We start from the raw sequence: 108,049 nt of genomic DNA on the forward strand, positions 1-108,049 counted from the left end.
ACCACCCGCCGTGCTCTATTGGCTGAGAAAAGACAAAACCCAACCCGATCAGCAGGTGCAAAGAGTAGCTTAATTTACGCCAGATCCTGTCCAACCGATGGGGAGTAGCTCATTTAGACCCTCTCCCCCAGTGCACCGGATTGATGACAAAGCAGCCACGCTTGAAGATGAACTTCAGGATTTGAAGCTCAAATTTAACCGTGAGCGGTTTATGTATGTCTTTATTCTGACGGTATTTTTTGTTTGCCTCATAGGCCCACACCTGACCAATGGGCTGTTGGCCTTCCTTATAACGGCTGCACTCGTGTTCACCATTTCGGTAGGGAAGTATCTGGATTTTCCTTGGGCAGTTGTGCCTTTGGAGAGATGGCACGACCTTTGGTACCGCTATTGCGAAAAAAGGCTTTTAGGGTCAGGTGATGAAAGAAAAACAGAGCCTGTAGAAGGCGATGACGATCCGAAATAAAAGCACTTTTCCACTTTAAAAATGCTTTTCGATTTGTGATCCGGTTTTGTATTACTCGCTCCGAAAGGGCAGGCAGTGTGGATTTTCATGTTCCATGAAACCCTATGTCAGAGACCTCTACCCCTCAACTCCCCCCACCCCCATCAATCAACGCCCCGATAATCGCCATCGCGCTGTCGCTGTCCCAATGGGCGTCGCCTTGCAGGCGGGCGATCTCGTTTCCTTGCGGGTCGAGGATCACCGTGATGGGCAGGCCGAAGACGCCCATTTGACGCGCGAGCGCGCTTTTGGGGTCGCGGTGGAGGGGCAGGTTGTCGACGCCGATCTCGTCAAAGAACGCCTTCATCGCCGGGGGCGGGTTGCGGCCGGTGGCGATGGTGACGACGGCGAAATCCTCGCCGCCCATCTGCGCTTGCAGGTTCGACAGCATCGGCATTTCTTTCCTGCAGGGCGCGCACCATGTGGCCCAGAAATTGAGCACGACATGCTTGCCGCGGTACTCGGCGAGCGTGGCGGTGGAGCCGTCCTCACGCTCGAATTCCACCTGCGGCGCGGGCTTGGGCGCGGAATGGAACATCAGTTTCTTCATGTCCCCCTCGCGCAGCGCCTCAAGTGCTGCGGTATCGGCCATGGCGGCGTTTGCACCGAGCGCGAAGGCCATATAAAGGACGATCTGACGAATGGTTTTCATAATTCCCTCCGAAGGGCAAAAGACATGACTGACACGACCTCGAACCAGATGTGGGGCGGCCGCTTTGCCGCCGGGCCGGATGCGATCATGGAGGCAATTAATGCCTCGATCTCATTCGACAAGCGGATGGCGGCGCAGGATATCGCCGGGTCGCGTGCCCATGCCGCCATGCTGGCCGCCACGGGTATTGTCAGTGATAAGGATGCCGAGGCGATGAGGGAAGGGCTTCTCACGGTCTTGTCAGAGATCGAGGGGGGTGATTTTGAATTTTCCACGGCGCTTGAGGATATTCACATGAATGTCGAGGCGCGGTTGAAGGCGCTGGTGGGCGCGCCTGCCGGGCGGCTGCATACGGGCCGGAGCCGCAACGATCAGGTGGCGACGGATTTCCGGCTCTGGGTGCGCGATCAACTGGATGCGGCGGATGGCGCGCTGGAGGCGCTGATGCGTGCTCTGGTGGCACAGGCCGAGGCGGGGGCGGATTGGGTGATGCCGGGGTTCACCCATCTGCAGACCGCGCAGCCGGTGACCTGGGGCCATCACATGATGGCCTATGTCGAGATGTTCGGGCGTGACCTGAGCCGGGTGCGCGATGCGCGGGCGCGGATGAACGAATGCCCGCTCGGCGCGGCGGCACTGGCAGGGACGTCGTTCCCGATTGATCGGGAGATGACGGCGCAGGCGCTGGGCTTTGACGCGCCCTGCGCCAATTCCCTCGATGCCGTCAGCGACCGGGATTTCGCGCTGGAGTTTCTCGGCGCGGCGAGCATCTGCGCGATGCATCTGAGCCGGTTCGCCGAGGAATTGGTGATCTGGTCCTCGGCGCAGTTCCGCTTTGTCGCCCTGTCGGACCGGTTCTCGACCGGGTCGAGCATCATGCCGCAGAAGAAGAACCCCGATGCGGCGGAGCTCATTCGCGCCAAGGTGGGGCGGATCTTCGGGGCCAATGTGGCGTTGATGATGGTGATGAAGGGGCTGCCCTTGGCCTATTCCAAGGACATGCAGGAGGACAAGGAACAGGTCTTTGATGCCGCCGACAACCTGATGCTGGCGCTGGCGGCGATGGAGGGGATGGTGCGCGATATGCAGGCACAGAAGGCCAATCTGGAGGCTGCCGCCGGGTCGGGCTTTTCCACCGCGACGGATCTGGCGGATTGGTTGGTGCGGGTGCTCGATATGCCGTTTCGCGACGCGCATCATGTGACCGGCAGTCTGGTGGCGCGCGCGGAGGCGAAGGCCTGCGACCTGCCCGACCTCAGCCTTGACGAGATGCAGCAAGTGCATGGCGAAATCGACGCGTCGGTCTATGATGTGCTCGGTGTGCATAATTCGGTGGCCTCAAGGACGAGCTATGGCGGCACCGCCCCCGAACAGGTGCGCGCGCAGGTGGCACGGTGGAAGGAGCGTCTGGCATGATGAGAGCAATTCTTGTGGGGCTCGGGATGATGGCCCTTCTGGGCTGCGGCGTGGATGGCGAGCCGGTGCGCCCCTCGGTCAACACCACGGTGAGCGCCGGGAGCGGCGGCATACATACCAGCGTCGGCACCGGCGTGCGCGTGGGCGGCGTCAACCTTGGTGTGGGGCTGGGCCTGTGAGATGGGTGTTCGCGGCACTGGCCGTTTGGGGGGCGGTGCATCCGATGTATTACTTTCTCGCGTGGTTCGGCGAGAACGGCTTTGACCTTGGCGGCATGGTCGAGGCGTGGCATGCCAACGCGGCGAGTTCGGGCCTTGTCTGGGACCTGACCATCGCTGCCGTGGCGCTCACCGTCTGGGTGCTGGTCGAGGCGGTGCGGCACCGACACTGGGCCGGGCTGATCGCGATTCCGGCGACCTTCTGCATCGGGGTAAGCTGCGGCTTGCCGCTTTACCTTTTCTTGCGGATGTCGCGTGAGGTGTAAGGGCCTGATTTGAGTATTTTTGGAACGATGAAACGGGGCGGGAGCGCGCGTGGATCATTTTCTCTATCGTGATGGCGTGTTGCATGCCGAGGATGTGCCGCTGGCGGAGATTTCTCGCGCGGTGGGCACGCCGTTCTACTGCTATTCCACCGCGACGCTGACGCGGCATTTCCGGCTGTTCGACGAGGCGCTGGAGGGCATGGATCACCTCGTCTGCTATGCCATGAAGGCGGCGAGCAATCAGGCGATCCTGCGCACGCTGGCGGGGCTTGGCGCGGGGATGGACGTGGTCTCGGGCGGCGAATACATGCGCGCCCGGGCGGCGGGCGTACCCGGTGAGCGGATCGTGTTTTCCGGCGTCGGCAAGACCCGGGACGAGATGCGTCTGGCGCTTGAGGGCGGCATCCGTCAGTTCAACGTCGAGAGCGAGCCCGAGATGCGCGCGCTGAGCGAGGTGGCGTTGAGCCTCGGGGTGACCGCGCCCATCACCGTGCGGGTCAATCCGGACGTGGACGCGAAAACCCACGCCAAGATCGCCACCGGCAAGAGCGAGAACAAGTTCGGCATTCCGATTTCGCGTGCGAGTGCGGTTTATGCGGAGGCCGCCGCCCTGCCGGGGCTCGACGTGATCGGCATCGACGTGCATATCGGCAGCCAACTGACCGAGTTGGAGCCGTTTCGCCAAGCCTATCAGAAGGTGGCGAATCTGACAGAGCAGTTGCGCGCCGAAGGACACGATATTCGCCGTCTCGACCTTGGGGGCGGTTTGGGCATTCCCTACACCCGCTCGAACGAGGCGCCGCCGCTGCCCACCGAATACGGCGCGCTGATTCGCGAAACATTGGGCCATCTGGGCTGCGAGATCGAGATCGAGCCGGGGCGGCTGGTGGCCGGGAATGCCGGAATTCTGGTCAGTGAGGTGATCTATGTGAAAGAGGGCGAGGGGCGCGATTTCCTGATCCTCGATGCGGCGATGAACGACCTCATTCGCCCGGCCATGTATGACGCCTGGCACGACATTATTCCGGTGGTGGAACCGGCGCCCGGTGTCGAGCAGAGCGCCTATGACGTGGTCGGCCCGGTCTGCGAATCCGGCGACACCTTTGCGCGCGGGCGGATGCTGCCGCCGCTCGCCGAGGGCGATCTGGTGGCGTTCCGCAGTGCTGGCGCCTATGGCGCGGTGATGTCGAGCGAGTACAATACCCGCCCCCTGATCCCCGAGGTTCTGGTCAATGGGCGTGAATTTGCCGTGATCCGGCCACGCCCGACCTTTGACGAAATGATAAATCGCGATACCATCCCTGAATGGCTCTGACGCGGTGCGCGCGTCGGGCCGAGTAGAGGCGCGGCCCATGGCAGACACGCGAAACCCCCTGAACAACGTGACGGCGCGGCTGCGGCGGCCCTTGGTGCTGACCTGGGCCGGGCTGATCGCCGAGCGGCTGGTGCGGGCCTTCTGGCCGGTCTGGAGCCTGTTGGCGGGTGCCGCGGCGCTGGTCATGCTGGGCGTGCAGGACATGGTGAGCGTCGAGGCGGTGTGGACCGGCCTGATGCTGGGCGGTCTGGCGGTGGTGGTCTTCGCCGCGCGCGGGGCGGTGCGGTTCCGCTTCCCGACCCGGGCCGAGGCGCTCGCCCGGCTTGATGCGACATTGCCGGGGCGACCCTTGGCGGCATTGGCCGATACGCAGGCTGTAGGCGCGCAGGACGTCGGATCACAGGCGCTCTGGCGTGCGCATCAGGATCGGATGGCAGCCCGCGCGGCGCAGGCGAAGGCGGTCGAGCCTGATCTGCGCCTGTCGCGGCAGGACCCGTTCGGGCTGCGCTACGTGGCGCTTCTGGGCCTTGTGGTGGCGCTGCTTTTCGGCTCTGTCTGGCGTGCGGGGTCGGTGGCCGAGATGGTGCCGGGTGCCGGGCGCGGCACGGCGCTGGCCTCTGGCCCGACATGGGAGGGCTGGATCGAACCGCCCGCCTATACCGGCTTGCCGAGCCTATATTTGGCCGATCAGTCAGGCGAGATCGTGGTGCCTGAGGGCAGCGAAATTACCCTGCGGTTTTACGGCGAGGTCGGCGCGCTCAGCCTGAGTGAGACGGTATCTGGGCGGGCTGATGACGCACCGCCCGCGACCGGGACGGAACAGGAATTCACCGTCACGCACGGCGGCGAGTTGCGCATCGACGGCCCCGGTGGCCGCGCCTGGCAGGTCGAGGCGATTGCCGATGCTGCCCCGGCTGTGCGGGTGCTGGAGGGACAAGCCAAGACCGCCTTTGACGGGCAGATGAGCCAGCCCTTCGAGGCGCGCGACGATTACGGCGTGGTGGCCGGGGGGGCTGTCTTTGAGCTCGACATGGAGCGGGTTGACCGGCGTTACGGTCTGCGCGTCGCGCCGGAGCCGCGTGAGCCCATCCGCCTCGACCTGCCGATGCCGTTGGCGGGCGACCGCAGCGCCTTCACCGAGACGTTGATCGAGAACCTGTCGGAGCACCCCTGGGCGCATCTGCCGGTGACGCTGCGGCTGCGGGTCGAGGATGCGGCCGCGCAGCAGGGGCTGTCGGAGCCTGTCGAGATGGACCTGCCCGCGCGCCGGTTTTTCAACCCGATGGCGGCGGCGGTGATTGAACAGCGGCGCGATCTTTTGTGGTCGCGCGACAATGCGGCACGGGTGGCGCAGGTGCTGCGCGCGGTGTCTTACAAGCCGCGAGAGGGGCTTTTCCGGTCCGAGAAGGCCTATCTGCGGCTGCGGGTGATCCTGCGGCAGCTTGAGGCCAAGACCGAGAGCGACGGCGGCCTGAGCGGGGAGGAGCGCGACGAGATCGCGCAGGCGCTGTGGGATCTGGGCGTTTTGCTGGAAGACGGTGATGTGGGCGACGCGCTGGAGCGGATGCGCGCGGCGCAGGAGCGGCTCAGCGAGGCGATGAAGAACGGGGCCAGCGAGGAGGACATCGCCCGGCTGATGCAGGAACTGCGCGACGCCACGCAGGATTACCTGCGCCAGAAGATGCAGCAGGCGCAGCGCGAGGACCCCGAGAACAGCGGCGATCAGCAGAGCACCGAGAACATGATGCAGATGAACAGCCAGGATCTGCAGGACATGATGGACCGCATTCAGGAACTGATGGAACAGGGCCGCTTTGCCGAGGCGCAGCAGGCGCTGGACGAGTTCCAGCAGATGATGGAGAACATGCAGGTCACGCAAGGCCAGGGCCAGCAGGGCCAGTCGCCGGGGCAAGAGGCGATGGAGGGTCTGGCAGAGACGCTGCGCGAGCAGCAGGGCCTGTCGGATCAAGCGTTCCGCGATCTGCAGGAACAATTCAATCCCGGCGCGCAATCCGGGCAGTCGCAGGGCAATGAGGGCCGGAGCGGCGGAGAGGGGCGCGGCCAGAGCCATGAGAACATGCCCGGGCAGGACGGTCAGGGTGGCCAGCAGCAGGGTCAGGGTGGTGAAGGTCAGGAGCGCGCCGACGAGGGCCAGGGCGGGCAGCAAGGGGCCGAAGGCGAACTGGCGGACCGGCAAGAGGCGCTGCGCCGTGAGCTGGAGCGGCAGCGGCAGGGCCTGCCGGGGTTGGGCGGCGAGGCCGGAGAGGCCGCACGCGAGGCGCTGGAACGGGCCGAACGCTCTATGCAAGGCGCCGAGGAGGCGCTGCGCAACGACGATCTGGCCGGGGCGATTGACGAGCAGGCCGACGCCATGGAGGCGCTGCGCGAGGGCATGCGCAACATGGGCGAGGCGATGGCGGAACAGCAGAACCCGGGCGGGCAGGGCGATCAGGACGGCGCGCCGGGACGGGCGCAGGCCGATCCCTTGGGCCGCGAGGCGGGTCAGGGACGACGCGCGGGCACCCAGGACGATCTCTTGCAGGGCGAGGATGTCTACCGCCGCGCCCGCGATCTGCTCGACGAGATTCGGCGGCGCTCGGGCGAGGGTGAGCGGCCCGACGTGGAGCTCGATTACCTGGAACGGTTGCTGGACCGGTTCTGAGCGGGGGGGCTTTTACGGACCTCTTGCTGATCTTGCTGATCTTGGCCGACAGGGCGGTGCGCGGTGGCCTGTTCCGAAGGTTGATCCCGAGCTTCGGTATTGACCTGCACTCGCAGCATCGGGCGACGTCCCGCCAGAGGCGGCACACATCACGCCAGCAGGCTGAACAGTATCGCGATTTCCGCCAGCTGTTGTGTGGCCCCAAGGATGTCGCCGGTCTGTCCGCCGATCCTGGCGCGTGCCAGGGCTGCGACTGCGGCGGCGACGATCCCGGCCCAGAGCGCCGCCCAGACCCCGGCGCCGCCGGCCAGCAGCAGCGCGACACCGAAGGCCAGGCCGAGGCCGAGCGCGACCGAGCTCATGGGGGCCTGCCCCTGGCTGTGCGACAGCCCGTCGCTGCGGGCATGGGGCAGGGCATGCATCACCCCGACCATGGCGGCCCGCGACAGGGTGGCGGCGACCAGAACGCCCGTGACGCCTGCCGACGCCGACTGCGCGAAGAGCAGCCAGAGCGCCCCGCCCCGCGCCGCCAGCGACAGGCAGAGCGCGATCACGCCGTAGCTGCCGATATGGCTGTCGCGCATGATCTCCAGCCGCCGCGCCCGCGTCCAGCCGCCCCAGAGGCCATCGGCGCTGTCGGCCAGTCCGTCCTCGTGCATTGCGCCGGTGGTGACGGTCCCGAGGGTCAGCGCGATGAGCGCCGCCAGCGGGGCAGGCAAGCCGAACCAGAGTGCGACCAGTCCGCCCAATGCCGCCAGCCCGCCCACCACCAGCCCGGCCAGCGGATAGGCCCAGGCCGCGCGTGCGCCGCGCGCGAAAGAGGTGCAGCGCACGGGCAGGCGGCTGAGCAGCGAGAGCGCGAGGGCCAGATCGCCTGTGCGCATCAGGGCGGTGTCGCTTTCTGCCATGCGGGGGCCTTTTGGGGCTGTGGTCAAGGACCCTGTCGCGATACATCAAGGGCAGGTCCCTATGCAACGAGGCACGCCATGACCGCCGGTTTTTCCACCCTTGCCGATCTGGCCGCGCTGTTGCGCGATCTGCCCGCGCCCGATGCGGGTGCCGCAGAGGCGGCGCGCGCGCGCGATGCGCAACTGACCAAGCCGCCGGGTGCGCTTGGCCGGTTGGAGGAAATCGCGCGCTGGTATTGCGGCTGGCGCGGCGCGGCGCGGGCGCGGGTGAGCGCCCCGCAGGTGGTTGTCTTTGCGGGCAATCACGGGGTGGTGGCGCAGGGGGTGTCGGCCTTTCCGGCCGAGGTCACGGCGCAGATGGTCGCGAATTTTGAGGCGGGCGGTGCGGCGGTCAACCAACTGGCCTTCGTGGCGGGGGCGCGGATGGATGTCTGCGCGCTCGATCTTGACCGGCCCACGGCGGATATCAGCACCGGCCCGGCAATGACCGAGGCCGAGGTGATTGCCGCGCTGCGCGCCGGATGGGACGCCGTGGCCCCCGAGACCGACCTGCTGGTCGTGGGCGAGATGGGCATCGGCAACACCACGAGTGCGGCGGCGATTGCGCTGGCGCTGTTCGGCGGCGCTGCAGGCGCCTGGACCGGGCGCGGCACCGGGGTGGATGCGGCGGGGCTGGACCGCAAGACGCAAGTGGTGGCGCGGGCGGTCGAGGTGAATAAAGGCGCGACGGACGGTCTGGCGGTGCTGCGCTGCCTTGGCGGGCGCGAACTGGCGGCGATGGCGGGGGCGATCCTGCGCGCGCGTATGCTGCGCGTGCCGGTGCTGCTCGACGGGTTCATCTGCACCGCTGCCGCTGCCTGCCTGGAGGTGGCGCGGCCCGGCGCGCTCGACCATACGCTTGCGGGCCATGTGAGCGCCGAGCCGGGCCATGCACGGCTGCTGGAGCGGTTGGGCAAGGTGCCGCTGCTGTCGCTTGGCCTGCGCCTTGGCGAGGGCTCGGGCGGCGTGTTGGCCATGGGCGTCGTGCAATCGGCGCTGGCCTGTCATTCGGGCATGGCGACGTTTGCCGAGGCGGGGGTTTCGGACGGGTGATGGTGTAATCCCGCTGTCATCGTCCGGCTTGACCGGACGACCTCCTGACCGGGAGATCCTCGGGTTACGCCCGAGGATGACAAAGGCAGTTCCTTGACCCTTTCGCCGCGCCGGAATACTGATCAAAATCGTCGGATTAGACCGGAGCGCCCCGCCCATGAGTGAAACCCTGTTGCACCGCCTCGCCTGGATCGTGGTCGTGCTGTGTGTGGCGCCGATCCTCGCTGCTGGCTTGGCCGCGTTTACCGGCGACTTGCAGACATGGCGCGAGGTACTGTCGTCGGTCTTGCCGCGTTACACGGCGACGACGCTGGCGCTGGTGGCGATTGTCGGGGTCAGCACGGCGGTAGTCGGATCGGTCACGGCGTGGCTGGTGACGGTCTACCGCTTTCCCGGGGTGAGGCTGCTGGAGGTGGCGCTGGCGCTACCGCTGGCCTTTCCGGCCTATGTGATGGCCTACGCCTATACCCATATGCTGGATCATCCGGGGCCGGTGCAGACCGCGCTCAGGGCGCTGACCGGCTGGGGGCCGCGCGACTACTGGTTTCCGGAGGTGCGCAGCCTTGGCGGCGCGGCGCTGATGCTGACCATCGTGCTTTATCCTTATGTCTACTTGCTGGCCCGGGCCTCGTTCCGGCAGCAATCGGCCAATGCGTTCCTAGTGGCGCGTACGCTGGGGCGCTCTCCGATGCAGGCGTTCTGGCGGGTGGCGCTGCCGATGGCGCGCCCGGCCATCGCGGGCGGTGCATTGCTGGCGATCATGGAGACCATCGCGGATTTCGGCACGGTGGCATTCTTCAATGTGCAGACCTTTGCCACCGGCATCTATCAGGCGTGGTTCAGTCTTGGGGATCGCGCGGCGGCGGCGCAGCTGGCGCTCTGCCTACTGACATTCGCGCTGTTGCTGGCGGGGCTGGAGCGCGCGAGCCGGGGCCGGGCGCGCACCGCCGGGCGCGGCGCGCGGTTCGAGACGATGGAACGGCCCGAACTGCGCGGCGTGGCGGGTTGGGGGGCGTTCACGCTCTGCTTCCTGCCGGTGCTTGTGGGCTTTCTCATCCCGGTGGTGATGCTGGGGATGATGGCGCTCGGCTCGGGGCAGGATCTGTTCTCGCCGCGCTATTTGGGGTTCATGACCAATTCCGTCACATTGGCAAGCGTCGCCGCCGTGCTGACGGTGCTGGGGGCGATCCTCGTGGGGTTTCGGGCGCGCACCCGGCCCGGGCGCGCCTCGCGCTGGCTGGTGGTGGGCGCGGGGCTGGGCTATGCGGTGCCGGGCGGGGTGATCGCGGTCGGGTTGATGGTGCCGATGGCGGCGTTCGACAACGCGCTCGATGCAGTGATGCAGCGATATTTCGGGATCAGAACCGGGCTGCTCATCACCGGGTCGATCTGGCTGATGGTGATGGCCTATGTGGTGCGCTTCATGGCCGCCGCGCTCAACGCCTATGACAGCGGGATGGCGACCGTGCCGGGGCATCTTGATGCGATCGGACGCTCGCTCGGGCAGCCGGGGCCGAAGCTTCTGACGCGGGTGCATCTGCCGGTGGCGCGGACCTCGGTGGTGACGGCACTCCTGATCGTGTTTGTCGATGTGATGAAGGAACTGCCCGCGACGCTGATCCTGCACCCGTTCAACTTTCAGACGCTGGCGGTGCAGGCGCATCGCCTGGCCGCCGATGAGCGGCTTTCCGAGGCGGCGGTGCCCTCATTGGTGCTGGTTGCGTTCGGGCTTGTGCCGGTTCTGATCCTGTGCCGCACGCTGGGTCGTGAGGGGATGGGTCGCCGCGCGGCCAAGCTGGGCACGGCGATTGCGCCGGGGTAGGGCGTTGCGCGGCGGCGCGTGCCGCGCCTTGATTCCGCGCATTGGCACCAAGGTTAAACGGCAGCTCCAGGCCCAATCCCGACGCTGATGCCATTTCGACGCCAGGCAGGCCCGGACAGCTTGGGTTCCCAGACGAAGATCCCACTGCGCCGGGCACAAGGAGTGAGGCTTCACCGCTCATAATGTGGGGATTTCCCCCGTATTTCCCCCAAGGTTTTCCCATATCTTGTCGTCACCATAGCGCTGCTACCCTGTCAATGCCGGACGGACCCGGCGACAGACATAACAACAGGGATGGCATCATGGACAGAAAAGACCTCAAACCCGTTCTCGTGGATGGCCGCGCCGAGGGGCTTGCCCCCGGGGTGTCGCGGCGCTCGTTCTTCATGGCCGCCGGGGCGGCGGGCCTGGGTGCGGCTGCACAGGTGATCGGTGCGCGTCCCGCAAAGGCGCAATCGACGGCCTGGCTGCAACCGGGCAACAACAACCACGTGATCGGCCTGCAAGGCGAGACCGGGCAGCCGGGCGAAGGCGCCGTGGGTCTCGATTTCTTCGGTCATTGCGCGATCAGGATCACCTCGCCCAAGGGGGCAACGGTGCTGTTTGATCCGTGGCGCGACGATCCCTCCGGTGCCTGGGGGATGTGGTTCAAGACCGAGTTTCCCGAAACGATCGTCGATATCTGCATGTCCACCCATGCCCATTTCGACCATGACGCGGTGGACCGGCCGCAGTCCACCATGGTGCTCGACCGGATGGTGGGACGCTTCGACTTCGCCGATCTGAGCATCACCGGTTTCGCCGACAAGCATACCTGCGTCGCCCCCGGCTGGTATCACTGGACCGACGCGCTGGCCGAATTCGGGGTCGATGCCTGCCCGCCCAACAATGTGGGCCACATGGACAACGTGGCCTTCCTGGTCGAGACCGGCGGCATCCGCACGCTGATCTGGGGCGACAACCGGCACAACCCGTCCGATGCCTTCTGGCAGGCGGTGGGGCGGGTCGATGTGCTGACCCTGCCGGTGGACGGGTCCGAGCATATCCTGTCGTTCGAGCAGGGCAACGAGATCGTCGCGCGGCTCAACCCGCGTATCGTGATCCCCACCCATTACCTCAACGAGACCACAAGCTACACGCTGACCACACTTCAGGTGGCCGACGACTGGGTGAAGGGGCAAAAGAACCACCGCTTCCTCGACGGGCCAAGCCTGAGCCTTGAGGCCGCCGAGATTGCGGGCATGGAGCAGGAGTTTCACTATTTCGGCCATCACGCGATGACCGCCTGACCGAGGCGCGGCGTGGCGCAACGGGCACGGGGGGCGCATCGCGTCTCCCGTGCGGCACGCTGGCGATTGCCCAGGCGCGCCGCCTGCGCTAGGCACGAGGCGGATATAGCTGCACGAGTGATGCCATGAGCCGGATTTGCCATATCGAACTGGATGACGCCAACCTGCCGCCGCCCACGCCCGAGATCGAGCAGGAGCGCAAGGTTGCGATGTACGATCTCATCGAGGAGAACAGCTTTTCCCTGCCCGCGCGCGATGATCGCGTGGCCCCCGACGGGCCCTACCGCGTCGGCCTGTCGATCCGCGAAAAGCGGCTGGTCTTCGACATCCGCACCGAAACCGGCGATCCGGCGGCGGAATTTCACCTTTCGCTCAGCCCGTTCCGGCAGGTGGTCAAGGATTACTGGGCGATCTGCGAGAGCTATTTCGATGCCGTCAAGAACATGCCGCCGAGCCAGATCGAGACCATCGACATGGCCCGGCGCGGCATCCACAACGAGGGCGCGCGCGTGCTGTCCGAGCGGCTGGAGGGCAAGGCGGAGATTGACAACGACACCGCCCGGCGGCTCTTCACGCTGATCTGCGTGCTGCATTTCGGGGGCTGATCCATGCCCGAGGCGTTGCCGCAATCGGTGCTGTTTTGCTGCGATCACAACGCTGTGCGCTCGCCCATGGCCGAAGGCATCATGAAGAAGTTCTACGGTGCCGGCACCTATGTGCAATCGGCGGGGGTCAAGAGCGACATGGAGATTGACGGGTTTTCCATCGCCGTCTGCCGCGAGATCGGGGTCGAACTGGACCGCCACCGCACGCGCAGTTTCGACGAGATGGAGCAGTGGGGCGATGATCTGACATCCTTCGACCTGATCGTGGCCCTCAGCCCGGCAAGCCAGCGCCGAGCGCTGGAACTGACCCGCTATTTTCACCTCGATGTCGTTTACTGGCCGATCATGGACCCTACCGGTTTGGCACAGACCCGCGAGGCGCGGCTTGATGCCTATCGCAAGACCCGTGACCAGATCATCGGCCATTTGCAGAACAGATGGGGCCCACCCCGGGAGGAAACATGAACGACACCGTCCGCGCCTATTTCGACGCCTTCAATCGCGGCGACACGCCCGCGATGCTGGCCTGCCTGAGCGACGATGTGCGCCATTTCGTCAACGAAGGGCAGGTCCGTGAAGGCAAGGACCTGTTCCGCGATTTTTGCGATCACATGAGCCGCTGCTACCGCGAAGAGCTGACCGACATGGTGATCTTCGACGCTGTAGGCGGCACCCGGGCGGCGGCGGAATATATCGTGAACGGCACCTATCTCGAGACCGACGAGGGGCTGCCCGAGGCGAGGGGCCAGACCTACCGGCTGCCTGCGGGCTCGTTCTTTTCGCTTGAGAACGGCCTGATCACCCGCGTGGTGACCTATTACAACCTTGCCGACTGGACGCGTCAGGTCTCGGCATGATTGCGGTCGAGCGGCTGACCGGGGTTGCGCTATCCGCGGCGTTGCCCGATGTGGCGCGGCTGCGGATCGAGGTGTTTCGCGCTTTTCCCTACCTCTATGACGGTGATCTGGCCTATGAGGAGCGCTATCTTCAGGTCTATCGCGACAGCGAGGATGCGATCCTTGTCGGGGCGTATGACGGGGATCGCCTGATCGGGGCCGCGACCGGTACCCCGATGGAGGATCACGCCGAGGATTTCGGCGCGGCGCTCGCGGGCACGGGCCTGCCGCTGGAGCGGATTTTCTACTGTGCCGAAAGCGTGCTCTTGCCCGAATATCGCGGGCAGGGCATCGGCCACCGCTTTTTCGACGCGCGCGAGGCGCATGCGCGGGCGCTGGGCCGGACGCATTGTGCCTTCTGCGGCGTGGTGCGCCCGCCGGACCATCCCCTGCGCGCCGACGCCTACCGCCCGCTTGACGCCTTCTGGCGGAGGCGTGGTTACGCGCCCGTGGCGGGGACTGTGGCGCAGTTCCGCTGGAAGGATGTCGACCGCGAGGCCGAGACCGACCACGACCTGCAATTCTGGATGCGGGCGCTCTGAGCGTGGGCTCACCCCTCACCCGCACCACGCCGGGCAAGAGATCCTCGGGTCAGGCCCGAGGATGACGGGGAGGGGACGCCAATAGCTTTGCTCTGTTTATAGTTGTAAGACGTCTGTTCCGTCGTCTAACGTCCTTGCATGAAGTAAAGGATTTTGACGATGGATCGTCCTGATTATCTCGTTCAGGGAGAAGCCGCGCGGCTTTTTCCTGTCCTTGCGACAACGTCCAAGGAAGGCCGGACAACCTCGATTGTACGCGCGTGCATATCCAAAGTGGAGGAATTCGGTTCAGAACTCATGGCAACCCTTGGTCAGCGTCTCGGTAAAAGAGCCAAGGTCGAAACATTCACCGAGATCGTATTCAAGAATGAAAAGATCAAGGTCAAGGATCGTCCCGACGGTCTTATCGTCATGCGCAATGGCGCCAAGGAATGGCGGGCTTTGGTTGAAGCCAAGGTTGGCAATGCGGAACTCGGTACGGAACAGGTCGAGAAGTATCGTGAAATCGCCAAGGAGCAGGGGGTGGACTGTGTCATCACGATTTCGAACCAGTTCGCGACGACAACGTCCAACCACCCTTTGGACGAAGTGCGAAAGAGCCGTTCCAGAATACCTGTCTATCATTGGTCATGGATGTCGATCCTGACGATCATTGATCTTCTTCTCAATCGCGATGCGGTTGCCGATGAGGATCAGAAACTGTTGCTCAATGAACTGCGGCGGTTTCTGACCCATGAGAGCGCGGGCGTGAAAGGCTTTGACCGCATGCCGCCGGAATGGCCTGAAATCAACCGCCTGATTTCCGCAGGAGGAAAGATTCCCGCGAAATCCAACGAAGCGTCGGTCGTTCTTGAGGCATGGCATCAGGAAACCCGGGATCTGTCCTTGATCCTGAGCCGACAGACGGAAGCCACCGTAGAAGAAAAGCTGCCAAGAAAGCATCGCAATTCTCCGGCAGAGCGCCGTAAGGACGAGTTATTGACGCTCAGGGAGGCAGGTAGGCTGATGTCGGTGCTTGATATACCGGATGCTGCGGCACCTCTTGAGATTGTCGCTGACATCGCACGCCGGACGATTGACATTGGCATGACGATGCGCGCGCCAGAGGACAAGGTTTCGTCAAAGGCGAGGGTCAATTGGCTGTTGCGACAGATGAAGACCGAAAAGCAGGAAGAGTTGTTCGTCAGGTTGAACTGGCCGGGAAGGAGTGAAGCGACGCAATTTTCGATCTCGGAATTGCTTGCCGACCCGGCTGCCTGCGAGAAGGACAAGGCGGGCCTACAAGTGCTCAGCTTCCATGTGTTTATGTCCCGACGACTTGGCGGGAAATTCACTCAGCAAACCAACTTCATCAAGGAATTGGAGGATGCGGTGCCGTTCTTCTACAAGGAAGTGGGTCAGAACCTCGCGGAATGGCGCAAGCCTGCGCCGCGTATCAAACCCGATCGCGCATTGTCGTCGGATGTGAGCGTTTCGGCTCTTCAGGATGAGGCAGAGGAGGACGCGGAAGAGTAATCTAACCCGGTGCCACATGCACATCATGTCCTGGCAAGAGATGCTCAGGTCAGGCCCGAGGACGACGGGGGGTTGCGAGGATGACGGGGTGGGGACGGCGCGTTCTGGGATTTCCGCCACTATCGCGAACTTTTGTCAAAGTTTCGCTGGCAAAGCGTCGTCCATATTTGCTACCTCCATAAATGCCGGGGGGCAACAACTGGGGAGCGCGCGGGATGACGCGTCTTTTTGTGATTGCCCTTGGCCTTTGCGTAGGCCTCACCTCGATGGTTCAGGCAGAGGGTCGCTACCGGATCGGCTATGGCGTATTGTTCACCAATGACGTGGCTGGCGATACCGAGGATCGCTGGCGTTCGGGCTCGGTGGCGTCAAGCCGGGTCTGGGCGGATGGCTGGTCTGGACAGGCCCCGGACCGTTTCGGTGATCTGATCGAGTTCCGCTTCAACGGCGAGATCATCACGCCCGAGAATCTTGCGCGTGGTGGGCCGAACGACCGGCCCTTCGCCGGGGCGCTCGGCTTCGGGCTGCACACGCATTTCGAACAGGCGACCGTGGAAGTCGCCGCCGGGGCGGATCTGGTCTTTACCGGCCCGCAGACCGGGCTCGACGATTTTCAGGAATTCATCCACGACATATTCGGTGGCAACGGCATCGGCCCCGTGGTGCGCCGCAATCAGATCGACAACAGCATCTACCCCTCGGCCGTGCTCGAGGCCGGGCGCAGCTTTGACCTTGGCCCGGCGCAGATCCGCCCCTTCGCCGAGGCGCGGCTGGGGCTCGAGGATCTGGTGCGCGCTGGGGTCGATGTCAGCATCGGCGATCTGACACGCGGTGAATTGCTGGTGCGCGACCCGGTGACCGGGCAACGCTACCGCGTGGTGCGCAAGGACGAGCCGGGCACCGCCTTCATCCTTGGCGGCGATATCGCCTATGTCGACAGCAGCGAGTTTCTGCCCGCAAGCAGTGGCGTCACCCTGTCCGAGGACCGCGCCCGCCTGCGTGGTGGCTTCCATTGGGAAGGCAGTGGGGGCAGCTCGCTTTTCTATGGCGTGACCTGGCTGAGCGAGGAATTCGACGAGCAGCGCGAAGGGCAGGTGGTGGGATCTGTGCAGTTCAGGTTGCGGTTCTGATAAAAATTACTTCGGGGGCTTTTCAGGGTGATTCGCCTTTGCTACGCTCCCCTTAATAAAAAAAAAGACAAGAGGCAGGCAGTCAGAGATATGGGGACGGGCTATAAAGGCACGTTCGTCATCTCCTGGGCGCAAACAGAACTGGATGGTACGTCGGACGCACTCGTGCGGTCGCTTGCGGTGGGGCATACTTGGCTCTGGCGCGGCGATGTGGTGCGCGTGGACGGACCAAACGAGCTGTTGCGCCTGGACATGGCGGAGGGAGAGACCGTGAACCGCAAACGTGCGGCACGGATGGTGCGGCGTCTGGTGGGCGCCGCGATGAGCAACACAAAGGATCTGGGCGCGGTCGATGTGCCCGAGCCGATCATGGATACCGGCTTTGTCGTGACCGACGGCTTGCGCAGCTACACGGTCACGATCATCGAGGTGGCGGGCGATGCGCCGCCGCTTCTGATGTTTCTCGACGAGATCCCGCCGCGCGATACCGAGATGTGGATCGTTCATCATTCGCTCGAGGGGATGCGCGGGGCCTCGACCGGGCCGGCGAGCGGCGGCGTGATCTGTTTCACACCCGGGACAAGGATCGAGACCCCCGAAGGCCCGCGCCTGGTGGAAGAGCTGCGGGAGGGCGACCATGTACAGACCCGCGACAGCGGTGCGCAGGAAATCCAGTGGGTCGGAAGCCGTCACATGACCGGTGCGCGGCTGTTTGCCATGCCCCGGCTGCGGCCCATTCGTGTGGGGGCGAGTGCGCTCGGCACCGGGCGTCCTGATGAGGCCCTGCTGGTCAGCCCCGAGCATCGCGTGCTGGTCAAGGGCGATGTGGCGCGCGCGCTGTTCAATACGCCCGAGGTGCTGGTGATGGCGCGCGACCTTGTGAACAACGATACGGTCGCGATCGATCTGGCCTCGCGCGAGGTGACCTATGTCCACCTGCTCCTGCCCAGCCATCAGATCATCTGGGCCAATGGCGTGGAGACCGAGAGCTTTCACCCCGCAAGCGCTGCGCTCTCGACCCTGACCGAGGCCGATCGCGCGCGGCTGCTGGCGCTCAACCCGACGCTGGAATACGAGCCGCATATCTATGGCGGCTATGCGCGGCGTTGTCTCAACGGGTCTGAGGCGGCAATCCTGGCGCATGAGGCGGCGTGAGGGGGCATGACGATGCCCTGAGCATCCCCGGCTGACGGGGCCGACGGCTGGTGCCTTGGATACGGGCCTGGGGAACGGGTTGGTCTGGCCTGAAGCGGAGCTTGGCAATGATCCCCATGCGCGGAACCGGGTGTCGGTCCGGGTCACGCGGAGGCCGGGGGCCTGTCGCCGCGCGCATCCATCGTCGGACGCACGCACCACCGTCATGTCGCACTGGCTTGACCGGTTCGACCGATCAAGACCACACTCCGCCCTGAAAGGCCGCTCGCCGCTCACGGCGCTGAACAACCTCATGAGAAACCACGGCTAACGGTCGCTCCGGCCCATGCCCCCAACCCTGCTCAGCCGTTCTCGCGCAGGATGCCACCGGCGAGATAGAGTGAGCCGCAAATCAGGATGCGCGCTTGCGGTTCCTGGGCCGCGATGCGCTGCACGGCCTCCAGCGCGCTGCCTGCGGTCGTGGCGCGCAGCCCCACGGTTTGCGCCGCCTCTGCGGTGGCCTCGGCGGGCAGGGTGTTGGCCTCGCCGGGAATGGACAGCGCGATCAGCTGTTCGGCCTGCGCCGCCAAGGGCCCCAGATAGCCGGCGATGTCCTTGGTGTTGAGCATGCCGCATATCAGATGTGTGGGACGTTTTGGCAAGCCCGCCAGATGCCGACCGAGCGCCTGACCGGCGGCGGCATTATGCCCGCCATCGAGCCAGATTTCCGCCTCCGGCGCGGCCTCGACCAAGGGGCCGTGCACAAGCCGCTGCATCCGCGCGGGCCAGTAGGCGCGGGTCACCGCCGCCTCGCAGGCGGCCTCGCCCGCCTCCAGATGGCGCAGCGCGGCCAGCGCCGCGCCTGCATTCTCAATCTGATGCGCGCCGGACAGGTTTGGCAGCGGCAGATCGCACAGCCCGGTCTCGTCCTGATAGATCAGCCGTCTGCGGTCCTCATAGGCGTGCCAGTGCTGGCCGTGGGCCAGAAGCGGCGCGCCGAGCGCGGTGGCGCGGGCCTCGATCACGGCCATCGCGTCATCATGCTGCGGACCGACCACGCAGGGCACACCGCGCTTGAGGATCCCGGCCTTCTCGCCTGCAATCTTTGCCAGCGTGTTGCCGAGATATTGTTCGTGGTCGATGGAGACGGGGGTGATCACCGTCAGCGCGGGGCGGTCCACCACGTTGGTCGCGTCGAGCCGCCCGCCAAGCCCGACCTCGAGCAGGGTATAATCTGCTGGCGTGCGCGCCATGGCAAGGAGCGCGGCACAGGTCGTGATCTCGAAATAGGTGATCGCCTCATTGCCATTGGCGGCATAGCATTCATCGAGAATGGCGGTCAGGTGATCTTCGGAAATCAGCGCGCCTGCCAGCCGGATACGCTCGTGAAACCGCGCCAGATGCGGCGAGGTATAGGCGTGGCAGGTCTTGCCCGCCGCTTCGAGCCCGGCGCGGATCATAGCGAGGGTCGAGCCCTTGCCGTTGGTGCCCGCGATATGGATCACCGGGGGCAGGTCGGTCTGCGGATTGCCCAAGGCATCAAGCAGGCGCCAGACCCGGTCGAGCGTAAGGTCGATGATCTTCGGATGCAGCGCCATCATCCTCTCGAGGATGAGGTCGGATGTGGGGGCGCTCATGTTTCGGGGGCGTCCTTGGCCGGGGCCTCTGTCACGACCGGATCGGGGATCGCGGGGGCGGGCAGATCGCCTTTCACGGCGGGCGGCAGGCCCATCAGCATGCGGGTAATGGTAATGAGTTCGTCGCGCATCTTCGGGCGCGGCGTCACCCGGTCGAGCATGCCGTGTTCGAGCAGGTATTCGGCGCGCTGAAAGCCCTCTGGCAGTTTCTCGCGGATGGTCTGCTCGATCACGCGCGGCCCGGCAAAGCAGATCAGCGCGCCTGGTTCCGCAATCTGCACATCGCCCAGCATCGCATAGGAGGCGGTGACGCCGCCGGTGGTGGGATGGGTCAGCACCACGATATAGGGCAGCCCGGCCTCGCGCAGCATCTGCACGGCGACGGTGGTGCGGGGCATCTGCATGAGCGACAGAATCCCCTCCTGCATGCGCGCGCCGCCTGCGGCGGAAAACAGGATCAGCGGGCGCTTGAGCCGCACCGCGGCCTCGGCGGCGGCGATGATGGCGTTGCCCACATACATGCCCATCGAGCCCGCCATGAAGCTGAAATCCTGCGCGGCGGCGACGATGGGGGTGCGTCCCATCTCGCCGGTGGCGACCAGCATCGCCTCTTTCTCGCCGGTTTCCTTTTGCGCGGCGCGCAGACGGTCAGGATATTTCTTCTGATCGCGGAAATGCAGGGGGTCCGGCGTCGGCAGCGGCACCTCGACCTCAGTGAAGAGCCCGCCATCGAAGAGCGCGGCGAAACGCGCGCGCGGCGTGATCCCCATGTGATGGCCGCAATTGGTACAGACGTTGAGATTGCCCGAGAGTTCGCGGTGAAACAGCATGGTCCCGCACTCGTCGCATTTGGACCAGAGGTTTTCCGGGATTTCGCGGCGCGAGAAGATCGAATTGATCCGCGGACGCACGTAGTTGGTGATCCAGTTCATCGGGCGGGCCCCTGCCTTGACGTTGCGCCACCACATAAGCGGGGCGCGCGGGAAATGCAATCAGCCGCGCAGGGCAACACGGATGGCAAGCCAGCCACAGATGAGGATGAGCACGTCGACCGGCATCATCGCCGTGATCATCGCCGTGTCATCCATCCCGAACGGATAGGCATAGAGCGCCATCCCGTCGAATTGCCCCTCGGGGGCGGCGATCAGGATGGCGCTGAAATTGTTGATGAGATGGACCGCGGTGGCGGGGCCGAGCGTGCCGAAGCGGGCCGTCAAATCCGCCGCCACGAGGCCGAAGGCCCCGGCCCAGAGCACGATCAGCCAGGCTGTGCCGCCATAGCTCATCGCGTTGAAATGCAGGACGGCAAAGCCGACCGAGGGCAACACCAGCCAGACCAGCGGCGAGGCGAAGCGCGCGGCAAGCTGGCTCTGGAGGTAGCCACGAAAGATAAGTTCCTCGGCGAAGACCTGGCAGAAGAGGGCAAAGAGAGCGGGAAGAAGGAACACCAGCCAGATGGCGGGATCGAGATTGGGCTCCGGTGCGACACTCTCGGGCATCGGGAACAGCATCACCGCCCCGTAAAGCAGCAGCATCGCCGCCAGCGCCCGCCCGAATTGCCGCAGCGCCAGCGGCAGCGGCCCGATCAGTGAAGCAAGTCCCCGCCGGTGCACGATCGGCAGGATCACCGCCAGCGCCACGATCAGCAGGGCGAAGGTCAGCAGGTTGATCAGCACCCCCGCCGGGGTGGTGGCCGCAGCGATCCCCGGCTGGATCCGTGCCCATGTCTCGGGGCCGAAGACCATCGGCAGCAGGGCCGCGTAGCCGAAACTCAGGCCCAGAAAGAGCGGCACCAGCAGCACGAGACCGCCCGCAAGGCGCGGCAGGGCGGCAGAGGCGCGGGCGGGGGCAACAAGCCGTTCATGGGCGTCGTATCGCATGGACGAGACGCTATCCCGCCGGGCTAGCTGTTGCAATCGGCTTGCCCCGCCCGCGGCTCTGGCCTAGACCGATTGCCAGCTAATTCCGGGAGGCCCCTCATGACCAAGTTCGACAAAGCCAGACTGCCCAGCCGTTATGTGACCGAAGGCCCGGCGCGCGCGCCGCACCGCTCCTATTACTACGCGATGGGAATGACCGAGGCGGAGATCCATCAGCCCCTCGTCGGTGTGGCGACCTGCTGGAACGAGGCGGCCCCCTGCAATATCGCGCTGAGCCGTCAGGCGCAGGCGGTCAAGGGCGGCGTCAAGGAGGCGCATGGCACCCCGCGCGAGTTCACCACAATCACCGTGACCGATGGAATCGCCATGGGCCATGAGGGGATGCGCAGCTCGTTGGCGAGCCGCGAGGCGATTGCCGACACGGTGGAGTTGACGATGCGCGGTCATTGTTATGACGCTCTGGTGGGGCTTGCGGGCTGTGACAAGTCGCTGCCAGGGATGATGATGGCGATGGTGCGGCTCAACGTTCCGTCGGTGTTTATCTATGGCGGTTCGATCCTTCCGGGCAAGGCCCCGCAGATCGACGAGATCCCCGAGGAGTTCCGCACCCGCGACCTGACGGTGCAGGACATGTTCGAGGCCGTCGGCTGGCACCAGAACAAGCAGATGTCGGACAAGGCGCTCGACGCGCTGGAGCGCGTGGCCTGCCCGTCGGCGGGGGCCTGTGGTGGGCAGTTCACCGCCAATACCATGGCCTGTGTCTCCGAGGCGATTGGCCTCGCGCTGATGAATTCGTCGGGCATGCCCGCGCCCTACGAGAGCCGTGACCAATATGCCGAGGCGTCTGGTCGCGCGGTGATGGACCTGCTGGAGAAAAACATCCGCGCCCGCGATGTGGTGACGCTCAAGAGCCTTCAGAACGCCGCGCGCGTCGTGGCCTGCACCGGGGGCAGCACCAATGCCGGGCTGCACCTGCCGGCGATTGCCCATGAGGCGGGGATTGATTTCTTCCTAGAGGATGTCTGCGACATCTTCCGCGATACGCCCTATTTCGTCGATCTCAAACCGGGCGGGGCCTATGTGGCCAAGGATCTCTATGATGCGGGTGGCATTCCGGTGGTTATGAAGGAGTTGCGCAAGGCTGGGCTGATCCACGAGGACTGCATGACCGCCACGGGCCGCAGCATCGGCGAGGAACTCGACCTGATCGAGCGCGAGGCCGATGGCCGGGTGATCTATCCGATCGAGACGCCGATCACGAAGACCGGCGGCGTTGTCGGCCTCAAGGGCAATCTCGCGCCGCAGGGGGCGATCGTGAAGGTGGCAGGCATCGCGCCCGAACATCAGGTCTTTACCGGCCCGGCGCGGGTTTTCGAATGCGAGGAAGACGCGTTCGAGGCGGTCAAGTCGCGGCAATACGAGGAGGGTGAGGTGATCGTCATCCGCAACGAGGGCCCCGCAGGCGGCCCCGGCATGCGCGAGATGTTGTCGACCACGGCGGCGCTGAGCGGTCAGGGCATGGGCAAGAAGGTGGCGCTGATCACCGATGGGCGCTTTTCGGGTGCGACGCGCGGCTTTTGCGTGGGCCATGTCGGCCCCGAGGCGGCACATGGCGGGCCGATTGCGCTGATCGCGACCGGCGATGTGATCACCATCGACGCGATCAAGGGCGAATTGTCAGTGGATCTCTCGGATGAGGAACTGGCCAAGCGCAAGGAGACCTGGACCGGCCCGCGCGCGACGCTCTATGCCTCGGGCGCGATCTGGAAGTTCGCGCAGCTTGTCGGCGAGACCTACAAGGGAGCGGTCACCCATCCGGGCGGCAAGGCCGAACGGCATGTCTACATGGACCTCTGAGATGGTCGCGGCCCGGCGCGGGACTTTGCGCGCCTGGCTGCTGCTTGTCTGCCTGCCGCTTGCCGCCTGTCTCGACGCGGCGGGCGAGGCCGGGCCGGATGACGCATTGCGCGCCGTGGCCTTTTACGATGGCGACGTGACGGTGACCGGGCCGCGCGGCTATTGCGTTGACCGTAGCAGCATCAAGAGCAACCCCGGCGGGCGGTTCGCGCTGCTGGCCAGTTGTGAAAGCCTGACAGAGCAGGCTGGCATCGCGGTCGCGCCGGCGGTGATGACCGTCTCCGTTCTGCCGCGTGCGGGCGGGGCCGAACAGCCCTCCGCCGCCGCCATGGCCGAAGCACTTGGACCCGAGGCGGTGCGCAGTGCCGAGGACCATGATGGTCTGGCCCTCGTCCATGTGGCGGGGGGTGGTGACACGGTGCTGCCCGGCGGCGACCCGGCCCATTGGCGCGCCAGTCTTGTGATCAACGGGCATCTCGTGGGGCTTGCCGCCTACGGGCCTGCGGGCGGGGTGGTGGCAGGGCCCGAGGGCCGCAGACTGCTGCGTGGTCTCGCCGAGGCGATGCGTGGCGCAAGCCTGGTGCCGGAGACGGTGAGCCGGACAGCCAGCGAAGCCCCTGGCGGCTCTATCGGGCGCGGCACCCTATTCGGCGGATTGTTTCCTGTTTCGAATTAATGCTATGCAAAGACAGTCATTATATAAAACGGGGCCTTCCCGCCCGAGAGGCCTGGCAAAGGTGCGGTCTGCATGAAGATTCTCGATGTCGCGATGCATCGGCGCAGCTTGCGCAAATGGCGGCAGGCCGCGCGCAACGCCCCGGCGATGGATATCGGCACGCTGCGTCGAGCGCGGGCGCGGGCGCGCAAGTTGCTCTATTCGCTCAACGAGGTGATCTCGATCGCCGACAATCGTCTGGCGCTGCCGACGATCGGCTCCAACGCCTTTCCGCGGCCGCATGGCACCGATTGGGCCTGGCGCCCCGAGGTCTGGCGTGAACCGCTGCCCACGCCCGGCATGGCCTCGGTGCCGTCCAAATCCATGCTGGGGCGCGAGGTGACGCTGTTTCACGACTGCGCCCATTCCGAACTGTCGCTGCGCCAGCTGCGCAACAGCCGCGAGGCCGATCTGGCGCCTTATGGGCTGCGTATGGACGTCTTTGCCTTCGACGGCTCGTTCCTGTCGCTGGTGCTCGATTTCCCGCTTGAGGCCATCGACGGGCTGACCCGGCGGCATCTCATTCGCATGGACACCATCGTGGAACTGGAAAAGCCACTCGAGATCTTTGCCCGGCTCAACATCAAGCACGGGCCCAACACCCAGCAGATCGTGCGCGAATTGCCACTGAACGAAGAAGAGATCATGGTCGAGTTCGACCTCGCCTATTCGACCCTGAACGAAAAGCGCGTGGAGCGGGCCTGGATCGACCTGATCTTCGAGAATCCCCAGATGAGCCAGGTCGTGCTGCGCGACGTCACCTTCAGCCGCCGCCCGCGCGCGGATCTCTAGGAAAGGACCGATCATGAGCGATCTGACACTGACCAAGACCCGGCTGTTCGAGGGCGTGTGGGAGGGGGTGCTGAGCGGCACGAGCGATGCCGTTGCCGCCCCCGAGATCGAAGTGACCCACCTTCAGGAGCCGGTCGAAGGGGTCGAGGTGATCGCCCGCTCCGAGAGCGGCGACTGGGTGGTGCGCATACCGGTGCCGCCCGAGAAGATCGCCGACGGGGTGCAGACATTTCTCATCCGCGATCGGGCGAGTGGCGCGGTCCTGGACAGTTTCGCGCTTTTGGCGGGGGACGTTCTGAGCTATGATATCCGCGCCGAAATGGCGCTTTTGCGCGAGGAACTGGACCTCTTGAAACGTGCGTTCCGGCGGCATTGTCTGGAGACGATGTAACCCGGGCGCTGTGCGGCTGTACCTTGAGGCCGCCGCCTTGGCGCGCGGCGTCAAGGCATATCGGGGTCAGGCGCGGTGCACGCCCTCAGATCGACTGATCGTAATCGCCCACCGCAGGCTCGGTGCGGATTACAGCGTCGAGATCGGCAAAGATCGCGCGCATCTCGGCCTCGCTCGCGCTGCTTTCGCAGACCACCACCAGGTTGGGTGTGTTGCTTGAGGCACGCACCAGCCCCCACGAGCCGTTGTCGAGGATGACGCGCGCGCCGTTCACCGTCACCACCTCCTTGATGGGACGGCCCGCGACCGTTTCACCGGCGTCCTTCTTGGCGACCAGCCGCGCGACGATCCGGTCCAGCACGGCGTATTTCTCGGTATCCGAACACCAGGGCGACATGGTGGGCGTGGACCAGGTCACCGGCAGGGCGCGGCGCAGGTCCGACATGGACATGTCGGGGTTGCGGTCCATCAGCTTGCAGATTTCAACGGCGACGCGCATGCCGCAGTCATAGCCGCGGCCCACCGGTTCGGAGAGGAAGTAGTGCCCGGATTTCTCGAACCCGGCCAGCGCGCCCAGTTCCTTGACCCGGCGTTTCATGTGGCTGTGGCCGGTCTTCCAGTAATCGGCGCGGGCGCCGTTCTTCTGCAACTCGGGGTCGGAGGCGAAGAGGCCGGTGGATTTCACATCCGCGACGAAGGTGGAGTTGGGGTACAGCTTGGAGAGATCCCGCGCCATGATGACGCCCACCTTGTCGGCGAAAATCTCTTCGCCCTCGTCATCGACCACGCCGCAGCGGTCGCCGTCGCCGTCGAAACCGAGCGCGAAATCGGCCCCGGTGGCGCGCACCGTATCGGCCATGTCGTGCAGCATTTCCATCGCTTCGGGATTCGGGTTGTAATGCGGGAAGGTGTAGTCGAGCCTGTTATGCGACGGGATCACCTCTACGCCGATGCGCTCGAACAACTCGGGCGCGAAGGCCGAGGCGGTGCCATTGCCGGTGGCGCAGACGACGCGCAGCTTGCGGGTCATCCTGAAGTCGCCGGCGAGGTCGTCGAGATAGGCCTCGCGCACGCCCGGCACGAAGTCATAGGCGCCGCCCGGATGCGGCTCTCCGCGCCCCTCGAGCACGATGTCCCTGAGTTCGGCCATCTCGTCAGGGCCATGGGTTAGGGGCCGCTCGAACCCCATCTTGACCCCGGTCCAGCCATTGGGGTTATGCGAAGCGGTAACCATCGCCACGGCGGGCACGTCGAGATGGAATTGCGCGAAATAGGCCATCGGCGACAGGCAGGGGCCGATATCCTTGACCGTGATGCCCGCCTGCATCAGCCCGAGGATGAGCGCATTTTTGATGCTCAGCGAATAGTCGCGATAATCGTTGCCGACCGCGATCACCGGTTCGATGCCGCGCGCGCGGATCTGCGTGCCAAGCCCGAGGCCAAGCGCGGTGATGCCGGGCAGGTTGATCTCGTCGGGATATTTCCAGCGCGCGTCATATTCGCGAAAGCCGGTGGGTGCGATCATCGCGTCGCGCAGGAATTCCCAAGTGTTGGGGGTGACGGTCGGCAGTGGTTTGGTCATGAAATACTCGTTTTTGTTGGTCTTTGGGGTCAGAGGGTGATCGGATTTGCCTTGGCCAGACGGTCGAACTGCATCAGTGTGTCGATCAGTGCGGGCATTTGCGCCAGTGGGATCATGTTGGGCCCGTCCGAGGGTGCGCTGTCGGGATCTTCATGCGTCTCGATGAACACGCAGGCCACGCCGAGGCTGACGGCGGCGCGCGCCATGACGGGGGCGAATTCGCGCTGCCCGCCCGACGAGCCGCCCCGGCCGCCCGGCTGCTGCACCGAATGGGTGGCGTCCATCACCACCGGATAGCCGGTGGCGGCCATCTGCGGCAGCGAGCGCATGTCGGCGACCAGCGTGTTGTAACCGAATGAGGTACCTCGCTCGGTCAGCAGGATGCGGGTGTTGCCTGTGCTCTCGATCTTGGAGATGACGTTGGGCATGTCCCAAGGGGCGAGAAACTGGCCCTTCTTTACATTGATCACCGCGCCTGTTTCACCGGCGGCAATCAGCAGATCGGTCTGTCGGCACAGGAAGGCGGGGATTTGAAGCACCTCGGCAACCTCGGCCACGGGCGCGCATTGCTCGGGCAGGTGGATGTCGGTGAGCACCGGCAGTCCGAGTGCCTGCTGCACCGATTGCAGCACCTTGAGCCCCTCGTCGAGACCAAGCCCGCGCTGTCCGCCGAGCGAGGTACGGTTGGCCTTGTCGAAACTGCCCTTGAAGATGAGCCCGGCCCCGGCGGCGCGGCAGGCCTGCTGAAGCTGGCCCGCGATCATCTGCGCGTGATCCGCGGATTCGAGCTGACAGGGCCCGGCAATCAGAGTCAGGGGCTGATCGTTGCCAATGCAAAGCCCGTTCAGGTCGATGTGTGTCATATCAGGACGATACCTGTTCGCGCAGAATGGACGCCGTGAGCGAGATCATCAGGTAGATACCAGAAAAGATCAGGAAGGCCAGTATGGTGTTCTCGAATACCTTCGGATAGGCGGCATCCTGCGAGGGCAGGGGGCGGACGCTGACGGTCAGGAAGCGGACCTGCTTGTTGGCCTCGATCTCGGACTGGCGTTTGGATTCGAGCGCCGATTGCAGCACCAGATCGGCGGTTGCGAGATCGGCCTGCGCCATCTGGATCGCAGCGGTCTTGGAGGCCAGCGAGCTGTCGCCCTCGGTCGCCTCGGTAAGCCGCGCCTTCTGTCGATCCAACTCGCTGCGTAGAATCCGAATTTCGGTCTCGAGAGCCTCGACCCGCGCGCGGTTGGGCCGGGCATTGTTCATCTGGATGCTGAGATCGAGCTCTTTTTCCTGTAGTTGCAATTCCACCGTTGTGATCAGGCTGCGGATGCCCGCAATCTCGCCCTCGGGATCAAGGATGCTGCCCTCCTGCAACGTGACGAGCCGCTCCTGCGCCTCGCGGCGTTCGGCCTTTGCCTGCTCAAGGCTGTCGATCGCGGTCTTGACGGCATCCTGCCGCTTTTCCTGGCTGAGTTCGTCGACGCGTTCCTCGGCATAGGCGATGAGGCGTTCGGAGAATTGCGCGCTGATGGCCGGATCGGCGGTCGAGACCTCCATCCGGATGACGCCTTCGGTCGGGTCGTAGCCGAGTTTCACGTATTTGCGATAGAGGCTGTAGGCCTCTTCGTTCGAGGCATCGGGATCGAGCCGTTGCAGCGGGTCGATATGCGGCTGGCTGAAATGCGCGCGAAAGCCGACATCGGCATCGAGCCGCAGCATCGCATCCTTGGATTCGAGATATTCCTGCGTCGCGATGGCATCCTGCCCGGTGGCGAACTGGCTGGGCAACAGCCCGCCAAGCCCGCCGCCGCCACCGCCGCTGCCGCCATCTGCCGACAGGATCAGGAAGGCGGACTTGGTGGCGTACATCGGGGTGGCGATGGCCATATAGTAATAGCCCACGACAATCGTCGGCAGGATCACGAAGGCCATCAGCCGGGAAAACAGCAGGGCCAGCTTGCGCCGACGGCGACGGCCGATATCGCGCTGGATGGTCTGGATCTCCATGGCGCGGCGATCCGCCGGGCTCATGTCGGTGGCGGGCAGGTTGCGATGGTGGCCGGCTGGCACGGTTTGGGGCAGTTGCATCCGATCATTGGGCAGCGCATCCTCGGTGCGCGGCGCGCCGTCCTCGGTCTTGTTGGCGACAAGTTCGAGGATGTTGGCACGCTGGAACGGGTCGATGCCGCGCGCCCGCAACAGCCGGACCGCATCGAAATCCGAGGTCGGGGCCAGCCCGTGCTTTTGCGCCATACGCCGGGCCATGCGCAGTTCGCGCCCGGTAAGCCCCTCGCGGCGGATATCGTCGATGCTTTGGGCCGTGCCGGTCTCGCGGGCCGAGGCCACCTCGCCGCTATAGGCGGTCTGCGGGTCCGGCTCGGGACCGGGCTGCGGCCCGGGCTCATAGCTGCGCGCGGCATTGCCGTCCTGCGCCGCCATGGCGGGGCCGGGCGCGCTGCGCCGGATGCGGAATTTCCTAACCTTGGGTTTCGTAGTCATAAAGCTCTCTTGCCTCTTCCAAGGTGTCGAACATGTAGAGTTTGCCGCCCATGAGGACAGCGGCGGAGCGCGCGAATTTCTCGAGCACCTTGGGGTCGTGCGATACGATGACGATGGTGGTGCTGCTCAGACGCTCGCGCAGGATGTCGCCCGCCTTGCGGTTGAATTCCACATCGGTGGAGCCGGGCATGCCCTCGTCGATCAGATACATGTCGAAATCCAGTGCCAGCATCAAGGCAAAGCTGAACCGTGCCCGCATGCCCGAAGAATAGGTGCCGATGGGCTGGTCGAAATATTCGCCAAGCCCGCAGAGCCAGCGGCAGAAGGATTCGATGTAATCGGGGTCGAGCCCGTAGAGCCGGGCGATGTAGCGCGCGTTCTCAAGCGCCGACAGTCGGCCGACGACCCCGCCCATGAAGCCCAGCGGAAAGGAGATCCGACAGCCCCGACGGATCACGCCCTCGTCGGGTTTCTCGAGACCGGCCATCATGTTGATCAGGGTGGTCTTGCCGGTGCCGTTGGGGGCGAGGATTCCGAGACTGTTGCCAAGCTCCACACGGAACGAAACGCGGCCGAGAATGACCTTGTGCTGTGTGCCGGTCCAGAAGGACTTGCTGACATTCTCGAATTCGAGCATCAAATGCCCCCGGTTGAACTGCCCTCCCGTTGATACCGGGAAACTCTTAAGGTCGGCTTAGCCTCATCGCGCCATTATTGCCGATCTGCGCACAATGTGCCATTGGAACAAGGCAACATTATGCGATCAGCGACCGAAAACATGGCAATTTCCTGATCCTTACCCGGCCAATGCTTGTCGAAAACAACCTGCGGGGGGTAATCTGCGCGCAGGGCGCAGCAGAGGGGGCCGGAGGGTGATGCGGGCAATGCCGGAGATTCCCGCGCAGACGCTGGCCAACTGGCAGCGTATCGTCGACCTGATCGCGCGTCTTGCGGATGTGCCGGCAAGCCTGGTGATGCGCAGCCACCCGCCCTATCATTCGGTCCATGTCAGCAGCGCGGGCGGTGACAATCCCTATGTTCCGGGTCAGCGTTTTACCCTCAGCGCGCGGCTCTATTGTGACGGGGTGATGCGCCGCGATGGTGAGCTGGTGGTCGAGGACGCGCATTGCGATCCGGACTGGGACGACAATGACGATCTCGAACACGGGATGAGCTTTTACATCGGCTATCCGCTGAAATGGCCCGGTGGTGAGGTGTTCGGCACGATCTGCGTGCTCGACCGCCGCCGCAACCGCCGCGCGCTGATGTTCCGCGAGGGCTTGCGCGAGTTTGCCCGCGTGATCGAGGCGGATCTGGCGCTCTTGTCGGAGATGGATCGCCGCCAGCGGCTGGAGCAGGACTTGCAGGCGGCGCTCGATGAGATGGAACGACGTGTGGCCGACCGCACCCGTGAGATGGACGAGGCCAACACCGCCCTGCGCGTGCTGTTGGCCAATCTCGAAACGGCCCGGGCCGAGCATGATGCGGGAATCGCGCAGCAGATCAAGGGGCTGGTCATGCCGCATCTGGGCAAGCTGCGCTCGCGGATGGGCCGGGATGAGACGGCCACGCTCTATCTGCGGCTGATCGAGGAGAACCTCACGCGGCTCACCGGCGCGCAGGGCACCGGGCTGACCGCGCTGATGGAAGGGCTGACCCCGACCGAACGCGAGGTGGCGCAGATGGTGCTGCGCGGGCTGACCACAAAGGAAATCGCCCGTGCCCTGTCGCGCGGCACCAGCACGGTGGATTTCCACCGCATGAACATCCGCCAGAAGCTGGGTCTGGCAGGCAGCGGGCAGGGATTGCGGGCGCTGCTGCTGGATCGTCAGAAATAGCGGAACGTTGCTTGCCTATCGCAATGCGAGGAACCAAGGTGCCACTCACGCAACGTCACGTCGTCGCTATTCGCATCCCCCCCGGCCGCGACCGCACGCGAAACGGCGATCGCCCGCAGCGTCCGAATCCTATTTCGGGCGTTTCAGGCTGAAGGTCTCGCGGATCACCGAGTAATCCTGATAGCCCAGCCGGGTCAGCGGGTTGAAGCGGGTGACGTCAAACAGGCCATCCACCATGCAGTCGTCGCGCATATGCACGCCAGTGACCTCGCCAAAGACCACGAAATTCGCCTCGCCCGGCAATTGCACGATCTGCGTGAGCCTGCATTCGAGGTTCGCGGGGCTGGCCGCCACGCGGGCGCAGTCCACCGTCTCGCAAGGAGCCTTTTCCAGCCCGGCATCGGTGAACTCGTCCACCTCGCGGCCCCATGGCCCGGAGGTTTGGTTCATCGCGTCGCGCAGCGCCTCGCTGACGATATTGACGCAGAACACGCCGGTGTCGCGGATATTGGCGACGCTGTCCTTGGTGCCGTCGCGGTCGGGCTTGGCCGAGGTCGAGGCAAACATCACCTGCGGCGGGACATAGGCCACCGCGTTGAAGAACGAGTAGGGCGCGAGGTTGTCATGGCCTTGCGCATCGCGGGTCGAGATCCAGCCGATGGGCCGGGGGGTGACGATCGCGTTGAAGGGATTATGCGGCAGGCCGTGGCCATCCTCGGGTCTGTAGAACATCGCGTCTTTCCTCTCGGGGTGATCCGGTTTGTGCCAGCCGTAACGCCGTGCTACGCGCTTTGCCAGTCGATATTCGCGAAGGTATGGCGCGCCATGTTGGATGTGCGGCCCGAGGGGCCAGAGGATCATTGGGAGGTCGAGGCGCTCTATGACCTGTGTTTCGCGCCGGGGCGCGAGGCGCTCTCGTCCTACCGGCTGCGTGACGGGGTGCCGCCGGTCGCTGATCTGTGCCTTGTGGCGCGCGAGGACGGGATCGTGGCGGGGGCGATCCGCTATTGGCCGGTGTGCGTGGCGGACGAGCGTGCGTTGCTGCTGGGCCCCGTGGCGGTGCATCCCACCCATCAGGGCGAGGGGCTGGGCGCGTGGCTTATTCGCGACAGCGTGGAGCGGGCGCGTGCTGGCGGCTGGCTGCGCGTGATGCTGGTGGGGGACGCGCCCTATTATGGGCGGTTCGGCTTTGCCCGGCTGGAGGGTGTCATGATGCCGCCGCCCACCAACCCCGAGCGCGTGCTGGGGCTGGCCTTGCAGCCCGGCGCGTGGGACGGTGTGTGCGGTGAGGTGACGCGCGCCGCTTGATTTTTCCGCAGGCCATGCGCAGCTTGATCCGGTGAGAGTGCTGACAGGGCGGAGCGATGGAACTTCTGGGCCGACCGATCGACGAGACCACGACAGAGGCGCGGCTCGATGCACTTGTGCGTCGCAACGCGCAGGCGGGCAATGCCGCTATGGATGTGCTGAACCTCATCGGCTGGCAGGCCGAGGTCCTCTTGGACCGGCTGCCACCGGCCGCGCGCATGCGGCTCAATTCCGCGACTGAAGACGCGCTGCGCCATGCCGCCGAGGCCGCGCATCGCTCGCGCGAGGTGGTGGGCGACGGGCCCGCCTGGCGCATCCGGGCGTTGACCACGGTGATGGGGGCAGCCGGCGGGTTCGGCGGGCTGCCGACGGCGCTGGCGGAATTGCCGGCGACCACGACGATCCTGTTGCGCGCGATTCAGGACGTGGCGAGCGAGCACGGGTTCGACCCGTCCGAGCCGGGCGTGCGGTTCGATTCCATCGAGGTGTTCGGGGCCGCTGGCCCGCTATCTGAGGATGACGGGGCAAATTTGGGATTCATCGGCACGCGGGTGACACTGACCGGGGCCGCGATGCGCGCGCTGATCGCGCGAGTCGCCCCGCGACTGGCGGCCGTTCTGGGGCAGAAGCTGGCGGCGCAGACCGTGCCGGTGCTGGGCGCAGCCGCCGGGGCGGCTACGAATTACGCCTATACGCGGTATTATCAGGATATGGCGCATGTCCATTTCGGGCTGCGCCGACTGGCTATCGACGCCGACCGCGACCCGCAGGAGTTGGTTCTGGCGTTTCGCGAAAGGGCAGGGCGGGGATAACGGGGAAACCCCTACTGCAAATCGGCGAAGGCCGCCTGCAACCGCTCCACCGCCTCGGCCACCCGCGCGCGCGGGGTGGCGATGTTGAACCGCAGGAACCCGTCGCCGCCGGTGCCGAAGGTGGGGCCATGATTGACGCAGATGCGCGCCTCCTGTTCCACCCGGCGGGTGAATTCGGCGGCCTCCATGCCCGTGCCGGAGAAATCCACCCAGGCCAGATAGGTGGCCTCCAGCGGCATGGATTTGACGCCTGGAATGGCGTTCACACCGGCGTCGAATATCGACCGTGTCTCGTCAAGATAGGCGCAGAGCACGTCGACCCAGGCCGCGCCTTCAGGGGAATAGGCGGCCTCGGCCATGAACAGGCCAAAGGAATTGGGCGACAGCCCCATCGCCGCCATCCGCTTGGCAAACTGCACCCGCAGCGCGTCATCGGGGATGATCACATTGCCCAGATGCGCGCCCGCGATATTGAACGTCTTGGTGGTGGCGGTCATCATCACCAACAGGTCGGCAACGCCCTCGATATGCGCCATCGGGATATGCCGGTGGCCGGGCATGACCAGATCGTGATGGATCTCGTCCGAGACGAGGATCAGGTCGTGCCGCCGGGCGAAATCGGCCACGCCCTCCAGTTCCTCACGCGTCCAGACCCGCCCGCCGGGATTATGCGGCGAGCACAGGATCAGCATCCGTTCCTTGCCGGTCATCAGCGCGTCATAGGCGGCGAAATCCATCTCGTAACGCCCGTCATTGTTCACGAGGGGACATTCGCGCACCTCGCGCCCGGCGGCGTTAATCACCCGCGCAAAGGCGTGGTAGACGGGCGTGAAGAGCACCACCGCATCGCCCGGATCGGTATAGGTGTCGACGCACATCGCGGTGCCGTTCACCAGACCGTGCGTGGTAAATATCCATTCCGGTTCGATCTGCCAGCCATGCCGCTCGGCCATCCACCACCGGATCGCGGCGCGATAGCCCCTGTCATCGCCGTAATAGCCATAGATCCCGTGCCGGGTCATGCCGTTGAGCGCCTTGGTCACGCAGGCGGGCGGACGGAAATCCATGTCGGCCACCCACATCGCGATCCCGTCCTGCGGCGAGATGCCGTATTTGGTCTGCATCATGTCCCACTTGTCGGAATGGGTGCCGCGGCGCTCGATGATCTCGTCGAAATTCATGGGGTTCTCCTTGGGGTGACGCGGCGCAGGCTAGACGATTGCGCGCGGGGTGCAAGACCGTTGCGGATCACGCGCCGATCGCCTAAATCAAGCGCCATGAAACGCCCGATCCTCATCCACCCCGACCCGCGCCTAAAAAAGGTCTGCGAGCCTGTGCCCGATCTCAGCGACGATCTGCGCCAGCTGGCTGACGACATGCTGGAAACCATGTATGACGCGCCGGGCATTGGCCTTGCCGCGCCGCAGGTGGGGGTGACCCGCCGCCTGATCGTGCTCGATTGCGTCAAGGACGAGGGCGAGGCCCCGCGCCCGCTGGTGATGTTCAACCCCGAGGTGGTAGCCCGTTCCGACGAGACCAACACCTATGAGGAAGGCTGCCTGTCGATCCCCGATCAATACGCCGATGTGACCCGGCCCAAACTCGTCGATGTGCGCTGGATCGACCGGGATGGCAATCCGCAGGCCGAGACCTTCGATGGGCTCTGGGCGACCTGCGTGCAGCACGAGATCGACCATCTCAACGGCAAGCTCTTCATCGACTATCTGGGCACGATGCGGCGGCAGATGATCACCCGGCGCATGCAAAAGCTCAAGCGCGAGCAGGCGCGCGCGTGAGGGCGGTTCTGCGCTGGCCCGACAAGCGGCTGCGAACGCCTGCTGCCCCGGTCGCCGAAATCACCGATGCGACCCACGCGATCTGGGACGAGATGATCGCGGTGATGGAGGCGATGCCGGGCGTCGGGCTGGCGGCCACGCAGCTTGGCGAGATGCAGGCACTGGCGGTGGTCGATGCGAGCGACGCGCGCGGGCAGGTAGTGCGGATGGCGAATCCCGAAATCCTGCATGCCAGCGTGCAACTGCGCGAGCATCAGGAGGCCAGCCCCTGCCTGCCCGGCGTCTCGGCGGTGATCGCGCGGCCCCGCGCGGTGACGGTGCGGTTTCTCAATGCGTCAGGCGAGGTCGAGGAGCGTGATTTCGTCGGGCTCTGGGCCACATCCGTGCAGCATCAGATCGACCATTTGCAGGGGCGGATGTATTTCGACCGGTTGGGCCGCGTGAAGCGGGACATGCTGCTCAGGCGGGCAAGAAAGCTGGGGTGAAACCCCACCCTACGGAAACCCAACCCTTAGGGAGGTGTCATGCGTGTGATCTTCATGGGAACGCCGGATTTCTCGGTGCCGGTACTCGATGCGCTGGTCGAGGCGGGGCACGAGGTGGCCGCCGTCTATTGCCAGCCGCCGCGCCCGGCGGGACGGGGCAAAAGGGACCGCCCCAGCCCGGTGCAGGCGCGCGCCGAGGCATTGGGTCTGCTGGTGCGTCACCCGGTGAGCCTGAAGGGGGTGGAGGAACAGTCGGCGTTCGCCGCGCACAAGGCCGATGTGGCGGTGGTCGTGGCTTACGGCCTGATCCTGCCGCGGGCGGTGCTCGACGCGCCCGCGAAGGGCTGTCTCAACATCCACGCAAGCCTCCTGCCGCGCTGGCGCGGGGCCGCCCCCATTCACCGCGCGATCATGGCGGGCGATGCCGAGACGGGCATCTGCATCATGCAGATGGAGGCGGGGCTCGATACCGGGCCGGTGCTCCTGCGCGAGGCAACGCAGATCGGCGAATCAGAGACCACGGGGCGGTTGCATGACCGGCTGTCGGACATGGGCGCGCGGCTGATCGTCGAGGCTCTGAGGCGGCTGGACAGCTTGCAGCCCGAACCGCAACCCGAGACAGGCGTCACCTATGCGGCCAAGATCGACAAGGCCGAGGCGCGGCTGGACTGGAGCCTTGACGCGCAAGAGGTCGACTGGCGCATCCGGGGCCTCTCGCCCTTTCCCGGCGCGTGGTGCATGGCCGGGGCCGAGCGGGTGAAACTGCTCGCCTCGCGCGTCGCCGAGGGGCAAGGTGCCCCCGGCGAGGTTCTGGACGCCGAGGCAACCGTCGCCTGCGGGCGCGGCGCCGTGCGGCTTTTGCGCTTGCAACGCGCAGGTCGTGCGGCGCAGGATGGCCCCGAGTTCCTGCGCGGCATGGCCTGGCCGCGCGGCAGCCGATTGGAGTGACGCGATGTTCCTGCAACTTTTCGGCACGGTGGTGATCGCCGGGATCGTCGGCTATGCCAGCGAGAAAAGCGGCTTTACCCGCAACGGCTATCTCCCGTCGATCATCATCTGCGTCGGCGGCGCTTTCCTCTTTTACTTCATCCGCATCATGTTCGGCATCCGCTTCGGCGCGCCCGGGATTGACGCCATTCTGTCCTCGGTGGGGGCATTGATCATCGTGCCGACTCATTGGCGCAGGCGGAGGTGATCCATGGGCGTGGTCTATCTCATCATCATAGGCGCCGCCGCCGGGTTTCTCGCGACCCGGCTGATGCGGATCGAGGCGGGGGTGGTACAGACCGTGATGATCGGCATTGCGGGGGCGCTGATTGGAGGGGTGGTGATCCGGGTGTTGCTGATGGTGACCGGGCTGTTGGGCGGGCTCATTGGCGCGGTGCTGGGATCGCTGCTGCTGATCTGGCTTTACCGGATGTATCTGGGGCGCAAGTGACGCTTTACATGCGGGGCGGGCGCGCGCGGTAGACCGGCAGTCGCCAGCCGAAGGCGAGCGAGCCTGCGCGCAGAGCCCATGTGACGACGGCGCAGATGCCGAGGATCAGCAGCAGGTCGTCGGTGACGCGCGCGGCACCCACAGCCCCGAGCGCGCCCGCGAAGGCCGCCGAGACGTAAAGCTCGCCCTGTTTCAGGACCAGCGGTACCTCGCCCACCACCACGTCGCGCATCAGCCCGCCCATGCAGCCGGTGACCATGCCCATCAGCACCACGATCACCTCGGTCTGGCGCATCGCCATGGCGGCGCTGACCCCTGCGGGCACGGCGACGGCGAGCGCGAAACTGTCGAGCCACAAGAGCCAGCGATAGCGGCTCTCAACCAGATGCGCTGTGACAAAGACCAGAAGGGCGGCGGCGCAGGCGATGAGGATGTAGTCGGGGTTGCCCATCCAGAACACCGGGTTTCGATCCAGCAGCACGTCGCGCAGCGTGCCGCCACCCACCGCCGTCAGACAGGCGAGAAAGGCAAAGCCCACGATATCGAGTTGCTGGCGCGAGGCGACGAGCGCGCCGGTCAGGGCGAAGATCAGCACCGAGGCGTAATCAAGCAGGATAAGCGCGCTCATGCCCCGGATTTGCCCGGCTTGAACGGGGCCATGCCCGCGCGGGCCAGTTCATCCGCGCGCTCGTTTTCGGGGTGGCCCGCATGGCCCTTGACCCATTCCCAGGTCACGCTGTGGCGCTTTTGCGCCTCATCCAGACGCTGCCACAGCTCGACATTCTTGACCGGCTTTTTCGCGGCGGTTTTCCAGCCGTTGCGCTTCCAGCCATGCATCCAGCCGGTGATGCCGTTCTTCACATAGGCGCTGTCGGTGACGATGGTGATGGCAGAGGGTTTCGACAGCGCCTCGAGCGCGTGGATCGCCGCCAAAAGCTCCATCCGGTTGTTGGTGGTGTCGGCCTCGCCGCCGGAAAGCTCGCGTTCCTTGACAATCTCTTGGCCTGCCATCGCGCGCATCAGCACGCCCCAGCCCCCGGGGCCGGGATTGCCGGAACAGGCGCCGTCGGTATAGGCAAAGAGATCAGCCATCCGCCAGCCCAACGTAACCCGGCAGCGCCGCCATGCGCGCGCACCATGCGGTGAGGCGCGGGAAGCGGCCCATGTCGAACCCGCCGCGCGTGCCCGCCGTGTGGGTATAGGCGTAGAGCGCGACATCGGCGAGTGTGGGCGAGGGACCGCAGAACCAGTCCTGCCCCTCGAGCGAGTTCTCCATCAGCCCAAGCAACGCATGGCCCTGATCGAGCAGATCGGCCATGCGCTCGGGCGTGGCCTCATGTGCGAGATGCGGATAGGTGGCGAGCGAGGCGCGCACCGCGACGACCGGCTCGTGGCGGTTCTGCTCGAGGAACATCCAGGCGAGCATCTGCGCCTGTTCCACCGCGCCCTCGGGCACCCATCCTGTGCCGCGCCCGAGATACCACAGGATCGCGTTCGATTCCGTCAGGATCGTGCCACCCTTCAGATGCAGCGCGGGCAGCTTGCCCAAGGGCAGATGCCCCGCCGCCTTGGCCTCGGCCAACTCCTGCGTGTTGGTCTCGATCGGCACATGGGTATAGGCCCGCCCTTCGAGCGCCAGCAAGAGCCGCACCTTGTAGCTGTTGCCCGAGGAGGGCATCGAATAGAGCGTCAGATCGGTCATGTTTGGCCCTCAGAGAAAAACGCCGACCGCGAGGCACGCGATCACCACGGCGCTGAGCAAGAGCCGTAGCGGCATCCACCATGCGGGCGCAAGACCCCAGCGGGCGAATTGCATGTCCAGCAGTAACAGCCCGGCAAAGCCGAAGATCAGGTTCGTCCCCGCCGAGATCGGTCCGCCGCCGGTCATGAAGAACGCCCAGAGCGCGGGGATCACCGAGAGCGCGTAGCCGGTGGTGGCGAGGGGGCCTTGCGCCTTGGCGGCAAAACCCCAGAGCACGCCGGACATGAAGGACAGGATCACCGCGCCATAAAAGAGCATCACATAGGGCCCGGCAAAGCGCGGGCCGATGGTTTGCGCAGTCCAGAGGCCGAGATCGGGCAAGAGCACGGTCAGCGCCCCCCAAAGGAAGGGGAGAAGACCGGCAAGGCCGAGGATCAGCGGAGCGCGTGGGATGGTCTGGAACATGGGCCGCAAATTGGCGCGGTGGGGCGGGGTTGGCAAGGCCGGATGGGACATTAGTTGGATTGCTGTTAAGCTGGACGGTTCCGTCGGTCGCCATTGTCGGAACATGGCCTGTAACGATCATTGTCGCGCGATGCCCCCTGCGCGGAATCGTGTGTCCGTCCGGGTCAAGCTGGGCCTGCGAGGCGTGTCCTGGCCTCGCGCCTTGGGGCGTTGGCGGATTGCTGAAGCGTTCGCACAGGGGCGGTGAAGGCGACCTTCCGGGGTTATCCGACGTTGTGCTGCCGGTCGTATCCGACGCCGGGATCGGGGGCTTCCATCGCAACGGGGGCGGTCATGACGAGGGCGTCTCGCAGGCGTGCGCGCCCTCCCGCGCTCCTTGCCGTGGCGCGCGTGGCCTGAGATTGCACCGGCGGGCACTGCCAGCGGATTGACGTTCACCAGTGGCAGCCGCCCGGCGAACGCCGCCTCGCAATCGCGGTGATCGGGACCGGTCGGATCAAAGACGTTCAGGTGGGGAACGCCCGCGCCGGGCCATGCTTCGAAAGTTCTGAACCCGGTGGCATCCGGCTCACTGCCTGGGTCCGCTCCGGGGCAAACCAAACCTGCTCACCGCAAGAGCACCACCGCGACCACCGAAAGTGAAATCAGCGCGATCCCCCAACCTTCGCGCCGGCTGATCCGCTCGCCGAACACCAGCACCGAGGCGAAGAGCGAGAAGATCACCTCGACCTGCCCCACGGCAAACACCATCGCGGCATTTTCCAGCGTGAAGGCGGTGAACCAGCACAGGCTGCCCGCCATGCCGGTGAGGCCCATCCACACCGCCGTGCGGTGCGCGGCGATCACCCGCCCCACCTGTCCGGGCTCGCGCCAGATCAGCCACAGCGTGAGCGCCACCGCCTGCATCACCGTCACCACCGCCAGCGTGAGCCCGGCGCGCGACAGCGGATCGGTGCTTGCGATCTCCAGCGTGGCGCCGCGATAGCCAACTGCAGAGACCGCAAAGAATGCCCCCGATGCCAGCCCCAGAAACGCCGCGCGATTGGTGAAGCGGCGCCACCACCGCCCCTCCAGCCCCGGGGTCTCCGACAGGATCAGCACGCCCACAAGGCCCAGCACGATCGCCCCAAGCCCCCAGAGCGTGATCCGGTCGCCGAGGATCACCAGGCCCACGATGGCGGTCTGCACCACCTCGGTTTTCTTGAAGGTGATGCCTACGGCGAAATTGCGCTCGGAGAACAGTGCAACAACACACCATGTGGCGAGGATCTGCGACAGGCCACCGGCCACGGCATAGAGCCAGAAGAGCAGGCTATATCCGGGCCAGACCGCGCCCGTGCCCCAGAGATAGCCAAGGGCCAGCGTCACCACGAAGGGCGCGGAATAGAAGAACCGCGCCAATGTCGCGCCGCCCGCGCTGAGCGCGCCCATGCTGAGGTGTTTCTGCAGCATGAAGCGCAGGGTCTGAAATGCCGCCGCCGCGACCGAGAGTATGATCCAAAGGTCCATACCCTCTCATGCACCGGATCGTCGCGCCAGACCAGCGCGTGTTCGGGCGCGGGAGGAAGGGCGGGGCTGGCAAGGGTGGATGGGTCGCGGGGACTACTTTGTCATTCGCCCGCCGGGCAGGAGGGCCGCATCCGCCACGCTCAGGACGCTCGTGTCGGCGGGAGCAAGGCCCATGCGGCGGCAGACCGCCTCGGAGGCGGCATTGCCCGGCTCGACCCCGGTGAAGACCTGCGTGAAGCCATAGCGGTCCTGCATCCGGATCAGGGCCATCGCCCCGAGGATGAGGGCCAGCCGCTCGCCGCGCCGGCCGGGATGCGTGGCCAGCATCCCCCACCAGCACTGCGCCCGGCCCAGCGTCTGATCAGGATGGACATAGGCTGCCGCGCCGGCGCAGGCGACCGCGCGCCCCTCGCGATCGCGCGCGATGAGGCCCAGACCGGGCCGCGCCTGCCCGCGCAGCACCGCGCCCGCAGGCGGCAGAACGCCGCAGGCGAGCGCCACCTCGGCCAGCACGGCGAGCCTCTCGGACGGGGCGTCGGCGTCGATCCATTCGGTCGTCAGGTCGTTGGGCAGGGGGTGGTCGCGCAGGATGGCGCGGGCGGTGTCGCGGGCCGCCACCCCGCCTTCCCAGCGGGTGTAGACGGTGATCGCAAGGCCCTGCTCGCGCGCTGTCTCGACGTGGCGGGGCAGGTCGACATTGGGCACGCGGCCGTAGGCGCTGCTGCCTTGCAGCCGGGTGAGCGCGGAGAGCAGGGAGATATCGCCGCTTTCAGGCGTGGCGATGCCAACGGTGCGCCCGTAATAGCTAAAGCGCGGATTGTCGCGCAGCAGGGCATAGGCGTATGCACCGCGCGTCAGGAGGGCGCGTTGCGCCTCGGTTCCGAATACCTCTCCTGCCGCTGTCATGCGCGTGTCCCCCTCCGGAGAGGATGACACGCGGCGCGCAGTCGCGCCAGCCTTTCGGCTCACGCCGTCGCGCGCAGTACCCTTGGCACCTTGAACTCGACGTTTTCCTGCGCGGTCTCGACCTGCTTGATGGTCACGTCATAGCGGGCGCGGACGGCGTCTATGACCTCGTTTACCAGAACTTCGGGGGCTGACGCCCCGGCGGTGATGCCGATGGAAGTGATGCCCTGCAATGCGCGCCAGTCGATATCAGTCGCGCGCTGGACAAGCTGCGAATAGGAGCACCCGGCGCGTGCGCCAACCTCGACCAGACGGCGCGAGTTGGACGAGTTGGGCGCGCCGACCACCAGCATCGCCTCGGTCTTCTCGGCCATCGCCTTGACGGCCTCCTGCCGGTTGGTGGTGGCGTAGCAGATGTCTTCCTTGTGCGGGCCGACAATGGCGGGAAAGCGCGCGGTGAGTGCGGCGACGATCTCGGCGGTGTCATCGATCGAGAGGGTGGTCTGGGTGACGAACGCAAGTTTCGCCGCGTCGCGTACCTCGAGCGTGGCTACATCGCCGGGGGTCTCGATGAGCAGCACCTCGCCCGGCGGCAATTGACCCATCGTGCCCACCGTCTCGGGGTGCCCGGCATGGCCGATCATCACGATCTGCAACCCGTTCTCATGGTGACGCTCGGCCTCGATATGCACTTTGCTCACCAGCGGGCAGGTGGCATCGACAAAGAGCATCTGCCGCGCCGCCGCCTCGACGGGCACCGATTTGGGCACACCGTGGGCGGAGAAGATCACCGGGCGGTCGTCGGGACAGTCGTCAAGTTCCTCGACAAAGATCGCCCCCTTGGCGCGCAGATCATCGACCACGAATTTGTTATGCACGATCTCGTGGCGCACATAAACCGGAGCGCCGTATTTCGCGAGCGCCATCTCGACAATCTTGATAGCGCGGTCCACACCGGCGCAGAACCCGCGCGGCGCGGCAAGGTAGAGGGTGAGGGGGGGCTTGGTCATGGCGCGTCTCCTGCTTGGACCAGAGGTAAGGCAGGCGGCGGGCGGCGTAAAGGGACAGGCGGCAGAATCAGGCGATGTGGCGGGCTTGACCTTCCAGCGGGGGAAGGCGAGATGCAGGCGCGAGAGGATCGAAACGGAGTTTTCCATGCGCGTGATGAAGATCGCCCTGATCGCCCTGACTGGCCTTGTATCCTCCGCCGCGGCGGGCGCGTCCGACGGGCTCTTGCCGTATCGCGACGCGGAGGCCGTGGCGCGCGGCGCGCAGATCTATGCCGAGACCTGTACCACCTGTCACGGGGCCGATCTGCAAGGTGCGCCGGACTGGAAGAGCCGCAACGCCGAGGGCTATCTGCCCGCCCCGCCGCATGACGAGACCGGTCATACCTGGCATCATCCGGACGGTGTGCTGCTCGATATCGTGCGGCGCGGCACGGCGGCGGTGGTGGGGCAGGGCTACAAGAGCCGCATGCCTGGCTATGCGGGCGTGCAGAGCGAGGCGGAGATGCGCGAGGTTCTGGCCTATATCAAATCGACATGGCCGGAGCGGGTGATCGGCATTCATGACCGGATCAATGACGAGGCGGGCGGTTAGGGCGGCTGTCACGCCACCGTCAAGCGTTGCTCCCTGACCGGCAGATGCACGATGGCCGAGAACGCGCCCACGCCGATGCCGACCCACCACACCAGCGTGTAATCGCCGTGCAGATCATAGAGCTTGCCACCCAGCCAGACGCCCATGAAGCTGCCAAGCTGATGCGAGAAGAACACGATCCCGTAGAGCGTGCCCATGTAGCGCAGCCCGTAGATCTGCGCGATCAGGCCCGAGGTGAGCGGCACCGTCGCCAGCCACAGCGCCCCCATCGAGACCGAGAACAAGAGCACTGTGGCGGGCGTGATCGGGGTCAGGATGAAGGCCGCCGCGATCAGCGTTCGGCCCAGATAGATGCCCGCCAACAGGTTCTTCTTGGAATAGCGATGGCCCAGCCAGCCCGCCGTCAGCGTGCCCGCGATATTGGCGAGGCCAATGAGCGAGATCGCCACCGCACCAAGCGCCGAGGTGGTGGTGATCCCGATATTGTGCAGCGCGCCGCCGGGCAGGATCGGGCCGCACATCTCTGTGACAAAGGCCGGGAAATGCGCGGTGATAAAGCCCAGTTGATAGCCGCAGCTGAAAAAACCGAGAAAAATCAGAGTAAAGGACGGGTCGCGGACCGAGCGGCGCAGGATCGTGCCCATCGACTCTTCGATGACGTTGCGATCCACCGGTTCGGGCGCGCGCATCATCGGCAGCATTGCCAGTACGGCCAGGATCACGGCGGCGAAAATCAGGAACACGCTCTGCCATGTCATCACCGACAGCAGGAATTCCGCCACCGGCGCGCCGAACACCTGCCCCGCCGACCCGGCAGCGGTGGCGATGGCGAGGCTCATCGAGCGGTTCTCGTCCGAACTTGCGCGCCCCACCACGGCAAGGATCACGCCAAAGCCGGTGCCTGCGATGCCAAAGCCCACGAGGATCTCATAAAGCTGATGCGCCTCGGGGGTGACCGCGAAGGACGACAGCACCAGCCCCGCCGCATAGGTCAGCGCCCCGAGGATGATCGCCTTTCGGTCACCGAGTTTCTCGGCCAGGGCACCGAAAATCGGCTGGCCGAAGCCCCAGGCGAGGTTTTGGATCGCGATGGCGAGCGAGAATTCGGCGCGGGGCCAGTTGAAATCCTCGGCAATCGGGATCTGGAATACCCCGAAGGAGGCGCGGATCGCAAAGGAGATCAGGATGATCGTGCAGCCCGCGATCAGGACGGGCGTGACAAGGGGGGCGGATTTCTGCATCAGGGCCTCGCGCGGTTCGGGCGCAGGTTACGGCAATTGAACGGCTGGTCAATTCAACCTTTGTGATGCCCTGCATCACGCGCCGCTCGCCTGCGCCGTCAGCCACGCGAGCACGATATAGCGCCCGGTCTTCGCGATGGTCACAAGTATGAGAAACAGCCAGGCCGGTGTGCGCATGACGCCTGCGATCACGGTGAAGGCGTCGCCCAGAGGGGCCCAGCTCATCAGCAGGGTCCAGACGCCCCAGCGGGCATACCAGCGCTGCGCGCGGGCCAGTTGTGCTGCATTGACAGGAAACCAGCGGCGATATCGAAACCGCTCGATCCCGCGCCCCATCACGTAGTTGACCACGGCCCCGAGCGTGTTGCCCACGCTCGCCACCACGATCAACCAGACAATCGAGGCCGTGCCCGACAGTTGCAGGCCGACAAAGACTACTTCGGATTGAAACGGCAGGATCGTGGCCGCGCCGAATGCAGCAAGAAAGAGCCCGCCCAATTGCAGCAAAACGCCCGGGTCCGCCATGCTCATGCGTGGCGGATCCGGGCGTCATTGCAAAGCCGTGTCAGGACAGCGTCATTCCTGATCGGCATAGGCCTCCTGCCGCTCGTTCTGGTATTCGCGCGGCGGGCGTCCGATCACGTCCTTGAGATCGGCCAGTTCGATGAAGTTGTCGGCCTGACGGCGCAGATCGTCCGAGATCATCGGCGGCTGGCTGCGAATCGTTGAAACGACCGAGACACGCACGCCCTGGCGTTGCAGGCTTTCGACCAGCGGCCGGAAATCGCCATCGCCAGAGAACAGCACGATATGATCGACGCGCGGCGCGAGTTCCATCGCATCGACGCACAGCTCGATATCCATGTTGCCCTTGACCTTGCGACGGCCCTGGCTGTCGGTATATTCCTTGGCCGGTTTCGTAACCATGGAATAGCCATTGTAATGCAGCCAATCGACCAAGGGGCGGATTGGCGAATACTCGTCATTTTCCAGCAACGCGGTGTAGTAAAACGCGCGCAGCAACTTGCCACGACGCATGAACTCGGAACGAAGGAGTTTGTAGTCGATGTCGAACCCGAGCGCCTTGCCGGCGGCATAAAGGTTCGAACCATCAATGAACAACGCCAAACGATCGTCCTTGTAAAACATGATTAATGTCCTTCCAAATCGGTATGCCTTGCCCGTGAGTGTGAGTGGTGGGAGTGATGTGGACTGGGCAAGGCAGGGAATTGAGTTAGGGGTTTATCGAAAGCTGCGCAAGCGCATGCTATGTCACAAAAGGATAGGTTGGGCATGACTTCGGATCAACAATGCTTGATCGCCATCGGTGGAAACATGCCGTCGCGCGCCGGGTCTCCGCAGCAAACCGTCGATGCCGCGCTGCAGCATCTGACGGCGGGCGGCGCGCGGATCGAGGCGGTGAGCCGCTTTTACCGCACGCCGGCCTTCCCCGCAGGCAGCGGTCCGGATTTCGTCAATGCTGCCGCTGTCCTGCGCATGCCTGGTGGTCCCGACGCGGTCCTGGCCGCGCTGCACGCCGTCGAGGCGGCGTTCGGGCGCGAGCGCCGGGCACGGTGGGGACAGCGCACGCTCGATCTCGATCTGATCGGCATCGGGGATCTGGTGCGGCCTGATCGCGCGGGATACGAAGCGTGGCGCGCGCTCGCCCCGCAGGCGCAGCAGGCGCGCGCGCCCGATCATCTGATCCTGCCGCATCCGCGCGTGCATGAGCGCGCCTTCGTGCTGGTGCCGCTGGCCGATGTGGCCCCGCACTGGATGCATCCGGTGCTTGGCCGCTCGGTGCGCGAGATGCTGGAGGCCTTGCCGCAAGAGGCACGCGACGCGGTGGTGGCGCTCTGATTCTACGCTTGTAAATCCGGTTTCGACGCCCTAGATAAGGGGCTTCTGATCCCTGCCCAAACCCTGCCCGGAGGTCTTATGGCCCGCGTTACGACTGAAGATTGCGTTGACAAGGTTCCGAACCGTTTCGATCTGGTGATGCTCGCCGCGCATCGCGCCCGCGAGATTGCTGCAGGATCGCCGCTGACGGTGGACCGCGACAACGACAAGAACCCGGTCGTCGCCCTGCGCGAGATCGCCGAGGAAACCCAATCGGCCGATGACCTGCGCGAGCGGCTGATCGAATCGAATCAGACACAGATCGAGGTGGATGAGCCGGAAGAGGATTCCATGGCCCTGCTGATGGGCGGTGAGGCGGACAAGCCCGAGCCCGACGACATGTCGGAAGAAAAGCTCTTGCGCGCCCTGATGGAAGCACAAGGTCAAGGCTAAGCCGCCCTGACGACCGCAAGGCGCGACCCTGATGATCGCCGTTGATGACCTCATCACGCTGGTGCGCCATTACAACCCTCGCACGGATGAGGCGCTGATTCGCGCGGCCTATGATTTCGGTCGGGCGATGCATGAGGGGCAGTTTCGCCATTCGGGCGAACCCTATTTCACCCATCCCGTTGCCGTGGCCGCCATCCTGACCGAACAGCGGCTGGATGATGCGACGATCATAACGGCCCTCCTGCATGACACGATCGAGGATACCAAGGCGTCCTATCGCATCGTCGAGGAGAGGTTCGGCCGCGAAGTGGCGGATCTGGTCGATGGCGTCACCAAGCTGACGAATCTGCAGCTCTCGAGTTCCGAGACCAAGCAGGCCGAGAATTTCCGCAAGCTCTTCATGGCGATGTCCAAGGATCTGCGGGTGATCCTCGTGAAACTCGCCGACCGTCTGCACAACATGCGTACCATCAAGGCGATGCGCCCCGAAAAGCAGGCGCAAAAGGCGCGCGAGACCATGGATATCTATGGGCCGCTGGCCGGTCGCATGGGCATGCAGTGGATGCGTGAAGAGCTGGAGGATCTGGCATTTCGCGTGCTCAACCCCGAGGCGCGGGCCAGCATCATCCGGCGGTTCATCACCCTGCAGCGCGAAACCGGCGATGTGGTCGAGCGGATCACCAGCGACATGCGGCACGAGTTGGACAAGGCCGGGATCATGGCCGATGTCTTTGGCCGGGCCAAGAAACCCTATTCGATCTGGCGCAAGATGCAGGAAAAGGAGATGGGGTTTTCACGCCTGTCCGACATCTACGGCTTTCGTGTGATCACCCGATCCGAGAATGACTGTTATCGCGCTCTGGGGGCCATTCATCAGCGCTGGCGCGCGGTTCCGGGGCGGTTCAAGGATTACATCAGCCAACCCAAATCGAACGGCTACCGCTCGATTCACACCACCGTGTCGGGTCGGGACGGCAAGCGGGTCGAGGTGCAGATCCGCACGCAGGCGATGCATGACGTGGCCGAAACCGGCGTGGCGGCGCATTGGTCCTACCGTGACGGTGTGCGTGCCGAAAACCCCTTTGCGGTTGATCCCGCCAAGTGGATTTCCAGCATGAGCGAGCAGTTCGACGCCGAGGAGGATCACGAGGATTTCCTCGAGGCGGTCAAGCTCGAGATGTATGCCGACCAGGTGTTCTGCTTTACCCCCAAGGGCGATGTGATCAAGCTGCCGCGCGGGGCGACGCCGATTGATTTCGCCTATGCGATTCATACAAGGATCGGGCATGCCTGCGTCGGTGCCAAGGTGGACGGGATGCGCGTGCCGCTCTGGACGCGGGTCAAGAACGGCCAATCGGTCGAGGTGATCACCGCCGACGGGCAGACGCCGCAGGCCACATGGCTCGATATCGCGACCACCGGCAAGGCGCGCGCTGCGATCCGGCGGGCGCTGCGCGAACTGGACCGGGGGCGCTATATCAAGCTGGGCCGCGAACTGGCGCGCTCGGCCTTCGAGCATGTCGGGAAGAAGGCCACCGACAAGGCGCTCGAGGCCGCCGCCCGCACGCTGCGGCTGAAGAATGCCGATGAGGTACGCGCGCGGCTGGGCAGCGCCGAGCTGACCGCGCAGCAGGTGCTCCATGCCGTCTATCCCGATCTTACCCCCGACCCGTCGGACGAGGTGACGCGCGACCGCGCGGTGATCGGCCTCGAGGCGGACCAGAGTTTCGAGCGGGCGCGCTGCTGTCAGCCACTGCCCGGCGAGCGCATTGTCGGGATCACCTATCGCGGGCGCGGTGTGGTGATCCACGCCATAGACTGCGAGACTCTGTCGCAATATGATCATCAACCCGGCCGCTGGATGGATCTGCACTGGCACACCGGCACCCATCCGGCGGCCTATGATGTGACACTAGACCTCACCATCGGCAATGACGCGGGCGTGCTGGGGCGGATTTGCACCTTGATCGGCGAGCAGAAGGCCAATATCTCGGACTTGACTTTCGTTGACCGGAAACCCGATTTCTATCGCCTGCTTGTCGATGTCGAATTGCGCGATGCCGAACATCTGCACGGGGTGCTGTCGGCGCTCGACGCAGAAAGCGATGTGGCCGCCGTCGAACGCTATCGCGATCCGTCCCGCACCGGGGGCGGCATGAGCCATGAACCCTAGGAGCCGCACTGGTGGTTTTCAAACGCCGAGACAGACGACCCTTCTGGAAGGTGATCGCTGACTTTTTCTGGCCCAAGGGCGGCTGGGCGCGGGCGTTCACCTATGTCAAGCACCGACTGCACCGGCTACCCGACCCGCCGGACCGGATCGCGCGGGGCATCTTCGCGGGTGTCTTCACCACCTTCACGCCGTTTTACGGGTTGCATTTCATCGTGGCGGGCACGCTAGCCATGATCTTGCGCGGCAATATCCCCGCCGCGCTGCTGGGCACTTTCTTCGGCAATCCGCTGACCTATGTGCCGATCGGGGTGATCTCGCTTCAGACCGGGCACGCGGTTCTCGGCCGTCACACTTTGGCGGAGGACGAGATCAGCCGATCGCTCGGTGGCAAGTTTCTGGATGCGGGAGAGGATCTCAAGAACAACGTCCTGGCGATCTTTTCGGATCATCAGGCCGACTGGCACAACCTGCATGTGTTCTACGACGAGGTGTTCCTGCCCTACATGGTGGGCGGCATCGTGCCCGGCATCGTCACCGGGCTTGCCGCCTATTACATCAGTCTGCCGGTGATCACCGCCTATCAGAACCGCCGCAAGGGCGTGCTGCGGGCGAAATGGACGGCGATCAAGGAAAAAAAGGCGCAGAAGGAAAATGCGTCAATTGAGGCTGACGGGCGCGGCAAAGGGGACTAGGTTGCACCCCAAGCCGTTCATGATCTGAGGAAGAGCCCGATGCCGTCCGATGGAAAACTGCGCCTTGGCGTCAATATCGACCATGTTGCCACCGTCCGCAATGCGCGCGGCGGGGCCTACCCTGACCCGCTGCGCGCCGCCAAGCTGGCCGAGGAGGCAGGCGCCGACGGCATCACCGCGCATCTGCGCGAGGACCGGCGGCATATCTCTGATGCCGATATTGACGGGCTGATCGAGGTGCTGAGCGTGCCGCTCAACTTCGAGATGGCGGCGACCGCCGAGATGCAGAAGATTGCCCTGCGCCACAAGCCGCACGCCGTTTGTCTGGTCCCCGAAAAGCGCGAGGAGCGCACCACCGAGGGCGGGCTCGAGGTGGCGCGTGAGGAAAACCGGCTGGCGCATTACATCGCGCCGCTGCGCGAGGCGGGTTGCCGCGTGTCGATCTTCATCGCCGCCGACAAGCGTCAGATCGAGGCCGCCCACAGGATCGGTGCCGAGGTGATCGAACTGCATACCGGGGCCTATTGCGACGCCCATGCCGAGGGCGATTTCGACACCCGCGACCGCGAGTTGGAAGGGCTGCGCGAAATGTCGGCCTATGCCCATTCATTGGGGCTCGAGGTGCATGCGGGCCACGGGTTGACCTATGACACGGTGCAGCCGGTCGCAGCCTTCCCCGAGGTGATGGAACTCAATATCGGCCATTTCCTCATCGGCGAGTCGATTTTTCGCGGGTTGGGACCGGCCATTGGCGAGATGCGCCGCCTGATGGACGAGGCGCGCGGGTAACAGGCAGACAGCATAAAATTACAGGTGTTTACGAGGAATTAAGGACATGAAGAAGTTTATCAGGGTTTTGTTCCTGCCAATGAGATTCTTAATGTCCTTATCTCAAGGTGTGCTCATCCTGCTCATGGTCGCTTCGCTCGCGCTTAACATTGCCGTTGTCACGTTTACTGGCGTCTTTTCGACCCTATCCAGCGCTGTAGAGTCAATTGCTGGACTGCGAACAGTCAGAGCGGAGCACCGCGCTCGGTTGGGTGATTTAAACTCTCGAAACATCAACCTATTGAGCGGCATTGAAGAATTGACGGATGAGAACAAACGTCTGGCAAGTGAGCTTGATGAGACACAGGCTTCTTATCGCAAGAGCGTTGACGCATTGAGAGATGAGAACCAGCGTCTCACAAAGAAACTTGCTGAAAATAAAGTTACTTATCGAGGAAAGAAAAAATTCGCAAAAGAGGCTGTCAAGGATACCAGCGGAAGACTCGCAAAGCGCGTGACGACCGCCGCGAGCAGGAATGTCGCGACCGTTTTCGCCGAAGCTTTACCTGTTGTGGGAATTGGTGTGATCGTCGGGGCGACCGCATGGGAGATCAACGATTCCTGTGAGATGATGAAGGATCTCCACGAGCTTGACGTTGCTTTCAACCCGGAGAGCGCAATAGACGGAACCGAGGTTTGTGGTATGCGTGTTCCCGACCGTGGGGAGGTTTGGCGGAAGATGCGAGATAGTCCGGTTGCGGCATGGAACGGAGAGAAAGAGTATTTGCCAGACTTGCCCGACTTTTCGGAAACTTATGCGTCTGCTGTGGCTCAGGCCACCAGTTTGATGTGCTGGGCCTTTCCCTGCGACCCAGATGTGGTGATCCCTGAATGAGCCACTCAGGGTCTCTATTCTCGATCAGAGCGCTTAAAGTGACCATCGTTGCGTTGACCCTCGCCGCGCTTGCGTTCTGGCAGCTTGAGGCTCAGCGCGCGGGGCTGGAGATCACCACGCGCCATGTGGATGAAACACCCGTGACGCGGATCGTGCAGCCCGGCTCTGATGGCCCGGTCGTCGTGGTCGCGCATGGCTTTGCCGGGTCGCGGCAGATGATGCAGGCCTATGGCCATGATCTGGCGCGGGCGGGCTACCGGGTCTGGGCGTTCGACTTTCTCGGGCATGGGCGGCACCCTAGGCCGATGTCGGGCGATGTGGAGAGCATTGACGGCACGACCCGCCTGTTGATCGAGCAGACCCGCGCCGTGGTGGATGCGGCGCTGGCGACGGAGGGCTGGCAGGGTGATGCCGCACTGCTCGGGCATTCGATGGCCACCGATATCATCATCCGCACCGCAATTGACGATCCGCGCATCGGCCCCGTGGTGGCGATCTCGGCCTTTTCCAAGGCGGTGACGGCGACTGCACCTGACACCCTTTTGCTCATCACCGGCGCGTGGGAGCCGGGGCTGCGCGGCTTTGCCCGAGATGCCATGGCGATGGTCGATCCGCAGGCAAGCGAAGGCGAGACTGCGCGCGCGGGCGAGGTGATCCGCCGGGCGGTGGTGGCACCGCTGGCCGAGCATGTTGCGGTGCTGCATAGCCGCGCCGGGCGGGCCGAGGCGGTGGCGTGGCTCGATGCGGCCTATGGGCGCGCGAGCGATATCGCGGTGCGCGCAACGGGGCCGTGGTTTCTGGCGCTGATGGCCGCCATCGTGGCGCTGGCGGCACCGCTCTCGCGCCTTCTGCCGACTCGTGCGCCGCCGGTGCCGGGGGCGCTTTCAGGGCGTCGTTTCGCACTCGTCCTGGTCCTGCCCGCAGCTCTTGCGCCGCTTCTGGCGGTGCAGGTCGAGACGCGGCTCCTGCCGGTGCTGGTGGCGGATTACCTTGCGCTGCATCTGGCGATTTATGGCCTTTGCCAACTGGCGCTTCTGTGGTGGCTCGGTCGGCGGCCCGAGGCGCTGCGCCCCGTTGCGGTACTGGCGCTGCTGGCCTGGGGCCTAGGCGTCTTCGGCTTCGCGCTCGACCGCTATGGCGCGAATTTCTGGCCGACGTCCGAGCGTCTGGCGATCATCGCGGCGCTCAGCCTTGGCGCGCTGCCCTTCATGCTGGGGGATGCGGTTCTGGCGCGCGGGGCCGTGCTCTGGCAACGCATCACCGCACGGCTGGGCTTTCTCCTGTCGCTCGCGCTTGCCGTGCTGCTCGATACCGAGCGGCTGTTCTTTCTCGCCATGATCGCGCCGGTGATCCTGCTCTTCTTCCTGATCTTCGGGTTGATGGGCCGGTGGGTTGCGGCGCGGGCAGGGGCGGCATCGGCGGGCGTGGCACTTGGCCTGATCCTTGCCTGGGCGCTTGGCGTGAGTTTTCCACTTTTTGCACCCGGAGGATTGGGATGATCCTTGGCATCGGCACAGATCTGGCGAATATCGAGCGGATCGCTGGCACGCTGGAGCGGTTCGGCGACCGGTTCCGCAACCGCGTCTTTACCGATATCGAACAGGCCAAGGCCGAGCGTCGCGCCGATGTGGTCGGCACCTATGCCAAAAGATGGGCGGCGAAGGAGGCGTGCTCCAAGGCGCTCGGCACCGGGCTGCGCATGGGGATCGCGTGGAAGGACATGGCTGTGTCTAACCTGCGCACCGGTCAGCCGGTGATGCATGTCACCGGCTGGGCGGCCGAGCGGTTGGCCGAGATGACGCCGGAGGGGTATGAGGCGATCATTCATGTGACATTGACCGACGATCACCCTTGGGCGCAGGCCTTTGTGGTGATCGAGGCGCGGCCGAAGGGTGGGGTTGGGTAGGGGGCGCGAATGGCCTGGAGCGGACATAGCACCTTCGGTGCGTTCCGCGCAGGATCTGGCAACGGCAGTTTCAGGCCACAAACTCCTGCTGTTACAACAATCGGATGATACGCCTGTCCCCCAAACCAACTATTCCACAACCCGGCCTGCCGCGCACCGGCAATCACACCCCCTCGCGCCTTGACACTTTGAGCGCCGCCCCGCATGTAGCGCGAGACCCAAATCTGCCCTATCCGGAGAGGCCCGATGGCATCTGACGCCAAAAAAGGAAATTCCATCGTCGAGACGATCAAGACGGTGTTCTGGGCTCTCGTGATTGCGGGGCTGTTTCGCACGCTCTTCTTTCAGCCGTTCTGGATTCCGTCCGGCTCGATGAAGGACACGCTGCTGATTGGCGATTTCCTCTTCGTCAACAAGATGGCCTATGGCTATTCCTACGCCTCCTGCCCGTCGATCCGGCTTGGCTTTATCAATGTCGATGCCAAGGATATCTGCGGCTTTCTCGACGGTGACAACACCCGCATTCTGGGCTCAGAGCCCGAGCGCGGCGACATCATCGTCTTTCGTCATCCCGCCGACGGCACCGATTTCATCAAGCGCCTGATCGGCCTGCCCGGCGACCGAATCCAGATGCGCGACGGGGTCCTGCACATCAACGGTGAGCCGGTCGAGTTGGAGCCGGCGGGCGAGTTTGTCGAGGAATTCGCGCGGCAAGGGCCGATGGGGATCCGCCCGCGCTGTGAAAACGGGGTTGTCGGTGCCGGGGCGGATTGCACCAAATCGCGACAGATCGAGACGCTGCCCAACGGCCATTCCCATGCAATCGTCAATATCGGTGACCAACGCTCGGATCACACCGGGATCTTCACCGTGCCCGAGGGGCATTACTTCTTCATGGGCGACAACCGCGACAATTCCACCGACTCGCGCTTTCCGCAGGCTGTGGGCGGCGTCGGCTTCGTGCCCTACGAGAACCTGATCGGACGTGCCAACCGGGTGATCTTCTCCTCGGCGGGATCGTCGATGCTGGCCTTCTGGACGTGGCGCGGGGATCGGTTCTTCGAGAGGCTGGAGTGAAACTGTCCCGCGACATGGCGGAATTTCAGGAGCGGCTCGGGCACGACTTTTCCGATCCGGCGCTGCTCGTCCGGGCGCTGACGCATTCCTCGATGTCCTCGCCCAATCGCGACGACAATCAGCGGCTGGAATTCCTCGGCGACCGGGTGCTGGGCCTCGTGATGGCCGAGGCGCTCCTGGCGCATGACAGTGCCGCCACCGAAGGCCAGCTTGCCCCCCGCTTCAACGCGCTGGTGCGCAAGGAAGCCTGCGCCGATGTTGCGCGTGAGATCGACGTTGGCACGGTGCTCAAGCTGGGGCGCTCCGAGATGCTATCGGGCGGACGGCGCAAACTGGCGCTTCTAGGCGATGCGATGGAGGCGGTGATCGCCGCTGTTTATGTCGATGCCGGATACGAGGCGGCGCGCGCCATGGTGCTGCGGCTTTGGGGTGGGCGCATCGGCGCGGTCAAGCAAGACGCGCGCGATGCCAAGACCGCGCTTCAGGAATGGGCGCAGGCGCGCGGCCTGCCGCCGCCCGATTATGCCGAGACGGCGCGTTCAGGCCCGGATCATGCTCCGGTCTTTACCATCGAGGCACGCTTGCAGAGCGGCGAGCAGGCAAGCGCCACCGCCGGATCGAAACGCCAGGCGGAACAGGCGGCGGCGCGGGCGCTGCTCGATAGATTGGAGAGCCAGACATGACCACCCGCGCCGGTTTCATCGCCCTGATCGGAGAGCCCAATGCGGGCAAATCCACGCTGCTCAATCGCATGGTGGGCGCCAAGGTCAGCATCGTAACCCACAAGGTGCAAACCACCCGCGCACGCATTCGCGGCGTGGCGATGGAGGGTGAGAGCCAGCTTGTTTTCGTTGACACGCCGGGCCTTTTCCAGCCGCGCCGCAGGTTGGACCGGGCGATGGTTGCGGCTGCCTGGGGCGGGGCGGCGGATGCCGATATCGTGGTGCTGCTGATTGAGGCGCATCGCGGGGTCACTGAAGGGGTGGAGCGTATCCTCGACGGCTTGCAGGATATCGCCAAGGGGTGCAGAATCGCTCTTGCGATCAACAAGATAGACCGGGTGGAGGCGCCCGTTCTGCTGGCGCTGACCAAGAAGATGAACGACCGCTTCACCTTCGAGCGGACCTTTCTGATTTCCGCCGAGAAGGGTCACGGCGTGGACGATCTGCGCCACTGGCTGGCGGGCGAGGTGCCGGAAAGCCCGTGGCTCTATCCCGAGGATCAGATCGCCGATCTGCCGATGCGGATGATCGCCGCCGAGATGACCCGCGAAAAGCTGACGCTGCGGCTGCATCAGGAATTGCCCTATCAACTGACCGTCGAGACCGAGGCCTGGGAAGAGCGCAAGGACGGCTCGGCCCGCCTCGATCAGATCATTTACGTGCTGCGCGATGGCCACAAGGGCATCGTACTGGGTCACAAGGGCGAGACGATCAAGGCTGTTTCCAAGGCCGCACGCGAGGAGATGGAAGAGTTCCTCGGGCGACGGATTCACCTGTTCCTGCAGGTCAAGGTGCGGTCCGGATGGATGGACGACTCCGAGCGCTATTCCGAGATGGGGCTGGATTTCAAGGACGGGAATTGATCCCGTGCCCCGGCTGACCGCACGGTTCTGGATCGACGCCTATCTGGCGCGGTTGCGGCTGTCGGATATCCCGGCCTTCGTGGTGGCGCATGGCGATGACACCGGCGGCGCGGTGGTGGTGAAGCTCAACACGCTCGATGGGCAGGCACAGGTGTTTCACCGCTCCTTCGATCTCGCGACCGGCGCGCGCGCCTGGGTGACGCTGGCCGAGGGCTGTGAGGCGGAGGTGGATGCCGCCATCGCCCGGCAACGCGGGTTCGACCCGGATATCTGGGTGGTCGAGGTCGAGGATCGGGCCGGGCGGCACCTGCTCGACGCGGACGGGTTGAGCGGGTAGGATTGGGCGATGGACTGGCGTGATCAGGGGATATTGCTGAGCAGCCGCCGCCACGGGGAAACCTCTGCCATCATTGAAGTTTTTACTTCTGAACATGGGCGGCATGTGGGCGTTGTGCGCGGCGGCGCGTCGCGCAGGATGACGCCGGTGCTGCAACCGGGCGCGCAACTCGACGTGGAATGGCGGGCGCGGCTGGAGGATCATCTGGGCACCTTCCGGGTGGAACCCTTGAAATCGCGCGCCTGGTCGATGGGCGATCGGATGGCGCTGGCCGGGCTCAACGCGGTGTGCGCGTTGTTGCTGTTCGCGCTACCCGAGCGTGAAGCGCATGAGAGGATTTACCGCGAGAGCCTGATCTTGCTCGACCTTCTGGAGCAGCCGGAGATCTGGCCGCTCGCCTATCTCAACTGGGAACTGGCGCTGCTCGAAGAGATGGGCTTTGGCCTTGACCTGCGGCGCTGCGCGGTGATGGGCGAAAAGGCCAATGACCTCAGTTATATATCTCCCAAGACCGGGCGCGCCGTGTCACGCGCGGGGGCAGGAGACTGGGCCGACCGGCTGTTGCCGCTGCCGCCCTGCCTTCTGGGCGAAGGCCCGGCCCCGGATGCCGAAATCCTGCAAGGATTTCAGGTGACTGGTTATTTCCTGATGCATCATCTCGCACCGCAGATGGGCAACAAACCCCTGCCCGACGCGCGCGCCCGCTTTGTCGCGCGTTTCGCGGCGCAGGCGGGGGCGGGATGAGGGCGGGGGTTTGGAACTGAGTGGGATGGAGGCGGGGATGTTTATGGCCTGTTGCGTTCCTTGGCCTCTAGCACCAATGCGCGGAATCGAGGTGCCGCAGGCACCGCCGCGCAGCGCCCGACCGCCCCCCGGGCGGGCGCTTTTGCAACGTATCAAGTAATTGAAAACGCGGAAGTATTGGGCTGATATAAAGTGCCCTCCGGAAAGGGTGCCGCGCCCACCCGCGGTCGGGTGCCGCACGGCTCATCCTTGAATCCGCCAAGGTCCGCTTCAGGCCAAAAACTGACTGTCTTCCCCGTCAATCGGGCTGAAAGATCGCCCCAGCCCGCAAGGCCGACGATGTGCGCCAGACAAGCCCCGCGATGATCACGCAAAGCACCCCCAAAAGCGCCAGCCCGATCAGCCGATGGCCCGCCGATCCGGTCATCTGCGCATGGGCAAGGCTGGCCAGCACCGCCCCAGCGACCGGAAAGCTGAGCGCCCAGAAGGCGAGCGAGAAGGGCAATCGCAGCAGTTTCGGCAATTGCACCGCCACGATCAGCGTGAAGAGATACGCGCAGTTCAGCAGCACCCGGGCGAATTCGTCCACCCCGCCGACCAGTTCCACCCAGGCGAGATACCCCACCGACGGCGGCGCGATCAGGATCACCAGCGAGGGCTGCAACCGCTCGGGCAAAGGGTCGTGAAAGATCAGTCGGTTCATCACCAGCACCAGCATCACGATCCAGAAGATCAGACCGACGCTGGTAAAGAACCAGCTGATTTCGATATAACCGAGCGGCACGCCTGCGATCGCCACGATGACGTTGCCCACGGCGGGGATGAACCACGCGGGCGACAGATGACCGTGCTGGAACGCGCGCGCACCGATCCAGCCATTCACCACCGCGAGAGTCAGTGCCAGTTGCATCGGCACCGCCACCAGCCACATCGCCCGCGCCAGCCCCGGATAGGGCACCAGCATGACGATGGACATCAGCACCAGTGCTATGGAAATCGCCGGGAAGAACGCAAGTTTCACGGGATGCTGCCATTCCGCCTGCACGGCGCTTGGATGGCGCAGCAGCTTGGCCAGATAGCCCAGGGCGATACAGGCAAAGATCGCCATGGTCAGCCAATGTGCCCCGGCAGAGGCAAGATGGCCCAGCCCCATAGCCGCCTCGCCCGCGCGCAGCGCCAGGGTAAAGCCGCACAGCCCCATCACCACGGTGAAGAGGGTCACCGGCATGTGTTGCAGACGGCTACTGGCCATGCCTCTCACTCCGCCGGGCCGATGCTCAGATGAAGAGGGGCAAGGCCATCGACCTCGCCCAGCAGCACATTGCCCGGCCCCACCGGCCCGACACCGGCAGGCGTGCCGGTATAGATCAGATCCCCCGGTTGCAGGTGATAAAACCGCGACAGGTGGGCGATGATCTCGGGCACGGACCAGACCATGTCCGACAGCCGCGCCTCTTGCGTCACCGTGCCATCCACCGCCAGCCGGATCACCTGATCGGCGATCTCGCCAAACGCTGCCCTGGGCGTGATCGGGGCGATGATCGCGGAATGCTCGAAATCCTTGCCGAGATCCCACGGGCGGCGCTTTTCCTTGGCCACGCCTTGCAGGTCGCGGCGGGTCAGGTCGATACCGCAGGCATAGCCGTAGACCGCCGTCAGCGCCTCAGCCTCGGGGATGCGGAAGGCAGGCGCGCCGATGGCGACGACGAATTCCATCTCGTAGTGGCAGTTGGCGGTTTCCAGAGGATAGGGGATCGTCGTCCCGCTCAGGCAGATGTCATTCGCCGATTTGTTAAAATACCACGGCGCCTCGCGGTCCACCTCGTTGCCCATCTCGGCGGCATGGGCGGCATAATTTCGCCCGACGCAAAAAATCCGCCGCACCGGAAAGGCCCCGACCTCGCCCTCGACCGGGACAAGCGGGGCGGGGGGGATATCGAATAGCGGCGCTGTCATGGGACTCTCCGGGGCAAGCGATTGAAATCGCGCCCGTTATGCGCTCCCTCTGCCGCCTTGTCAAAGCACTGGCTTAGCCCGCCCGCAACCCCCGCGACCAGACCCCGCGCAGGGCAGGCGCATTGCCACGCATCCTGAAGCGGAGGAGATCGGCGCGCGTGCCCAGTTCAATCCGCCCGCGATCCATGAGCCCCACGGCGCGGGCCGGGTTCATCGTGACGGTGGCCAGCCCGCGCGCCATGTTGTCCCAGCGGTGGCCCAGTTGCACCGCCGCCAAAAGCAGCGCCGATGGCACGTAATCCGACGACAGGATGTCGAGATGGTCGAGATCAGCGAGATCGCTGGCGGCGACATTGCCGGAATGCGAGCCGCCCCGGATCAGATTGGGCGCGCCCATGATGACGGAGATGCCGCGCGCATGGCAGGCGCGCGCCGCCTCCACCGTAGTCGGAAATTCCGCCAGCCGGATGCCATGGCCATGCGACACCGCGACCTGCGCCTCGGTGGTGTCGTCATGGCTCGCCAGCACCGCGCCATAGCGCGCCGCATGGGCCACGGCGGCGGCCTCGTGCCTGTCGCCATTGGCGGCGCGCAGCGCCTTCAACTGCGCGACATGGGCCTCGAATTCGGCATCGTTAAGGGCGTGTTTGCCCTTCATGTAAGCTTCTAGCTTGGTCACGTCGCGAAACTGCCGCTGCCCCGGCGTGTGGTCCATCAGGCTGACGATACCGACACGGTCTTCAGGCCCGAATTCCTCCATCTCCTCTTCCAGCGTCTCGGAACAGACCTCGGCGCGCAGGTGCAGGAAATGGCTGATCCTGAGCGCATCTTCGGCGCGCAGGCTCAGGAGTTCATCGGCGAGGCCACGCGCATATTTCTTGTAACGCCCCACTCCGGTGGGCACCGATCCCACGCGCATCGCGTCGAATACCGTGGTGATCCCGGTGCTGGCCAGTTCCGCGTCGTGGGCGAGGATGGCGGCGTCATGCGGCCAGTCGACCTTGGGGCGGGGCTGGATATGACGCTCCAGATTGTCGGTATGCAACTCGATGAGCCCCGGGGCGAGGTAATCGCCACAGCAATCTACCGCCCCTTTGGGCACGCTTGTGCCGGTGTCGATGGCAGTGATCTGGCCGTCCGTCACCTGCACCGATCCGTGGCAGACCTCGTCGGGCAGGACCAACATGGCATTGGCGAGACTGAAGGTTTCTGTCATGTCACTGTCACGCTTTCCTAGCAGAGGGCGTCAAACCGATGAGAAGGCCCATGCACTTCACCCGCTACGCTGTCTATTATACGCCGCCCGAGGGGGCGTTTTCGGAGTTCGGCACGAGTTGGCTCGGATGGGATGCGGCGCGGGGCGCCGAGGTCGCGCATCCCGAGGTGACAGGCCTGCCCGCACGGGTGGCTGAGATCACCGAGGCCCCACGCAAGTACGGGCTGCATGCCACGATGAAACCGCCGTTCCGGCTGGCCGAGGGGCAGGACGAGGCAGCTTTGCGCGATGCCTTTGCGCGGTTCTGCGCGCAGGCGCGGCCGGTCCTGCTCGACGGCCTCACCGTCACCGCGCTTGGCCGGTTTCTGGCGCTGATGCCCGAGGGGGACACCACCGCGCTCGATGCGCTTGCCGCCCAGACCGTGCGCGCGTTCGAGCCGTTTCGTGCCCCGCTCTCGGCAGCGGAACTGGCCCGCCGCCGCGCGGGCGTGCTGAGCCCTGATCAGGAGGCGCGGCTCATGGAATGGGGCTATCCGCATGTGATGGAGGGCTTTCGCTTTCACATCACCCTCACCGGCAAGCGGCCCAACTCCGAATTGCCCGCGCTGCGTGATATCCTCGCAGCGCAATTCCTGCCGCTCCTGCCGCGCCCCTTCCCCATCGACGCGCTGTCGTTGATGGGCGAGGACGCGCAAGGCCGGTTTCACCTGATCGCGCGTCATGTCTTGACTCCGTAGACCAGCTTGACCGCCCGCTTGGCCAGCCGCCCGACAGGGGCATCGGTGTCGAGCGTCACCACGGGCCAATCCCCGTCGGGCAAGGCCATGTCCACGCCCTCCAGTCGCTCGGCGATATCGCCTGCATCTTCGCGCCCGCGTGTGGCCAGGCGCGCGGCCAGCACCTCGGGTGCCGCCGTCAGATGCAGCACGATCAGGCGCGGATAGCGCGCCTGTGCCTGCGCCAGCACCCCGCGCGACAGGTTGACCAGCAGGTCCCGCCCCGCGCCGAGATCCATGCAGATACCCACCGGCACCCCGTAGCGCAGCCCATGCGCGCGCCAGTCGAGGGCAAAGCCACCCTCCTTGCGGCGCGCCTCGAACTCGGCCTCGGTCACCGGCTCATGCCCCTCGCCGCCATCGTCGGCGGGCCGGGTGATGACCCGGCGCACGCGGCGCAAGCCGGGGCGTTCGGCAACCATGGCGCGCATCAGCGTGTCCTTGCCCACGCCCGAGGGGCCGACCACGGCGATGAGACGGCTTTGTTTCATGCCGCCCGCCCCGGGGCAAATGCGCCCACATCGACAGCGCGGTCGCAGACCCGGGCGCGCGCGGTCTCGTCGTGAAAGATGCCGATGATCGCCGCCCCGCGCGCCTTGGCCTCCTCGATCAGGGTCAGAACCACCTCGCGATTGGCGGCATCGAGGCTGGCTGTCGGCTCATCGAGCAGAAGCGCGGGAAAGGCGTGGGCAAAGCCGCGCGCGATGTTCACCCGCTGCTGCTCGCCACCCGAAAAGGTCGTGGGGCTCAGCGACCACAGCGCCTGAGGGATGTTGAGCCGCGAAAGCAGCGCCTCGGCGCGCGCAATGGCCTCTGCCCGCGCCACACCAAGGGTCAGCAGCGGCTCGGCCACCACCTCGCGCGTCGGCACGCGCGGCACGACGCGCAGGAACTGGCTGACATAGCCGAGCGTGTCTCGCCGGAGCTGGATGATCTCGCGCGGCGCAGCTTGGGCGATGTCGGTCTCGCCCACCATGATCCGGCCCGCGCTGGCGCGGTAATTGCCGTAGATCATCCGCATCAGGGTGGATTTGCCCGCGCCCGAACTGCCGGTGAGGGCCACGCATTCACCGCGCGCCACGCGCAGATGCGCCCCCGCCATCACCGGGATGATCGCGCCGCCCTGATTGTGCAGGGTAAAGCTCTTGCTCAGGTTTTCGATCTCGATCATGGCATGCGTCCCTTTCATCGGTCAGACCTGCAACACGCTGGAGACGAGCAATTGCGTGTAGCCGTGTTGCGGATCATCAAGCACCTGATCGGTCAGCCCGTGCTCGACCACGCGGCCATCCTTCATCACCATCAGCCGATCCGCCAAGAGGCGCACCACCGCCAGATCATGCGTGACGATAATGGCCGAGAGGCCCATCTCGCGCACCAAGCCGCGCAACAGGTCCAAGAGCCGCGCCTGAACACTGACATCGAGCCCGCCGGTGGGTTCGTCCATGAACACAAGGCGCGGGCCGGTCACGAGGTTGCGGGCGATTTGCAGACGCTGCTGCATGCCGCCCGAAAACGCCTGTGGTTTGTCATCGACGCGGTCGGCGGCGATCTCGACCCGTCCGAGCCAGTCGATCGCCTGATCGCGGATATCGCCGTAATGCCGCGCGCCCACGGCCATCAGGCGTTCGCCCACATTGCCGCCCGCCGAAACCCCCATGCGCAGCCCGTCGCGGGCGTGTTGATGCACAAAGGCCCAATCCGTGCGCATGAGCATCCGCCGTTCGGGTTCGGACATGGTGAGCGTGTCGCGGGGGCCGTGGCCGCGGGTGTCAAAAATGACTTCGCCCCGGTCTGGGGGCAGATGCCCGGCAAGGCAGGACAGGAGCGTGGATTTGCCCGATCCGCTCTCGCCCACGATGCCCATCACCTCGCCGGGGTAAAGATCAAAGCTGACGCCCTCGCAGCCGCGGCGGGGGCCGTAGAACTTGGCAAGATCGTGAACCTGCAAGAGGGGGGTCATGCTGTGGCCTCTTCATAGGGGGCGCCCTGGGCGCCGATATGGCCCGCCGCGCGGCGCGCGCGGCAATAATCGGTGTCGGAGCAGACGAACATGCGCCCGCCCGCGTCATCCGTGATCACCTCGTCGAGATAGCTGTCGGCGGCCCCGCAGAGGTCGCAATCGTGATCGGCCTTGCTTGCCTGAAACGGGTGATCTTCGAAATCCAGACTGACGACCTGGGTATAGGGGGGCAGGGCATAGATGCGCTGTTCGCGCCCCGCGCCGAAAAGCTGGATCGCGGCCATGCTGAGTTTCGGGTTGTCGAATTTGGGGATCGGGGAGGGATCCATCACATAGCGCCCCTCGACCTTGACCGGATAGGCATAGGCGGTGGCAATCGCGCCATGCTGGCTGATGTCCTCATAGAGTTTCACATGCATGAGGCCATATTCCTCAAGGCTGTGCATCTTGCGGGTTTCGACCTCGGAGGGTTCGAGAAACCGCAGCGGTTCGGGGATCGGCACCTGATAGACGAGGATCTGATCCTCGGTCAGCGGTTCTTCGGGGATGCGGTGGCGGGTCTGGATCAGGCTGGCGCGGGCGGTTTCCTCGGTGGTGGCAACCTGCGCGGTTTTCTCGAAGAATTTGCGGATCGAGACCGCGTTGGTGGTGTCATCGGCACCCTGGTCGATCACCTTGAGCGTGTCAGTGGGCGTGAGACAGGCGGCAGAGACCTGCACGCCGCCCGTGCCCCAGCCATAGGGCATCGGCATTTCGCGGCTGGCAAAGGGCACCTGATAGCCGGGGATCGCCAGCGCCTTGAGAATGGCACGGCGGATCATGCGCTTGGTCTGCTCATCGAGATAAGCAAAGTTGTAATCGGTCATAAAAGCCCCCGGTTGCGCATGTCGGCGTGCAGGCCCTCGGGCCCGTTGAAGTGATGCGCCTGCCAGCCTGCGGCGCGGGCCCCGACCACATTGTCGGCGCTGTCGTCGATGAAATAACACGCCTCGGGTGCGGCATTGGCGCGGGCGCAGAGGAGATCGAAAATCTCGCGGTCGGGTTTGACCATGCGCTCGCGCCCCGACACGACGATGCCCTCGAAAAGCGCGGGCAGATCGGGATGCAGGTCCAGCGCCTGCGGCCAGGTATCGGCCGAGAAATTGGTGAGCGCCCAGAGGCGGTAACCGCTATCCTTGAGCGTGGTGGCGATGTCCCATGACCCTTGGATGCGGTTCTGGATGGTCAGGCCGAAGCGGTCGAAATAGCCGTCCATGAGATCGGCATGTTGCGGCCAGTTTGCGGCAATCGCTGCCACCGCGTCGGCGCGGCTACGGCCCCGGTCCTGCTCATAGTTCCAGTCGTAGAATCCTACCTCATGCAGCACCGCGTCAATCTCGGCGTCGCTGCCGATGGCATGGCGAAAGGCCGCCTGCGGGTCCCAGCGGAGGAGGACATTGCCGATGTCAAAGACAATGAGGGTCATGGGCGGACCCCACCGTCTTGCCAAGCAAACGGGGAAACGGCTATGTCTTTGCCATGAGTATGATTTCCCTGTTCCGATACAATTACTTTCGCCACGGCGGAGAGCTTGCGGAATTCGCTTGGATCATTCCGATCCTGATTGGCATTCTTCTGTTTATCATCCGCAGACAACTTTTTCCCGGTCTCTACCGGCAAGATGACGACACGCCGCCGAAAGGCTGACGCGCCCATGTTCATCGTTCCATAAATACTCATTCCGCCGCCTCCCGGTGGGCTGCGCCCTCGGCCTCGCGGCGGAGTTTGCGCACCAGTTCCAATTCGGACTGGAAATCGACGTAATGCGGCAGTTTGATATGTTCCAGAAAGCCCGTCGCCTGAATGTTGTCGGCATGCATCAGCACGAATTCCTCGTCCTGCGCGGGCGCCCCCTGATCCTCCTCACCCAGCTCTTTCCAGCGCAGCGCACGGTCGACCAGCGCCATGGCTATGGCCTTGCGCTCGGTCTGACCAAAGACGAGGCCATAGCCCCGGGTGAACTGCGGCGGCTCGGTTTTCGACCCCTTGAACTGGTTGACCGTTTCGCATTCGGTGAGGATGATCTCGCCCAACTCGATGGCAAAGCCCAGTTCGGGAATGTCCATCTCCACCGCCACGGCCCCGATCCGCAATTCGCCGACAAAGGCGTGGTTGCGGGCATAGCCGCGCTGCGTCGAGTAGGCGAGCGAGAGGATGAATCCCTCATCGCCCCGCGTCAGCGCCTGCAGGCGCAGCGCGCGGTCGGCGGGCAGTTCCATGGGCTTGCGGGTTAGGTCCGGCGGGGTCGCCTCATTCGGCACCTCCGCCTCGATCAACCCCTCGCGGTTGAGATAGCCCATGATATGCGGCGTCGGTCCGGGCTGTGGCGGGGCCTCGGGGGCTTGCGGTGTTTCACCCTCGGCGGCCAGCTTGAAATCGAGCAGGCGGTGCGTGTAATCGAAAGTCGGCCCCAGCACCTGCCCGCCCGGCGCGTCCTTGAACGTGGCCGAGATGCGCCGGTTGCAGCGCATCACGGCGGTCTCGACCGGATGCGAGGCCCCGAAACGCGGCAGCGTGGTGCGATAGGCGCGTATCAGGAAAATCGCCTCGATCAGATCGCCACGCGCCTGCTTGATGGCAAGCGCGGCAAGATCTGGATCATAGAGCGACCCCTCTGCCATGACTCGGTTGACGGCAAGGCTCAGTTGCTCACGGATCTGCGCGACGCTCAGCTCCGCCACGGCGGTATCGCCGCGCCGCTCCTCGGCGAGCCAGGCATGGGCGTTGTCGATGGCGCGCTCACCGCCTTTGACTGCGACATACATCTATTGGCCCTCCACGCGGGTGCTGCGCGGCAGGGCCGCGATACGGTCGCCACAGGTGAAGAGGAAATCGAGGCCGAGCGGGAAGGCCCTCGCATTGGCCTGAAACGCCGTTACCTCGGGCAGCGAGAGCGCGGCCGTGTCTGCGATCCCCGGGCCGGTCAGTCGCGCGCCGGTGGCCTCCAGCCGGTCCATCTCGACGATCAGCGTGGCCGAACGGTCGGGATACTCGGACGTGCCCCGCGCGAAGTCGTCGAATGGCATGAGCGCCTCCCACCTGCCGAGCGCGAACATCGCCTCTGCCCGTTCCACCAGCGGCGTGCCGGTATGAAAGGTGATCCAGTCGCGGACGCTCTGACAATCGGCTTCGCCCGCCAGATGGACCGGCGTCTCCGGGTCGCACAGCGTGAGCAGCACCGTGCCCGCCGCGACCGACAGGGGGGTGGGCGGCGTGGCCCCCGTTACCGCCTCAATCGTCCCGGGCCGGGCCATCACGCGCATCACCGCGCGAAAGGCATGGGCCGCATCGACCGGGGGGGCCGCAAATCCGCCGCTCAGGGTATCTGCCTGCATCAATCCTCTCCCCGCATCATGGTAAAGAAATCCACCTTGGTGGCCGCAGCACGGGCGGCGCGGGCGGTGCGGCGGGCGTCCTCTGCCTCTTGCAGCGGCGACAGGATCGCCGCGCGCAGGGTCTCGGCCGCACCCCCCTGCATCAGTGCATCAATCAACGCCGCCTCCGTCGCATGGGTCTTGCCACGCCCCTGCACATAGCCGTGCCCGACGGTCCCATCGGGCAGCCGCACTGCGCAGCGGGTCACCGTCATCTCGCCCAGATTGAACGGCGCGCCTGTGGCCCCTGCGCGACCGCGCACCATGACGCCACCCACCTCGGGCGGGCGCAGATGGGCGTAATCGGGGGTCAGCCCGGCCTCGGACCACAGCCTGTTCAGCTCCCCGGCAGGCGCACGCGCCAGCAGGCCCATCCATGCCTTCCGCTCTGAATTTTCGATCATGCAGACACCTTGCGGATTTGTCGGTATTGCTATACAACTAGACAAATCAATACCTGAATCCCCGGCTTCAAACAAGGCCGCAGCCCGTGAATTTTCCATGACATGACCCGAGACAAACCCGATGCGCTGTGGCGCGCGATCCATGACAGCCTGAGCGCGGATATCGCCGCAGCGCGCTACGCGCCCGGCGACAAGCTGCCGACCGAGGCGGCGCTTGCCAGCCGCTTCGGCGTCAACCGCCACACCGTGCGCCGCGCGCTTGGCGAACTCTCCGAGGCCGGGGTGATCTTTACCCGGCGCGGGGCCGGGGCCTTTGTCTCGCATCGCCCGACCGATTACCCGATCGGCACGCGGGTGCGCTTTCACCAGAACCTGCGCGCCGCCGGTCGCCTGCCGGCCAAGAAAATCCTGGCCCTCGAGACACGCGCGGCAGATGCCGCCGAGGCCGAGGCGCTCTGCCTTGCCCCCGGCGCGCAGGTGCATGTCTATGACGGGCTGTCGCTGGCCGATGGTATGCCGGTCGCCACCTTCCGCAGCACGTTTCCAGCCGCGCGGTTCCCGGATCTGCCGCAGGCGCTGCGCCGCCTCACATCCGTGACCGAGGCGCTGCGCGAACAGGGGATCGCGGATTACACCCGCGCCTCGACCCGGCTGACCGCGAAACTCGCCAGCCCCACCCAGGCGCTGCATCTGCATCTGAACCCCGGCGCGCCGATCCTTCGCACAACGGCGGTGAACATTGACCCCGACGGCCACCCCATCGAATACGGGCGCACATGGTTCGCGGGCGACCGGATCACGCTGACGCTCTCCGATCCCTGAAAATCTGCGCCGCGTCATGGCACTGTCACACGAACCGGTTAAGCCCGCCCCATATTGAAGCTGCCCTTTCACCCCACGCGATTTCAGCATCTGCAAGGCGGCCCTCGTGGCCGCCTTTTTGCCTAGCCGCCATGTTTTTCCAGAAACGCCTCGGCTGTGAGCGCGCGGAAATCCCCGAGGTTGTCGCGCAGCTGCGCATGATCCCAGTCCCACCACGCCAGCGCCATCATCCGCTCAGCAAGATCGGGGGGCAGTCGCGCGCGCAGCGGCTTGGCGGGCATGCCTGCCACGATCATGTAAGGGGCCACATCGCGTGTCACCACGGCGCCCGCCGCCACCACCGCGCCATGGGCCACCGTCACCTCCGGTTTCACCTGCGCGTTATGCCCGATCCAGGTGTCATGCCCGATCCGCGCCACCCTCGTGCGGCGCTTGTCGAACCAGGCCACATCGTCCTCGGCATCCTCCCAATAGGAGGACGAGCGATAGAGGAAGTGATGCAGGGACGCCCGATCCAGCGGATGATCCGTGGCCCCCACCCGCACGTAGCTGGCAAGGTTGGCAAATCGCCCGATCTCGGCATTGGCCAGATCGCAGGCCCGGTCGCAATAGGAATAATCTCCCATCGCCACATGCGCGAGACGGCTGCCGCGTCCGACCTCGGTATAGGCACCGAACTCGCAATCGGTTATCTCGCAGTCGGGGTGGATCACCGCCCCGTCGGTGTGCAATCTCGGCATGTCTTTCCCCCCCAAGAGATGAATGCCTGCGGCGCGAGTGTTTTTGCCATAAAGAAACGCAAGACCCTCGGTTTCTTTATGGCTCAAATACTCAAATCCGCAGCCTCAATGCCCACTGTCATCCGACATGATGAGTTTGCGCCGCAGCCAGCCCGATACCGTGTCCATCACCATCACCATGGTCAGGATGAGAATGATGTAATAGCTCACCTCTTCCCAGTCCTTTTGCGTGATCATCGCCTGGGTCAGCAGCAGGCCGATGCCGCCGCCGGTGATCGCGCCGATGATGGTGGCGCTGCGGGTGTTGGATTCGAGGTAATAGAGCAGTTGGCTCAGCAGGATCGGGGTGATCTGCGGGATGACCCCGAAGCGGTAGCGTTGCAGCGGCCTGGCACCGGTGGATTGCACGCCTTCGATCTCGCGCTTGTCGACATTTTCCAGCGCCTCGGAGAAGAGCTTGCCGAAGGTGCCGGTATCGGTCAGCAGGATCGCCAGCGCACCCGTGAGCGGGCCGGGGCCGAAGGCACGGGCGAGGATGATCGTCCAGATCAGCGCATCAACACCTCGCACGAAATCGAAAACCCGCCGCACCATGGCGCGCACCGCCATCAGCGGCGAGAAATTGCGCGCCGCCGCAAAGGCCAGTGGCAGCGCCACGATGGCCGCGCCCATGGTGCCGAGAAAGGCCATCAGGATGGTCTCGAAGATCGCCCACATCACATCCTTGTGCTGCCACATCTTGTTGTTCCAGATGTCGTGGATGATGGCAGCAAGGTTGCTCTTGCCCTCGACGACGCGGTCGCCCGAAACGACCAGCCCCGCCAACTCGCCAAAGCTCTTGCCGTAGAACGGGCTGTCGAGGGTGAACCAGAACAGCTCCCAGCCGAAGGCATAGCGCATCACCTCGGTGCGCGCCTTGGTGAGTGTCACGCGGCCACCCTCGGTGGTGATATCGACGCGCGCGCTGCTTGCGCTGATCCAGTCCGGCACCGTGTCGGTGGGCAGGTCAAGCACCACGCCCTCGCGCCGCGACACCTCGGCCGTGATCAGCCCATAACCCGGCACGTCATAGCGCAGCGTGTTGCCGCCGATCAGCACCTCGTGCCCGTGTTTCAGCGCCACGCGCGTGCGATCCTCACTCTCGACGCTCACCCAATCGGGACTGCGCCCCTCAGGCCATGTGCCCTTGTTCTCACCCTCGACCGCGATGCTCAGATCACCAGTGCGGTTGTCGCGGGTGACACGGGTCTTGTAGCTGTAGCTGTCGGCCACAAGGATACGCGCGTTGTCCATCCGCGCGCGATCCGTCAGCCCCGGAATGTCGAAAGCAAAGAAGATATAGACGAAATAGGCGAGGATCACCGTCGGGATACCAAAGGCCATCCACCGCTTGCGCCGAAAGAACCCGGAGGCGTCAAAGCCTGCATCGCTTGCCATGGTCATGGTCTCACTCTCCCCCGATCAGCTTGTTGCGGTAGCGGCTCGACAGTTGGTCGAAAAAGACGATGGTCCCGAACAGCAGCAGGAAGATCGCCGCCACCTCGTCATAGCGACCCTGGCCCCAGCTGAAGGCGTTCTTGAGGTCATAGCCGATGCCGCCCGAACCGACGAAGCCGAGGATCGCCGAGGCGCGGATGTTGATCTCGAAGCGCAGCAGCGCGTAGCTGAGGTAATTGGGGGCGACCTGCGGGATCACGCCGAGCCACATCCGCTGTCCCCATGTGGCGCCGACCGAATGCAGGCCCTCGACGGGCTTGAGGCTCGCGTTCTCGTTCACCTCGGAAAAGAGCTTGCCCAGCGCGCCGACGGTATGCAGCGCGATGGCGATCATCGCGGGCACCGGCCCCCCGCCAAGGATGAAGATCAGCACCAGCGCAATCACGATTTCGGGCACCGCGCGCAGGATATCCATCACCCGGCGAAACACCCCGATCAGGCGCGGCCATTTCGCAAGGCCCCGTGTCGACAAGAGCGAGATCAGAACCGCAAGCATCGCTCCCAGAAGGGTGGCCGCCGCCGCGATGTTGATCGTCTCAATCAGCGAGGGCAGGAATTTCCACATCAGGCCGGGCAGATTGGCGATCTTCTCGCTTGCCTCGGCCAGTACCTCGCCGGGGAACTGGAATATATTGCCGATCCCGTCCCAGAATCCGCCCGCGTTGCGCCCGTCGGCCACCTGAAAGCCCGAGACCATCAGCGCGATGAACACGATCAGCATCACGCTGCCGTAAAGCCGCTTGCGCCGGGTCATCGCCATATAGGCGGATTGCACGTCGTGCACCCGTGCCGCGCCCGCCCGCCCTGCCGTCAGATCGCTCATGCCCCGTCCCCCGTCAAATGCGGCCGGGCCTGCGCACATGGCAGGCCCGGCCCGAATGTCAGCCCTGACGGCTTACATCTTGGACTTGCGCGCCTCGATGATCGACAGATACGCATCGTGGTTGATCGGCTGGAAGCCGAGCGCTTCACCGGCCATGAAGTTATAGGCGCAATCGGCGTCCATATAGGGCAGCGACGCGGTGAGCGTGGTGATGTCCAGCTTGACGCGCTCGGGCAGCGCCTTGCGCAGAACGATCGGGCCTTCGGGGATCGGCTTCGACTTCCAGATCTCGACGATCTGGTTCATGTCCACGAGGCCCGCATCGGCAGCCTTGCGCAGTGCGCCGGAGTTGTAACCGTCTTCCCACGCACCCATGCCGTCGGCCCAGGTCACGCCCGCGTCGATATCGCCATTGGCGACCGCGACGATGGTCTGCTCGTGACCGCCGGTGAACTTGACCTCACCGAAATACTCGCCCGATGCCATGGTGATCTCGTCGCTATGCGTCGGGATCTCGATCGAGGGGATCAGGTAGCCCGAGGTGGAGTTCGGATCGCCGAAGCCGAAGGTCTTGCCTTCCATGTCGTCGAGCGAGGTGATGCCGCTGTCTTTGCGGGCAAAGCCCACCGAGTAATAGCCGTAGGACTTGTCCATGTTGGTCTTGACCATGACCGGCTCGACGGCGTCGGGATCGGTCAGGTAGGTCTTGGCATAGGCCGAGGCCCCGAGCCACGCCATATCGAGCGTGCCGCCCAGCAGACCCTGGATCACGCCATCATAATCGGCGGGGGTGAACAGCTTGACCGGCACGCCGAGCAGGTCTTCGGCAGCCGCGCGGTAGCACTCGTTCGAGGCCATACGGTCCTGCGCGTTCTCGCCGCCCAGCACGCCGATGCGGAATTCTTCGATCTTGTCCTGCGCCAGCGCGGGGCTGACGAGAGCGGTAGTGGCCACGATGGCAGCAAACAGTTTGGTCATGTGTGTCTCTCTCCGGTTGGATTGTCTTGGGTTGTCGGCCCGCCACCCCCCGGCGGGCCAGGGGGTCGTCAGACCGCGGCCTCGGCTTCGCGCAGCGCGCGCAAGGTGCCCCGGTCCAGCGTTTCGATGGAGGTCGATGTGCTTTCCTCGGAAAAGCTCGCATCGGCCCCGTAAATGTCGCGCGCCACGCCGGTGGTGAGTTGCTCCGGCGTGCCGTCAAACACCACGCGGCCATGCAGCATCCCGATCACCCGGTCGCAATAGCGCCGCGCGGTATCGAGCGTGTGCAGGTTGGCGATCACCGTGCGCCCGTCCTCTTCGTGGATGCGGCGCAGGTCATCCATCACAAGTTGCGCATTCATCGGGTCGAGGCTGGCAATCGGCTCGTCCGCCAGCACGATCTTGGGGTCCTGCATCAGCGCGCGGGCAATGGCCACCCGTTGCTGCTGCCCGCCCGAGAGCGCCTCGGCACGTTTAGGCGCATGATCGGCGATGCCCAGCCGGTCGAGAATCTCGATGGCGCGGTGAATGTCCGCATCGGGATAGAGGTTGAACATCGTCGCCAGCACCGAGCGGCGGTTGAGCGTGCCATGCAGCACGTTCGACACCACATCCATCCGCGGCACGAGGTTGAATTGTTGAAAGATCATCGCGCATTGCGACTGCCAGGCGCGCTTTTCCTTGCCCCGGAGCGCGGTCACGTCGCGCCCTTCGAACATGATCTGGCCCGAGGACGCATCGGTCAGCCGGTTGATCATCCGCAGCAAGGTGGATTTGCCCGCCCCGGACCGCCCGATGATCCCGATCATCGCCGGTTTCGCGACGGTAAATGTCACCTTGTCCACTGCGGTGTTGCGGCCAAATGTCTTGGTCAGCGCGTCGATGCTCAGCACGAATGATGCCCCCTTGGTTTGCGCCCCACCTACGCCGCGAACTCAAAGAGTTTGCGACGGTTTGGTAAAAGTTTCTTGACGCTCACTTGACGCGGCGTGGCATTCGCAACCCTTGCGGCAGTGCGGCAGCGGGCGTAAACCTTGGTCATGATCGCACGACGCCGCCCCCGCCTCACCCGTGACGACTGGCTGCTGACCGGCCTCACAGCCTTGTGCGAGGGTGGGCCCGGCACCCTTGGCGCGGAGCCTCTGGCGCGCCGCGTCGGGGCGACAAAGGGCTCGTTCTACTGGCATTTCAATGACGTGCCGGGCTTTCAGGCCGCGCTTCTGGCGCTCTGGCAGACCGAGGCAGAGGCGGCCCTGCTCGACGCGCAAGGCGCCACTGCCACTGCCCGCCTGCGCGCCACCGCCCAGACCATCGCCGACAGCGCGACGAGCGACAGCCCCGCGCTGCGCTCCGAGCCCGCGATTCGTGCGTGGGCGCAGGGCAATGCATTGGCGGCCCGCGTGGTGGCGGGCGTGGATGATATCCGCCTTGCCCGGCTGCACGATCTTCTGGCGGCCTGCGGCATCGGCAACCCTGAAATGGCGCGCATCCTCTATGCCTCGGCCACCGGCATGCAGGGCCTGCAGAGCTTGCAGGAGAGTGCCTGCGAGACGGCGGCCACCGCCATCGGCTCGCTGGTCGATCTGATCCTCGCGCTCAGGTAAGGTGGATGCGCTCCGCACTCCTGCTCATCGCCATGTCCATCCTTGGCTATTGCAAGGACGAGACGATCTCGGGCCATGGCGGGGGCGGGGCCACATGGGTGCTGCACAGCATCGACGGCACGCCATTTACTGCCCGCGTGACGCTAAGCTTTCCTCAGGAAGGCAGCCTTGCGGGAGAGGCCCCCTGCAACCGCTATTCCGGCGCGCAGACCTTGCCCTATCCCTGGTTCCGCGCCGAAGCGCTCGGCACCACCAAGCGCACCTGCCCCGATCTAGAGGCTGAAACCCGTTACCTGCGCACCCTCGCAGCGATGACGCTGGTCGAAGTCGCGGGCGATACGCTGCTCCTGACCAACGAGGCGGGCCGCGAGATGGTGTTTCGGGCGGCAGAGTAGGCAGCGCGCGATGAAGGGACTGAAGCGGAAATCGGCGGTTTCAGGGATGATCCGCGCATGGGTGGCAGAGGCGCACGCCATCTCCAGGCCAACCCTGCTTTACAGCCCGTCCGAGTACACATAGCGTCTGACCTGAAACATTCACAGGAACCCATCCATGCAACTCATTGCCTCTCCGCTTTCTCCGTTCGTGCGCAAGGTGCGCGTCGTGCTGCTCGAGACCGGGCTTTCTGACCGCGTCGAGGTCGTAAACCTGGCCACCACCCCGCTGGAGACCGATCCGCGCGCCATATCGGCCAATCCGCTGGGCAAGATCCCGGCCTTGATCCGCGAGAGAGAATCCACGCTCTATGACAGCCGGGTGATCACCCGCTATCTCGATGACATGGCGAGGGCCGGGCTTTACCCGCAGGCGCGGCTCTGGGAGGTGCTGACGCTGGAGGCCACCGCCGAGGGGATCATGGATGCCGCCGTGCTGATGACCTATGAGGCGCGCTTTCGCCCCGAGGATATGCAATATGCCCCTTGGGTCGAGGCGCAATGGGCCAAGGTCGCCAGGGCGCTCGACGCGGTCGAGGCGCGCTGGATGAGCCACCTGGCCGGACCGCTCGACATGAGCCACATCGCCATGGGTTGCGCACTGGGCTATCTCGATTTCCGCCACGCGGCGCGCGGATGGCGCACCGGGCGACCGGCACTGGAGGCCTGGTATGCCGGGTTTTGCGGTCGCGAGAGCATGGCGCTGACCGCGCCGGAGGTCGCGTAACCCATTGCTTGCGAGGTAACAAGCGCGACAGATGCGCGCTCTGACTGCTTCTTCCGGCAATGGAGGCTGGACGGGTGGAGAAACCCCCGCTAAATAGCCGGGCAGAGCGGTCGCGGGAATCCTGTGGCCCGAACACCGTATGAGGCCGTAAGCGGCTCTGATATAATGGAGTAAACCTCGTGTCCCACGCAGAAGATCACGAAGGCACCCGGAGGGATTTCCTCTACTACGCCACCGCCGGAGCGGGTGCCGTCACCGCAGGGGCGGCCGTCTGGCCGCTGGTCAACCAGATGAACCCGTCAGCGGATGTGCAGGCCCTGTCCTCAATCCGCGTCGATGTGGGCGGGGTCGAGCCCGGCACGCAGATCAGCGTCAAGTATTTGGGCAAGCCGGTCTTCATCCGTCGCCGTACGGAAAAGGAAATCGAGGCGGCCCGTCAGGTTGAATTGAGCGAACTGCCCGACAAGATCGCGCGCAATCCCAACATTCCCGGCGACGCACCTGCCATTGATGAGAACCGCACACTTGATGAGGCGGGAGAATGGCTGGTCGAGATCGGCGTCTGCACCCATCTGGGCTGCGTACCGATTGGCGACGGCGCCGGGGATTTCGGAGGCTGGTTCTGCCCCTGCCACGGCTCGCACTATGATAGCGCTGGTCGGATCCGCAAAGGCCCCGCGCCCGAGAATTTGCACATTCCTGTCGCCGAGTTCACGGACGACACGACAATCAAATTGGGATAAGGAAACGCGCACATGTCCGGTATTCCACATGATCATTACGAGCCCAAGTCGGGTGGCGAAAAGTGGCTTCACACACGCCTGCCCATCGTCGGGCTGCTTTATGACACCATCATGATTCCCACCCCCAAGAACCTCAGCTGGATGTGGATCTGGGGAATTGTCCTGACCTTCTGCCTCGTGTTGCAGATCGTCACCGGCATCATCCTCGCGATGCATTACACACCGCATGTCGACATGGCCTTCGCCTCGGTCGAGCATATCATGCGCAACGTGAATGGCGGGCATTTCATCCGCTACCTTCACATGAATGGCGCGTCATTGTTCTTTGTCGCGGTCTACCTGCACATCTTCCGCGGTCTCTACTACGGATCGTACAAGGCCCCGCGCGAGGTCACGTGGATCATCGGCATGCTGATCTACCTGATGATGATGGGGACAGCCTTCATGGGCTACGTTCTGCCCTGGGGGCAGATGTCGTTCTGGGGGGCCACGGTGATCACCGGCCTCTTTGGTGCCATTCCCTTTGTCGGCGAAGCGATCCAGACTTGGCTTCTGGGCGGACCGGCGGTGGACAATGCCACGCTCAACCGCTTCTTCTCGTTGCATTACCTGTTGCCCTTCGTGATCGCGGCGCTGGTGGCGGTGCATATCTGGGCCTTCCACACCACAGGCAACAACAACCCCACAGGCGTTGAAGTGCGCCGTACCTCCAAGGCGGATGCCGAAAAGGACACGCTGCCGTTCTGGCCCTATTTCGTGATCAAGGATCTGTTCGCGCTCGCCGTGATCATGGTCGTGTTTTTCGCGATCGTCGGCTTCATGCCCAACTATCTCGGCCACCCCGACAACTATATCGAGGCCGATGCGCTGGTGACGCCCGCACATATCGTGCCGGAATGGTACTTCCTGCCGTTCTACGCGATCCTGCGCGCCTTTACCTCCGACGTGTGGGTGGTGATGTTCGCAAGCTGGATTACCGGCGGGATCATCGACGCCAAGTTCTTCGGCGTGCTGGCAATGTTCGGCGCAATTGCGGTGATGGCGCTGGCGCCATGGCTCGATACCTCATCGGTACGCTCAGGCCGCTATCGGCCGATGTTCAAATGGTGGTTCTGGCTGCTCTGCATCGACTTCGTGGTCCTGATGTGGGCCGGGGCGATGCCAGCAGAGCCGCCCTATTCCACCATCTCGCTGATCGGGTCGGCCTACTGGTTCGCCTACTTCCTGGTGATCCTGCCGCTGCTTGGCGTGATCGAGAAACCCGAGGCGCAGCCTGCCACCATCGAAGAGGATTTCGATGCGCATTATGGCAAGGCCGAAACGCCCGCCGAATAAGAAAGGACGGATGACAATGTTCAAGAAAACAGGCATTGCGGCCCTCGTGGCGCTGTCCCTTTCGGCCGGTGGCGCGTTGGCTGCCGGGGGAGAGGCGCATATCGAGGATGTCGACTTTTCCTTCGAGGGGCCGTTCGGCAAGTTCGACCAGAACCAGCTTCAGCGTGGCCTCAAGGTCTATACGCAGGTCTGTTCGGCCTGCCACGGTCTGCAATACGTGCCGCTGCGCACGCTCGCAGATGAGGGCGGGCCGCACCTGCCCGCTGATCAGATGCGCGCCTATGCCGAGCAGTTCGAGGTCTATGACGAGGAACTCGACGATTTCCGGCCCGCGAAACCGACCGATCATTTCCCGATGTCGCAACTGGAAAACGCACCCGACCTGTCGCTGATGGCGAAAAAGCGCGCCGGGTTCCACGGACCATACGGTACCGGGCTCAGCCAGCTTTTCAACGGCATGGGCGGGGCGGAATACATCTACTCGTTGATGGTCGGTTATGAGGATCCGCCGGAATGTGCGCCGGAGGATTTCGAGGGCAGCTATAACGTCGCCTTTACCGCCGGCGGCTATCCCGAGGAATGCAAGGACGAGCACGGTCACCCGACCGTGCCCGGCAGCTGGATCGCGATGGCGCAGCCGCTCTGGGGCGACGATGTCGAATATGATGACGGCACCGAGGCAACGCTGGAACAGCAATCCAAGGATGTCGCCGCTTTCCTGATGTGGACGGCGGAGCCAAAGATGATGGCGCGCAAGCATGCGGGCCTGTCTGGGGTGATCTTCCTGACCGTGCTGTCGGTGCTGCTCTATCTCACCAACAAGCGGATCTGGGCCCCCATCAAGGGCAAGAAGAAGAGCTGACCGGGCCGCCGTCCAAAGTGAAATCCAAAGCCCCGCAGGCTTGGTCTGCGGGGCTTTGGCATGACGCGGGGGGCCGCAGAGGACCCGCCGTGGTCAAATAGCGCAGGGTAGTGAGCAACGCAGCATTTGCAAACCTTCGCCAATCCTCTATGCAGTTCGCCAACGATACCAAAAAAGCAGGCACATGCCCGATCATTCCAATCCCGTCCTGCCACAGCCCGATACACGGGCCGGCAGGGAATGGGCGCAGCTCCTCGCAAAGTACCGTGAGCCGAGTTCCCCCCGTGCCGCCTTCGAGCTGGCCGTCACGCTTGTTCCGTTCCTCGTGCTCTGGGGACTGGCCTGGTGGGCGCTGTCGGTCAGTTATGCGCTGAGCCTTGTGCTGGCGGTCTGCGTGGCTCCGTTCCTGTTGCGCCTGTTCGCGATCCAGCATGATTGCGGTCATGGAGCCTTTTTCAAGAGCCGGACGCTCAACGACTGGCTCGGGCGCGCGCTGGGCGTGGTGACGCTGACGCCCTATGATGTCTGGCGACATTCGCATTCGATCCATCACAGTTCCTCGGGCAACCTGGGGCGGCGTGGAATCGGCGATATCCACACCCTGACGGTGGCGGAATATGCGGACCTCACGCCGTTCCAGCGTCTGAAGTACCGGCTCTACCGCAACCCGGTGGTGTTGTTCGGGCTGGGGCCGGGCTACATCTTCCTGCTGGAGAACCGGCTACCGCTCGGCTTCATGGGCCGCGCGCGGTATTGGGTCAGCGCCATGGCCACCAATGCCGTGCTGTTGACGGTGCTCGCGCTTGTCGGCTGGTTCGGCGGGCTGATGCCGATCCTGCTGATCTTCCTGCCCTCGACCGTACTGGCGGCGACGGCGGGAGTTTGGCTGTTTTACGTGCAGCACCAGTTCGAGAGCACCCACTGGGAGGCCGAGGAAAACTGGCAATTGCACGATGCCGCCCTGGAGGGCAGTTCGCATTATGTGCTGCCCGGCTGGCTGCAATGGCTGAGTGCCAATATCGGCATTCACCACGTCCATCACGTCAACAGCCGGATCCCGTTTTACCGCCTGCCCGAGGTGCTGCGCGATCACGCTCATCTCGCGCAGATCAACCGGATGACGATCCGCGAGAGCCTCGCCAATGCCCGGCTACACCTATGGGACGAAAAGGCACGCCGGTTGTTGTCTTTTGCCGAGGCACGGGCCAATATCGACGCCGCTTGAATTCGCCCGCCCGGCGCTTAGGTGCCTGTGAGGAGGACAGTCATGCGTATCAATGCCGATTTCTCGAAACGGGTCGTGATCCGTCCTGAGGATTACACGTGGGTGCCATCGCCTGCGGGCGGGGTGGAGCGCATGATGCTCGACCGGATTGGCGAAGAGCTGGCGCGTGCCACGACCATCGTGCGGTTTGCGCCCGATTCCTGGTTCGATGCACATAGCCATGGCGGTGGTGAGGAATACCTGGTGCTTGACGGGGTGTTCTCGGACGAGTCGGGGGACTATCCGGCGGGCACCTATGTGCGCAATCCCATCGGTACGCGGCACAAGCCGCATACGCGCGAGGGCTGCACCATCCTGGTAAAGCTGCATCAGTTCGACCCTTCGGATACCGATCAGTTCCATATCGACACGAATGAGGCCGAGTTTCGGCCCGGTCATGTCGAGGGTTTGCGCGTGCTGCCGCTGCATTCGGCTGTGAACGAGAACGTGGCGCTTGTGCGTTGGGCTCCCGGCACCCGGTTCGACAGGCATCGCCATTGGGGCGGCGAAGAGATTTTCGTGCTGGAGGGGACGTTTCAGGACGAGCACGGCGACTATCCGGCAGGCACTTGGTTGCGCAGCCCGCACCTTTCGGAACATGCGCCCTTCTCAGATGAGGGCTGTCTGATTTACGCGAAGACCGGGCATTTGCTGGATCAGGTCGCCGCCTGAGGTTTGAGCCTGTTGCGGTCGGTGACCTGCGCCGCGCATGGGCATAGCGATCAATGGCAGCAAAAGACCACACGCCTCACGGGCAGTGATTGATGCCCCTCGACTGCCAGCCGCCGTCCAACCAGTGCAGTTCGGTTACCGAGAGGTTGTCGATGCGGTGCGCGAAGGCGTCGTAGGCGGTGATCCCGAGCGCCGCCTGCACTTGCGTGAGGATCGCACCCATATGCGCCACCGCGACGATATCGCGCCCCGGATGGGTCGCGCGCAGCCGAGCCACCGCACGCGAGACGCGAGCCGAAACCTCGTGCCAGCTTTCGCCGCCGGACGGGCGGACATCGCCCGGATGTTCCCAGAAGGCGCGCAGGCGGGTCTGGTCGGGGATCGTGTCAAACCCCTGCAATTCCCAGTCACCGAAATGGATTTCCCGCAGGTCACACTCGTCGGCAAGGCGCAGGCGTGGCCCGGCGATGGCATCGGCCGTGGCACGTGCACGGATGAGATCGGACGAGACCACAAGCGCGCCCTCTGGCAGATGCGCCGAGAGCCGGGCAAGCCGTGCGGTATCGCTCAGGTCGGCTGGAAGGTCGGACCAGCCGACCATGGATTTGGCATGTGTCGGACCGTGCCGTACCCAGAAAACGCGGCTCACGGCAGTGTCCCCTTCAGCACCTGCGGCAGCCCCGCGATCACGTTGATCACCAGCCCCGCGCGCGCGGCAAGGTGCTGGTTGAGCGCGCCTTGGGCGTTCTGGAAGCGGCGGGCGAGGGCGTTGTCGGGCACCACCGAGAGCCCGACCTCGTTCGAGACCAGCACGACCGGTGCGGCGCAGGTGTCGAGCGCATCAAAGAGCGCCGCCTCGGCCTGCGAAAGATCACTCTCGGCCAGCAGGTGATTGGAGAGCCACATCGTTGCGCAATCGAGCAGGACGACATCACCCGGTCCAGCCTGCCCAAGCGTCGGGCCGAGGTCGCGCGGAGCCTCGATGGTGCGCCAGTCGGGGCCGCGCTGGGCGCGGTGCCGGTCGAGTTTGGCGCGCATCTCGTCGTCATGGGCTTCCGCCGTGGCGAGATAGATGCGGGGTCGGCCTGACGCGCAGACGATCCCCTCGGCATAGGCCGATTTTCCGGAGGCAGCCCCTCCGAGCACCAGGGTCAGCGGCTGCAACATGACTCTCAAACCTTGTTTATTTTGATCCGGTTCACATCTTGTGTCGTAGCACCCCGTGAAATGCTCAGAAAGAGCACTTTGGCACCAGATGCATGACAGGGGAACACAATGCCACTCGATGCACCGCAGCAAAGCAACATGTCCCGCACCGCGATGAAAGCGGAAATGCTGGACGCGGAAACCGAACTCGCGCTCGCCTATGCCTGGCGCGACCACCGCGACGAGGCGGCATTGCACCGCTTGATCAACGCCTATATGCGCTTGGCGATTTCTATGGCGTCCAAGTTCCGCCGCTACGGCGCACCGATGAACGACCTCATTCAGGAGGCTGGGCTAGGCCTGATGAAGGCCGCCGACAAATTCGACCCGGACCGCGGCGTGCGGTTCTCGACCTATGCGGTCTGGTGGATCAAGGCCAGCATTCAGGATTACGTGATGCGCAACTGGTCGATGGTGCGCACCGGCTCCACCTCCTCGCAAAAATCGCTCTTCTTCAATATGCGCCGGGTTCAGGCGCGGATCGAGCGCGAGGCGATGGCCAATGGCGAGGAGCTTGACGGCTGGCAACTGCGAGAGATGATCGCGCATGAGGTGGGCGTGCCATTGCGCGATGTGGAGATGATGGAGGGGCGCCTCTCGGGTTCGGATTTCTCGCTCAACGCGACGCAATCCTCGGAGGATGAGGGGCGCGAGTGGATCGACACGATCGAGGACGAGGGCGCGCGCGGCGATGAGTTGGTTGAGAAGGATCACGATCTGCAGGCGTTGCGCGACTGGCTCGGCGATGCAATGGCGCGTCTCAATGAGCGGGAGCGGTTCATTGTCCGCGAGCGCAAGCTGCGCGATGCGCCACGCACGCTGGAAAGCCTCGGGGAGGAATTGAACCTGTCCAAGGAACGTGTGCGTCAGCTTGAGGCGGCGGCGTTTCAGAAAATGCGCAAGCATCTTGAAAAACACGGGGGCGAGGTGCAAAACCTGCTCGCATGAGACTGCGCGCCCTTTCCCTGACAGTCGCGCTATGCGTCGCCGCCCCGGTGGCGGCGCAGGATGTGGCGATCCTGGGCGAGGTTCATGACAATCGCGCCCATCATGCCGAGCAGGCGGAGCAAGTGGCGCGGTTGCAACCCGCCGCCATCGTTTTCGAGATGCTGACCGAAGAGCAGGCCGCGCGGGTAACGCCCGAATTGAGGGGCGATGCCGGGGCGTTGGCAGAGGCCCTTGAGTGGGCCGAGAGCGGTTGGCCCGATTTCAGCATGTACCATCCGATCTTCACCGCCGCGCCTGAGGCCGCGATCCATGGCGCGATGGTGCCGCGTGACGCCGCCCGCGCGGTGTTTGACGGCACCCCGGCAGAGGGGTTCGGGCCCGGTGCCGCGCGCTACGGGCTGGAGCGCGATCTCGACCCGGTCGAGCAGGCGACGCGCGAGGAAATGCAGATGGAGGCACATTGTGACGCGCTGCCCGAGAAAATGCTGCCCGGCATGGTTGCCGTGCAACGGCTGCGCGATGCGGTGCTGGCGCGGGCGGTTCTGCGCGCCATGGACGAAACCGGGGGGCCGGTCGCGGTGATCACCGGCAATGGCCACGCGCGCCGCGACTGGGGCGTGCCAGCGGTTCTGGCCGAGGTGGCGCCGGATCTCGATGTCTGGGTGCTGGGGCAGACCGAGGATGGTCGCCCTCTGGAGGGCGGTTTCGATGCGGTCATATCCGACCCCGCCGCCCCGCGGCCCGATCCCTGCGCAGCGTTTCAATAGCGGCCCCGCCCTTGCACGCGCGCCATGCCCGCCCTACTGTCAGCGCGGCCCTGGAAGGAACGTCCATGCTCATCTCGAAACGCATTCTTCTGATCATCGGTGGCGGCATCGCGGCGTTCAAGTCGCTCGACCTCATCCGGCGACTGCGCGAGCGCGGCGCCGAGGTGACGCCGGTGCTGACCCGGGCAGGCACCGAGTTCGTCACGCCTTTGTCGGTCTCGGCGCTGGCAGGCCGCAAGGTGTCCTCGGACCTTTTCGATCTGACCGCCGAGGCCGAGATGGGGCATATCGAACTCAGCCGCTCCGCCGATCTCATTGTGGTGGCCCCGGCGACCGCCGATCTGATGGCGAAAATGGCGCAGGGTCATGCGGATGATCTGGCCTCGACGCTGCTGTTGGCCACCGACACACCGGTGCTGCTGGCCCCGGCCATGAACGTGCGGATGTGGCAGCACGCGGCGACGCAACGCAATACCGCGACGCTTGCGGCCGACGGTATCGGTTTTGTCGGCCCGAACGAGGGCGACATGGCCTGCGGCGAGCACGGCCCCGGTCGCATGGCCGAGGTGCCCGAAATTCTGGCAGCCATCGAGGCGGCGCTCGCCGATGGCCCGTTGCGCGGGCGGCGTGTGCTGGTCACCTCCGGCCCGACGCATGAGCCCATCGACCCGGTGCGCTATATCGCTAACCGATCCTCGGGGGCGCAGGGCACGGCGATTGCGCGGGCGCTGGCGGCCCTCGGGGCCGAGGTGGTGTTCGTCACCGGCCCCGCCACCGTGCCGCCCCCCGAAGGCGTCGAGGTGATCCGCGTCGAGACCGCGCGCGAGATGCTGGCGGCGGTCGAGGGTGCGCTGCCCGCCGATGCCGCCGTCTTCGCCGCCGCCGTGGCCGATTGGCGGACCGCGCAGCCAAGTGACCGCAAGATGAAGAAGACCGACGGCGGGCTGCCAGTGCTGGACTTCACCGAGAACCCGGACATTCTGGCGACGGTAAGCCGAATGGCCGAGGGACGGCCGCCGCTGGTGGTGGGCTTTGCCGCCGAGACGCATGAGGTGATCGCCCATGCTACCGCCAAGCGGACGCGCAAGGGCTGTGACTGGATTGTCGCCAATGACGTGAGCGCCGGGACGGGAATCATGGGCGGGGCCGAGAATGCCGTGACGCTTATCACCGAAGAGGGCGCGGAAAGCTGGCCGCGCATGGGCAAGGATCAGGTGGCGCGACAACTTGCCGGGCGGATCGCGCAGGCGCTGGCCTGAGGGTTTTGGATTTTTTGGCAAGATGAAGAGAGGCCGTCCATGCTGACCGTCGCGTTTCAATGGGAGGAGGAGGCGGATCGGTCCTTGGGCCTGCCCGCCTATGAGACAGCGGGGGCGGCGGGGGCCGACCTGCGCGCGAATTTCCCCGATCGCGGCGTGGTGATGCTGGAGCCGGGGGCGCGGGCTCTGGTGCCGACCGGGCTGCGGTTGATGGTGCCTGTGGGATACGAGGTGCAATTGCGGCCCCGTTCGGGACTGGCGCTGAAATACGGGATAACCCTGCCCAACAGCCCCGGCACCATCGACAGCGATTATCGAGGCCCCCTGGGGGTAATCGTGATGAACGCGGGGCAGGAGCCGTTCGAGATCGAGCATGGCGCGCGGATCGCGCAGATGGTCGTGGCCCCGGTGGCGCAGGCACGGTTCGAGGTGGTCGAGAGCCTGGATGAGACGGCGCGTGGCGCCGGTGGCTTTGGCTCCACAGGGGTGCGCTGATGCTGCTGGTTGGGGTGATGGCGGCGGTGCTCTGGGGCATCGGGGCGGCGATGGGCACGCCCCGGCGGCTGCGCTGGGGGATGATCGCGGGGCTGTGGGTCGGCGTCACGGTGGCGCATCTGGTGCTACCTTCGGGCCATCCCGTCCGGCTGGCTACCGGCGAGAGCGCGGCGCTGTGGCTGATGATCGGGGGCGCTGCGGCGCTGGTGCTGGTCTATCGCGCTGCGCTGCGCAGCTTGCGGACACGGGCTGGGGCGCGTGAGGCTGAGGTGGACAACAGCGCCAAGCCACTCTTCACCGAGACCGAACTGAGCCGCTATGCCCGCCATATCGTGCTGCGCGAGATCGGCGGGCCGGGACAGAAGGCGCTCAAGCAGGCGCGGGTGCTGGTGATCGGGGCAGGGGGCCTCGGCTCTCCGGTTCTGTTGTATCTCGCCGCCGCGGGGGTGGGCACCATTGGCGTGATCGACGATGACGAGGTGGACAATTCGAACCTGCAGAGGCAAGTTATCCACCGTGATGCCGATATCGGTTTACCAAAAGTGCAATCGGCCATGGCGGCGATGCAGGCGCAGAACCCGCAGGTGCTGGTGCGCCCCTACCAGCAGCGGCTGAGCGCGGAGATCGCCGAGGTTCTCTTTGCCGAGTATGATATGATCCTCGACGGCACCGACAATTTCGAGACCCGCTATCTGGCCAATGCCGCCGCCGTGGCGATGGCCAAGCCGCTGATTTCCGGGGCGCTGTCGCAATGGGAGGGGCAGTTGAGCGTGTTCGACCCGGCGCGCGGCGCGCCCTGCTACCAATGCATCTTTCCCGAAGCCCCCGCGCCGGGGCTTGCGCCGTCCTGTGCCGAGGCCGGGGTTCTTGGCCCGCTGCCCGGCGTCGTGGGGGCGATGATGGCCGCCGAGGCGGTGAAACTGATCACCGGGGCAGGGCAGGCCCTGCGCGGCGAGATGCTGATCTACGACGCGCTTTATGGCGAGAGCCGCAAGATCGCGCTCAACCGCCGGACGGATTGCCCGATCTGCGGCGACAAAGGAGAGAGACATGACCAACCCGTTGCTGGCTGAGTGGGACACGCCCTTTGCCCTTGCCCCGTTCGACGCGATTTCGGACGAGGATTTTGCCCCCGCGTTTGACGTCGCGATGGACAAGGCGCGGGCAGAGGTGACAGTGATTGCCGAGAGTCCCGACGTGCCGACCTTCGCCAACACGATCGAGGCGCTGGAAGCGTCGGGCAAGGCGCTCGACAAGGTGCTGTCGGTGTTCTTCACCGTGGCGGGCGCGGACAGCAACCCCAAGCGGCAGGAATTGCAGCGCGACTTTGGCCCGAAGCTGGCGGCCTATTCCTCGGAGCTTTATGGCAACAAACAGCTGTTTGCACGGGTCGAGGCGGTCTGGCAGGCGCGCGAGACACTCGACCTGACGCCAGAGCAGCAGCGCCTGTTGATGCTGACGCATCGCGCGTTTCGTCGGGCGGGTGCGGCGCTGACCGGTGAGCAAGACAAACGCATGCGCGCGATCATGGCGCGGCTGGCGGAGCTGGGCACGGCGTTTACGCAGAACCTGCTTGCGGATGAGGCAGGCTGGCATATGGAGCTCTCCGAGGCCGACCTGGAGGGGTTGCCGGAGTTCGTGATCCGCTCTGCCCGCGCGGCGGGGCAGGAGAAGGGGGCGGCTGGCCCCGTCATCACGCTGTCGCGCTCGCTGATCGTGCCGTTCATGCAATTCTCATCGCGGCGCGACCTGCGCCGCAAAGCTTTTGAGGCTTGGATCGCGCGCGGGGCCATGGGCGGCGAGACCGACAACCGCGCCATTGCCGAGGAAATATTGCGGCTGCGGGCCGAGCGCTCCGCGCTTCTGGGCTACGAGAGCTTTGCCGCCTACAAGCTGGAAACCGAGATGGCCAAGACGCCGGAGGCCGTGCGCGATTTGCTTATGGCGGTCTGGGAGCCGGCCAAGACACAGGCCGAGGCAGATGCGGACAAGCTCACCGCGATGATGCGCGCCGACGGGATCAACGGCGATCTGGAGCCCTGGGACTGGCGCTATTATTCCGAGAAGCGGCGGCAGGCGGAGCATGATCTGGATGAGGCGGCGCTCAAGCCCTATCTCTCGCTCGACGCGATGATCGCGGCGGCGTTCGGCTGTGCCAACCGGCTGTTCGGGCTGGAGTTCACGCCGCTGGACATTCCGCTCTACCACCCCGATTGCCGGGCGTGGGAGGTGACGCGCGAGGGCCGACATGTGGCGGTCTTCATCGGAGATTACTTCGCGCGCGGCTCCAAGCGCTCGGGGGCGTGGTGCTCGTCGATGCGCGGTCAGGCCAAACTGCCAAATGTGCAAGGGCCGGTGGTGATCAACGTGTGCAATTTTGCCAAGGGCGATCCGGCATTGCTCAGCTATGATGACGCGCGCACGCTGTTCCATGAATTCGGCCATGCCTTGCATCACCTGCTGTCGGATGTGAGCTATGAGAGCCTGTCGGGCACATCCGTGGCGCGCGATTTCGTGGAACTGCCGAGCCAGCTTTATGAGCATTGGCTGGAGGTGCCGGAGGTGCTGGAACGCTATGCCACCCATGTCGAGACCGGCGAGCCGATGCCGCCCGAGATGCTGGATCGACTGCTCAAGGCGACGACCTACGACATGGGATTCCAGACCGTGGAATACGTGGCCTCGGCCCTGGTCGATCTCGCCTTTCACGAAGGCGCACCGCCTGACGATCTGATGGCGGCGCAGCGCGATGTGCTGGATCGGTTGGGGCTACCCCATTGCATCACCATGCGCCATGCAAGCCCGCATTTCGCGCATGTGTTCTCCGGCGACGGCTATTCCAGCGGCTATTACAGCTACATGTGGTCCGAGGTGATGGATGCCGATGCCTTCGCCGCCTTCGAGGAGGCTGGCGGTGCGTTCGATGCCGCGCAGGCGCGGGCGCTGGAGCAGCATATCCTGTCGCAAGGTGGCTCGTCGGACCCGGCTGAGCTCTATACCGCGTTCCGCGGGCGGCTGCCGGGGGTCGAGGCGCTCTTGCGCGGGCGGGGTTTGGCGGCCTGAGATGCCAGAATCACGGCTCGCGAATCACTTCTTGTTGACGGCTCGCCCTTGGCCCCACTATATCTTGGGGTAACCCGCATCCCGAGCGGATCAAACGGCTAACGACGGCAGGAATGATCGAGGGGCCGAACCAACGGCCCCCTTTCATTTTTCGGGATCAGCCGCGTGCGTCCTTTGGCGAACCCATCACGACATAGGAGGTGATCGCGTTGACCTGCGGCAGGGTACCGAGCACCTCGGTGTGAAAGCTCTTGTAGGCGGGCAGGTCGGCCACCTCGACGCGCAGCAGATATTCCACCGCACCGGTGGTATTGTGGCATTCCACCACTTCGGGCGCGCGGGTCATGGCGCGCTCGAAAGCCTCCTGGCTAGACTTGGTGTGGCTGTTGAGGCCGACGGTGATATAGGCGGTGAAGCCGAACCCGAGGGCTGCGCGATCAAGCACCGCGCGATACCCCGCGATGACGCCGCGCCGTTCGAGATTCTGCACCCGGCGCAGGCAGGCCGAGGGCGAGAGGCCCACCCGGTCGGCGAGGTCGAGATTGCTGATCCGCCCGTTGCGCGTCAGCTCTTGCAATATACGTTCGCTGACTTGATCCATGAAGATCATTGATTGCACAGATCAAAATAAATCACAACAAAACGCAATTCAAATGCGCCGATGATCGCATAAGGTTGCAGGCATGACACCAGATCTTCTTGCCGCCCTCGCCACCTTTGCCCTCGTCACGGTCATTACGCCGGGGCCCAATAACCTGATGCTGATGGCCTCGGGGACGAATTTCGGCTTTGTGCGGACGATCCCGCATATGCTGGGGATCGGGCTGGGCTTTCCGCTGATGGTGTTTTTCGTGGGGTTGGGGGTGATGCGGGTCTTTGACCTCTGGCCGCTCAGCTACACGCTGCTCAAGGCCGTGTCCGTGGCCTATCTGCTTTGGCTCGCCTGGAAGATTGCCCGTGCCGCACCGCCCAGAGCGGCGACGGAGCAGGCGGAGGGCAAGCCGCTCACCTTCCTGCAATCGGCGGCATTCCAGTGGGTCAACCCCAAGGCGTGGAGCATGGCGCTCTCGGCGATCACGCTTTACGCCACGGGGCGCGATCTGGCGGCGGTGCTGTGGGTCGCAGGGGTCTATGTGGCGATGTCGGCGATCAGCACGACAAGCTGGACAGTGCTGGGACAACAGGTGCGACGCCTGCTGAAAAGCCCCGCGCGACTGCGACTGTTCAACCGGATCATGGCGGGGCTGCTGGTGGCTACGCTCGTGCCGGTTCTCTGGCCTGCGGGCTGATCATGCGGGGCCCGCAAGCCCACGCGCCACGGGCGATCTTGCAAGAGCGAGCTGACATCCGCGCCGACCTGAACCCGGGGGTGCAAGGAACGGTGCTGATCTTTTGAATGAGACAAAGTTTTTGTCACAAACCCTCTGGACCTTCCCAAGCCGGATTGCTATAGCGCGGAGCGTGTTCCGGCGTAGCTCAGCGGTAGAGCAGTTGACTGTTAATCAATTGGTCGTAGGTTCGATCCCTACCGCCGGAGCCAAAAATCCTCAAGAAAGCAACAGTTTAGCTTAAGCCGCCGCAAGCGGACTTGGTGGATTTTGGCTTGGGGTAACATCTGGGGTAACGGATTGTCGTCATGGGAATCGTGTTGCTTTTATGCCGCCTCGGCATTGCGTCTAACTCGCACCAACCCCGCCGGGTCGATCTCCGCCAAGCCCTTTGTCTTTTTGGGACGCGGGGCAACAGAGATCGGCTAGTGTTCCTCACCCATCCGCGTCGTGCTTGACCCTTGCTTCAAAAGATCGCTCTCGGTTAACTTGCTGCGCGCAGCCACAAACTTACGGACTTTTTGATGAAAAATTTTTTGACTGTCTTAGGGGCACTAACATGGGTCGGAATAGGCTGGTGGTTTTTTTTCGCGCCTGAGCCATCGCCAGAAGAGATCGCCGCCCGCGAAGCCGAACAGAATCAACGGGTTTGCACCGATTCACAAAAGGCGATGTTGGAGGCTCGTATTCGCAGCCACCCCGTGATTGAGGCCGGACTAAGAGCCCCATCAACAGCCGATTTTGCGGGCCTTCGTGAAGAAGGGGTGTCTATTCGGCGAGTTGGGGATTGCCAATGGCAAATGGTAAGCTTTGTTGACGCGCAAAACGCATTTGGCGGAACTGTCCGAACACGGTTTCAGATTACCATGACCGGCGATCCTGAAAGCGGCATGTTTCGAACCGACAGCGTGTCTTTTCTAGAATAAGCCACAGTCCATCAGTCCCACCCTACCAGCTTCATCGCGGTATCAGCATCAACCCCCGCCTCTTTGGCCATTGCCAACGCCTGCACCACACCAGCCGCCGCACGGGCGCGGCCCCCGGCGTCGTAAGCCTGTAGCGGCCTGAGGGTATCCATCTGCACCGGCTGGCCCAGCTTCTCCGTCAGTTCCTCCGATACGATCGCTGCCAACGGTTGCAGGGTCCAAGTTGCTAATTGGCGCTGCCCCTCGCGCACAAGCGGCCCTTGGGCGTTGCGCGCCAGCATGGCAGGCAACACGCCAAAGGCGCAAAGGATCGCATCACGCGCCGCCCCATGCGCCCCCAGAGCATCCGTCTTTTGCAAATCAGGCGTTAGGTCCTGGGGCTTCCAATCGGCATTGGGCTGGGGGCCACCAGCGGCTTGGACACTGACACTTTCCCGCACCAGCATCTTGCCCCGTGCCCCTTTGAAGCCGCGCGCAATGTCCTGCAAATCGGCTTCTTTGCTTTCGGGCATGGGCACCACGCCGGAGCCAATGGGCGCATCCCGATACACGTCTGACAAGAGCGTTTCCATCGTTTGCAGCAGACCCGCAGACAGGCCAGAGCGGTGCAGCGGGGGAGTTCCGGCCCACGGTTGCCGCGCGTCTGCCCCGGTGACAACATGCACCACCTCACCCGCAAGTGCCGTGATCGTCTGCCCCCCGCCAATATCGGGCAGAGTCAGGCGGTAAGCGGTCGGACGGCCTAGCCGGGTTTGCAGGTCCCAATCGCTCACGGGCACCATCACATCATCGGTGATGTAGAACACTGATTCCCCGCGCAAGGCCAGTTGCCGCGCCATGACGGCCCGCAGGCGACGTGTTACCAGCGTCGTGCCCTCTACATCCGCCATCGCAAAGCCCGCTTCCCAGAAGGACACGCATGACTGCACCGCGCTTGTGAGTTCCGCCGCGCCCGTGGTGCCGGTGATGTATTCGGCCCGGCTGGCCATCATCATCGCCGTGTATCCGGTATCCGCCGCGCGGGTTTCAGTCTCAGGCTGTTTTCGTTTGAATGGCCACATTTCAAGCCCTCCGATATGGGCGCAACAGGTCCGCCGCGCCGCTGTATTGCATCGCCCGCGCCAGCCATGACGGATAGCGCCGGTAACTTTCCTGAATTGCCCCGCCAAGGTTCACCGAATAGTCGGTTGCCCCGGCACGTTCATCGGTATCGGCGCTGTATTCGGCCAACCGCGCGAACGCCGCCAAGACAGGCGCAGGCACGTCGCCGCCGCCCACCTGAGCCGTGATCTTGAACGTGCCGTCATGGGGCAAGATGATGCCAAGCGGCCCGTCTAGCAGGCTCAAGGCAACCCATTCCTCGCGCCACACATGCCCCTCACGGGACACCACCGGGGTCAAGGGCGGGTGCCATTGGTCGCCACCATCCCCTAACAGGGTCCAGACCACCTCGCGCGGGGTCCACCGATGCGCGCAATAGTCCTCGATGCGCGCCCAGATCATGTCAGCATCAAGCGCCGCCGCGTCTGGCGACAGGCCCGAAGGCGCATCAGGATACGCCACCGGGACCGCCTCGAATTGCTTGAGAATATCAACCGTCATGTCAGGCCCTCCACCGATTGCGGGATGGAAGGAACACACGCGCCTGAGGTGGCCGAACCCATGACCGGGCTTCAACTTGCGCCTCGTCATAGGCCGGACGGGTCACAATGCTCAGTTCGTAGAGCAACGCCGCCAGCACCGTTCGGATGATTGCGTTATGCGCCCCGTTCTCAGGGTCGTGGCCCTCATCCTCGATCATCTCAGGCTCAGGCACCGCCCGCTTGGGCGGCAACCGGAACCCCGGCGAAAGCCCAATGGCAAGGCCAGCGCCGATCATCGCCAACGCATCCCGCCCGTGCGACGTGTCCGCAATCTCTGGCGTTATGTCCGCCTCGAATGTGAGAGCATCATCGCCGTCCGTGATTTCCAGCGTCCCGGCCTTGCGCGATGCAAGGGGCCGATCATAGGAATGGCCAAGCAAGAGGTGAATATCTTCCTCAGGCCGGTCCACCCGATAGGCAAACGCGCGGGATGCAATCACTTCCTTGCGGGGTCGCCCGGTCCTGCCACCATCTGACAGGACCGCGCGACGGTTATAGGGGAAGCGCCCGGACAACCGGGCACCCCCACCTTGGCGGCGCAATTCAAGCCCGCCTTCTGCACCGCCCCAGAGCATTATTGCAGACCCGTCAGGACGTGCAGGCCGGTCGCGCGGGGCACCTGCATGTCAACCGTTTGCAGCGCCGTGATGCGCAGCTCACCCGATTGCGCGCCGCTGTAAACGTCGCGGATCAGATCAATCCCGCCCCAGACGCCAAGGAACGCGGGCGCGATACCGGCATTGCAGGTCAAGAGCGCGTCACTTTCCTCAGGGCTACCGGACGGCGCGGCAAGCGCGTTGGTGGCCAGCACGATATTGCCAGAGCCAAAGCGCCGGGTCAGGCGGTCCCATTCCGTGTCACTGGTGCCGGTGATGAACGCATCATCCAGCGCCGCCCAGAGTTCGGGGCGGATCATCAGCTTGACACCGGACGGCCCTTCGATCGCGTTGGCGTTGATGAACGTGGTCAGCACATCGCGGAAAGCTGCATAGGATGCCGCCGCGTCGATTGCCGTGGTGCCGATGCCGTAGGTGGATTGCCCGGCGACGATTCCCAGAGGCTCACCATCAGCGCCAGAGCCTTGGAACACGGCCCGGTCAAGTTCAACCCGCATCACGTTCCCCAGGTCACGCCGGATTGCCTGTTCCAGACCCGCCCCGGATTGCGCCAGCGCCTTGCGCGTCACGCGAACGTGCCCGCCAAGCGTGTGATCCGGCTTCAATGCCTTGTCCGCCGTGGTCAGGGCAGACGGCCCCGCCACATTGGCATTCTCGGACGCGGCCCAGCCCGCCGATGCGCCATTGGTCACAAGCGGCCATTCCGTTTCGCCAACGCCGATGTTGATGACATTCACGCCCATGCGCGTGGCCACCGAATTGGCAAAAAGCCGGTCCACAATCGGGCGCGTGTTCATCGGATTTGGCGTTCCGCTCGACACGGTTTCACCGGCCCGAACCTCAAGGGCTTCCATCGGGATAGGCGTTCCCGTGAAACGGCCCTTTGAGCGCATTTCCTGCACCACCTCAGCCGTTGCCCCGTCCAAGGCTTGCCCGGTATCCATGTTCAGCAGGACTTGCCGAACCTCGAAACGGGACACCAGATCCTCATATTCCTTGCCGTCGCGGGTTTCCAGTTCGGCCCCAGCTTCCCGGCGTTCCTCATCCTCAGAGACAAGAGCCGCGCGGTATTGGACTTCCTTGGCGCGATATTCCGCGTCCAAATCGGTCATCTTGCGCACCTCATCCTCGGACGGGGTTTCGATGTTTGCCAGTTCGGCAAGGTTCTGCCGGATTTCAGACCGGCGCAATTCAAGACGTTTAGATGCCAGCATTTGATTTTCCTTTCATGCTCGACAGGAGATTGCGCCAGTCTTGGCGCGGCTTATTGAGGGGCGCGTGGCCTACCTCAATTCGGGTCTTGCGGGCGTGACAGGACCCGCAAAGAATTTGGAGATTGGCCAGCGAATAGGCCAAGTCAGGGCGGTCCCGGACGGGCAACACATGGTCGCATTCCAGCCCCTTGCGGGTGCCGCACTGGACGCACCGCCATTCATCCCGCTCTAGGGCTTGCAAGCGCAGAAACTTCCACCGATTACCCCGGCACACCTTGGCGCTATGGCGCATGTATTCCTTGCGGCGGCTCATCGGCGCACCTGCAAATCATACATCCGTGCGATGCCATCGGGGGCCAGCGGCGTGACATTCGCAATTGAATACTCAACCCCGCCAATGGTCAGCCGATCCGCCAAGGTCGGCACAATGTCCAAGCCCTCGACAGACACCAGCACCCGCAGGTCATTCGCCTGAATAAGCGTCCCGTCGCGGTGCTCCTGTTCATAGTCCACCACGGCCACGGTTGCCGTGTGATATGTCGGTTCGCCCGGTTCCGGTGCCCAAGGCGTTCCACCCGGTTCACCGGCCCGTTCAAATGTGCCCGTCTGCCCGAACCGCTTGATAATCCGCGATGCCGTTTCGATCATGCCCATGCCATGCGCCCCCCTGAGATTGCGGGCGCGCGCTTCATGCGCTGCCCTTGTGCGACGGCCACGACGGTCGCGGCCACGGGGTCCACCCGGCCCGTGCTACGTCCAGCCGCCAATTTGTGATTGCCCGCCGGGTCCACCAGCGTGATCGCGTCCGAGAATGCCGACCGCAGCAATAGCGACGGCACCGTGCGCACCTGCCCCTCGAAAACCGCGCGCCGAGTCCGCTCAATATCCTCGGAACCGTCTTTCCATCCGAACCCTCGCCAGATGAACGGCACCCGCTCAAGGCCCGCGTCTCGCAAGGCTTCCAGAAACTCAGCGTGGCGGAACCTGTCACCCGCGATTGCCGCCGGAGCCTGCCCGTTTAACCGCTCGACAACGCTGGCAAGGAACCGGCCCACTGGCACGGTCGTGTCGCCCATTGTCACCAGTTCGCCCCGGTCGGACATTTCGACATAGCGATGCGACACGCCGTCAGCTTGGCCACGATCCGCAAGGCCCGGATTGCAGGGGAAGGCCCCGACACATTCCAACCGGCCCGTGTCTGGCCAATAAAGCGCCGCCGCAGACATTGACCGGGACCCGCCCAGATCAACCCCCAGGACAACCGGCCCGTCACGCGGGGGCAGATCATCGGGGGCCACCTCGCAGGCCAGCCATTCATCGACAGTCAGCAACACCGAACGATTGTCAGAGGCGACACGTTCATTCCGGTTGAGGTTGCGGAAACTGGACAGGGCAGAGCCGCCCCGCGCAATCGCCCGCCGTGCCTGAGCCGTCAGCCATTCCGCAGACGGGCCAATGCCCTCAGCCGCGCCGGGATTGGCCACCAGCAGGCTTGCCAGATCGTCAGGGGGCAAGCCGGGGTCCGGGCGATGCTCTTGCACGAACGTGCCGGGGGGCGGTTCATCCAACCACCGGCTAAAGGTATTCGCATCATCCGGCGCGCTTGTGCTGATAATCAGGGCGCGACCATCCCGCTTGCCCAGACCGGACAGGATTGCGTTTTCCAACGCATCGCCCTTTTCTCTTTCCCAAGCGGCCCGCTCATCAAGGATTGCCAGCGTCGGGGCACCGCCCAAGATGCTCTTGCCGTCCGCAGCGATGACGCGCGCCAGACCGCCGCCGTTCTCAGCGGTTTCTACTTCCAACTTGGACCCGCGCCGGATCGTAAATTGCTCTTGCGCATCCTCAGGCAAGCCCTCAATAAAGCCCAAAAGGAAGCCGAAAGCGGTCTTGGCTTGGTCGCGGTTGCGCGCCGCAAAGATGATTTCGCGCTTTGGCTGGGGCGCAATCTCGCCCATGAGGTGCCCCAGAGCGATGCCAGCCGACAGGGCGGTTTTCGCCGCGCCTCTGCCAACACTGAGGCAACCCGCCTCGATACCCTTGGCAAAGGCACCCCGCACAAAATCTTTCTGATAGGACGCCAACCGCAGCCGCTTGCCCGCCAACCTGCCCTCAGGGACCACCAGCTTGGGAAGAAAACGCAGTGCCGCCGATGCTTCTTTGGATGCCCTAGCCATCATTTTTCCCCCGATTTTTTGGGAGAGAGAAAGCAAGACCCCGCACCGCGCCCGCACCGTGCCCGCATCGTGACCGCATTGGGACCACATTGGCGACCACGTTGGCACCACGTTGCACCCACTTGCACCCACTGGGTCCCACTGGGGGTAATTGGGAATTGGGACAGGGCAGACGGGGGAAACCCATCGGACGTTTCGGACAAACCATAGGGGTTTGTCCTGTCCGTCCGGCTTATTGGGCGTTGGACAAGTCCGGACTGTCCGCCGTTTGTCCTGTCCGTCCGGTGAAGGTCAATCATCCTGCACCCTCCACACATAGTCGCCAAAGATGCGCACCGCGTCCAAATCCATCAGCCTGTCTTTGGCGCGGGTGAATGCCTTACGCTCAGCATCGGCTTTCTTCTTGGGGTCCTCATCACTGGTGGACGCCAGACCATGCTTGGCGCAGGCGTCCCGCCATTGGTGGACGTGAACCACCTTGCGATTGGTCGGATACAAATTGCCCGTGCGTGTCTCGCCGTGGTCGCGCAGAGCATCCTGAAGCGCCTGCAACGCCACCTCATCACGGCCCTTAAGCGGCTTGGCTTCTTTCTTGGGCGGTTCGGCCTCATCGACCACCGCGCTTGTCACCGGGTCGCCATCCTCATCGACACCCAGCACCACAGACCGCAGCTTGAAATGCAGCGGCTCCGGCGGCTCTTGATCGCGTTGCTTTCGGGACAGGATTTCGCCATCGGCTGTCACCTGTATCTCGTTATCCACCGCTGCCCGCAGGGCAGAGGAACCTCGCGCGCCCCGATCCTCATCCTTGCCGGTGTGGTGGATCACCATGACGTGCGCGCCCGTGGCCTCTCGGATCAGGTCACAGTTGCGAACGAACATGGCCGCATCCTTTGCCGTGTTCTCATCGCCCGTGCCCATAGACCGGGCCAGCGTGTCGATAACCACAAGCGCCGGGTCCGCATCTGGCATGATCTCGCACACCGCCAGAGCATCGCCTTGCCCGTGCAGGTCCAACCCGACAGGCAACAGCGTGAACGGCGCGGCGCTCATATCGGGCTTGTCTTGCTTGATCGCGGCAAGGCGGTTGCGGATGCCCGCGCCACCCTCAGCCGCGATGTAGAGGACCGGCCCGCCGTTCACGCGCAACCCGCGCCACGGCTGGCCCGCCGCGATGTGCATGGCAATATCCAACGCCACGAACGTCTTGCCCGCGTTGGACGGGCCGTAGAGCATCGAAAGGCAATTCCGGTCCAGCCAGCCCTTGACCATGTAGTTACTGGTCAACACCGCCTCGATTGCCCCAAGGCTCACAAGGCGGTTCTCTATCTCGGACGCACGGGACCGGCGCATATCGCCCATGTTAATCACAGTCATGCCGCCCACCTCCGCGCAATGTCGGACAGGTCGGCACCGTGTTGACGGGCCAGCGCCGGGACGGTCGCCCAGGATACGCCGTTACGCTTGAAGCTGCGCCACTTGGCGGCAACCTCGCCCTTGCGATATTTCGCACCCGTGGCGCTCCACCGATCAGCAAGGGCAAGCCCTTCCTCAGACCCGCTAAAACGCTCATGCAGTGCCATCAGGATCGAAACCCAATCCTGATAGGGCAGGTCCGCCGGGATATGGGCTAACAGTTCCTCAACCTCGCCCGTGGGCGTCAGCCGATCAAAGGAACGCGCGGGCGCGGGCGGTGTGTGCAGCAACATCGCGCGCAGGCCCATCGGCACCTTGGGGAAGGTGTGCGGGGCGCTGCCCGCATAGAACCCACCGGCAACCTGTGATCCGGGCGCGACCACGTAACCGCCTTCGCCGCGCGTGTCGATCTTGGGGCCGATCTTGGACGTGCTGTTGCGCGCGCCCTCGAAGTGCTGGCAATAGATATGACGGCCCCCTGAGGGGGTCATCACATAGGCATGGTCATAGAGGGACGCATAGCGCGGCATTGCCAGCAGACTATCCCGCCCAATCGGTTCGCCCGTTTCCTTGTCAACGTCCAAGTCAATCACGAACAAGCCGTTGCGCGCGCCGGTCGGGATGCCCCATGCCCGCGCGCCTTGGGCCTGCCATTGCGCGATGGTCGCGGGGTCTTTGGTGGCCTTGTCCTGCCAGCCTGTCACCAGCGGGGCCTTGTCAGGCCCCACCGGGAAGATGTTGAACGGAATGCTCATACCGAAACCCCGCGCAATTTGAACGGGCGTTGAGCCTTAGCGGCAATCGCCTTGCCCTGCTCGATTGCGAATGTCCGGTCAGTGAAGCGATAGAGCCGCGTTCTGAGTTTCATGCCCGGACTTGGCGTCACCAGCACAATGTCGAAAAAGCGCCCGTCCTTTCGCACCGTGTAGTAGGACGTTGCCGCCGTAGGCAATTTGGTGATGTTACTCATGCCGCCACCCCGCAGAAGTGGCGCAGAATAATCGCTGGCGCACCGGCCCATTCCGGGCTATCTTTCGGGGGAAGCTGGACGGCTTCAAAAGACTTGTTAGCGTCGGGTGCAGTTGCCGCTGCCCCGGCGTTTTTCATGTCGGTTTTGCTCATGCGGCCACCTCGGCCTGAGCGTCCAGCCATTGCGACACGTCCGCCTCTTTCCAATAGCGGCGACGGGCGATGTAAATGGGCTTGGGGAAGTTCAGCGCCGGGTCATTCAGCCAGCGCCAGAGGGTCATATCAGAGACGCCGCCAAGTGCATCGCGCACCGCCGCCGCCGTCAGCAATTTGGAAGTCATGGGCCTACCTCGTTAGAACAGGTTAGGCCCCCTAATAGGACTGGATTTTCAGCCGATGGTATTGCGGAACAAAATCAAAAGTTAAATCGCAATGCGCTTGCTTGTTCCCAAGTGTCCCTTGCGTTCTGCTCAGTTCGCGCAGTGCTGTTCGGTAGAATATGGGCAATCTCGGACCATGTTGCACCGCATTCGCGCCCGTCTAGGACCCGCAGATAAATCAGCCACTTGGATTTATGACGGCGCTTCTGCACCCTTTGCCCCTGCATCTTGATTTGCGCGCGTTCGAGAAAGTTTTTAGCGGCGGCAAGCTGTTCACCCAAAGGCTTGGTCAAGTCGAACATTGCCGCAACCTCATGTTCTTCGACCACGGGTCTACATGGATCACCATCCACGCTTTTTTGCCAGCCATAGTTAAAACGAACTTGTCCGCCGGGATAGTCCAGTGTCGAGAATGTCACCCGGCTTGGTTGCTCGGAAATTCTGGGATTGGGTATTCCGGCATATCCAAAGCTATCGTCCTCGTAACTTTGCGCTGTAAAGCCCGGCTCATGGGGTTCAAGGGTGCGGCCTGCTCCATACAGGTGCGCATTTTTGGGGTCCGAATAAAGATCAACGTAAAGCTCATACGTCTCTTTCGCTCTTGCATCGAAAGCATCACGCAAGTCTTGCCTGCGCCTCGAAAACTCCCAGCGCCAACGCATAAATTCCCAGCTATCGGTATCACCATAGGTCGATGCGTCTTGCCAATTGGGCAATCCCCATTCCCTTGCAGGATCGTCGGTCATTTTGCACTTCCGATCCGCACCACGTTATCCGCAGCGCCTTGCACCAGATCACCGACAAAGCGCGCCCATGCGTCAAGCGCGGCCCGCTTTTCATCTGCATAATCGTGCCTCTGATAGACGCTCACAATGCCGCCTGCCGTGCCGCTCACATGGTTTAGCACCGCCTCAGTCACCCGCACGGGAATGCCAAGCCGCGCCATGCCGGTTGCAGCCGTGCGGCGCAGATCGTGAAACGTCCAGTGCGGGATTTCCACTGGTTCGCCCGTTTCATCGCTGGCAATCTCTGCCATGCGTTTGGCGATATGATTGCGGCCCTTGTGATAGCCTTGCAGGGCGCTTTCGCCGGTTGTGGTGAACACATAGCCCGCATCGCCCTTGACGCGCTCCACCGCCCCCAGAACGTCCCGCGCGGCCTCTGACAACGGCACGTCATGCGCCCGCCCGTTCTTTGTCCTATCGGCGGTCAAGTGCCACAGATCGCCGCTTACCTCGCGGTCGGTCATGTTCACAACCTCGCCAAGCCGCTGGCCCGTCAGCAACAGCACCTTGCCAAGGTGCCCCCATGGCTGGCCTTCCCGATCACAGGCTTGCCAGAGCCACCGGATTTCATCATCGGACAACACGCGGTCGCGGCTCTTTTCCTTGGCCACGGGTTTGACGCCCATCGCGGGGGATTGGTCGATAATGTCGCGTTCGACACACCAGCTTAGAAACTTGTTCAGATACGCCCGAACGCGGTTCGCGGTCACAACCCGTCCACTATCGGCTATCCCGTCCAGCAGGTCGATCACGTCGCGCTTTGCAATGTCGTGAATATCCCGCTCACCCCAGACCGCGACCACATGCCGGTTCAACTCGCGCTTGACGGTTTCGCCGGATTTCAGGGTGGACAGGTGGCGCTTGCCGAATTGGTCCACCAGCGTCTTGATCTTGTCGCGCTCGGATAGCTGCGCTTCCATCCGCGCGGCCTTGGTCCGCTTCTTCGCCGCGCTCGGATCATTCCCGTGTTCCACCGCCTCGATAGCATCAGTTGCGGCGGCGCGCGCATCTGCCAACCCCATGACAGGCCAGCGCCCCAAGGTCAGCTTCTTGGGCTTGCCCGCGTAGCGGTAGCGCAAGGCCCAGGATTTCACCCCGCTTGGCTGGATCACCAGATAAAGCCCGGACAGAGCCGGGTCAGGAATTTCGCGGCGGTTAGCGTCCGGTTTCGCGGCTTCAATCGCCTTAGTCGTGAGTGCCTTCGCCATAGTCAATTTTCCCTCTGGGGTAACACTGGGGTAACGGATTAGCCGGTTTTCGACCGTTACCCCAAGTTAGTCACAGAGGCTAACATTGCAAGGAAATACTTGTGTTACATGGGTTTTTTATACCCCGATAGCTTTACATCGTTAGGGGCAGTTTGACCGTGAATCTTGACTGTTAATCAATTGGTCGTAGGTTCGATCCCTACCGCCGGAGCCAAAATCCCAAATCACCGTTGATTTCATTGGGAAATCCCGAAGCGGAGTCGCAGATTCCGCCTCGGCTGCCCGGTTAGTGCACGAAATGGTGCACAAATCGGTGCACAGACCCGTGCACGACCCGGTTCATGCCCGACTCCACGATGCCCTGCAATCGCATCGGAGGCCGTCCGCCCATGACCGGAATCGCACATGTCCCCTATCTTGAGTATCGAAGGCCCGGGTTTCTCTACCGGCGCCGCATCCCTGCGCGCCTGCTGCGCCAAAACTCCCGAGATTCCCGGACTTTACCCCCGTCACGCAACACCAGTCCCGGATCCTGCCTGTGTGTCTCCCTGCGAACGCATGTCCCCGCCAACGCGAAGGCCCTCGCAAGCCGCCTGACGGCGCTTTGCGATTTCGCCTTCGCCCTGGCGATGGAGACGGACATGCAGCACCTGGGCGACACCGAGATCCGCCTGCTGGAACACCTGGCCCGGTTTCAGGTCGAGGCGCACGCGGTCGAGCGGGCAACCGCGGCGCCGCGGTCGGAGCAGGCGGCCCGGCAGGCCGCCGCAAGCCAGCAGGCCACACAGGATCTCCTGCGCCGCGCACTGGCCACCGGCGACTGCGAGATCGCACGCGACCCGCTGCGGGCCATGGCCGCGCAGCTCGGTGTCACGCTCGACGAGTCCTGCGACAACTGGCGCGTCCTGGCCTTCGAGGCCACGCGGGTCCTGCTCGATGTGAGCCGGGAGCGCGAACGCCACGAACTCGGACAGTTCGAGACGCCAAGCCCCATCTTCATCTCGGCCCGCACCACCGCGACGCGCCTGCAGGGCACACATGCCCCGGCCGGGACGGCCTCGGCGCCGGCGGCCCCCGCCCCTGTCACAAGTCCGATGACCCCTGCGGCAGCCGCATCGGCTGCAGCGCCCCTCGCAGAGATCACGCGGGGCGCGCCTTGTGCACCCGCATCTGCATTCACCCCATCAGGAAAGGATAAAACGATGGAATTCACCACACATACGCACACACGCCGCACCGATGGTTCGACGTCCGGCAGCCCCAGCGCCGCGCATCATCACTGTGCGGCAGACGCACCCGCGATGCCGCTCCAGCCGGCCCCGGTTGCGGCGACGCGATCCGATGCCGCGTCCGACATTCAGAAAGCCTCGACCTCGGTCCCGACATCCGATCCGGACGGCGCGCAGGTCTACGAGGCAGCCGGATGGACCGGCCTCGACGCGGACACCGCACGCCGCGTCGAAATGCGCCCGCCGCGCCTCGAGAACATCGACTTGCGGGTTCTGAGCGAGAAGAGCCGGAAGGCCCTCGAGAAGCCGCGCGGCATCGCGCTGGAGGAAGCTATCGACCTATTCTGCGATCTCAAATGCGCGGGCTACGGCTCTGATTTCACCAGGGAACAGGTGGCCGACCCGGCAGCCGGAAAGAAGTGGGAACGCGACAGTGGCAGCAAGCCGAAGTTCGCGCGCTCATTCTGGCCGGAGTTCCTCGGGACGGGCGCGATGGAGCAGATAGCAAAGAATGATCTCCGCGACGCGCTGGCTTTCCTGCCGCGCATTCCCGCCAAGCACGGCAAGGGACAGGCGAAATATCTGGCCGATCACGGCTACCAGGAGCTTGTCGAACGCATCGACTCGGAAGAGGAATCCGATACAATTGCCAATCTCGAGGCGCTCGCAGCGCGCACGGATGTGACCGAGGCAGATCGCGAAGATGCGCGGCGTAAGGCACTTCAAAAGCGACTGCGGTCGGAAACGCAGATCAAGCATCGCCGGTTCCTGCTCTCTGTGGGCACAATGTGCATGGAGCTGCAACTCGCGGACAAGAATCCGTTCGAGATCCTCTCGGTCTCGAACGATGACAAGAAGCGCATGGCGGCCTCCGAAGAGAAGCGGGCCCGGACCGTCTGGGACGACAGGAATTACACTCTGTTCACCTCGCCAGTCTTCCAGGGCAAGATTGACGAGCCCGGCGAACCCCTCTTTTGGCTCCCGCTGCTTGCGCGGCTCATGGGGCTGCGCGAGGAGGAAGCGGCGCAGTTGTCGCCCGGTGATTTCGGGAGTGATCGCGGGATCCAATTCCTTGACATCAAGTGCACCGATGCCAACCACATCAAGACCGAGGAATCCCAGCGCCGGATCCCTGTCCACCCGCAGCTGCTCGAGCTCGGGCTGCTCGAGCTTGTCGAGATGCGCCGTCGGCAGGGCCAGAGCCGTCTCTTTCCGCACATGACGCGCGGCAAGACTAAGGGCAAGTTTTCGGAGAATTTCTCGAAGACCTTCACCTATTACCGCCAGACCAACGGGTGCTACTGGCCCGGCCTCGACTACCACGCCTTCCGGACGACCTTCCACGGCGATCTCATGAACCGCGACAAATCAGACGAGATCCGCTGCCGGCTGATGGGCCACGAGGCGCGCGATGAGGGCGCCCGGAGCTACGACCAGGGTCTCGGCCTCCAGGTGCTCTACGAGCGGATCTGCGATGTCGAGATCGACATCTCGATGATCGTCAGCCCGTTCGCGTCGGCCCCCTCCGAGACGCAGAAACGCGCCGAGGAGCACGGGCTCCGCGTCGTCTGATGAGGACGACCCCGTACGACGGCTCGATGGCCGTCGCACGGGGCCTGTTTTCAGAGCAGCCTGCGCAGTGTCTGTTCCGCCCGCAGACGATCACGTGCTGCCTCGCGCGCGGCAAGCAACGCCTCGAGCAGTGAGATCACCTCGTGCAGGGCAACTCCACGGTCGCTGAAAACCGGGATATCTCTGACAACGCCCACATCCCCGGCCTCCGGGTCGTAATGACCCTCAAAGCACCGGCGGTGCCCGACGGTTTCCGCGGCGATCGCGTCTGACAGGTGCGCATGAAGCGTCTGTAGCCCTCCATCGAGGTCGTCGCGCAGGATGTTGCCAGTCTCCAGCCCCTGCAGGATGCGCGTGGCAGTTGCGGTCTCTCGTGCTGTCCTGGCGCAATCGATGCCGCGGGCAGCCGCGCAGAGCAGACGCGCCTGCCTTGCGGCATCCGTGAGACGGTCTTCAAGAGTAGTGTCCTGAGTGTTCATGATCGGTCCTTTCTCGGACGGCCGGGCGAAATGCCCGGCCTTCAGACCTGACTCCGGGGTGGACGCCAGGGGTTTCAATCATGTCGTGGGTCGGGACGCGGAGTGGTCGGCGCAATACACCGCTCAGGCGAGCCACTGCAGTCGGTCGTGAAGCCGTCGGATATCGTGACTGCGTGGATCGGACGCATCCCTTCGGAGGCACCGACACGACGCGCATAGCTCCGCGTCATGAGTCGCGCATACATGCAAAAGTGCCAGGAATGCTCACGCCTCGCGATGGGAGACACGCGGCGGCAAAGCGCCTTAGGCCACATTTCCGCGGAACTGCATCGCGCACCGCGCCCATTGCGGCCCACCCAGAAGGCCGACGGCGTTCGCGAGCGCGACCCCATGTTCCACGAAAAAACCGCGCAAACCTGGCAAGAGGACCTCTACACCTGCGCCGACCGGTGTAGCGTCTGAGCGGGTGTCGATCATGTTTCTGATATCGAGTCTCCCTTCGTGGCAGTGTCAGCCCGCCATGACCTCCTTTCATGTGTTGGCGGGGATACGGGGACCACCGGCTGTCGTGACAGCAACAGGATCGGAAATCCGCCGGTAGTCCGGTCGAGCGCCGCAAGGTGTGGTTCGCGCGCTCTCGCAGAGAAGAGCGCGCGAACCACACCCTGTGGCATCAGGTTTCATGGATCGGCTCTCGCAGTTAATCAGCACCACTCCATAGAACTGCGCGAATGCAGATCCGGACGTCTCATGCCAATCATCCTCGACCGCGAGTGGTGGTGTGGTGGTAAGTTGGCAACGATTGTCCGGGACATCCTGAATTCCTTCATCTGAGATGCTTTTGGAGTCAGGAGGTGGGTCTCGATCAATGCACCTCGAACTCAATCCTTCGCGGGAAATTCAAGCCTCCCGGCGCAACTGGCAAAAATTCTTGTTCATCGAGCAATGTCGCCAAGCAAAATCAGGCCCCTGTGGAGGCAAAACCTCAGAAGGGGCCTGGTGCATGTCCTACAGCGCGGAATGGCTCCGGCCAGGACTCCGGGCCTTTCCAATTCCTGGTGCAGTTCGCGGCCGAACGGATTGCGGGCATGACGAAACGGCAAAACACACATCCCGAAGATATATTCGAGAGCCGTTTGCACGAAAGGTCGGCTTGGCGGACATTTTTGCCTGTTCCCCGAGATGACTCAGTTTTGCCGCGCCCGCCACGACCATCGGCAGAGAGGGCGGGATCCTGCCGTTCGCCGTGGCGACTATAAATCCAAGGAATGTGCTGTCCGCGGGCGTTCATCGCAGGTCGTACCAATGGCGGCTGGGTCGCGCGCTTTAATCATATCATGCGCTTTTCTGCAGCTTGGCTTTGCCATCACAGTCTGGGAAGCGGACACAGCCGAGAAATGCGCCGTAGCGGCCGCGCCGTTCGACAAGCCATCCTGCATCACAACTGGGGCAAGCCTGCTGGGTCTTGCCGCAATCTCCACAATTCATTTCCCCACTGGTTTCGGAACGGACCGGGAGGCCGACACCGCAGGCCGGACAAGCCGGCATGCGACTCCCGCACAGCTTCACATGCTCGCAGCGATACCAGTCGCGACCGTCCTTTCCAGCCATGTGAAGCAGACGCCCGCCGCAACCCGGACACGTGTGAGTGTGCTTCTGAGCCTCCAGGGGCACGACCACGCCGAATTCGGGCTCTTTCATCAGCTCTTTGACGAAGACGGAGGGGCGTGCTTCGGATGCAAGGATGGTCACGGTCCGCCGGGCACGGGTCATGGCAACGTACATCACGCGCCGTTCTTCGGCATTCGGATATGGCTCGGCCTCAGGCGATACCAGGCTGAGCAGAGGGTCGTCGACGATCATGGACGGGAAGCCCATCTTAGCGTTGTCGGCACCGAGGATGATAACGTGATCGGCCTCAAGACCCTTTGATGCATGGATGGTCTTGAAGGTGATCGTCGCCCCGGGGATCTGGCGCTGAAGCCGCCCGACATCGGGCCTCAGGAACCGATATCGCCCGAGGATCAAGATTGACGGTTTCCCGCCACCCTTACCTTCTGTGGCGGCAAGAGCAGCCACGGCGTCGTTCAGGGTCGTCTCCCCGGTGTCGCGGCGCGTCCAGGCGATCCTGATCGAAGGCTCGTCCGTCTCGCCTGCCGGTATCACCGTCTTGGTGATCTGTGCCGGGTTGCGCAGAACAAAGCGACGGGCGGCCAAAGCGATCTTGTCGACGGATCGGAAGGTCCGACCAAGATCGACGGTCCGATGAACGCCGGTGGCCCCTGCATAGGTGCCGCCGAATTCCGCGCCGAAGTTGCGCATGATATGAATGTCCGACCCGGCGAAGCGGTAGATCGACTGCCAGTCGTCGCCGACGGCAAACACTCTGGCATCGGAATGCTGGCGCTTGAGAGCCTGGATCAGCTTAGCCCGACCGGTGGAAATGTCCTGGAACTCGTCGACGAGGATATGCCGGAACGGGCTCTGATAGCGCCCGCTTTCGACGAGGGCCGTGGCGCGGTTCACCATGTCCTCGAAGTCGTAGAACAGCGCCGCCTGTGCTTCCTGCTTCGGTCCTAACATTGCTCAATTCTCCCGCTGGCCAGAAGAAGTGAACCAGCAACTTACGCTTCGATCAAGCATGAGTTTTTCAGCAAAATATCCCCAAAACCGACCGTCCACCAATGCCGCGTCAACGACACCCCCAACACCAACCCACCTCACCCCTGGCTCAGCACCACCAGCGCGTGCGGGTCGCGGACCGTGATGCGCTTGCGTTTGCTTTCGACCAGCCCCCGCTTTTCCCAGCCGCTCAGCAGGCGGCTGACGGTGTGCAGGGTGGTGGCGGTCAGTTCCGACAGATCCTGCCGGGTGATCGGGAAGTCGATCTCGATGCCGCCCTCGACCTTGCGCCCGGTCTGGTTGATCAGGCGCAGGATCGCGTTGGCCACGCGTTGCTCGACCTGCTGGGTCGCCAGTTCGACGATGCGGGTGTTCATCTCGCCCACCCGGTGGCCGAGGGTCTTGTAGGTCTCGGTGCCAAAGCCGTCATACTCGGCCACGAAGGTATCCCACAGGCTGGTGGGCCAACTGAGCACGATCGATTCGGTCGCCGTCATCGCCGTCGCCGGATAGGTCTCGCGCCCGATCGCCTTGGCAATGCCCAGAAGCTGCCCCGCCGGGATATGCAGCGCCGTCACCTGCTCGCCGGTGGGCGTGATGCGCACCACCCGCACATAGCCATCTAGCAGCATGTAGAACCGCTCGGCCGGGTCGCCCTCGTTGAACACCGCCACCCCGGCCTCATAGCGCCGCGAACTCGCCTGATCGAGGACCGTGCGGATCTGGCGCTTCTCCAGCCGGGAGAAGGGCGGCAGATGCGTCAGCAGGCTTTCATCAAGCCGCGGCAATGTCTTGCGGGCGGGTTCGGTCATGGCGTGCGTCATCGCACAGAACCGCAGGCAACGCCATAAGCGGATTATTCGCTTCTGCGGCATCAATCTTTCGGAAGTTTGCGCCAGAGCAATATGGCGCCTGCGGAAACCGCTAGTCTTGGGATCAAGCAATAACGCGACATGAAAGGAATAACGACATGATCCGCACGCTGACAACCGGCCTCGTTCTCGCCGCCCTGATGGGCTCCGCGGCCTTTGCCGAAACCTTCGAGGTCAAGATGCTGAACAAGGGCGCCGATGGCGAGCGCATGGTGTTCGAGCCGGCCTTTGTTCAGGCCGCCCCCGGCGACACCATCCGCTTTCTGGCCACCGACAAGGGCCACAATGCCGAGATCAACAAGGGCATGCTGCCCGAGGGCGCCGAGGCGTTTTCCGGCAAGATCAACGAGGAATACGAGGTCACGCTCGATGTCGAAGGCGTCTACGGCGTCATCTGCAAGCCGCATTACGCCATGGGCATGGTGATGACCATCGCCGTGGGCGAGACGGAGGTGCCCGAGAGCTTCTTCGAAGGCCGCGTGCCGCCCAAGGCCAAGGACCGCTTCGAGGCGCAACTCGGCAATCTCTGATCCCTTTCCCGGTGCGCGGGCATGAGGCCCGCCACCCCCACCGTCATGGAGGACATCATGACAAAACTCATCAACCCCGGACTTGTTTCAACCAGTCGTCGTAATGTGCTGCGCGGCTCCATGCTCGCGGGGGCCGCAGCGATGGCCGGCGCAGGTGCGATGGCGGCCTCGCGCCCGCCCCGGCTGACCAAGGCCAATGCGACATCCGCGCATCTGCACAAGGCCGCCGCCAAGCAGGTTGCCGAAACCACGGCGAAACCGGCCGATCTCTCGGGTTATACCCGCGTGAGACAGGAGCTTGTCGCACCGCCTTTTGCGCCCGCGCATGAGCAGGTGGCAACCGGCGGCCCCAAGATCATCGAGATCACCATGGAAACAACTGAACGGCTGATGGTGGTGGACGAGGACACCGGGGCCTCGGTCTGGGCGCTGACCTATAACGGCTCCGTCCCCGGCCCGCTGATCATCTGCCACGAGGGCGACATGGTGGAACTGACCCTGCGCAACCCTACCGACAGCATGATGGAGCACAATATCGACTTTCACGCCTCCACGGGTGCCTTGGGCGGCGGTGGCCTGACCCATGTCTATCCCGGCGAGGAATGTGTGCTGCGCTGGAAGGCGACCAAGCCGGGCTGCTTTACCTATCACTGCGCGCCGGGCGGGGCGATGATCCCCTATCACGTCTGCCACGGCATGAACGGTGCGGTCATGGTGCTGCCGCGCGACGGGCTGAAGGACGGGGCGGGCAACCCGCTGAAATATGACAGCATCGCCTATGTCGGCGAACAGGACTACTACCTGCCGATGGACGACAACGGCGACTACAAGAGCTATGCCGCCGCCGGTGACGATTATGCCGACAGCCTGGTTGCGATGCGCGGCCTGATCCCGACGCATTCGGTGTTCAACGGCGCGGTCGGTGCCCTGACTGGTGAGAATGCCCTGCGCGCCAAGGTCGGCGAGACCGTCCTGATGATCCACAATCAGGCGAACCGCGACTCGCGCCCGCACCTGATCGGCGGCCATGGCAATTTCGTCTGGGAGACGTCCTTCTCCGACGCGCCAATGACCGGCATGGAGACATGGTTCGTGCGCGGCGGCAGCGCCGTGGCGGCGATGTACACCTTCGAGCAGCCGGGCGTCTACGCCTATGTCAACCACAACCTGATCGAAGGCGCGATACTGGGCGCGACGGCGCATTTCGTGGTCGAGGGCGAGTGG

General features: G+C 64.3%; 120 protein-coding genes, 1 tRNA gene and 1 pseudogene (1 of these 122 cut by a window edge). 64 read left to right on the plus strand and 58 right to left on the minus strand.

The features are described from left to right. The first annotated feature begins 130 nt into the window (after window positions 1–130). The gene (locus tag ACSSV4_RS08025; protein WP_454274528.1) at window positions 131–466 is read left to right on the plus strand and encodes a hypothetical protein; all 336 of its coding nucleotides are present in this window, start codon (window positions 131–133) and stop codon (window positions 464–466) included. Between the two features lie 124 nt (window positions 467–590). On the opposite strand, the gene ACSSV4_RS08030 is transcribed toward ACSSV4_RS08025, so the two are convergent. Continuing rightward, window positions 591–1,157, minus strand: coding sequence for a TlpA family protein disulfide reductase (locus ACSSV4_RS08030; protein WP_454274529.1), 567 nt, complete (start codon window positions 1,155–1,157; stop codon window positions 591–593). A gap of 24 nt (window positions 1,158–1,181) precedes the next feature. On the opposite strand from ACSSV4_RS08030, the gene argH reads away from it, so the two are divergent. The 5 genes from argH to ACSSV4_RS08055 are packed head-to-tail and all read left to right on the plus strand — an operon-like array spanning window position 1,182 to window position 7,034. Further along, window positions 1,182–2,573 (plus strand): argininosuccinate lyase, encoded by a 1,392-nt coding sequence (gene argH / locus ACSSV4_RS08035; RefSeq protein WP_454274530.1) that lies wholly within the window; start codon window positions 1,182–1,184, stop codon window positions 2,571–2,573. Beyond that, window positions 2,570–2,752 carry an argininosuccinate lyase gene (locus tag ACSSV4_RS08040; RefSeq protein ID WP_454274532.1) on the plus strand — a complete coding sequence of 61 codons (183 nt, stop codon included), beginning with the start codon at window positions 2,570–2,572 and terminating at the stop codon, window positions 2,750–2,752. Before argH ends, ACSSV4_RS08040 begins: the two co-directional genes overlap by 4 nt. Beyond that, window positions 2,749–3,057 (plus strand): DUF2834 domain-containing protein, encoded by a 309-nt coding sequence (locus ACSSV4_RS08045; protein WP_454274534.1) that lies wholly within the window; start codon window positions 2,749–2,751, stop codon window positions 3,055–3,057. Before ACSSV4_RS08040 ends, ACSSV4_RS08045 begins: the two co-directional genes overlap by 4 nt. 49 nt (window positions 3,058–3,106) lie before the next feature. Beyond that, complete coding sequence (lysA, locus tag ACSSV4_RS08050; RefSeq protein ID WP_454274535.1) at window positions 3,107–4,372, plus strand: diaminopimelate decarboxylase; 1,266 nt, start codon at window positions 3,107–3,109, stop codon at window positions 4,370–4,372. 37 nt (window positions 4,373–4,409) lie between these two features. Continuing rightward, window positions 4,410–7,034, plus strand: a complete 2,625-nt coding sequence (locus tag ACSSV4_RS08055) for a TIGR02302 family protein (RefSeq protein WP_454274536.1) — start codon at window positions 4,410–4,412, stop codon at window positions 7,032–7,034. A 149-nt stretch (window positions 7,035–7,183) separates the two neighbouring features. Here ACSSV4_RS08055 and ACSSV4_RS08060 read toward each other — a convergent pair whose 3' ends face one another. Further along, window positions 7,184–7,942: an adenosylcobinamide-GDP ribazoletransferase gene (locus ACSSV4_RS08060; RefSeq protein ID WP_454274537.1), complete on the minus strand. Its 759-nt coding sequence runs from the start codon at window positions 7,940–7,942 to the stop codon at window positions 7,184–7,186. Window positions 7,943–8,020: 78 nt separating this feature from the next. On the opposite strand from ACSSV4_RS08060, the gene cobT reads away from it, so the two are divergent. The 10 genes from cobT (at window position 8,021) to ACSSV4_RS08110 (ending at window position 17,988) form a co-directional block, all read left to right on the plus strand. After that, a complete protein-coding gene (gene cobT, locus ACSSV4_RS08065) occupies window positions 8,021–9,034 on the plus strand; it encodes a nicotinate-nucleotide--dimethylbenzimidazole phosphoribosyltransferase (protein ID WP_454274538.1) in 1,014 nt (337 codons plus the stop codon). A 157-nt stretch (window positions 9,035–9,191) separates the two neighbouring features. Then, window positions 9,192–10,856, plus strand: coding sequence for an ABC transporter permease (locus ACSSV4_RS08070; protein ID WP_454274540.1), 1,665 nt, complete (start codon window positions 9,192–9,194; stop codon window positions 10,854–10,856). A gap of 302 nt (window positions 10,857–11,158) precedes the next feature. Beyond that, window positions 11,159–12,145 carry an MBL fold metallo-hydrolase gene (locus ACSSV4_RS08075; RefSeq protein ID WP_454274542.1) on the plus strand — a complete coding sequence of 329 codons (987 nt, stop codon included), beginning with the start codon at window positions 11,159–11,161 and terminating at the stop codon, window positions 12,143–12,145. Window positions 12,146–12,270: 125 nt separating this feature from the next. Next, window positions 12,271–12,750 (plus strand): UPF0262 family protein, encoded by a 480-nt coding sequence (locus tag ACSSV4_RS08080; RefSeq protein ID WP_454274544.1) that lies wholly within the window; start codon window positions 12,271–12,273, stop codon window positions 12,748–12,750. A 3-nt stretch (window positions 12,751–12,753) separates the two neighbouring features. After that, entirely contained in the window at window positions 12,754–13,215 is a 462-nt protein-coding gene (locus tag ACSSV4_RS08085) for an arsenate-mycothiol transferase ArsC (RefSeq protein WP_454274546.1), read from the plus strand. Continuing rightward, window positions 13,212–13,607, plus strand: coding sequence for a ketosteroid isomerase-related protein (locus tag ACSSV4_RS08090; protein ID WP_454274547.1), 396 nt, complete (start codon window positions 13,212–13,214; stop codon window positions 13,605–13,607). The genes ACSSV4_RS08085 and ACSSV4_RS08090 overlap by 4 nt, the downstream gene beginning before the upstream one ends. Further along, entirely contained in the window at window positions 13,604–14,188 is a 585-nt protein-coding gene (locus ACSSV4_RS08095) for a GNAT family N-acetyltransferase (protein ID WP_454274549.1), read from the plus strand. The genes ACSSV4_RS08090 and ACSSV4_RS08095 overlap by 4 nt, the downstream gene beginning before the upstream one ends. Window positions 14,189–14,347: 159 nt before the next feature. Next, window positions 14,348–15,703 (plus strand): hypothetical protein, encoded by a 1,356-nt coding sequence (locus ACSSV4_RS08100; protein ID WP_454274550.1) that lies wholly within the window; start codon window positions 14,348–14,350, stop codon window positions 15,701–15,703. A gap of 215 nt (window positions 15,704–15,918) precedes the next feature. Further along, window positions 15,919–16,833 (plus strand): lipid A-modifier LpxR family protein, encoded by a 915-nt coding sequence (locus ACSSV4_RS08105; protein WP_454274552.1) that lies wholly within the window; start codon window positions 15,919–15,921, stop codon window positions 16,831–16,833. Between the two features lie 90 nt (window positions 16,834–16,923). Further along, on the plus strand, window positions 16,924–17,988 hold the full coding sequence (locus ACSSV4_RS08110) for a Hint domain-containing protein (protein ID WP_454274553.1): 1,065 nt from the start codon (window positions 16,924–16,926) through the stop codon (window positions 17,986–17,988). 341 nt (window positions 17,989–18,329) lie between these two features. Here ACSSV4_RS08110 and ACSSV4_RS08115 read toward each other — a convergent pair whose 3' ends face one another. Genes ACSSV4_RS08115 through ACSSV4_RS08125 form a run of 3 tightly spaced genes read right to left on the minus strand, consistent with a single transcriptional unit; the run spans window position 18,330 to window position 21,484 of the window. After that, complete coding sequence (locus tag ACSSV4_RS08115; RefSeq protein WP_454274555.1) at window positions 18,330–19,604, minus strand: bifunctional folylpolyglutamate synthase/dihydrofolate synthase; 1,275 nt, start codon at window positions 19,602–19,604, stop codon at window positions 18,330–18,332. Beyond that, window positions 19,601–20,536, minus strand: a complete 936-nt coding sequence (gene accD / locus ACSSV4_RS08120) for an acetyl-CoA carboxylase, carboxyltransferase subunit beta (RefSeq protein ID WP_454274557.1) — start codon at window positions 20,534–20,536, stop codon at window positions 19,601–19,603. The genes ACSSV4_RS08115 and accD overlap by 4 nt, the downstream gene beginning before the upstream one ends. Window positions 20,537–20,596: 60 nt before the next feature. Beyond that, the gene (locus tag ACSSV4_RS08125) at window positions 20,597–21,484 is read right to left on the minus strand and encodes a CPBP family intramembrane glutamic endopeptidase (protein WP_454274559.1); all 888 of its coding nucleotides are present in this window, start codon (window positions 21,482–21,484) and stop codon (window positions 20,597–20,599) included. A 99-nt stretch (window positions 21,485–21,583) separates the two neighbouring features. Here ACSSV4_RS08125 and ilvD point away from each other — a divergent pair, with 99 nt between their 5' ends. From ilvD to ACSSV4_RS08145, 4 genes are all read left to right on the plus strand, one after another. Further along, complete coding sequence (gene ilvD, locus ACSSV4_RS08130) at window positions 21,584–23,341, plus strand: dihydroxy-acid dehydratase (protein WP_454274561.1); 1,758 nt, start codon at window positions 21,584–21,586, stop codon at window positions 23,339–23,341. Next, complete coding sequence (locus ACSSV4_RS08135) at window positions 23,322–24,017, plus strand: hypothetical protein (protein ID WP_454274562.1); 696 nt, start codon at window positions 23,322–23,324, stop codon at window positions 24,015–24,017. The genes ilvD and ACSSV4_RS08135 overlap by 20 nt, the downstream gene beginning before the upstream one ends. Window positions 24,018–24,089: 72 nt before the next feature. After that, window positions 24,090–24,848 (plus strand): DUF6478 family protein, encoded by a 759-nt coding sequence (locus tag ACSSV4_RS08140; protein ID WP_454274564.1) that lies wholly within the window; start codon window positions 24,090–24,092, stop codon window positions 24,846–24,848. A gap of 13 nt (window positions 24,849–24,861) precedes the next feature. Further along, window positions 24,862–25,239: a hypothetical protein gene (locus ACSSV4_RS08145; protein ID WP_454274566.1), complete on the plus strand. Its 378-nt coding sequence runs from the start codon at window positions 24,862–24,864 to the stop codon at window positions 25,237–25,239. Window positions 25,240–25,324: 85 nt separating this feature from the next. Here ACSSV4_RS08145 and ACSSV4_RS08150 read toward each other — a convergent pair whose 3' ends face one another. From ACSSV4_RS08150 to ACSSV4_RS08165, 4 genes are read right to left on the minus strand one after another with little or no spacing between them, the layout of a single operon-like run. Beyond that, the gene (locus tag ACSSV4_RS08150) at window positions 25,325–26,821 is read right to left on the minus strand and encodes a phosphomannomutase/phosphoglucomutase (RefSeq protein ID WP_454274568.1); all 1,497 of its coding nucleotides are present in this window, start codon (window positions 26,819–26,821) and stop codon (window positions 25,325–25,327) included. Between the two features lie 29 nt (window positions 26,822–26,850). After that, the gene (kdsA, locus tag ACSSV4_RS08155; RefSeq protein ID WP_454274570.1) at window positions 26,851–27,684 is read right to left on the minus strand and encodes a 3-deoxy-8-phosphooctulonate synthase; all 834 of its coding nucleotides are present in this window, start codon (window positions 27,682–27,684) and stop codon (window positions 26,851–26,853) included. Between the two features lies 1 nt (window position 27,685). Next, window positions 27,686–29,320, minus strand: coding sequence for a capsule biosynthesis protein (locus tag ACSSV4_RS08160; protein WP_454274572.1), 1,635 nt, complete (start codon window positions 29,318–29,320; stop codon window positions 27,686–27,688). Continuing rightward, window positions 29,298–29,957 carry an ABC transporter ATP-binding protein gene (locus ACSSV4_RS08165; RefSeq protein ID WP_454274573.1) on the minus strand — a complete coding sequence of 220 codons (660 nt, stop codon included), beginning with the start codon at window positions 29,955–29,957 and terminating at the stop codon, window positions 29,298–29,300. The genes ACSSV4_RS08160 and ACSSV4_RS08165 overlap by 23 nt, the downstream gene beginning before the upstream one ends. A 247-nt stretch (window positions 29,958–30,204) precedes the next feature. On the opposite strand from ACSSV4_RS08165, the gene ACSSV4_RS08170 reads away from it, so the two are divergent. Next, window positions 30,205–31,158, plus strand: coding sequence for a LuxR C-terminal-related transcriptional regulator (locus ACSSV4_RS08170; RefSeq protein ID WP_454274575.1), 954 nt, complete (start codon window positions 30,205–30,207; stop codon window positions 31,156–31,158). Between the two features lie 129 nt (window positions 31,159–31,287). Here ACSSV4_RS08170 and ACSSV4_RS08175 read toward each other — a convergent pair whose 3' ends face one another. Continuing rightward, window positions 31,288–31,890 carry a flavin reductase family protein gene (locus ACSSV4_RS08175; RefSeq protein ID WP_454274576.1) on the minus strand — a complete coding sequence of 201 codons (603 nt, stop codon included), beginning with the start codon at window positions 31,888–31,890 and terminating at the stop codon, window positions 31,288–31,290. Window positions 31,891–31,983: 93 nt separating this feature from the next. On the opposite strand from ACSSV4_RS08175, the gene ACSSV4_RS08180 reads away from it, so the two are divergent. Together ACSSV4_RS08180 and ACSSV4_RS08185 are read left to right on the plus strand one after the other, a co-directional pair. After that, window positions 31,984–32,466 carry a GNAT family N-acetyltransferase gene (locus tag ACSSV4_RS08180; RefSeq protein ID WP_454274578.1) on the plus strand — a complete coding sequence of 161 codons (483 nt, stop codon included), beginning with the start codon at window positions 31,984–31,986 and terminating at the stop codon, window positions 32,464–32,466. Between the two features lie 56 nt (window positions 32,467–32,522). Then, window positions 32,523–33,278 carry an EcsC family protein gene (locus ACSSV4_RS08185; protein ID WP_454274580.1) on the plus strand — a complete coding sequence of 252 codons (756 nt, stop codon included), beginning with the start codon at window positions 32,523–32,525 and terminating at the stop codon, window positions 33,276–33,278. Window positions 33,279–33,289: 11 nt separating this feature from the next. Here ACSSV4_RS08185 and ACSSV4_RS08190 read toward each other — a convergent pair whose 3' ends face one another. Next, window positions 33,290–34,459 (minus strand): MalY/PatB family protein, encoded by a 1,170-nt coding sequence (locus ACSSV4_RS08190; RefSeq protein ID WP_454274582.1) that lies wholly within the window; start codon window positions 34,457–34,459, stop codon window positions 33,290–33,292. A 96-nt stretch (window positions 34,460–34,555) separates the two neighbouring features. Between ACSSV4_RS08190 and def (ACSSV4_RS08195) the strand changes: the two genes are divergently transcribed. From def (ACSSV4_RS08195) to ACSSV4_RS08215, 5 genes are read left to right on the plus strand one after another with little or no spacing between them, the layout of a single operon-like run. Beyond that, window positions 34,556–35,074 carry a peptide deformylase gene (def, locus tag ACSSV4_RS08195; RefSeq protein ID WP_454274584.1) on the plus strand — a complete coding sequence of 173 codons (519 nt, stop codon included), beginning with the start codon at window positions 34,556–34,558 and terminating at the stop codon, window positions 35,072–35,074. Next, window positions 35,071–35,559, plus strand: a complete 489-nt coding sequence (gene def / locus ACSSV4_RS08200) for a peptide deformylase (RefSeq protein WP_454274586.1) — start codon at window positions 35,071–35,073, stop codon at window positions 35,557–35,559. Before def (ACSSV4_RS08195) ends, def (ACSSV4_RS08200) begins: the two co-directional genes overlap by 4 nt. 39 nt (window positions 35,560–35,598) lie before the next feature. Continuing rightward, window positions 35,599–36,507: a methionyl-tRNA formyltransferase gene (fmt, locus tag ACSSV4_RS08205; protein ID WP_454274588.1), complete on the plus strand. Its 909-nt coding sequence runs from the start codon at window positions 35,599–35,601 to the stop codon at window positions 36,505–36,507. 4 nt (window positions 36,508–36,511) lie between these two features. After that, complete coding sequence (locus ACSSV4_RS08210; protein ID WP_297773142.1) at window positions 36,512–36,754, plus strand: hypothetical protein; 243 nt, start codon at window positions 36,512–36,514, stop codon at window positions 36,752–36,754. Window positions 36,755–36,757: 3 nt separating this feature from the next. Continuing rightward, the gene (locus tag ACSSV4_RS08215) at window positions 36,758–36,997 is read left to right on the plus strand and encodes a GlsB/YeaQ/YmgE family stress response membrane protein (RefSeq protein ID WP_080456380.1); all 240 of its coding nucleotides are present in this window, start codon (window positions 36,758–36,760) and stop codon (window positions 36,995–36,997) included. Between the two features lie 4 nt (window positions 36,998–37,001). Here the strand turns inward: ACSSV4_RS08215 and ACSSV4_RS08220 are convergent, their stop codons facing one another. The 7 genes from ACSSV4_RS08220 to ispH all read right to left on the minus strand — a co-directional run bounded on the left by ACSSV4_RS08220 (window position 37,002) and on the right by ispH (window position 42,589). Beyond that, entirely contained in the window at window positions 37,002–37,625 is a 624-nt protein-coding gene (locus ACSSV4_RS08220; protein ID WP_454274591.1) for a trimeric intracellular cation channel family protein, read from the minus strand. Further along, complete coding sequence (gene rnhA, locus ACSSV4_RS08225; protein ID WP_454274593.1) at window positions 37,622–38,089, minus strand: ribonuclease HI; 468 nt, start codon at window positions 38,087–38,089, stop codon at window positions 37,622–37,624. The genes ACSSV4_RS08220 and rnhA overlap by 4 nt, the downstream gene beginning before the upstream one ends. Next, complete coding sequence (locus tag ACSSV4_RS08230) at window positions 38,082–38,699, minus strand: glutathione S-transferase family protein (protein WP_454274594.1); 618 nt, start codon at window positions 38,697–38,699, stop codon at window positions 38,082–38,084. Before ACSSV4_RS08230 ends, rnhA begins: the two co-directional genes overlap by 8 nt. A 9-nt stretch (window positions 38,700–38,708) precedes the next feature. Next, a complete protein-coding gene (locus ACSSV4_RS08235) occupies window positions 38,709–39,164 on the minus strand; it encodes a DUF3429 domain-containing protein (protein ID WP_454274596.1) in 456 nt (151 codons plus the stop codon). Between the two features lie 606 nt (window positions 39,165–39,770). Further along, window positions 39,771–40,673: an EamA family transporter gene (locus tag ACSSV4_RS08240; RefSeq protein ID WP_454274598.1), complete on the minus strand. Its 903-nt coding sequence runs from the start codon at window positions 40,671–40,673 to the stop codon at window positions 39,771–39,773. Window positions 40,674–40,766: 93 nt separating this feature from the next. Then, window positions 40,767–41,579, minus strand: coding sequence for a GNAT family N-acetyltransferase (locus tag ACSSV4_RS08245; protein WP_454274600.1), 813 nt, complete (start codon window positions 41,577–41,579; stop codon window positions 40,767–40,769). A 59-nt stretch (window positions 41,580–41,638) separates the two neighbouring features. After that, a complete protein-coding gene (gene ispH, locus ACSSV4_RS08250) occupies window positions 41,639–42,589 on the minus strand; it encodes a 4-hydroxy-3-methylbut-2-enyl diphosphate reductase (RefSeq protein WP_454274601.1) in 951 nt (316 codons plus the stop codon). 145 nt (window positions 42,590–42,734) lie between these two features. Here ispH and ACSSV4_RS08255 point away from each other — a divergent pair, with 145 nt between their 5' ends. Continuing rightward, window positions 42,735–43,181 (plus strand): c-type cytochrome, encoded by a 447-nt coding sequence (locus ACSSV4_RS08255; protein ID WP_454274603.1) that lies wholly within the window; start codon window positions 42,735–42,737, stop codon window positions 43,179–43,181. Between the two features lie 8 nt (window positions 43,182–43,189). Here ACSSV4_RS08255 and ACSSV4_RS08260 read toward each other — a convergent pair whose 3' ends face one another. The 3 genes from ACSSV4_RS08260 to ACSSV4_RS08270 all read right to left on the minus strand — a co-directional run bounded on the left by ACSSV4_RS08260 (window position 43,190) and on the right by ACSSV4_RS08270 (window position 45,571). Continuing rightward, entirely contained in the window at window positions 43,190–44,422 is a 1,233-nt protein-coding gene (locus ACSSV4_RS08260; RefSeq protein WP_454274605.1) for an MFS transporter, read from the minus strand. Between the two features lie 75 nt (window positions 44,423–44,497). Continuing rightward, window positions 44,498–44,953, minus strand: coding sequence for a YqaA family protein (locus ACSSV4_RS08265; RefSeq protein ID WP_454274607.1), 456 nt, complete (start codon window positions 44,951–44,953; stop codon window positions 44,498–44,500). Between the two features lie 45 nt (window positions 44,954–44,998). Then, window positions 44,999–45,571 (minus strand): LabA-like NYN domain-containing protein, encoded by a 573-nt coding sequence (locus ACSSV4_RS08270; protein WP_454274609.1) that lies wholly within the window; start codon window positions 45,569–45,571, stop codon window positions 44,999–45,001. Between the two features lie 144 nt (window positions 45,572–45,715). Here ACSSV4_RS08270 and folK point away from each other — a divergent pair, with 144 nt between their 5' ends. The 13 genes from folK to recO all read left to right on the plus strand — a co-directional run bounded on the left by folK (window position 45,716) and on the right by recO (window position 56,891). Then, on the plus strand, window positions 45,716–46,282 hold the full coding sequence (folK, locus tag ACSSV4_RS08275) for a 2-amino-4-hydroxy-6-hydroxymethyldihydropteridine diphosphokinase (protein WP_454274611.1): 567 nt from the start codon (window positions 45,716–45,718) through the stop codon (window positions 46,280–46,282). A gap of 78 nt (window positions 46,283–46,360) precedes the next feature. Continuing rightward, window positions 46,361–46,714, plus strand: coding sequence for a DNA-directed RNA polymerase subunit omega (rpoZ, locus tag ACSSV4_RS08280; RefSeq protein WP_454274613.1), 354 nt, complete (start codon window positions 46,361–46,363; stop codon window positions 46,712–46,714). A 31-nt stretch (window positions 46,715–46,745) separates the two neighbouring features. Next, window positions 46,746–48,887 carry a RelA/SpoT family protein gene (locus tag ACSSV4_RS08285; RefSeq protein ID WP_454274615.1) on the plus strand — a complete coding sequence of 714 codons (2,142 nt, stop codon included), beginning with the start codon at window positions 46,746–46,748 and terminating at the stop codon, window positions 48,885–48,887. An 11-nt stretch (window positions 48,888–48,898) separates the two neighbouring features. After that, a complete protein-coding gene (locus ACSSV4_RS08290) occupies window positions 48,899–49,579 on the plus strand; it encodes a DUF2062 domain-containing protein (RefSeq protein WP_454274616.1) in 681 nt (226 codons plus the stop codon). A gap of 39 nt (window positions 49,580–49,618) precedes the next feature. After that, window positions 49,619–50,368, plus strand: a complete 750-nt coding sequence (locus ACSSV4_RS08295) for a pyridoxine 5'-phosphate synthase (RefSeq protein ID WP_454274617.1) — start codon at window positions 49,619–49,621, stop codon at window positions 50,366–50,368. Window positions 50,369–50,414: 46 nt separating this feature from the next. After that, a complete protein-coding gene (locus tag ACSSV4_RS08300; RefSeq protein ID WP_454274619.1) occupies window positions 50,415–51,242 on the plus strand; it encodes a hypothetical protein in 828 nt (275 codons plus the stop codon). A gap of 38 nt (window positions 51,243–51,280) precedes the next feature. Next, on the plus strand, window positions 51,281–52,741 hold the full coding sequence (locus ACSSV4_RS08305) for an alpha/beta fold hydrolase (protein WP_454274621.1): 1,461 nt from the start codon (window positions 51,281–51,283) through the stop codon (window positions 52,739–52,741). After that, window positions 52,738–53,148, plus strand: coding sequence for a holo-ACP synthase (gene acpS / locus ACSSV4_RS08310; RefSeq protein ID WP_454274622.1), 411 nt, complete (start codon window positions 52,738–52,740; stop codon window positions 53,146–53,148). Before ACSSV4_RS08305 ends, acpS begins: the two co-directional genes overlap by 4 nt. Before the next feature lie 246 nt (window positions 53,149–53,394). After that, the gene (gene lepB, locus ACSSV4_RS08315; RefSeq protein ID WP_454274624.1) at window positions 53,395–54,225 is read left to right on the plus strand and encodes a signal peptidase I; all 831 of its coding nucleotides are present in this window, start codon (window positions 53,395–53,397) and stop codon (window positions 54,223–54,225) included. Continuing rightward, window positions 54,222–54,908: a ribonuclease III gene (gene rnc / locus ACSSV4_RS08320; protein WP_454274626.1), complete on the plus strand. Its 687-nt coding sequence runs from the start codon at window positions 54,222–54,224 to the stop codon at window positions 54,906–54,908. The genes lepB and rnc overlap by 4 nt, the downstream gene beginning before the upstream one ends. Continuing rightward, on the plus strand, window positions 54,905–55,810 hold the full coding sequence (gene era / locus ACSSV4_RS08325) for a GTPase Era (RefSeq protein WP_454274628.1): 906 nt from the start codon (window positions 54,905–54,907) through the stop codon (window positions 55,808–55,810). The genes rnc and era overlap by 4 nt, the downstream gene beginning before the upstream one ends. A gap of 4 nt (window positions 55,811–55,814) precedes the next feature. Then, entirely contained in the window at window positions 55,815–56,147 is a 333-nt protein-coding gene (locus ACSSV4_RS08330; RefSeq protein WP_454274629.1) for a DUF1491 family protein, read from the plus strand. Window positions 56,148–56,156: 9 nt separating this feature from the next. Next, on the plus strand, window positions 56,157–56,891 hold the full coding sequence (recO, locus tag ACSSV4_RS08335; RefSeq protein WP_454274631.1) for a DNA repair protein RecO: 735 nt from the start codon (window positions 56,157–56,159) through the stop codon (window positions 56,889–56,891). Window positions 56,892–57,189: 298 nt separating this feature from the next. Here the strand turns inward: recO and ACSSV4_RS08340 are convergent, their stop codons facing one another. The 3 genes from ACSSV4_RS08340 to ACSSV4_RS08350 all read right to left on the minus strand — a co-directional run bounded on the left by ACSSV4_RS08340 (window position 57,190) and on the right by ACSSV4_RS08350 (window position 60,063). Next, a complete protein-coding gene (locus ACSSV4_RS08340; protein WP_454274632.1) occupies window positions 57,190–58,143 on the minus strand; it encodes an SLAC1 anion channel family protein in 954 nt (317 codons plus the stop codon). Window positions 58,144–58,148: 5 nt separating this feature from the next. After that, window positions 58,149–58,847 carry a fumarylacetoacetate hydrolase family protein gene (locus ACSSV4_RS08345; RefSeq protein ID WP_454274634.1) on the minus strand — a complete coding sequence of 233 codons (699 nt, stop codon included), beginning with the start codon at window positions 58,845–58,847 and terminating at the stop codon, window positions 58,149–58,151. A gap of 73 nt (window positions 58,848–58,920) precedes the next feature. Next, entirely contained in the window at window positions 58,921–60,063 is a 1,143-nt protein-coding gene (locus tag ACSSV4_RS08350) for an alpha-D-ribose 1-methylphosphonate 5-triphosphate diphosphatase (protein ID WP_454274636.1), read from the minus strand. A 50-nt stretch (window positions 60,064–60,113) separates the two neighbouring features. On the opposite strand from ACSSV4_RS08350, the gene ACSSV4_RS08355 reads away from it, so the two are divergent. Then, window positions 60,114–60,800, plus strand: coding sequence for a DUF1045 domain-containing protein (locus ACSSV4_RS08355; RefSeq protein WP_454274638.1), 687 nt, complete (start codon window positions 60,114–60,116; stop codon window positions 60,798–60,800). Here the strand turns inward: ACSSV4_RS08355 and phnN are convergent. The 9 genes from phnN to phnG are packed head-to-tail and all read right to left on the minus strand — an operon-like array spanning window position 60,782 to window position 66,619. Continuing rightward, window positions 60,782–61,330, minus strand: coding sequence for a phosphonate metabolism protein/1,5-bisphosphokinase (PRPP-forming) PhnN (gene phnN / locus ACSSV4_RS08360; RefSeq protein WP_454274640.1), 549 nt, complete (start codon window positions 61,328–61,330; stop codon window positions 60,782–60,784). The genes ACSSV4_RS08355 and phnN overlap by 19 nt on opposite strands. After that, window positions 61,327–62,010, minus strand: a complete 684-nt coding sequence (phnL, locus tag ACSSV4_RS08365) for a phosphonate C-P lyase system protein PhnL (RefSeq protein ID WP_454274642.1) — start codon at window positions 62,008–62,010, stop codon at window positions 61,327–61,329. The genes phnN and phnL overlap by 4 nt, the downstream gene beginning before the upstream one ends. Window positions 62,011–62,031: 21 nt before the next feature. Next, on the minus strand, window positions 62,032–62,802 hold the full coding sequence (gene phnK, locus ACSSV4_RS08370) for a phosphonate C-P lyase system protein PhnK (protein WP_454274644.1): 771 nt from the start codon (window positions 62,800–62,802) through the stop codon (window positions 62,032–62,034). Next, a complete protein-coding gene (locus ACSSV4_RS08375; RefSeq protein ID WP_454274646.1) occupies window positions 62,799–63,668 on the minus strand; it encodes an alpha-D-ribose 1-methylphosphonate 5-phosphate C-P-lyase PhnJ in 870 nt (289 codons plus the stop codon). The genes phnK and ACSSV4_RS08375 overlap by 4 nt, the downstream gene beginning before the upstream one ends. Further along, the gene (locus ACSSV4_RS08380; RefSeq protein WP_454274648.1) at window positions 63,665–64,267 is read right to left on the minus strand and encodes an HAD family hydrolase; all 603 of its coding nucleotides are present in this window, start codon (window positions 64,265–64,267) and stop codon (window positions 63,665–63,667) included. The genes ACSSV4_RS08375 and ACSSV4_RS08380 overlap by 4 nt, the downstream gene beginning before the upstream one ends. Next, window positions 64,264–64,521 carry a hypothetical protein gene (locus tag ACSSV4_RS08385; protein WP_454274650.1) on the minus strand — a complete coding sequence of 86 codons (258 nt, stop codon included), beginning with the start codon at window positions 64,519–64,521 and terminating at the stop codon, window positions 64,264–64,266. The genes ACSSV4_RS08380 and ACSSV4_RS08385 overlap by 4 nt, the downstream gene beginning before the upstream one ends. Then, on the minus strand, window positions 64,518–65,606 hold the full coding sequence (locus ACSSV4_RS08390; RefSeq protein WP_454274652.1) for a carbon-phosphorus lyase complex subunit PhnI: 1,089 nt from the start codon (window positions 65,604–65,606) through the stop codon (window positions 64,518–64,520). The genes ACSSV4_RS08385 and ACSSV4_RS08390 overlap by 4 nt, the downstream gene beginning before the upstream one ends. Beyond that, entirely contained in the window at window positions 65,607–66,176 is a 570-nt protein-coding gene (gene phnH / locus ACSSV4_RS08395; protein WP_454274654.1) for a phosphonate C-P lyase system protein PhnH, read from the minus strand. After that, on the minus strand, window positions 66,176–66,619 hold the full coding sequence (gene phnG / locus ACSSV4_RS08400) for a phosphonate C-P lyase system protein PhnG (RefSeq protein WP_454274656.1): 444 nt from the start codon (window positions 66,617–66,619) through the stop codon (window positions 66,176–66,178). The genes phnH and phnG overlap by 1 nt, the downstream gene beginning before the upstream one ends. 102 nt (window positions 66,620–66,721) lie before the next feature. Here phnG and phnF point away from each other — a divergent pair, with 102 nt between their 5' ends. Next, a complete protein-coding gene (phnF, locus tag ACSSV4_RS08405; protein WP_454274658.1) occupies window positions 66,722–67,441 on the plus strand; it encodes a phosphonate metabolism transcriptional regulator PhnF in 720 nt (239 codons plus the stop codon). Window positions 67,442–67,563: 122 nt separating this feature from the next. Here the strand turns inward: phnF and ACSSV4_RS08410 are convergent, their stop codons facing one another. From ACSSV4_RS08410 to phnC, 5 genes are all read right to left on the minus strand, one after another. Continuing rightward, complete coding sequence (locus ACSSV4_RS08410) at window positions 67,564–68,181, minus strand: chloramphenicol acetyltransferase (RefSeq protein WP_454274660.1); 618 nt, start codon at window positions 68,179–68,181, stop codon at window positions 67,564–67,566. Between the two features lie 105 nt (window positions 68,182–68,286). Further along, window positions 68,287–69,624: a phosphonate ABC transporter, permease protein PhnE gene (gene phnE / locus ACSSV4_RS08415; RefSeq protein WP_454274662.1), complete on the minus strand. Its 1,338-nt coding sequence runs from the start codon at window positions 69,622–69,624 to the stop codon at window positions 68,287–68,289. Between the two features lie 4 nt (window positions 69,625–69,628). Continuing rightward, window positions 69,629–70,501 (minus strand): phosphonate ABC transporter, permease protein PhnE, encoded by an 873-nt coding sequence (phnE, locus tag ACSSV4_RS08420; RefSeq protein ID WP_454274664.1) that lies wholly within the window; start codon window positions 70,499–70,501, stop codon window positions 69,629–69,631. A 72-nt stretch (window positions 70,502–70,573) separates the two neighbouring features. Beyond that, window positions 70,574–71,479 carry a phosphonate ABC transporter substrate-binding protein gene (gene phnD, locus ACSSV4_RS08425; RefSeq protein WP_454274666.1) on the minus strand — a complete coding sequence of 302 codons (906 nt, stop codon included), beginning with the start codon at window positions 71,477–71,479 and terminating at the stop codon, window positions 70,574–70,576. A 68-nt stretch (window positions 71,480–71,547) separates the two neighbouring features. After that, a complete protein-coding gene (gene phnC, locus ACSSV4_RS08430; protein ID WP_454274668.1) occupies window positions 71,548–72,372 on the minus strand; it encodes a phosphonate ABC transporter ATP-binding protein in 825 nt (274 codons plus the stop codon). 147 nt (window positions 72,373–72,519) lie between these two features. On the opposite strand from phnC, the gene ACSSV4_RS08435 reads away from it, so the two are divergent. From ACSSV4_RS08435 to ACSSV4_RS08470, 8 genes are all read left to right on the plus strand, one after another. Next, entirely contained in the window at window positions 72,520–73,083 is a 564-nt protein-coding gene (locus tag ACSSV4_RS08435; protein WP_454274669.1) for a TetR/AcrR family transcriptional regulator, read from the plus strand. Window positions 73,084–73,088: 5 nt separating this feature from the next. After that, window positions 73,089–73,478: an META domain-containing protein gene (locus ACSSV4_RS08440; protein ID WP_454274671.1), complete on the plus strand. Its 390-nt coding sequence runs from the start codon at window positions 73,089–73,091 to the stop codon at window positions 73,476–73,478. A 157-nt stretch (window positions 73,479–73,635) separates the two neighbouring features. Next, window positions 73,636–74,244 carry a glutathione S-transferase gene (locus tag ACSSV4_RS08445; RefSeq protein ID WP_454274672.1) on the plus strand — a complete coding sequence of 203 codons (609 nt, stop codon included), beginning with the start codon at window positions 73,636–73,638 and terminating at the stop codon, window positions 74,242–74,244. Window positions 74,245–74,423: 179 nt separating this feature from the next. After that, entirely contained in the window at window positions 74,424–74,987 is a 564-nt protein-coding gene (petA, locus tag ACSSV4_RS08450) for a ubiquinol-cytochrome c reductase iron-sulfur subunit (RefSeq protein ID WP_454274674.1), read from the plus strand. 12 nt (window positions 74,988–74,999) lie between these two features. Beyond that, the gene (gene petB, locus ACSSV4_RS08455; RefSeq protein ID WP_454274676.1) at window positions 75,000–76,322 is read left to right on the plus strand and encodes a cytochrome b; all 1,323 of its coding nucleotides are present in this window, start codon (window positions 75,000–75,002) and stop codon (window positions 76,320–76,322) included. Between the two features lie 10 nt (window positions 76,323–76,332). Further along, window positions 76,333–77,184, plus strand: coding sequence for a cytochrome c1 (locus tag ACSSV4_RS08460; protein WP_454274678.1), 852 nt, complete (start codon window positions 76,333–76,335; stop codon window positions 77,182–77,184). Between the two features lie 184 nt (window positions 77,185–77,368). Further along, window positions 77,369–78,409, plus strand: a complete 1,041-nt coding sequence (locus ACSSV4_RS08465; protein ID WP_454274680.1) for a fatty acid desaturase — start codon at window positions 77,369–77,371, stop codon at window positions 78,407–78,409. A 42-nt stretch (window positions 78,410–78,451) separates the two neighbouring features. Beyond that, window positions 78,452–79,120 (plus strand): cupin domain-containing protein, encoded by a 669-nt coding sequence (locus ACSSV4_RS08470; protein WP_454274682.1) that lies wholly within the window; start codon window positions 78,452–78,454, stop codon window positions 79,118–79,120. A 76-nt stretch (window positions 79,121–79,196) separates the two neighbouring features. On the opposite strand, the gene ACSSV4_RS08475 is transcribed toward ACSSV4_RS08470, so the two are convergent. Next, entirely contained in the window at window positions 79,197–79,769 is a 573-nt protein-coding gene (locus ACSSV4_RS08475; protein ID WP_454274684.1) for a histidine phosphatase family protein, read from the minus strand. Then, the gene (cobU, locus tag ACSSV4_RS08480; RefSeq protein WP_454274685.1) at window positions 79,766–80,287 is read right to left on the minus strand and encodes a bifunctional adenosylcobinamide kinase/adenosylcobinamide-phosphate guanylyltransferase; all 522 of its coding nucleotides are present in this window, start codon (window positions 80,285–80,287) and stop codon (window positions 79,766–79,768) included. The genes ACSSV4_RS08475 and cobU overlap by 4 nt, the downstream gene beginning before the upstream one ends. 108 nt (window positions 80,288–80,395) lie before the next feature. Here cobU and ACSSV4_RS08485 point away from each other — a divergent pair, with 108 nt between their 5' ends. The 6 genes from ACSSV4_RS08485 to ACSSV4_RS08510 all read left to right on the plus strand — a co-directional run bounded on the left by ACSSV4_RS08485 (window position 80,396) and on the right by ACSSV4_RS08510 (window position 86,858). Continuing rightward, the gene (locus ACSSV4_RS08485) at window positions 80,396–81,274 is read left to right on the plus strand and encodes an RNA polymerase factor sigma-32 (protein ID WP_454274687.1); all 879 of its coding nucleotides are present in this window, start codon (window positions 80,396–80,398) and stop codon (window positions 81,272–81,274) included. Beyond that, window positions 81,271–82,041 (plus strand): ChaN family lipoprotein, encoded by a 771-nt coding sequence (locus ACSSV4_RS08490; RefSeq protein ID WP_454274688.1) that lies wholly within the window; start codon window positions 81,271–81,273, stop codon window positions 82,039–82,041. The genes ACSSV4_RS08485 and ACSSV4_RS08490 overlap by 4 nt, the downstream gene beginning before the upstream one ends. A 65-nt stretch (window positions 82,042–82,106) precedes the next feature. Then, window positions 82,107–83,300: a bifunctional phosphopantothenoylcysteine decarboxylase/phosphopantothenate--cysteine ligase CoaBC gene (coaBC, locus tag ACSSV4_RS08495; protein ID WP_454274690.1), complete on the plus strand. Its 1,194-nt coding sequence runs from the start codon at window positions 82,107–82,109 to the stop codon at window positions 83,298–83,300. Between the two features lie 39 nt (window positions 83,301–83,339). Next, entirely contained in the window at window positions 83,340–83,795 is a 456-nt protein-coding gene (dut, locus tag ACSSV4_RS08500) for a dUTP diphosphatase (RefSeq protein WP_454274692.1), read from the plus strand. Continuing rightward, entirely contained in the window at window positions 83,795–84,868 is a 1,074-nt protein-coding gene (locus tag ACSSV4_RS08505) for a HesA/MoeB/ThiF family protein (RefSeq protein WP_454274693.1), read from the plus strand. Before dut ends, ACSSV4_RS08505 begins: the two co-directional genes overlap by 1 nt. Beyond that, window positions 84,846–86,858: a M3 family metallopeptidase gene (locus ACSSV4_RS08510; protein ID WP_454274695.1), complete on the plus strand. Its 2,013-nt coding sequence runs from the start codon at window positions 84,846–84,848 to the stop codon at window positions 86,856–86,858. Before ACSSV4_RS08505 ends, ACSSV4_RS08510 begins: the two co-directional genes overlap by 23 nt. 157 nt (window positions 86,859–87,015) lie before the next feature. Here ACSSV4_RS08510 and ACSSV4_RS08515 read toward each other — a convergent pair whose 3' ends face one another. After that, on the minus strand, window positions 87,016–87,459 hold the full coding sequence (locus ACSSV4_RS08515; protein ID WP_454274697.1) for an Lrp/AsnC family transcriptional regulator: 444 nt from the start codon (window positions 87,457–87,459) through the stop codon (window positions 87,016–87,018). A gap of 82 nt (window positions 87,460–87,541) precedes the next feature. Between ACSSV4_RS08515 and ACSSV4_RS08520 the strand changes: the two genes are divergently transcribed. From ACSSV4_RS08520 to ACSSV4_RS08530, 3 genes are all read left to right on the plus strand, one after another. Continuing rightward, window positions 87,542–88,147: a LysE family translocator gene (locus tag ACSSV4_RS08520; RefSeq protein ID WP_454274698.1), complete on the plus strand. Its 606-nt coding sequence runs from the start codon at window positions 87,542–87,544 to the stop codon at window positions 88,145–88,147. A 176-nt stretch (window positions 88,148–88,323) separates the two neighbouring features. Next, window positions 88,324–88,398 (plus strand) — tRNA-Asn (locus ACSSV4_RS08525). A 312-nt stretch (window positions 88,399–88,710) separates the two neighbouring features. Further along, entirely contained in the window at window positions 88,711–89,112 is a 402-nt protein-coding gene (locus tag ACSSV4_RS08530) for a hypothetical protein (protein ID WP_454274700.1), read from the plus strand. Between the two features lie 11 nt (window positions 89,113–89,123). On the opposite strand, the gene ACSSV4_RS08535 is transcribed toward ACSSV4_RS08530, so the two are convergent. The 14 genes from ACSSV4_RS08535 to ACSSV4_RS08600 form a co-directional block, all read right to left on the minus strand. Then, entirely contained in the window at window positions 89,124–90,173 is a 1,050-nt protein-coding gene (locus tag ACSSV4_RS08535; protein WP_454274701.1) for a phage portal protein, read from the minus strand. Window position 90,174: 1 nt separating this feature from the next. Further along, entirely contained in the window at window positions 90,175–90,714 is a 540-nt protein-coding gene (locus tag ACSSV4_RS08540) for a hypothetical protein (RefSeq protein WP_454274703.1), read from the minus strand. A 1-nt stretch (window position 90,715) separates the two neighbouring features. After that, window positions 90,716–91,195 carry an HK97 family phage prohead protease gene (locus tag ACSSV4_RS08545; protein ID WP_454274705.1) on the minus strand — a complete coding sequence of 160 codons (480 nt, stop codon included), beginning with the start codon at window positions 91,193–91,195 and terminating at the stop codon, window positions 90,716–90,718. 134 nt (window positions 91,196–91,329) lie between these two features. Then, entirely contained in the window at window positions 91,330–92,586 is a 1,257-nt protein-coding gene (locus ACSSV4_RS08550; protein WP_454274706.1) for a phage major capsid protein, read from the minus strand. Continuing rightward, the gene (locus ACSSV4_RS08555; RefSeq protein ID WP_454274708.1) at window positions 92,573–92,899 is read right to left on the minus strand and encodes an HNH endonuclease; all 327 of its coding nucleotides are present in this window, start codon (window positions 92,897–92,899) and stop codon (window positions 92,573–92,575) included. Before ACSSV4_RS08555 ends, ACSSV4_RS08550 begins: the two co-directional genes overlap by 14 nt. Continuing rightward, a complete protein-coding gene (locus ACSSV4_RS08560) occupies window positions 92,896–93,234 on the minus strand; it encodes a hypothetical protein (protein ID WP_454274709.1) in 339 nt (112 codons plus the stop codon). The genes ACSSV4_RS08555 and ACSSV4_RS08560 overlap by 4 nt, the downstream gene beginning before the upstream one ends. Beyond that, complete coding sequence (locus tag ACSSV4_RS08565) at window positions 93,231–94,763, minus strand: terminase large subunit domain-containing protein (RefSeq protein ID WP_454274711.1); 1,533 nt, start codon at window positions 94,761–94,763, stop codon at window positions 93,231–93,233. Before ACSSV4_RS08565 ends, ACSSV4_RS08560 begins: the two co-directional genes overlap by 4 nt. Window positions 94,764–95,054: 291 nt before the next feature. Next, window positions 95,055–96,140 (minus strand): helicase RepA family protein, encoded by a 1,086-nt coding sequence (locus tag ACSSV4_RS08570; RefSeq protein ID WP_454274712.1) that lies wholly within the window; start codon window positions 96,138–96,140, stop codon window positions 95,055–95,057. Continuing rightward, window positions 96,137–96,934: a bifunctional DNA primase/polymerase gene (locus ACSSV4_RS08575; protein ID WP_454274714.1), complete on the minus strand. Its 798-nt coding sequence runs from the start codon at window positions 96,932–96,934 to the stop codon at window positions 96,137–96,139. The genes ACSSV4_RS08570 and ACSSV4_RS08575 overlap by 4 nt, the downstream gene beginning before the upstream one ends. Beyond that, the gene (locus tag ACSSV4_RS08580; RefSeq protein WP_454274715.1) at window positions 96,931–97,149 is read right to left on the minus strand and encodes a hypothetical protein; all 219 of its coding nucleotides are present in this window, start codon (window positions 97,147–97,149) and stop codon (window positions 96,931–96,933) included. Before ACSSV4_RS08580 ends, ACSSV4_RS08575 begins: the two co-directional genes overlap by 4 nt. Beyond that, window positions 97,146–97,301, minus strand: coding sequence for a hypothetical protein (locus ACSSV4_RS08585; protein ID WP_454274717.1), 156 nt, complete (start codon window positions 97,299–97,301; stop codon window positions 97,146–97,148). The genes ACSSV4_RS08580 and ACSSV4_RS08585 overlap by 4 nt, the downstream gene beginning before the upstream one ends. Continuing rightward, window positions 97,298–97,489: a helix-turn-helix transcriptional regulator gene (locus ACSSV4_RS08590; RefSeq protein WP_454274718.1), complete on the minus strand. Its 192-nt coding sequence runs from the start codon at window positions 97,487–97,489 to the stop codon at window positions 97,298–97,300. Before ACSSV4_RS08590 ends, ACSSV4_RS08585 begins: the two co-directional genes overlap by 4 nt. A 74-nt stretch (window positions 97,490–97,563) precedes the next feature. Next, a complete protein-coding gene (locus ACSSV4_RS08595) occupies window positions 97,564–98,274 on the minus strand; it encodes a hypothetical protein (RefSeq protein ID WP_454274719.1) in 711 nt (236 codons plus the stop codon). After that, window positions 98,271–99,521, minus strand: a complete 1,251-nt coding sequence (locus tag ACSSV4_RS08600; RefSeq protein ID WP_454274721.1) for a tyrosine-type recombinase/integrase — start codon at window positions 99,519–99,521, stop codon at window positions 98,271–98,273. Before ACSSV4_RS08600 ends, ACSSV4_RS08595 begins: the two co-directional genes overlap by 4 nt. 641 nt (window positions 99,522–100,162) lie before the next feature. On the opposite strand from ACSSV4_RS08600, the gene ACSSV4_RS08605 reads away from it, so the two are divergent. Beyond that, window positions 100,163–102,322 (plus strand): hypothetical protein, encoded by a 2,160-nt coding sequence (locus tag ACSSV4_RS08605; RefSeq protein WP_454274723.1) that lies wholly within the window; start codon window positions 100,163–100,165, stop codon window positions 102,320–102,322. 50 nt (window positions 102,323–102,372) lie between these two features. Here the strand turns inward: ACSSV4_RS08605 and ACSSV4_RS08610 are convergent, their stop codons facing one another. The 3 genes and pseudogenes from ACSSV4_RS08610 to ACSSV4_RS08620 all read right to left on the minus strand — a co-directional run bounded on the left by ACSSV4_RS08610 (window position 102,373) and on the right by ACSSV4_RS08620 (window position 106,235). Continuing rightward, the gene (locus ACSSV4_RS08610) at window positions 102,373–102,801 is read right to left on the minus strand and encodes a hypothetical protein (RefSeq protein WP_454274725.1); all 429 of its coding nucleotides are present in this window, start codon (window positions 102,799–102,801) and stop codon (window positions 102,373–102,375) included. 1,335 nt (window positions 102,802–104,136) lie between these two features. Continuing rightward, a pseudogene (locus ACSSV4_RS08615) lies at window positions 104,137–105,342 on the minus strand (UvrD-helicase domain-containing protein); the annotation flags it as partial. A 179-nt stretch (window positions 105,343–105,521) separates the two neighbouring features. Beyond that, window positions 105,522–106,235, minus strand: coding sequence for a Crp/Fnr family transcriptional regulator (locus ACSSV4_RS08620; protein WP_454274727.1), 714 nt, complete (start codon window positions 106,233–106,235; stop codon window positions 105,522–105,524). Window positions 106,236–106,393: 158 nt separating this feature from the next. On the opposite strand from ACSSV4_RS08620, the gene ACSSV4_RS08625 reads away from it, so the two are divergent. Beyond that, window positions 106,394–106,825: a pseudoazurin gene (locus ACSSV4_RS08625; protein WP_454274729.1), complete on the plus strand. Its 432-nt coding sequence runs from the start codon at window positions 106,394–106,396 to the stop codon at window positions 106,823–106,825. Window positions 106,826–106,882: 57 nt separating this feature from the next. Beyond that, window positions 106,883–108,049 carry the 5' portion of a copper-containing nitrite reductase gene (nirK, locus tag ACSSV4_RS08630; protein WP_454274731.1) on the plus strand. The gene runs 51 nt beyond the window's last position, so only the first 1,167 of its 1,218 coding nucleotides appear in the window; it begins with the start codon at window positions 106,883–106,885; its stop codon lies off the right edge, out of view.

Source organism: Roseovarius sp. MBR-154, assembly GCF_053628595.1.

Bases quoted from the DNA above. Each gene is read 5' to 3' on its own strand.
- ACSSV4_RS08350 (WP_454274636.1), bottom strand. From the start codon at position 60,063: ATGACAGAAACCTTCAGTCTCGCCAATGCCATGTTGGTCCTGCCCGAC.
- ACSSV4_RS08270 (WP_454274609.1), bottom strand. From the start codon at position 45,571: ATGTTTTACAAGGACGATCGTTTGGCGTTGTTCATTGATGGTTCGAAC.
- rpoZ (WP_454274613.1), top strand. From the start codon at position 46,361: ATGGCCCGCGTTACGACTGAAGATTGCGTTGACAAGGTTCCGAACCGT.
- phnK (WP_454274644.1), bottom strand. From the start codon at position 62,802: ATGACCCCCCTCTTGCAGGTTCACGATCTTGCCAAGTTCTACGGCCCC.
- ACSSV4_RS08445 (WP_454274672.1), top strand. From the start codon at position 73,636: ATGCAACTCATTGCCTCTCCGCTTTCTCCGTTCGTGCGCAAGGTGCGC.
- ACSSV4_RS08265 (WP_454274607.1), bottom strand. From the start codon at position 44,953: ATGAGCATGGCGGACCCGGGCGTTTTGCTGCAATTGGGCGGGCTCTTT.
- dut (WP_454274692.1), top strand. From the start codon at position 83,340: ATGCTGACCGTCGCGTTTCAATGGGAGGAGGAGGCGGATCGGTCCTTG.
- argH (WP_454274530.1), top strand. From the start codon at position 1,182: ATGACTGACACGACCTCGAACCAGATGTGGGGCGGCCGCTTTGCCGCC.
- ACSSV4_RS08175 (WP_454274576.1), bottom strand. From the start codon at position 31,890: ATGTTCTACAGACCCGAGGATGGCCACGGCCTGCCGCATAATCCCTTC.
- ACSSV4_RS08190 (WP_454274582.1), bottom strand. From the start codon at position 34,459: ATGAATTTCGACGAGATCATCGAGCGCCGCGGCACCCATTCCGACAAG.
- phnD (WP_454274666.1), bottom strand. From the start codon at position 71,479: ATGACCAAACTGTTTGCTGCCATCGTGGCCACTACCGCTCTCGTCAGC.
- ACSSV4_RS08515 (WP_454274697.1), bottom strand. From the start codon at position 87,459: ATGGATCAAGTCAGCGAACGTATATTGCAAGAGCTGACGCGCAACGGG.
- ACSSV4_RS08535 (WP_454274701.1), bottom strand. From the start codon at position 90,173: ATGTGGCCATTCAAACGAAAACAGCCTGAGACTGAAACCCGCGCGGCG.
- ilvD (WP_454274561.1), top strand. From the start codon at position 21,584: ATGACCAAGTTCGACAAAGCCAGACTGCCCAGCCGTTATGTGACCGAA.
- ACSSV4_RS08385 (WP_454274650.1), bottom strand. From the start codon at position 64,521: ATGAGTATTTATGGAACGATGAACATGGGCGCGTCAGCCTTTCGGCGG.
- ACSSV4_RS08510 (WP_454274695.1), top strand. From the start codon at position 84,846: ATGACCAACCCGTTGCTGGCTGAGTGGGACACGCCCTTTGCCCTTGCC.
- folK (WP_454274611.1), top strand. From the start codon at position 45,716: ATGACTTCGGATCAACAATGCTTGATCGCCATCGGTGGAAACATGCCG.
- ACSSV4_RS08145 (WP_454274566.1), top strand. From the start codon at position 24,862: ATGAGCGATCTGACACTGACCAAGACCCGGCTGTTCGAGGGCGTGTGG.
- ACSSV4_RS08465 (WP_454274680.1), top strand. From the start codon at position 77,369: ATGCCCGATCATTCCAATCCCGTCCTGCCACAGCCCGATACACGGGCC.
- ACSSV4_RS08060 (WP_454274537.1), bottom strand. From the start codon at position 7,942: ATGGCAGAAAGCGACACCGCCCTGATGCGCACAGGCGATCTGGCCCTC.
- petB (WP_454274676.1), top strand. From the start codon at position 75,000: ATGTCCGGTATTCCACATGATCATTACGAGCCCAAGTCGGGTGGCGAA.
- ACSSV4_RS08470 (WP_454274682.1), top strand. From the start codon at position 78,452: ATGCGTATCAATGCCGATTTCTCGAAACGGGTCGTGATCCGTCCTGAG.
- ACSSV4_RS08255 (WP_454274603.1), top strand. From the start codon at position 42,735: ATGCGCGTGATGAAGATCGCCCTGATCGCCCTGACTGGCCTTGTATCC.
- ACSSV4_RS08090 (WP_454274547.1), top strand. From the start codon at position 13,212: ATGAACGACACCGTCCGCGCCTATTTCGACGCCTTCAATCGCGGCGAC.
- ACSSV4_RS08575 (WP_454274714.1), bottom strand. From the start codon at position 96,934: ATGAGCATTCCGTTCAACATCTTCCCGGTGGGGCCTGACAAGGCCCCG.
- ACSSV4_RS08160 (WP_454274572.1), bottom strand. From the start codon at position 29,320: ATGACTACGAAACCCAAGGTTAGGAAATTCCGCATCCGGCGCAGCGCG.
- phnL (WP_454274642.1), bottom strand. From the start codon at position 62,010: ATGATCGAGATCGAAAACCTGAGCAAGAGCTTTACCCTGCACAATCAG.
- ACSSV4_RS08485 (WP_454274687.1), top strand. From the start codon at position 80,396: ATGCCACTCGATGCACCGCAGCAAAGCAACATGTCCCGCACCGCGATG.
- ACSSV4_RS08555 (WP_454274708.1), bottom strand. From the start codon at position 92,899: ATGAGCCGCCGCAAGGAATACATGCGCCATAGCGCCAAGGTGTGCCGG.
- ACSSV4_RS08295 (WP_454274617.1), top strand. From the start codon at position 49,619: ATGCCGTCCGATGGAAAACTGCGCCTTGGCGTCAATATCGACCATGTT.
- rnhA (WP_454274593.1), bottom strand. From the start codon at position 38,089: ATGGCTGATCTCTTTGCCTATACCGACGGCGCCTGTTCCGGCAATCCC.
- ACSSV4_RS08030 (WP_454274529.1), bottom strand. From the start codon at position 1,157: ATGAAAACCATTCGTCAGATCGTCCTTTATATGGCCTTCGCGCTCGGT.
- cobU (WP_454274685.1), bottom strand. From the start codon at position 80,287: ATGTTGCAGCCGCTGACCCTGGTGCTCGGAGGGGCTGCCTCCGGAAAA.
- ACSSV4_RS08095 (WP_454274549.1), top strand. From the start codon at position 13,604: ATGATTGCGGTCGAGCGGCTGACCGGGGTTGCGCTATCCGCGGCGTTG.
- phnE (WP_454274664.1), bottom strand. From the start codon at position 70,501: ATGAGCGATCTGACGGCAGGGCGGGCGGGCGCGGCACGGGTGCACGAC.
- ACSSV4_RS08135 (WP_454274562.1), top strand. From the start codon at position 23,322: ATGTCTACATGGACCTCTGAGATGGTCGCGGCCCGGCGCGGGACTTTG.
- ACSSV4_RS08490 (WP_454274688.1), top strand. From the start codon at position 81,271: ATGAGACTGCGCGCCCTTTCCCTGACAGTCGCGCTATGCGTCGCCGCC.
- ACSSV4_RS08340 (WP_454274632.1), bottom strand. From the start codon at position 58,143: ATGGCCAGTAGCCGTCTGCAACACATGCCGGTGACCCTCTTCACCGTG.
- ACSSV4_RS08260 (WP_454274605.1), bottom strand. From the start codon at position 44,422: ATGCAGAAATCCGCCCCCCTTGTCACGCCCGTCCTGATCGCGGGCTGC.
- ACSSV4_RS08435 (WP_454274669.1), top strand. From the start codon at position 72,520: ATGATCGCACGACGCCGCCCCCGCCTCACCCGTGACGACTGGCTGCTG.
- ACSSV4_RS08220 (WP_454274591.1), bottom strand. From the start codon at position 37,625: ATGAGCGCGCTTATCCTGCTTGATTACGCCTCGGTGCTGATCTTCGCC.
- ACSSV4_RS08235 (WP_454274596.1), bottom strand. From the start codon at position 39,164: ATGTTCCAGACCATCCCACGCGCTCCGCTGATCCTCGGCCTTGCCGGT.
- ACSSV4_RS08505 (WP_454274693.1), top strand. From the start codon at position 83,795: ATGCTGCTGGTTGGGGTGATGGCGGCGGTGCTCTGGGGCATCGGGGCG.
- def (WP_454274584.1), top strand. From the start codon at position 34,556: ATGAAACGCCCGATCCTCATCCACCCCGACCCGCGCCTAAAAAAGGTC.
- ACSSV4_RS08410 (WP_454274660.1), bottom strand. From the start codon at position 68,181: ATGCCGAGATTGCACACCGACGGGGCGGTGATCCACCCCGACTGCGAG.
- ACSSV4_RS08140 (WP_454274564.1), top strand. From the start codon at position 24,090: ATGAAGATTCTCGATGTCGCGATGCATCGGCGCAGCTTGCGCAAATGG.
- phnF (WP_454274658.1), top strand. From the start codon at position 66,722: ATGACCCGAGACAAACCCGATGCGCTGTGGCGCGCGATCCATGACAGC.
- phnG (WP_454274656.1), bottom strand. From the start codon at position 66,619: ATGATCGAAAATTCAGAGCGGAAGGCATGGATGGGCCTGCTGGCGCGT.
- ACSSV4_RS08115 (WP_454274555.1), bottom strand. From the start codon at position 19,604: ATGAGCGCCCCCACATCCGACCTCATCCTCGAGAGGATGATGGCGCTG.
- ACSSV4_RS08620 (WP_454274727.1), bottom strand. From the start codon at position 106,235: ATGACCGAACCCGCCCGCAAGACATTGCCGCGGCTTGATGAAAGCCTG.
- ACSSV4_RS08210 (WP_297773142.1), top strand. From the start codon at position 36,512: ATGTTCCTGCAACTTTTCGGCACGGTGGTGATCGCCGGGATCGTCGGC.
- ACSSV4_RS08380 (WP_454274648.1), bottom strand. From the start codon at position 64,267: ATGACCCTCATTGTCTTTGACATCGGCAATGTCCTCCTCCGCTGGGAC.
- ACSSV4_RS08180 (WP_454274578.1), top strand. From the start codon at position 31,984: ATGTTGGATGTGCGGCCCGAGGGGCCAGAGGATCATTGGGAGGTCGAG.
- ACSSV4_RS08165 (WP_454274573.1), bottom strand. From the start codon at position 29,957: ATGCTCGAATTCGAGAATGTCAGCAAGTCCTTCTGGACCGGCACACAG.
- ACSSV4_RS08595 (WP_454274719.1), bottom strand. From the start codon at position 98,274: ATGACCGACGATCCTGCAAGGGAATGGGGATTGCCCAATTGGCAAGAC.
- ACSSV4_RS08285 (WP_454274615.1), top strand. From the start codon at position 46,746: ATGATCGCCGTTGATGACCTCATCACGCTGGTGCGCCATTACAACCCT.
- ACSSV4_RS08440 (WP_454274671.1), top strand. From the start codon at position 73,089: ATGCGCTCCGCACTCCTGCTCATCGCCATGTCCATCCTTGGCTATTGC.
- ACSSV4_RS08625 (WP_454274729.1), top strand. From the start codon at position 106,394: ATGATCCGCACGCTGACAACCGGCCTCGTTCTCGCCGCCCTGATGGGC.
- kdsA (WP_454274570.1), bottom strand. From the start codon at position 27,684: ATGACACACATCGACCTGAACGGGCTTTGCATTGGCAACGATCAGCCC.
- ACSSV4_RS08170 (WP_454274575.1), top strand. From the start codon at position 30,205: ATGCCGGAGATTCCCGCGCAGACGCTGGCCAACTGGCAGCGTATCGTC.
- phnE (WP_454274662.1), bottom strand. From the start codon at position 69,624: ATGACCATGGCAAGCGATGCAGGCTTTGACGCCTCCGGGTTCTTTCGG.
- ACSSV4_RS08230 (WP_454274594.1), bottom strand. From the start codon at position 38,699: ATGACCGATCTGACGCTCTATTCGATGCCCTCCTCGGGCAACAGCTAC.
- recO (WP_454274631.1), top strand. From the start codon at position 56,157: ATGGACTGGCGTGATCAGGGGATATTGCTGAGCAGCCGCCGCCACGGG.
- ACSSV4_RS08085 (WP_454274546.1), top strand. From the start codon at position 12,754: ATGCCCGAGGCGTTGCCGCAATCGGTGCTGTTTTGCTGCGATCACAAC.
- phnN (WP_454274640.1), bottom strand. From the start codon at position 61,330: ATGAAACAAAGCCGTCTCATCGCCGTGGTCGGCCCCTCGGGCGTGGGC.
- ACSSV4_RS08585 (WP_454274717.1), bottom strand. From the start codon at position 97,301: ATGAGCAAAACCGACATGAAAAACGCCGGGGCAGCGGCAACTGCACCC.
- ACSSV4_RS08345 (WP_454274634.1), bottom strand. From the start codon at position 58,847: ATGACAGCGCCGCTATTCGATATCCCCCCCGCCCCGCTTGTCCCGGTC.
- accD (WP_454274557.1), bottom strand. From the start codon at position 20,536: ATGAACTGGATCACCAACTACGTGCGTCCGCGGATCAATTCGATCTTC.
- ACSSV4_RS08610 (WP_454274725.1), bottom strand. From the start codon at position 102,801: ATGAACACTCAGGACACTACTCTTGAAGACCGTCTCACGGATGCCGCA.
- ACSSV4_RS08245 (WP_454274600.1), bottom strand. From the start codon at position 41,579: ATGACAGCGGCAGGAGAGGTATTCGGAACCGAGGCGCAACGCGCCCTC.
- ACSSV4_RS08105 (WP_454274552.1), top strand. From the start codon at position 15,919: ATGACGCGTCTTTTTGTGATTGCCCTTGGCCTTTGCGTAGGCCTCACC.
- ACSSV4_RS08110 (WP_454274553.1), top strand. From the start codon at position 16,924: ATGGGGACGGGCTATAAAGGCACGTTCGTCATCTCCTGGGCGCAAACA.
- ACSSV4_RS08215 (WP_080456380.1), top strand. From the start codon at position 36,758: ATGGGCGTGGTCTATCTCATCATCATAGGCGCCGCCGCCGGGTTTCTC.
- ACSSV4_RS08600 (WP_454274721.1), bottom strand. From the start codon at position 99,521: ATGGCGAAGGCACTCACGACTAAGGCGATTGAAGCCGCGAAACCGGAC.
- ACSSV4_RS08390 (WP_454274652.1), bottom strand. From the start codon at position 65,606: ATGTATGTCGCAGTCAAAGGCGGTGAGCGCGCCATCGACAACGCCCAT.
- ACSSV4_RS08150 (WP_454274568.1), bottom strand. From the start codon at position 26,821: ATGACCAAACCACTGCCGACCGTCACCCCCAACACTTGGGAATTCCTG.
- ACSSV4_RS08125 (WP_454274559.1), bottom strand. From the start codon at position 21,484: ATGCGATACGACGCCCATGAACGGCTTGTTGCCCCCGCCCGCGCCTCT.
- ACSSV4_RS08520 (WP_454274698.1), top strand. From the start codon at position 87,542: ATGACACCAGATCTTCTTGCCGCCCTCGCCACCTTTGCCCTCGTCACG.
- ispH (WP_454274601.1), bottom strand. From the start codon at position 42,589: ATGACCAAGCCCCCCCTCACCCTCTACCTTGCCGCGCCGCGCGGGTTC.
- ACSSV4_RS08075 (WP_454274542.1), top strand. From the start codon at position 11,159: ATGGACAGAAAAGACCTCAAACCCGTTCTCGTGGATGGCCGCGCCGAG.
- ACSSV4_RS08185 (WP_454274580.1), top strand. From the start codon at position 32,523: ATGGAACTTCTGGGCCGACCGATCGACGAGACCACGACAGAGGCGCGG.
- ACSSV4_RS08055 (WP_454274536.1), top strand. From the start codon at position 4,410: ATGGCAGACACGCGAAACCCCCTGAACAACGTGACGGCGCGGCTGCGG.
- ACSSV4_RS08560 (WP_454274709.1), bottom strand. From the start codon at position 93,234: ATGATCGAAACGGCATCGCGGATTATCAAGCGGTTCGGGCAGACGGGC.
- ACSSV4_RS08355 (WP_454274638.1), top strand. From the start codon at position 60,114: ATGCACTTCACCCGCTACGCTGTCTATTATACGCCGCCCGAGGGGGCG.
- ACSSV4_RS08605 (WP_454274723.1), top strand. From the start codon at position 100,163: ATGCAGCACCTGGGCGACACCGAGATCCGCCTGCTGGAACACCTGGCC.
- phnH (WP_454274654.1), bottom strand. From the start codon at position 66,176: ATGCAGGCAGATACCCTGAGCGGCGGATTTGCGGCCCCCCCGGTCGAT.
- ACSSV4_RS08550 (WP_454274706.1), bottom strand. From the start codon at position 92,586: ATGCTGGCATCTAAACGTCTTGAATTGCGCCGGTCTGAAATCCGGCAG.
- ACSSV4_RS08590 (WP_454274718.1), bottom strand. From the start codon at position 97,489: ATGACTTCCAAATTGCTGACGGCGGCGGCGGTGCGCGATGCACTTGGC.
- ACSSV4_RS08375 (WP_454274646.1), bottom strand. From the start codon at position 63,668: ATGACCGATTACAACTTTGCTTATCTCGATGAGCAGACCAAGCGCATG.
- ACSSV4_RS08565 (WP_454274711.1), bottom strand. From the start codon at position 94,763: ATGGCTAGGGCATCCAAAGAAGCATCGGCGGCACTGCGTTTTCTTCCC.
- acpS (WP_454274622.1), top strand. From the start codon at position 52,738: ATGATCCTTGGCATCGGCACAGATCTGGCGAATATCGAGCGGATCGCT.
- ACSSV4_RS08080 (WP_454274544.1), top strand. From the start codon at position 12,271: ATGAGCCGGATTTGCCATATCGAACTGGATGACGCCAACCTGCCGCCG.
- fmt (WP_454274588.1), top strand. From the start codon at position 35,599: ATGCGTGTGATCTTCATGGGAACGCCGGATTTCTCGGTGCCGGTACTC.
- cobT (WP_454274538.1), top strand. From the start codon at position 8,021: ATGACCGCCGGTTTTTCCACCCTTGCCGATCTGGCCGCGCTGTTGCGC.
- ACSSV4_RS08530 (WP_454274700.1), top strand. From the start codon at position 88,711: ATGAAAAATTTTTTGACTGTCTTAGGGGCACTAACATGGGTCGGAATA.
- ACSSV4_RS08580 (WP_454274715.1), bottom strand. From the start codon at position 97,149: ATGAGTAACATCACCAAATTGCCTACGGCGGCAACGTCCTACTACACG.
- ACSSV4_RS08040 (WP_454274532.1), top strand. From the start codon at position 2,570: ATGATGAGAGCAATTCTTGTGGGGCTCGGGATGATGGCCCTTCTGGGC.
- ACSSV4_RS08240 (WP_454274598.1), bottom strand. From the start codon at position 40,673: ATGGACCTTTGGATCATACTCTCGGTCGCGGCGGCGGCATTTCAGACC.
- coaBC (WP_454274690.1), top strand. From the start codon at position 82,107: ATGCTCATCTCGAAACGCATTCTTCTGATCATCGGTGGCGGCATCGCG.
- ACSSV4_RS08570 (WP_454274712.1), bottom strand. From the start codon at position 96,140: ATGACTGTGATTAACATGGGCGATATGCGCCGGTCCCGTGCGTCCGAG.
- ACSSV4_RS08300 (WP_454274619.1), top strand. From the start codon at position 50,415: ATGAAGAAGTTTATCAGGGTTTTGTTCCTGCCAATGAGATTCTTAATG.
- lepB (WP_454274624.1), top strand. From the start codon at position 53,395: ATGGCATCTGACGCCAAAAAAGGAAATTCCATCGTCGAGACGATCAAG.
- ACSSV4_RS08540 (WP_454274703.1), bottom strand. From the start codon at position 90,714: ATGACGGTTGATATTCTCAAGCAATTCGAGGCGGTCCCGGTGGCGTAT.
- ACSSV4_RS08070 (WP_454274540.1), top strand. From the start codon at position 9,192: ATGAGTGAAACCCTGTTGCACCGCCTCGCCTGGATCGTGGTCGTGCTG.
- ACSSV4_RS08100 (WP_454274550.1), top strand. From the start codon at position 14,348: ATGGATCGTCCTGATTATCTCGTTCAGGGAGAAGCCGCGCGGCTTTTT.
- era (WP_454274628.1), top strand. From the start codon at position 54,905: ATGACCACCCGCGCCGGTTTCATCGCCCTGATCGGAGAGCCCAATGCG.
- ACSSV4_RS08460 (WP_454274678.1), top strand. From the start codon at position 76,333: ATGACAATGTTCAAGAAAACAGGCATTGCGGCCCTCGTGGCGCTGTCC.